Origin of the sequence: Pantoea sp. YR525 (assembly GCF_900116775.1) — a bacterium.
Lineage (GTDB): Bacteria > Pseudomonadota > Gammaproteobacteria > Enterobacterales > Enterobacteriaceae > Pantoea > Pantoea symbiotica.
Genome location: NZ_FPBU01000003.1, coordinates 342,479 through 457,821 on the forward strand (window position 1 = coordinate 342,479; position 115,343 = coordinate 457,821).

90 protein-coding genes (2 of these 90 running past the window's edge) are annotated in these 115,343 nt (G+C 54.7%); 44 read left to right on the forward strand and 46 right to left on the reverse strand.

Annotation, left to right across the window (positions count from 1 at the left end):
- From traD to BM323_RS08160, 14 genes are all read right to left on the reverse strand, one after another.
- Nucleotides 1–1,018, reverse strand: partial view of a type IV conjugative transfer system coupling protein TraD gene (gene traD / locus BM323_RS08095; protein WP_091003612.1) — the 5' end (the start) only. Its footprint begins 1,067 nt before the window's first position; 1,018 of the gene's 2,085 nt are visible here — the first part of the coding sequence; its start codon is at nucleotides 1,016–1,018; its stop codon lies beyond the left edge, outside the window.
- 161 nt (nucleotides 1,019–1,179) lie between these two features.
- The gene (locus BM323_RS08100; protein WP_091003615.1) at nucleotides 1,180–1,686 is read right to left on the reverse strand and encodes an integrating conjugative element protein; all 507 of its coding nucleotides are present in this window, start codon (nucleotides 1,684–1,686) and stop codon (nucleotides 1,180–1,182) included.
- Nucleotides 1,683–2,318 carry a transglycosylase SLT domain-containing protein gene (locus BM323_RS08105; RefSeq protein WP_091003617.1) on the reverse strand — a complete coding sequence of 212 codons (636 nt, stop codon included), beginning with the start codon at nucleotides 2,316–2,318 and terminating at the stop codon, nucleotides 1,683–1,685. The genes BM323_RS08100 and BM323_RS08105 overlap by 4 nt, the downstream gene beginning before the upstream one ends.
- Nucleotides 2,297–2,824, reverse strand: a complete 528-nt coding sequence (locus tag BM323_RS08110; RefSeq protein ID WP_254773237.1) for a TIGR03759 family integrating conjugative element protein — start codon at nucleotides 2,822–2,824, stop codon at nucleotides 2,297–2,299. The genes BM323_RS08105 and BM323_RS08110 overlap by 22 nt, the downstream gene beginning before the upstream one ends.
- A 305-nt stretch (nucleotides 2,825–3,129) precedes the next feature.
- Complete coding sequence (locus BM323_RS08115) at nucleotides 3,130–5,613, reverse strand: DEAD/DEAH box helicase (RefSeq protein ID WP_091003620.1); 2,484 nt, start codon at nucleotides 5,611–5,613, stop codon at nucleotides 3,130–3,132.
- 2 nt (nucleotides 5,614–5,615) lie between these two features.
- On the reverse strand, nucleotides 5,616–6,497 hold the full coding sequence (locus tag BM323_RS08120; protein WP_091003625.1) for a HamA C-terminal domain-containing protein: 882 nt from the start codon (nucleotides 6,495–6,497) through the stop codon (nucleotides 5,616–5,618).
- 192 nt (nucleotides 6,498–6,689) lie between these two features.
- Nucleotides 6,690–7,181, reverse strand: coding sequence for an STY4534 family ICE replication protein (locus tag BM323_RS08125; RefSeq protein WP_091003627.1), 492 nt, complete (start codon nucleotides 7,179–7,181; stop codon nucleotides 6,690–6,692).
- A gap of 614 nt (nucleotides 7,182–7,795) precedes the next feature.
- Nucleotides 7,796–8,518, reverse strand: a complete 723-nt coding sequence (locus BM323_RS08130; RefSeq protein ID WP_175501692.1) for a PFL_4669 family integrating conjugative element protein — start codon at nucleotides 8,516–8,518, stop codon at nucleotides 7,796–7,798.
- 100 nt (nucleotides 8,519–8,618) lie between these two features.
- A complete protein-coding gene (locus BM323_RS08135) occupies nucleotides 8,619–9,803 on the reverse strand; it encodes an STY4528 family pathogenicity island replication protein (RefSeq protein ID WP_091003633.1) in 1,185 nt (394 codons plus the stop codon).
- 90 nt (nucleotides 9,804–9,893) lie between these two features.
- On the reverse strand, nucleotides 9,894–10,148 hold the full coding sequence (locus tag BM323_RS08140; RefSeq protein ID WP_091003636.1) for a ParE family toxin-like protein: 255 nt from the start codon (nucleotides 10,146–10,148) through the stop codon (nucleotides 9,894–9,896).
- Nucleotides 10,145–10,729, reverse strand: coding sequence for a DUF2857 domain-containing protein (locus BM323_RS08145; RefSeq protein ID WP_091003683.1), 585 nt, complete (start codon nucleotides 10,727–10,729; stop codon nucleotides 10,145–10,147). The genes BM323_RS08140 and BM323_RS08145 overlap by 4 nt, the downstream gene beginning before the upstream one ends.
- 48 nt (nucleotides 10,730–10,777) lie before the next feature.
- A complete protein-coding gene (locus BM323_RS08150) occupies nucleotides 10,778–12,304 on the reverse strand; it encodes a ParB family protein (RefSeq protein ID WP_091003639.1) in 1,527 nt (508 codons plus the stop codon).
- On the reverse strand, nucleotides 12,301–13,680 hold the full coding sequence (gene dnaB-PI, locus BM323_RS08155; protein ID WP_091003641.1) for an SPI-7-type island replicative DNA helicase: 1,380 nt from the start codon (nucleotides 13,678–13,680) through the stop codon (nucleotides 12,301–12,303). Before dnaB-PI ends, BM323_RS08150 begins: the two co-directional genes overlap by 4 nt.
- Nucleotides 13,673–14,557, reverse strand: a complete 885-nt coding sequence (locus BM323_RS08160; RefSeq protein ID WP_091003644.1) for a ParA family protein — start codon at nucleotides 14,555–14,557, stop codon at nucleotides 13,673–13,675. The genes dnaB-PI and BM323_RS08160 overlap by 8 nt, the downstream gene beginning before the upstream one ends.
- 689 nt (nucleotides 14,558–15,246) lie before the next feature.
- Here BM323_RS08160 and BM323_RS08165 point away from each other — a divergent pair.
- Nucleotides 15,247–16,161 carry a hypothetical protein gene (locus tag BM323_RS08165; protein WP_371515163.1) on the forward strand — a complete coding sequence of 305 codons (915 nt, stop codon included), beginning with the start codon at nucleotides 15,247–15,249 and terminating at the stop codon, nucleotides 16,159–16,161.
- A 137-nt stretch (nucleotides 16,162–16,298) separates the two neighbouring features.
- Nucleotides 16,299–16,760, forward strand: a complete 462-nt coding sequence (locus tag BM323_RS08170) for a GNAT family N-acetyltransferase (protein ID WP_008110685.1) — start codon at nucleotides 16,299–16,301, stop codon at nucleotides 16,758–16,760.
- 10 nt (nucleotides 16,761–16,770) lie between these two features.
- On the opposite strand, the gene BM323_RS08175 is transcribed toward BM323_RS08170, so the two are convergent.
- The 5 genes from BM323_RS08175 to BM323_RS08195 all read right to left on the reverse strand — a co-directional run bounded on the left by BM323_RS08175 (nucleotide 16,771) and on the right by BM323_RS08195 (nucleotide 24,402).
- Nucleotides 16,771–18,813, reverse strand: a complete 2,043-nt coding sequence (locus BM323_RS08175; protein WP_008110688.1) for a 2Fe-2S iron-sulfur cluster-binding protein — start codon at nucleotides 18,811–18,813, stop codon at nucleotides 16,771–16,773.
- A gap of 10 nt (nucleotides 18,814–18,823) precedes the next feature.
- Complete coding sequence (locus BM323_RS08180) at nucleotides 18,824–19,441, reverse strand: glutathione S-transferase family protein (protein WP_008110689.1); 618 nt, start codon at nucleotides 19,439–19,441, stop codon at nucleotides 18,824–18,826.
- A gap of 168 nt (nucleotides 19,442–19,609) precedes the next feature.
- A complete protein-coding gene (locus BM323_RS08185; protein ID WP_052026027.1) occupies nucleotides 19,610–21,892 on the reverse strand; it encodes an autotransporter outer membrane beta-barrel domain-containing protein in 2,283 nt (760 codons plus the stop codon).
- Nucleotides 21,893–22,401: 509 nt separating this feature from the next.
- Nucleotides 22,402–22,584, reverse strand: coding sequence for a con-10 family general stress protein (locus BM323_RS08190; RefSeq protein WP_007893075.1), 183 nt, complete (start codon nucleotides 22,582–22,584; stop codon nucleotides 22,402–22,404).
- A 411-nt stretch (nucleotides 22,585–22,995) separates the two neighbouring features.
- Nucleotides 22,996–24,402 carry an MFS transporter gene (locus BM323_RS08195; protein ID WP_008110693.1) on the reverse strand — a complete coding sequence of 469 codons (1,407 nt, stop codon included), beginning with the start codon at nucleotides 24,400–24,402 and terminating at the stop codon, nucleotides 22,996–22,998.
- Between the two features lie 606 nt (nucleotides 24,403–25,008).
- On the opposite strand from BM323_RS08195, the gene BM323_RS08200 reads away from it, so the two are divergent.
- From BM323_RS08200 to BM323_RS08250, 11 genes are all read left to right on the forward strand, one after another.
- Complete coding sequence (locus BM323_RS08200; protein WP_175501693.1) at nucleotides 25,009–25,968, forward strand: LysR family transcriptional regulator; 960 nt, start codon at nucleotides 25,009–25,011, stop codon at nucleotides 25,966–25,968.
- A 296-nt stretch (nucleotides 25,969–26,264) separates the two neighbouring features.
- Nucleotides 26,265–27,719, forward strand: coding sequence for an NAD(P)-binding domain-containing protein (locus BM323_RS08205; RefSeq protein WP_008107148.1), 1,455 nt, complete (start codon nucleotides 26,265–26,267; stop codon nucleotides 27,717–27,719).
- On the forward strand, nucleotides 27,716–28,198 hold the full coding sequence (locus BM323_RS08210) for a CMD domain-containing protein (RefSeq protein WP_008107151.1): 483 nt from the start codon (nucleotides 27,716–27,718) through the stop codon (nucleotides 28,196–28,198). Before BM323_RS08205 ends, BM323_RS08210 begins: the two co-directional genes overlap by 4 nt.
- The gene (locus tag BM323_RS08215) at nucleotides 28,195–28,761 is read left to right on the forward strand and encodes a peroxidase-related enzyme (protein ID WP_008107152.1); all 567 of its coding nucleotides are present in this window, start codon (nucleotides 28,195–28,197) and stop codon (nucleotides 28,759–28,761) included. Before BM323_RS08210 ends, BM323_RS08215 begins: the two co-directional genes overlap by 4 nt.
- 10 nt (nucleotides 28,762–28,771) lie before the next feature.
- Nucleotides 28,772–29,509, forward strand: a complete 738-nt coding sequence (locus tag BM323_RS08220; protein ID WP_008107154.1) for an amino acid ABC transporter ATP-binding protein — start codon at nucleotides 28,772–28,774, stop codon at nucleotides 29,507–29,509.
- 21 nt (nucleotides 29,510–29,530) lie between these two features.
- A complete protein-coding gene (locus BM323_RS08225) occupies nucleotides 29,531–30,346 on the forward strand; it encodes a transporter substrate-binding domain-containing protein (RefSeq protein WP_008107157.1) in 816 nt (271 codons plus the stop codon).
- A gap of 111 nt (nucleotides 30,347–30,457) precedes the next feature.
- Nucleotides 30,458–31,144: an amino acid ABC transporter permease gene (locus BM323_RS08230; protein ID WP_154155525.1), complete on the forward strand. Its 687-nt coding sequence runs from the start codon at nucleotides 30,458–30,460 to the stop codon at nucleotides 31,142–31,144.
- Between the two features lie 15 nt (nucleotides 31,145–31,159).
- A complete protein-coding gene (locus tag BM323_RS08235; protein ID WP_008107161.1) occupies nucleotides 31,160–31,852 on the forward strand; it encodes an amino acid ABC transporter permease in 693 nt (230 codons plus the stop codon).
- 128 nt (nucleotides 31,853–31,980) lie between these two features.
- Nucleotides 31,981–32,523, forward strand: coding sequence for a winged helix-turn-helix transcriptional regulator (locus BM323_RS08240; RefSeq protein WP_036649142.1), 543 nt, complete (start codon nucleotides 31,981–31,983; stop codon nucleotides 32,521–32,523).
- A 36-nt stretch (nucleotides 32,524–32,559) separates the two neighbouring features.
- Complete coding sequence (gene fabF / locus BM323_RS08245) at nucleotides 32,560–33,822, forward strand: beta-ketoacyl-ACP synthase II (RefSeq protein ID WP_008107164.1); 1,263 nt, start codon at nucleotides 32,560–32,562, stop codon at nucleotides 33,820–33,822.
- Between the two features lie 118 nt (nucleotides 33,823–33,940).
- Nucleotides 33,941–34,363 carry a MarR family winged helix-turn-helix transcriptional regulator gene (locus tag BM323_RS08250; RefSeq protein ID WP_008107167.1) on the forward strand — a complete coding sequence of 141 codons (423 nt, stop codon included), beginning with the start codon at nucleotides 33,941–33,943 and terminating at the stop codon, nucleotides 34,361–34,363.
- Here the strand turns inward: BM323_RS08250 and BM323_RS08255 are convergent.
- From BM323_RS08255 to BM323_RS08270, 4 genes are all read right to left on the reverse strand, one after another.
- Nucleotides 34,346–34,759, reverse strand: a complete 414-nt coding sequence (locus BM323_RS08255; protein ID WP_008107168.1) for an ester cyclase — start codon at nucleotides 34,757–34,759, stop codon at nucleotides 34,346–34,348. The two genes, BM323_RS08250 and BM323_RS08255, sit on opposite strands and share 18 nt — an antisense overlap.
- A 153-nt stretch (nucleotides 34,760–34,912) precedes the next feature.
- Nucleotides 34,913–35,977 carry a mannonate dehydratase gene (uxuA, locus tag BM323_RS08260; RefSeq protein ID WP_008107171.1) on the reverse strand — a complete coding sequence of 355 codons (1,065 nt, stop codon included), beginning with the start codon at nucleotides 35,975–35,977 and terminating at the stop codon, nucleotides 34,913–34,915.
- 131 nt (nucleotides 35,978–36,108) lie between these two features.
- The gene (locus tag BM323_RS08265; RefSeq protein ID WP_008107174.1) at nucleotides 36,109–36,813 is read right to left on the reverse strand and encodes a response regulator; all 705 of its coding nucleotides are present in this window, start codon (nucleotides 36,811–36,813) and stop codon (nucleotides 36,109–36,111) included.
- Entirely contained in the window at nucleotides 36,810–40,055 is a 3,246-nt protein-coding gene (locus BM323_RS08270) for a transporter substrate-binding domain-containing protein (protein WP_008107176.1), read from the reverse strand. The genes BM323_RS08265 and BM323_RS08270 overlap by 4 nt, the downstream gene beginning before the upstream one ends.
- Nucleotides 40,056–40,434: 379 nt before the next feature.
- Here BM323_RS08270 and BM323_RS08275 point away from each other — a divergent pair, with 379 nt between their 5' ends.
- Nucleotides 40,435–41,382 carry a sensor domain-containing diguanylate cyclase gene (locus BM323_RS08275; RefSeq protein WP_008107179.1) on the forward strand — a complete coding sequence of 316 codons (948 nt, stop codon included), beginning with the start codon at nucleotides 40,435–40,437 and terminating at the stop codon, nucleotides 41,380–41,382.
- A 176-nt stretch (nucleotides 41,383–41,558) separates the two neighbouring features.
- Here BM323_RS08275 and BM323_RS08280 read toward each other — a convergent pair whose 3' ends face one another.
- Complete coding sequence (locus tag BM323_RS08280; RefSeq protein WP_008107181.1) at nucleotides 41,559–43,427, reverse strand: amidohydrolase; 1,869 nt, start codon at nucleotides 43,425–43,427, stop codon at nucleotides 41,559–41,561.
- A 146-nt stretch (nucleotides 43,428–43,573) separates the two neighbouring features.
- On the opposite strand from BM323_RS08280, the gene BM323_RS08285 reads away from it, so the two are divergent.
- On the forward strand, nucleotides 43,574–44,482 hold the full coding sequence (locus tag BM323_RS08285) for a LysR family transcriptional regulator (RefSeq protein ID WP_008107183.1): 909 nt from the start codon (nucleotides 43,574–43,576) through the stop codon (nucleotides 44,480–44,482).
- Here BM323_RS08285 and BM323_RS08290 read toward each other — a convergent pair whose 3' ends face one another.
- Nucleotides 44,483–46,072, reverse strand: a complete 1,590-nt coding sequence (locus BM323_RS08290; RefSeq protein ID WP_091003651.1) for an MFS transporter — start codon at nucleotides 46,070–46,072, stop codon at nucleotides 44,483–44,485.
- 51 nt (nucleotides 46,073–46,123) lie between these two features.
- Here BM323_RS08290 and BM323_RS08295 point away from each other — a divergent pair, with 51 nt between their 5' ends.
- Nucleotides 46,124–46,399: an alpha/beta fold hydrolase gene (locus BM323_RS08295; protein WP_008107187.1), complete on the forward strand. Its 276-nt coding sequence runs from the start codon at nucleotides 46,124–46,126 to the stop codon at nucleotides 46,397–46,399.
- 134 nt (nucleotides 46,400–46,533) lie between these two features.
- Here the strand turns inward: BM323_RS08295 and treF are convergent, their stop codons facing one another.
- Together treF and BM323_RS08305 are read right to left on the reverse strand one after the other, a co-directional pair.
- The gene (gene treF, locus BM323_RS08300; RefSeq protein ID WP_052026007.1) at nucleotides 46,534–48,192 is read right to left on the reverse strand and encodes an alpha,alpha-trehalase TreF; all 1,659 of its coding nucleotides are present in this window, start codon (nucleotides 48,190–48,192) and stop codon (nucleotides 46,534–46,536) included.
- A gap of 413 nt (nucleotides 48,193–48,605) precedes the next feature.
- The gene (locus BM323_RS08305; RefSeq protein WP_091003653.1) at nucleotides 48,606–49,460 is read right to left on the reverse strand and encodes an SDR family oxidoreductase; all 855 of its coding nucleotides are present in this window, start codon (nucleotides 49,458–49,460) and stop codon (nucleotides 48,606–48,608) included.
- A 97-nt stretch (nucleotides 49,461–49,557) separates the two neighbouring features.
- Between BM323_RS08305 and BM323_RS08310 the strand changes: the two genes are divergently transcribed.
- Nucleotides 49,558–49,920 carry a winged helix-turn-helix transcriptional regulator gene (locus BM323_RS08310; RefSeq protein WP_008107191.1) on the forward strand — a complete coding sequence of 121 codons (363 nt, stop codon included), beginning with the start codon at nucleotides 49,558–49,560 and terminating at the stop codon, nucleotides 49,918–49,920.
- A 77-nt stretch (nucleotides 49,921–49,997) separates the two neighbouring features.
- On the opposite strand, the gene yghX is transcribed toward BM323_RS08310, so the two are convergent.
- On the reverse strand, nucleotides 49,998–50,888 hold the full coding sequence (yghX, locus tag BM323_RS08315; protein WP_008107193.1) for a YghX family hydrolase: 891 nt from the start codon (nucleotides 50,886–50,888) through the stop codon (nucleotides 49,998–50,000).
- Nucleotides 50,889–51,452: 564 nt separating this feature from the next.
- Between yghX and BM323_RS08320 the strand changes: the two genes are divergently transcribed.
- The 4 genes from BM323_RS08320 (at nucleotide 51,453) to BM323_RS08335 (ending at nucleotide 55,138) form a co-directional block, all read left to right on the forward strand.
- Nucleotides 51,453–52,874 carry a cytochrome ubiquinol oxidase subunit I gene (locus BM323_RS08320; protein ID WP_008107195.1) on the forward strand — a complete coding sequence of 474 codons (1,422 nt, stop codon included), beginning with the start codon at nucleotides 51,453–51,455 and terminating at the stop codon, nucleotides 52,872–52,874.
- 1 nt (nucleotide 52,875) lies between these two features.
- Nucleotides 52,876–53,880, forward strand: coding sequence for a cytochrome d ubiquinol oxidase subunit II (gene cydB / locus BM323_RS08325; protein WP_008107197.1), 1,005 nt, complete (start codon nucleotides 52,876–52,878; stop codon nucleotides 53,878–53,880).
- Nucleotide 53,881: 1 nt separating this feature from the next.
- Nucleotides 53,882–54,049, forward strand: coding sequence for a DUF2474 domain-containing protein (locus BM323_RS08330; protein ID WP_008107199.1), 168 nt, complete (start codon nucleotides 53,882–53,884; stop codon nucleotides 54,047–54,049).
- A 222-nt stretch (nucleotides 54,050–54,271) separates the two neighbouring features.
- On the forward strand, nucleotides 54,272–55,138 hold the full coding sequence (locus BM323_RS08335; RefSeq protein ID WP_008107201.1) for a helix-turn-helix domain-containing protein: 867 nt from the start codon (nucleotides 54,272–54,274) through the stop codon (nucleotides 55,136–55,138).
- Between the two features lie 195 nt (nucleotides 55,139–55,333).
- On the opposite strand, the gene BM323_RS24710 is transcribed toward BM323_RS08335, so the two are convergent.
- The gene (locus BM323_RS24710; RefSeq protein WP_137386906.1) at nucleotides 55,334–55,390 is read right to left on the reverse strand and encodes an SEC-C metal-binding domain-containing protein; all 57 of its coding nucleotides are present in this window, start codon (nucleotides 55,388–55,390) and stop codon (nucleotides 55,334–55,336) included.
- On the opposite strand from BM323_RS24710, the gene BM323_RS24475 reads away from it, so the two are divergent.
- The 3 genes from BM323_RS24475 to BM323_RS08350 all read left to right on the forward strand — a co-directional run bounded on the left by BM323_RS24475 (nucleotide 55,391) and on the right by BM323_RS08350 (nucleotide 57,189).
- Nucleotides 55,391–55,534, forward strand: a complete 144-nt coding sequence (locus BM323_RS24475) for a hypothetical protein (RefSeq protein ID WP_162129952.1) — start codon at nucleotides 55,391–55,393, stop codon at nucleotides 55,532–55,534.
- 243 nt (nucleotides 55,535–55,777) lie between these two features.
- Nucleotides 55,778–56,560, forward strand: coding sequence for a siderophore-interacting protein (locus BM323_RS08345; RefSeq protein ID WP_008107207.1), 783 nt, complete (start codon nucleotides 55,778–55,780; stop codon nucleotides 56,558–56,560).
- An 89-nt stretch (nucleotides 56,561–56,649) separates the two neighbouring features.
- A complete protein-coding gene (locus tag BM323_RS08350) occupies nucleotides 56,650–57,189 on the forward strand; it encodes a PadR family transcriptional regulator (protein ID WP_008107208.1) in 540 nt (179 codons plus the stop codon).
- Nucleotides 57,190–57,246: 57 nt separating this feature from the next.
- Here BM323_RS08350 and BM323_RS08355 read toward each other — a convergent pair whose 3' ends face one another.
- A complete protein-coding gene (locus BM323_RS08355) occupies nucleotides 57,247–57,534 on the reverse strand; it encodes an Rdx family protein (RefSeq protein ID WP_008107210.1) in 288 nt (95 codons plus the stop codon).
- 221 nt (nucleotides 57,535–57,755) lie between these two features.
- On the opposite strand from BM323_RS08355, the gene BM323_RS08360 reads away from it, so the two are divergent.
- The 5 genes from BM323_RS08360 to BM323_RS08380 are packed head-to-tail and all read left to right on the forward strand — an operon-like array spanning nucleotide 57,756 to nucleotide 63,743.
- Complete coding sequence (locus BM323_RS08360) at nucleotides 57,756–60,089, forward strand: TonB-dependent receptor domain-containing protein (RefSeq protein WP_008107212.1); 2,334 nt, start codon at nucleotides 57,756–57,758, stop codon at nucleotides 60,087–60,089.
- 47 nt (nucleotides 60,090–60,136) lie between these two features.
- Entirely contained in the window at nucleotides 60,137–61,159 is a 1,023-nt protein-coding gene (locus BM323_RS08365) for a hemin-degrading factor (protein WP_008107213.1), read from the forward strand.
- Nucleotides 61,156–61,977 carry a heme/hemin ABC transporter substrate-binding protein gene (locus tag BM323_RS08370; protein WP_008107216.1) on the forward strand — a complete coding sequence of 274 codons (822 nt, stop codon included), beginning with the start codon at nucleotides 61,156–61,158 and terminating at the stop codon, nucleotides 61,975–61,977. The genes BM323_RS08365 and BM323_RS08370 overlap by 4 nt, the downstream gene beginning before the upstream one ends.
- On the forward strand, nucleotides 61,970–62,971 hold the full coding sequence (locus BM323_RS08375; protein WP_008107218.1) for a FecCD family ABC transporter permease: 1,002 nt from the start codon (nucleotides 61,970–61,972) through the stop codon (nucleotides 62,969–62,971). Before BM323_RS08370 ends, BM323_RS08375 begins: the two co-directional genes overlap by 8 nt.
- Entirely contained in the window at nucleotides 62,964–63,743 is a 780-nt protein-coding gene (locus BM323_RS08380) for a heme ABC transporter ATP-binding protein (RefSeq protein ID WP_008107220.1), read from the forward strand. Before BM323_RS08375 ends, BM323_RS08380 begins: the two co-directional genes overlap by 8 nt.
- A gap of 190 nt (nucleotides 63,744–63,933) precedes the next feature.
- On the opposite strand, the gene BM323_RS08385 is transcribed toward BM323_RS08380, so the two are convergent.
- Entirely contained in the window at nucleotides 63,934–64,917 is a 984-nt protein-coding gene (locus BM323_RS08385; protein ID WP_008107223.1) for an acrylyl-CoA reductase (NADPH), read from the reverse strand.
- Between the two features lie 208 nt (nucleotides 64,918–65,125).
- Here BM323_RS08385 and BM323_RS08390 point away from each other — a divergent pair, with 208 nt between their 5' ends.
- Entirely contained in the window at nucleotides 65,126–67,273 is a 2,148-nt protein-coding gene (locus BM323_RS08390; protein WP_008107225.1) for an ornithine decarboxylase, read from the forward strand.
- Nucleotides 67,274–67,365: 92 nt separating this feature from the next.
- On the opposite strand, the gene mltC is transcribed toward BM323_RS08390, so the two are convergent.
- From mltC to mutY, 3 genes are read right to left on the reverse strand one after another with little or no spacing between them, the layout of a single operon-like run.
- The gene (gene mltC / locus BM323_RS08395; RefSeq protein ID WP_008107227.1) at nucleotides 67,366–68,445 is read right to left on the reverse strand and encodes a membrane-bound lytic murein transglycosylase MltC; all 1,080 of its coding nucleotides are present in this window, start codon (nucleotides 68,443–68,445) and stop codon (nucleotides 67,366–67,368) included.
- Between the two features lie 54 nt (nucleotides 68,446–68,499).
- On the reverse strand, nucleotides 68,500–68,772 hold the full coding sequence (locus BM323_RS08400) for an oxidative damage protection protein (RefSeq protein ID WP_007890330.1): 273 nt from the start codon (nucleotides 68,770–68,772) through the stop codon (nucleotides 68,500–68,502).
- Nucleotides 68,772–69,857, reverse strand: a complete 1,086-nt coding sequence (gene mutY / locus BM323_RS08405; RefSeq protein WP_036649149.1) for an A/G-specific adenine glycosylase — start codon at nucleotides 69,855–69,857, stop codon at nucleotides 68,772–68,774. Before mutY ends, BM323_RS08400 begins: the two co-directional genes overlap by 1 nt.
- Before the next feature lie 154 nt (nucleotides 69,858–70,011).
- On the opposite strand from mutY, the gene trmB reads away from it, so the two are divergent.
- From trmB to BM323_RS08425, 4 genes are all read left to right on the forward strand, one after another.
- The gene (gene trmB / locus BM323_RS08410; protein WP_008107230.1) at nucleotides 70,012–70,731 is read left to right on the forward strand and encodes a tRNA (guanosine(46)-N7)-methyltransferase TrmB; all 720 of its coding nucleotides are present in this window, start codon (nucleotides 70,012–70,014) and stop codon (nucleotides 70,729–70,731) included.
- Nucleotides 70,731–71,057: a YggL family protein gene (locus BM323_RS08415; protein WP_008107231.1), complete on the forward strand. Its 327-nt coding sequence runs from the start codon at nucleotides 70,731–70,733 to the stop codon at nucleotides 71,055–71,057. The genes trmB and BM323_RS08415 overlap by 1 nt, the downstream gene beginning before the upstream one ends.
- A 102-nt stretch (nucleotides 71,058–71,159) precedes the next feature.
- Nucleotides 71,160–71,876: a YggN family protein gene (locus tag BM323_RS08420; RefSeq protein WP_008107233.1), complete on the forward strand. Its 717-nt coding sequence runs from the start codon at nucleotides 71,160–71,162 to the stop codon at nucleotides 71,874–71,876.
- 174 nt (nucleotides 71,877–72,050) lie between these two features.
- Nucleotides 72,051–74,351, forward strand: a complete 2,301-nt coding sequence (locus tag BM323_RS08425) for an Ig-like domain-containing protein (RefSeq protein WP_008107235.1) — start codon at nucleotides 72,051–72,053, stop codon at nucleotides 74,349–74,351.
- 37 nt (nucleotides 74,352–74,388) lie between these two features.
- Here the strand turns inward: BM323_RS08425 and hemW are convergent, their stop codons facing one another.
- Genes hemW through BM323_RS08445 form a run of 4 tightly spaced genes read right to left on the reverse strand, consistent with a single transcriptional unit; the run spans nucleotide 74,389 to nucleotide 77,421 of the window.
- The gene (gene hemW / locus BM323_RS08430) at nucleotides 74,389–75,540 is read right to left on the reverse strand and encodes a radical SAM family heme chaperone HemW (protein WP_008107237.1); all 1,152 of its coding nucleotides are present in this window, start codon (nucleotides 75,538–75,540) and stop codon (nucleotides 74,389–74,391) included.
- Entirely contained in the window at nucleotides 75,533–76,126 is a 594-nt protein-coding gene (locus BM323_RS08435; protein WP_008107238.1) for an XTP/dITP diphosphatase, read from the reverse strand. The genes hemW and BM323_RS08435 overlap by 8 nt, the downstream gene beginning before the upstream one ends.
- 20 nt (nucleotides 76,127–76,146) lie before the next feature.
- Nucleotides 76,147–76,701: a YggT family protein gene (locus tag BM323_RS08440; RefSeq protein ID WP_008107240.1), complete on the reverse strand. Its 555-nt coding sequence runs from the start codon at nucleotides 76,699–76,701 to the stop codon at nucleotides 76,147–76,149.
- A gap of 12 nt (nucleotides 76,702–76,713) precedes the next feature.
- Nucleotides 76,714–77,421 (reverse strand): YggS family pyridoxal phosphate-dependent enzyme, encoded by a 708-nt coding sequence (locus tag BM323_RS08445; RefSeq protein WP_008107243.1) that lies wholly within the window; start codon nucleotides 77,419–77,421, stop codon nucleotides 76,714–76,716.
- A 16-nt stretch (nucleotides 77,422–77,437) separates the two neighbouring features.
- On the opposite strand from BM323_RS08445, the gene BM323_RS08450 reads away from it, so the two are divergent.
- Nucleotides 77,438–78,430, forward strand: a complete 993-nt coding sequence (locus BM323_RS08450) for a type IV pilus twitching motility protein PilT (protein ID WP_008107245.1) — start codon at nucleotides 77,438–77,440, stop codon at nucleotides 78,428–78,430.
- A gap of 116 nt (nucleotides 78,431–78,546) precedes the next feature.
- Here BM323_RS08450 and ruvX read toward each other — a convergent pair whose 3' ends face one another.
- The 8 genes from ruvX to metK all read right to left on the reverse strand — a co-directional run bounded on the left by ruvX (nucleotide 78,547) and on the right by metK (nucleotide 85,893).
- A complete protein-coding gene (gene ruvX, locus BM323_RS08455) occupies nucleotides 78,547–78,963 on the reverse strand; it encodes a Holliday junction resolvase RuvX (RefSeq protein WP_008107247.1) in 417 nt (138 codons plus the stop codon).
- A complete protein-coding gene (locus BM323_RS08460; protein ID WP_008107249.1) occupies nucleotides 78,963–79,526 on the reverse strand; it encodes a YqgE/AlgH family protein in 564 nt (187 codons plus the stop codon). The genes ruvX and BM323_RS08460 overlap by 1 nt, the downstream gene beginning before the upstream one ends.
- An 82-nt stretch (nucleotides 79,527–79,608) precedes the next feature.
- Nucleotides 79,609–80,553, reverse strand: a complete 945-nt coding sequence (gene gshB, locus BM323_RS08465) for a glutathione synthase (RefSeq protein ID WP_008107250.1) — start codon at nucleotides 80,551–80,553, stop codon at nucleotides 79,609–79,611.
- 77 nt (nucleotides 80,554–80,630) lie between these two features.
- On the reverse strand, nucleotides 80,631–81,362 hold the full coding sequence (gene rsmE / locus BM323_RS08470; protein WP_008107252.1) for a 16S rRNA (uracil(1498)-N(3))-methyltransferase: 732 nt from the start codon (nucleotides 81,360–81,362) through the stop codon (nucleotides 80,631–80,633).
- A 75-nt stretch (nucleotides 81,363–81,437) separates the two neighbouring features.
- Nucleotides 81,438–82,145 carry a deoxyribonuclease I gene (endA, locus tag BM323_RS08475; protein WP_008107254.1) on the reverse strand — a complete coding sequence of 236 codons (708 nt, stop codon included), beginning with the start codon at nucleotides 82,143–82,145 and terminating at the stop codon, nucleotides 81,438–81,440.
- 113 nt (nucleotides 82,146–82,258) lie between these two features.
- Nucleotides 82,259–82,771 carry a SprT family zinc-dependent metalloprotease gene (locus BM323_RS08480; protein WP_052026008.1) on the reverse strand — a complete coding sequence of 171 codons (513 nt, stop codon included), beginning with the start codon at nucleotides 82,769–82,771 and terminating at the stop codon, nucleotides 82,259–82,261.
- 118 nt (nucleotides 82,772–82,889) lie between these two features.
- A complete protein-coding gene (locus tag BM323_RS08485; RefSeq protein WP_008107259.1) occupies nucleotides 82,890–84,284 on the reverse strand; it encodes a sugar porter family MFS transporter in 1,395 nt (464 codons plus the stop codon).
- Between the two features lie 454 nt (nucleotides 84,285–84,738).
- On the reverse strand, nucleotides 84,739–85,893 hold the full coding sequence (gene metK / locus BM323_RS08490; RefSeq protein WP_008107262.1) for a methionine adenosyltransferase: 1,155 nt from the start codon (nucleotides 85,891–85,893) through the stop codon (nucleotides 84,739–84,741).
- A 784-nt stretch (nucleotides 85,894–86,677) separates the two neighbouring features.
- Between metK and speA the strand changes: the two genes are divergently transcribed.
- From speA to BM323_RS08545, 9 genes are all read left to right on the forward strand, one after another.
- Nucleotides 86,678–88,657 carry a biosynthetic arginine decarboxylase gene (speA, locus tag BM323_RS08495; protein ID WP_008107264.1) on the forward strand — a complete coding sequence of 660 codons (1,980 nt, stop codon included), beginning with the start codon at nucleotides 86,678–86,680 and terminating at the stop codon, nucleotides 88,655–88,657.
- Between the two features lie 715 nt (nucleotides 88,658–89,372).
- The gene (locus tag BM323_RS08505; RefSeq protein WP_008107267.1) at nucleotides 89,373–90,062 is read left to right on the forward strand and encodes an EAL domain-containing protein; all 690 of its coding nucleotides are present in this window, start codon (nucleotides 89,373–89,375) and stop codon (nucleotides 90,060–90,062) included.
- Between the two features lie 308 nt (nucleotides 90,063–90,370).
- A complete protein-coding gene (locus BM323_RS08515) occupies nucleotides 90,371–106,462 on the forward strand; it encodes an Ig-like domain-containing protein (protein ID WP_008107272.1) in 16,092 nt (5,363 codons plus the stop codon).
- 74 nt (nucleotides 106,463–106,536) lie between these two features.
- Entirely contained in the window at nucleotides 106,537–107,988 is a 1,452-nt protein-coding gene (locus tag BM323_RS08520) for a TolC family outer membrane protein (RefSeq protein ID WP_091003656.1), read from the forward strand.
- Nucleotides 107,985–110,156, forward strand: coding sequence for a type I secretion system permease/ATPase (locus BM323_RS08525; protein ID WP_008107276.1), 2,172 nt, complete (start codon nucleotides 107,985–107,987; stop codon nucleotides 110,154–110,156). Before BM323_RS08520 ends, BM323_RS08525 begins: the two co-directional genes overlap by 4 nt.
- Nucleotides 110,153–111,379, forward strand: a complete 1,227-nt coding sequence (locus tag BM323_RS08530; protein WP_008107279.1) for an HlyD family type I secretion periplasmic adaptor subunit — start codon at nucleotides 110,153–110,155, stop codon at nucleotides 111,377–111,379. The genes BM323_RS08525 and BM323_RS08530 overlap by 4 nt, the downstream gene beginning before the upstream one ends.
- Before the next feature lie 311 nt (nucleotides 111,380–111,690).
- Nucleotides 111,691–112,833 carry a hypothetical protein gene (locus tag BM323_RS08535; RefSeq protein WP_008107281.1) on the forward strand — a complete coding sequence of 381 codons (1,143 nt, stop codon included), beginning with the start codon at nucleotides 111,691–111,693 and terminating at the stop codon, nucleotides 112,831–112,833.
- A 23-nt stretch (nucleotides 112,834–112,856) separates the two neighbouring features.
- On the forward strand, nucleotides 112,857–114,518 hold the full coding sequence (locus BM323_RS08540) for a polysaccharide biosynthesis/export family protein (RefSeq protein WP_036649166.1): 1,662 nt from the start codon (nucleotides 112,857–112,859) through the stop codon (nucleotides 114,516–114,518).
- A gap of 12 nt (nucleotides 114,519–114,530) precedes the next feature.
- Nucleotides 114,531–115,343: the beginning of a capsular polysaccharide biosynthesis protein gene (locus tag BM323_RS08545; protein WP_008107290.1), read on the forward strand. Its footprint extends 1,218 nt past the window's final position; 813 of the gene's 2,031 nt are visible here — the first part of the coding sequence; the start codon lies at nucleotides 114,531–114,533; its stop codon lies beyond the right edge, outside the window.

Below are 115,343 nucleotides of genomic sequence, written 5' to 3' on the forward strand. Positions count from 1 at the left end.
CCGGCAGATGCTTATCGACCAGATGTTCCACGTAGCGCTGATAGAGTTCGCCGATGTTGGTGACATAGCGAAGGATAAGCGAGTAATCGGGGCGCTGGCCGAGCGCAACCAGCGCGCGTGTCACAATGTTCACGAATCGCCAGGCGAACTCGCGAAACGCGGCGCTGTTACCTTCAGCGCCCAATTGACCAGCAATACGCGAAGCCACTTCCGACACGCGCCCGAAGCGCCCAACCGCGTTGTAACGCGCTGAAATCTCTGGCCAGCCAAGATGGAAAACGTGAAAGTCATCCTGACGACCAGCGCGGTGCGCTTCAGCCCACATGCGTTTTAGCAAATCGGCATCGCCTTTGGGATCGAAGACAATGGTGATATTGCCGCGCCGGATATCCTGCGTAACCAGCATCTCTTCAAGCCGTGTTTTGCCCACGCGCGTTGTGCCTACCACTAACGTATGCCCAACACGTTCGCGGAGGTCCATCGATACATCGCGCTCACTCGGTTCAATGCCGTGCAGCGCCGGATTGCCGCCAACCGGCGGTAGCGGGCGAATCGGGTTCAGCGGCGTATCAGCTGAAATCATTGAAGACAGCCAGGGCAGAGAATGCTCGAACGCGCGTTCAAACCTGCGCGCGTACTGATAGATCTTCGCTGGATGCACATACTTTTCAACTTCTGGTCGCCGCGTATCGAGCAGGCGTTGAGTGTGTTTTTGCTGCCACAGAAAACCTTTGCCCAGGAACAGCCGGTGATTGCTTACTGGCACCTGGCGGCTGGTCATCACATAGCGCGGCAAGCGGCGCAGATTTCGGCGATACCGGATCACCTGGCATCCCTGGCGAGCACGAACGGCGGCCAGCACCGCGAAGCCGGTCGCGGTGACATAACTCACCGATGGCGACAGCGCGACAGCCCAGGGCGCTGCCACACAGACATAGCTGGCGGTGGCGGCTACCAGCGTGGTGTTGAACTCAACTGCGGGACGTAATAGCGCTTCGATAACATAGCGATCGCTCATAGTAGTAACTCACTTTTGGCAGGATTCAGACTTGCTGCGTGCCGAGTGATGCAGATTGTGCCAGCACCAATAAGCGCGCAGCAGAGCCAGAAAAAGGATGAAGAACAGGGGAAGGAGCATCAGCGCTGCGTGAGGCAATCCATGCAATCCGGCAAATCCCATCACTGGGCTGATACCTGCTGGCTCAGTGAATGCTGGGTGATCAGTACCGGGTAATGTTCCAATTTGAGGCGACGCGCCAGATCGCTACCTGATACCGGGGCCAGCTGGAGATTGGGCGCAATCTGGCGTAATTGCTGCAATGATGAGGAGCTGCTGACGTTCACCACCATCCCAACCGCACCACGGCGGCTGAGCAGTTCAGCGTTACGCGATAGCCATTCCTGCGATTGCTCATCATCACCAACAAGAAACAACGCACCAATTCCCGGCAGTTTCAGCGCACGCGGTTCGACGAAGCCGGGAGTAAGTTCAGGTGTTGCTACTGGCAACACTGAACCTTCACTGTAATCAGGTTGGATTGATTGCTGTTGCAGCTGAGGCTCAGCGTTGATGCCTTCATAGAACGGCGCTGTCGATTCGCCGCCGAGATCCGCGATAACGTTGAGTTCGGCATGTGAGATAAATGGCAGTGCGGCGATCGCGCCAGCCAGCATCAATTTGTTCATTGCTGCCTCCGGGGTTCTGTCCAGATGATTTCGGTTGAGGGTGTTTGGTTGCTCGCGAGATTAGCGGGTGCCTGTATTGTGATTGGACGAGGTTGAGCAGGCGTAAGTGAAGCCAGATTTTGGCTGACAATCTGCCGATAGCGTGCAGCAGGTTTGCCGCCAGCCGGATGGTGATAGCAGCCAGCCGCTTTCAACCAACTGCCGGGGCTGCGTTCCCAGCACTGTCGAAGAATGCGTGCAGCCGCGTTCAGGTTGATATACGGGTCAAACGCATCCCATGTTGAGTTGAAGCGATGACCATTCCAGCCAAGATTGACTTGCGCGATGCCGACATCGATTCTCTTGAGCGAATGGATTTTCATGAACTGTTGCAGCGCCTGCCAGGCAGCTTGCCTGCTTTCATAGCGGTAGCCTTTACCCGCGACGTTGATTGTCCAGGGCCAAGGGCGCGTACCGTGTGGCAGTTTGCGTGACGACTCAGCAAGCGCCAGCGAGTAGAGCGATTCAGCTGGAACACCGTGCTGCAGAGCGACTCTCTGATAGCCCGACGGCACGCTTTGCATGCTGGTTGACGCCACAGAGCTGGCGGCACTCAACAATAAAGCGATGGTTAGAACGCTGCGATATGCCATCCGCTTTCCCCCTGCTGGAGAAGAACCGGCATGATGCCGTTGCCGTAGCGCATCCAGCGGCCTGCGTCGTGATTGAGGGTGATGTGGCGCTCTCGAACCTGTTCGGCGGAAATGCGATGTCGCTGCGCCCAGTTGCGGAGTTTCTGATCGCTGCCTTCGCTATCAACGAGGTAGATATCAACGGGACGTTTATCGGCGAGAACGGCGGAGAGTCGGGCATCACAGCGTTGGCAATCTGCTTCGCGCACGAACAGCGCTAAGCGACCACCGGAGTCATGCGCGATACCTGCGGCGTTGCCCATATTCACCGGCAGCATGTTGGGCATAAGACGTTTCCAGGCCGCATCAACTTCGCGCTGGAATTTGAGCTCCTTTTCGGTGCGCTCATATTCCTGTTTTACCCAGAGTTCAGCGTAGTGACGGCGCTCGGCATCGTTACGGGCCTCGATTCCCAAAGCGCTTAGTGGATCAATTTTTGGGGATTGCAGCCCTCTAGGGCCAGCCATTAACACCTTAAATCGGTTCAATTCCTCATCGTTGATTCCCCAATCGATGATTACTTCCTCACTGTTATTGTTCTTACTTAGTCGTTCTTCATGGTTATCGACTTTCCAACCGTCATTGGTTTTAGCATCAATAGAAAATGATAAAACGGCTAGTATAACTGCCATTAGTTCGTACGTTCTCACTTTCATTTCCTCCGTCATTCAAATAATTAGTTCAATCTGAAGGAAAACGAGTTAATTGTGTAAGAGAAAAATGAATGTGATTTAAAAAAATTAACCCCCTTCTTAGCCAAAGGGGGATGTGGTTAAACTAAATGTGAAATATGCTGTTTCTCCCATGAATTCAACATGGTATAAGCCAGTGGTAAATTTAATTCCTCAGCTGTTTTTATCCCTAGCAAAATGGTTATCCTAATCGCCGTTTCTCTTGGAACACCTCGATCAGATAGATACTTTGTAGATTCATTAAACATCCCGAGTTCAATTTGAGATATTATTCCTGATGTTCCGCTAAAGTCTGCTATTGGTTTTAATAACATAGGGAGACCATAGCTTACATACTTTGTCAGCTTCTCAATTTCTTTATCCAGTTTATTTTGTAGATCTTCATCAACCATAGGGAATCTATCAGTTAAAATATTTACCAATGATTTTTCTCGAGCCCAACTTTCAGCGCTTCTTGCAATACCATATAGATAGCCATCATCATACACACTTTTCCCAATGTATTTGTCATAATAATATGGGAAGTTATCCCTCATTGCTTTCAGCCAATAGAGTAACACTTCGTACAGATCTTTCTTAAATAAAGTATTTGGAAGGTTTTTATTTGATCTCTTGAATAAATCATAAATTAAGTTTAAATCCATTGGATCCCAATATCTATTTCCGAGAACAACCTCACGATCCACTGTAACTTTTGCAAGTTCTTTTAAAGTTTCATTTATGGTGACATCATCCAACATTATCCCTACGTTTTCCAATCTTTTAGAACCGTCTCTTCCGTATTTATAGAGTGTGTGGCGAATATAAGTAATTATGCTTTTAGATCTTTCATTTTCGTGTTGATAAGGGTTTACTAAAACCTCATTTATGAAGTCAGAATCTCTTTCATAAATTTCATCATAGCCAGTCTTTATCTCCTTATAATCACCAGAAAAAACACTTTCTTCGGAATTTTTACTGTCTTCGAATGCTGATTCATCAAGCACAATAGTTCGACCTATAAAGTCAACTAAAAGTCTTCCTGCTCTACCACGCAAATTTGCAAATTCATAAGGTGAAAGTTTTATATTTTCACCTCTGCTTTTTGTATATAAATTAGGATTTCTAATAATGATATTCTTAGCAGGAAGATTCACGCCTTGCATCAGAGTTGTTGTGCAAAATAAATTTGATATTAATTGATTAGAAGCAGCATATTCTAAAGACTTTCTTACATGCAAAGGGATCTTTCCCGTATGATAGGCAATACCATAATTTACAAATTCAGCCAATTCATAGTGAGGATGTACACTTTCTCTAAAGTAGACAGAAAGTTCAGTTAATTCTTTTGACCATTTCAACGGAATAATTCTACATAACTCTTTAGCGGATTGACGAGCCTGGTTCGCTGTTGGAGAGAAAATTATATTAACGTCACCTCTAAGGCTATTAATAATATCATTGATATAACTATTGAATTTATCTGTGTATTGAACTTGGCCAAAACCTGCTATTTTTTCTTTGTTGTCTATCTTCACTCTTATCGGATGAGTTAAAAGGTTTGTATACTGGTTTAAATAGTAATCTTTTTTATCTTTTGATATTGAATACGTAATATTTAATACGGGAGGTGATTCTGTTGTCTTCTCATCTGTAGCTTCACCGAATAACTCGAAAGCTAAGTTGCCAATTTTTCTCAGCCTAGGCCCACTTAAAATTATTTTATTTACATTCACTCCGAACCTAAGATCCATCAGCACATCATATAATATTTTAGATCTTTCATCTTTGTCATCATCAAGTTTTTCAATGTTTTGAATTTCATCAACAACCAAAAGGTCTAAATTTTCTATTTCTTCATCAGAAAAAACAGTTATAGTTCTTTCTTGTGTAAGAACATAAATAAATGAATCTAAATTTTTATCGAAGGAATTTAAAACAGACATTCTGGGTATGCCATGTTTTTTTAATAGTAAAGATAAGTCGGATGTAACTTGGCTAATAAGACTCAATGTGGGTACAACATAAACTATACGCGTAGCTCCATTAAGAATCATTTGGATAATTCTCAAATAGATAATAAACGACTTACCTGCAGATGTTGGTGCTGATATGCCAATAACTTTATTAACGTCTAATGACTTCCAAATCCCATGTTGGAATGATGTTAAAATATAGCTTTTATCACCAATAGTTATTTGATTTTTAAAGTCGTTCAAGACTATTTTAAGTTTATCAAAGTAACTTCCATGATATGAGTATGCGCCTTCTTTTTTTAAAAGAGGGTCTATCATGTTATTACTAGGTGAGAACCCTATTGCAGATAATACGGGTGTTAAAAATTGTCTTAGGCTATCATGTAACACTGGATCACAATGGGTCCAAATAAGTGATATTATAGCAATTGCCAGTTGTTTAGATTGATCTGATGCTTCAGATCTCGATATTTTTGATAGGATAGATAAGGCATTCTTTAAAAGCTGCTCATCTAAAGATTCTTGTTTCCCTAAGATTAGACCAAGCTTTGAGCCAAAATATTTTGACTCATACTCAAGAAGGTATTTCAAAATTTCCTTATCATTCATAACTAATCCTCAAAGCTTTCGAGTAATTTTTCTAATGACCATGACGGAAAGACGATGTAATTTATTCGGCTTATATAGCCAGTATGAAAGTTCTCATACAGCCGATCGGTTGTGTTATCCCATCGATTCTGTACGATCTCTTCAATCTTAGCTCTGATTTCATTAGCCGAAGGAGCCTCAACTTTACTAGTTTCCGTGTAAACGATTAGACAAACCAATTCAAAGGTTGGATTATCTAAGGTGTTATTTATTAAGCCATCAGCAATAGGTTGAAGAATCGGATCTATAAAATCATCATGCTGATAAAGTTGTATTTCACTCTGAATGTTACTCAAAGTGGTCAAAATGCTATTTACCGATTCAGAAAGAGCCTCATTAAATTTATAGTTTGATTTGTAACATTTTGACTCTCCTAAATAGAAAATGTGGCCATTCTCATTTTTTAGGTAATGTATTGCATCGGCGCCATGCCTTTCAAGGTTAGGATTCGTAGTTATAGGCATTTTTCTTAACAAGGGCGCGGCATGAAAAAAATGCTGAATTAAATTAAAAAGAAGTAACTCACCATATTGCCCTTGAGGGCATCCTTTTCTAAACTTCATTTTAATTGTTTGTTCAATTATGCTAATAGCATTTTGGATATCCCCATCCCTTTGTGAAAGCTCCTTAGTGAGAATGTGATTGTACTTCTCTGAGGAGTAAACCCATCCAGATGCTGTACTTTTTAATTCTCGAATAAACGAGTTTGTGTTTTCAATCAAATCTAAATAATCAATAGCAATTCCTGTATGAGATTTAGCTTTAGGCTTTACAATATCTTGCTTAAAGCAATGAACGCAATTCATTAAGTTTTTTGTATTTGCCAGTTTTGTGCTGCTCGTCATGAGAGCTTGTCCCTGAGATTATTTATTCAGGAACAAATTAATAGCATTAGACTAAAGTGTAAACAAACATGAAGTTTCAATATGATAGTTAAAATACAACACTCTGATTTTTATGGTTATTTTGTAATGTCGCGTTACTAAATCATGATTAGTCATAAAAAACCCTACATCATAGATGTAGGGTTTAGTGTTTTAAAAGGAATTTTCAGCATAATGCTGTTTAGTTCCAGTTTGTGTTGGGATTGGAGCTTCACTCTTCTCCGCTTTATAAACCATCGCCTGACCAATCTTGATCCAATCGACCTTAATCAGCCTGGCCTTCAAGCTAACCCGCTGTTCGCCTGCATGATCACCTTTGTTGAGGGTAAAAATGTCAGACGTCAGGTTGCTGAGAGTAAACCCAAGCAGCACTTTCTGGTCCTCGTCTACGGCTTTCTGGCAGCGGCTTATAAGATCCGTTGCCTCCTTACCGGCGACAGTGGCATCAAAGCGCACATAGGTAGGGTTGTCAGTGGGGCCGCTCAGCGCATTAATCACCACGCTGAGGAAGCTGCCAGTGAGGGTTTCAATTCTGCGAATGTTGCTCAGATAACCCAGGCCCTTGATGTTGAGATTGAAGTATTCAGCTTTGGTAGAAGTGGTGTTGGTGTTGTTTGCAGCGTTATTGGTAGTGGTAGCAGTCATGATGTTTACTCCGGGAGTGGGAAATAGTGACGGAGAAACATTCATCCCTGACGGGTAAATGCTTTCCGTCAGGAAGCGCGAATAGCTATGCCGCGCTGGCTGGTTAGTACAAAGAACCTCATCACATTGGTGATATCCGCATTAAGAGGTTGAGCGGATTGACCACTGCAAAAGCAGCACTTCTCTCAGGTCATGAAGTTTTAGATGGCAACCGCGTAAGCGTTTCTCTCAGGCTGCTGAAACATTGGCTGGTTGTTGAGACAACAACAATAATGCCGTTCCAGTTTCCTGCCGCTAAAAGCGGATGTCAGCGATAAAGTAGTTTTGCGTAGATGGAAATAAAAAAGCGCCAGCAATTGCCAGCGCTCAGGGCCTGCACGCAGACCGATGGTGTATTCGTTACTCCGGGAGTTGAAGCTCCGGCGCGGTTTTCACGGAGGGCGTGCGCCTTACAGACCAAATCGGATGTGCGGTGATTTGCCTGCCGGACTGATGATTTTCTGTCCCCGTAAAAGACATCCAACCATCCCGCAGTCACGGGGTGCTACATCGAAGCCTGTTAACCTTATCAGCATCGCTGAGGACATAAAAGGCTTTGCTGAAGCGCCGGAAAGTTATTCAGAAGCTTCACTATTTTCCGCCAGCTTTTTGAGGTTTGGTGAAAAGGTGGAGAGCATTTTTCCCGTCATCACCTCCAGATCAACGTCACCCAGCAGCTTGACGGCTTCGCTGGCAATCACCGTATTCTGTTGCAGATCGGCGCGCGTTACGGCGAACGAACGATAGTGCTGTGCTACGCCATATACCTTGCGCACCAGATGGCCGCCATTGCTGAGCATTTCATCGCGCTCTTTTCCGCTGATCAGCCCGTAATGGGATGCCTGAAAAACCTTCATCGCCAGCTGGTCGTAACCTACCAGCAGCCATACGCAGCGATAACCCAGCGGCGTGCGGCTGAAGACGCCAATATTGAGCGGCGATACCGACGATACATCCGTCAATGAGATCCGCGCGGGAATGGCTTTAAGCGTCGCTTCCAGCTCATCGACCAACTTCTGGATCTCAGTGGTAGCCAGATCCAGCGCGTTCTCCAGCTTTAACAACGCCATATCTGCATAAGGATTATCACCTTCGGCGTCACGGCTCATCAAACCAGCGCGCTGAATCACGCGCGGCATGCTGAGGATTTGTGGTCTGCCACGTTCGCGCAGGTCATCAGGTTGACGTCGGCGGCCTTCCCACAATCGAATCGCATAATGCGAGTGCAGTTCAATGGTCAAAGAGGAGCGTAACGCGCCTGCTTTGGCCGTATCGGTTTCGTTCTTTTCTTCAGCCATTTCCCACTCCATATAGTTGATGATGCTGCGCCAGTTTTAAGGAGCGTTAAGGCAACATCTATCGTAAAACCATTCACACAACTGCCAGTTATCTGGCTCGTCAGCTGTTCAGGCGTTGCCGTATCGATTGCACGATCTTAGCGATGTCAGCGGCAGAGCTGGCTGCTCGTGCCGTCGGTTCAGGTTGTGCCGGTTGAGCCGGTGAAGTGGCTGAGGGCGAATCAGCAATGTGAGTGAACTGGCCGGTTCTCGCTTTTTTGATAATCGCCAGCAGCCAGCCGGTTGGGTTCTGGATTGAACCGGCATCGAGGTTCTGGCCAAGTTGGTGAAGCAGCTGCTGCGACTGCTCAGCGGGCAACGCTGCCAGCCGGTGTTCAAGCATGGCGAGATCTTCCTGGCTGAAACACTGTCGGTGGCGTTCGGGGATGATTTCCGACGCTGGCGCAGCCGGTGTAAACGTGTTTTTTTTCACACCTTGTGTAAAACAACGTACGTTACCGTTCGGATTCCGAACTCCGGGCCGAAGCCTTGGTATCAGCGAGGGTTCGGAAACCGAACTCAGTGAATTTGAATGCGGCGCAATGCTGGGTTCGGCTCCCGAACTCGGCGTTTTTATACCAGGTTCGGAAACCGAATTCGGAGAGAAGAGCTTCCTGGCTGCGGCCATTTCCTGCGGCGTTTGTGGTTTGCACAGGCGATTCTCGATCTGGCTAATATGGCTTTTGCAGTGGCGCATTTGCGGGTCATTTTTGATTTCATCCAGCACCTGCAATGCGGTCTGCTTGATGGTTTTATTGCCGCTGCGGCACGCTTCAGCGACGGTATCGAGCCACGCCGGGTCCATAATTTCGGCATCGCAGCAGGTTAGCGGTTCGTCGTGTTGCGCATAGATATTGCCGCGCACGCGACCTTGATCGTCACGAACGCGCTTGCACAGGCTTAGCCAGCCGGTAAGCCGCAACATCATCAGCACGCGGCTGACCGTTTCGCGCGACGCCTTACCTTTATGCGGGGAAGCGAGCTGTAGCTGCATCTCGTCATAGCTGGGGAACACTGCGCCATAATTCTGCTGCGCGTACAGCCTGATCATCATCCACGCCATTTTATCGAGCGGTGAGAGCCGCGTATCAAGCAGCAGTTGGCGCGGATAAGCATCCTGCACATTGCCGAGATACAGCAAACCACTGCGCAGCTGCGAGACACCATCGTCACTGGACTTTTCCGCCAGGCGCGCCTGCATTTTTTCCATCGTGAAAGCGATTAAGCTGTCAGAGGGGAGATTCATGTCATTTCCTTTTGCCGCCGATCGCTACGTGCCATCGGGTGAATGCTGTTATTGCTGTACCCCGCGCGGGATACAGAGTGACAACACTCGCTATTTCCAGATCGCCTTGCTGTATCTCTCATGCGTCATCAGTTCCCAGTCTTTGCCGCTGTTTTTACTCAGCAGCCGCCAGAACAGGCCAATGTCGATCTTGAGATAATCCGAGCCGTTCGCTTTGATGCGCGTGAAGTTGTTCTTGCCGCACCGGAACAGCGTCAGTTGCCTCACCGCTTTACGGCGGCAGGGCTCTGGCACATTGACCGGCGCAACAAGTCCTTCAGTCAGCGTCTGGTTGCGTTGGCTCATGCCATCTTCCGCATTGCTGCGGGCTCTGGTTTTTTGTTGCTGTGCCAGCCATGCACGGCGTGCCAGATAGCGGTCAGCGACAAATCCATCTGTTCAGCACACAGCATCATCACGTCGAGGCCATCGGCGCTGTCGGGATCGTCAATGCTTGCTTTCTGCCATTTGCGCCAGATCTCGGCGTTGTCCTCGTCGTTGAGCACCACGCCGCGCCCCTTGCGCACTTCGATACCGGCCATGCGGCGGCGTGCGGCGACTTCAACCGTAGAAAGGCCGAAGTAGTGCTGCATCAACTCTATAGAACCGTTGAGCGCCAGCGCGCGATCAATGCGCTGCAGTCGTCGTTGCTCGCGTCTCGCCTGCTGCAACATCAGCGACAGGTTTTCGTGGTGGATGCGAAATGTCAGCACCGATACCGGGCTGTTCATCAGGTAATGCAGGTCTTCAATGGTGAGGCCATGAAGCATCTGCATTTCTTCTGGCATCAAACCCAGCGCTTCGCAGCGGCGGATGTAGCCTGATTTGAGTTCCATCACTAACTGGGTAAGCAGGCCGTTGGTGGCCTGAGACAAGCTGTTACTCATCATCGTGATCTCCGGTTTTCAGTAATCTCAATCGACTAAACATGCCGCTCAGCTCTGGCGCTGCAGCTCGCGCAGCCGCCGCAACGTGCGGATTAACTTCATGAACGTTTGGGTGCTGGCATCGTCAAAACGCGGCGCGGCATCGCTGCTGCCAATTAGCAGCTCGCGCATCAAATCCGGTAAGTCTTCATCGCACGCGCCGCCAGCCAGCGAGGAAAGCAGGCATGAAATCGGCGAGACGCTAAGTTCTTCGTCAATGCGATAGCCAGCAGAAGCCGCGCTGTTATCTGGTACGACGGCTTCACCATCGCTGTCCGAATCGGCCAGTTCAAAGGCAAGGCGAAAAGCGATATTGCGCAGGTGATCGGCATCGTCCTGCAGAGTAGGGATGGACCAGAAATCGGGTGCGGCTGATTGAGTGTTGCCACTGGCAACATCAGTAACCATCTCGAAAGTGTTGCCAGTGGCAACAGTAGAACTCGGCTCGGGGGTGTTGCCAGTGGCAACAGTGGAATTAGGTACGTAAGTGTTGCCACTGGCAATACCTGGCGTGGTGGGTGGTGGGGTTGGCTTTCGAACCGGCGCAGGCGCGCGTGTTGCTGCTTCCGGTTCAGGCTGCTGGTTTTGCTGCTGCAGCTGCGGTGCAACCGGTTCAGGTTCGCCAAACAGCTGGCGACGGTTTTGTTCACTGGGATCAAGCTCAATCAGCCAGCGGTCGTAGTTCAGCGATGGATGTGGCAACGCGCTGACCAGCTCGCCGATAAACTCGTCGCGGAACATCTCCAGCGACCAGCTCTCTGGCGAATTGAAATGCGGGCACACTTTGGCCATCACGTTTTCAAACGTCACTTCCGGTTTGGCTTCAGCCGCATAGTGATTCCATAATTTCTCGGCATCGCTGCGCAGCACCAACAACGCGTTGATCTGCGGACGGCCAAGACCCGACTCCAGCAGCGCCGGTAAATGCGGATAGAGATGGCGAACGCAGCTGTCCATGCGGCTCAGGCTAGAATAACTAACCGGATAGCCTTGATCCGTCAGCGCCGTTGCCAGCTCGCGTAGGGAAACCGCTTTGCCCGATTCATCCTCAATGATTTGGCGGGCGTTGCGAATGCCGATCGCTTTCTCGATAAAGCTAAGCTCGCCGCGCAGTTCGTTTTCTGCCAAGTGGCCAATCACGCATTTGATGCGACCCGGCCAGGGTTTGAACAGGCAATGCACGCGGTAGAAATGTTCGCTATGCGTCTCGGCCCACAACTCACACAGCGCCTGGTAACGCGTGTTGCCGCCGTCGCTGAAGATGTAAGAGCCGGGATTGTCGGGATCGAGCGTGACTTTCGGCACGGTATCGAGGCCACGCGCGCGAATCGATGCCTTGATGTCATCGAAACGTGGATTGCGGCTGGTGCGTGGGTTATCTGGATTGGGACGCAACTGATCCAGCGTAAGCACCATTGGCATTTCGCTGCCAGGCGCATCTGGTGTAGCCACGGTTAATGTTGCCTCGGCCTGACGACCGCGCTTTAAAAGCGCATCTGTCAGATCGGTTGTGCGCTGTTTTGCCATCGCTGTCATGCCTGAGCCCTCCCATAACCAAAGTGATAGGAGTTGCTTTCAGCATTCGAAAAGCGTGTGTAGCGGCCATCATAAGCGGTTTTGACGGTGCCGATAGGGCCCTGGCGTTGCTTGCCGATGATGATTTCAGCGATGCCTTTTTCAGTGGAGTTTTCGTTATAAACTTCATCGCGATAGATGAAGAGAATCAGGTCGGCGTCCTGTTCCAGTGCGCCAGAATCACGCAGATCGCCGTTGTTTGGTCGCTTATTGGGGCGCGATTCAACTTGCCGATTTAACTGGGAAAGTGCGACCAGCGGACATTTCAGCTCTTTGGCCAGCGCCTTCAGGCAGCGCGAGATCTCTGAAATCTCCTGCGTGCGGTTCTCCTGCTCAGGCGCGCGCATTAGCTGCAGGTAATCGACCAGAATCAGGCTTGGTTGTCCGTATTTGCGGATGTAACGCCGCGCGCGGGCACGTAACAGCGCCGGAGTCTGGTCGCTGTTTTCATCGATAATCAGCCGATCTTTCCAGGCAGTGACGCGCTCCATCGCCATGCTTATTCTGGCCCAGCATTCATCATTGAGCTGGCCGCTGCGCAGCAAATTCAGCTCAACCTGACCAAGCATTGCAACCAGCCGCATCATCAGCTGCTCGGCGGGCATTTCCAGGCTGAAGCAGAAAACTAAATTGCTCTCCAGCGCATCCAGCGCCGATTCACACATCGCTAATGCCAGCGCCGTTTTGCCCATAGAGGGACGAGCAGCCAGCAGAATTAAATCGCCCGCCTGCAAACCGCACGTCATTTGGTCTAGTTCTCGAAAACCCGACGGCGTACCGGTGATGCCATTGCCGCCGGTCGTCTCTTCTAGCCGGGTAAGCAGTTGTGACATACCATCGAGAACCGTGATTTCCTGATGCTGACGCGCATGGCCTTTCTCGGCAAGGTTGAACAACTGGCTTTCGGCGACTTCGGTGATGTTGTTGGCGGTGGCGTTGGGAAGCTGCACATCGCGCGTAAGTTGGTTGCCAAGCACATACAACTGACGCAGCTGGCTCTTTTCGGCAATTATCCTCGCGTAGGCGAGGATGTTGGCGGCGCTCGGCGTGTTCTTGCTCAGTTCGGCGAGGTAAGCAAATCCACCACATTGTTCAATAATGTTGTGACGCTCCAGAAGTTCGCTGAGCGTGATCAGGTCGAACGGGCTGTTGCCTTTGGCCAGCTCGTCGATACCTTTGAAAATCGCGCGATGCGGGCCGGAGAAGAAGTCTTCGCGTTGAATCAGCGTTACGACATCATCCCAGCGATCGTTATCCAGCATCAGCGCGCCCAGCACTGCCTGTTCAGCATCGGTTGAATGCGGCATTTCAATTGGGTAATTGCTGGACTTAGACATGGTTCACCTCCTTCACAGAACGTGAAAGAAGCGCATTAAATTGACCGCGCCATTCCGGGAACAATTCACACGCCAGGTTGTGCATCGTTTGCAGCGCCGAATCACTCTTGCGGCGTGTATGCGTTTCCAGCCGGTGCGCAGGTTCGCCAGCAAAGTGGCCCGCCTTATAGATGTCGAGATCGTAGATTTGAGTGTTAAGCAACGAAACGGGGATCTCTTCGGCGTAGGGACTATATTTCCCTTCGCTAACAATCGTCTCCAGTTGCCCAAGTGTGGTTTTGGCCAGGGAGGTGTAATCCATGCAATTCACAAGAATGCGAATCGCCGGAAGCGCGATGCCGTAAGAAGAGAGCGAACGCAGCTGTTCGAACATCGCTATAGCACCGCGCAGAAATTCGCGAATGTCTGGCAATACCGGCTTCACTATGCCGATGGTTGTATTGGTGGCTGCGAGAGCTATCAGCTCCAACATCACCGAACGCGCGCCCTGCGAATCAATGATGATGACGTCGTATTCATCAAATAGCGGATGCTGCAGCACGTTACGCATGCGCAACCGGCCATCCGGCGCGTGCAGCATGGCAGTCAGCAAGTGGGCTTGCGGGTCGTTAGAGATGATTACGTCGAGATTAGGGATGAAAGTGTTGGAGATTATGTTGGTTGAATCACCGAGATCTACCGACTGCATTAGCAATTCGTATATGCCGCACGGCGCTTCATAGGTGAGTTGATAGATGCTGCTGGCAGTGGGCTGGCCGAAGTCGCCATCGATTAACAGCGTCTTCAATCCTGCATCAGCGAGGAAGCCACAGAGGTTTGCGGCTTGCGTAGATTTGCCTTCTCCACCTTTGGTGGAAATTACGGGAAGTATTTTCATCATGCACATCCGAAAGTTATTCGGAAGTACACCTACACCACGTTGTACTACGCCGTTTTTTGCTCAATTTCCGATAGAAAAATCAAACCTAAAGTCTCAGCAAGGGGATTGAAAATCCCCGTGTCCGTGGTTCGATTCCGCGTCCGGGCACCATACATCGAAACGCTGGTTAGAATGAAGAGTTCTGACGGGTGTTTAGAGAAGGTGGTGTTCAAAGCAACATTGAAGCACCAAGCCTTCCAGAAAGGGTACTAGTTAACGCTAGTACCCTTTTTTCGATCCTGTAACTCACGACAAATCTTAACGAATCTTTCAATACTCCCGCATAAAAGAGTCTTTGTATTCCTTTCTCATCGCTTGTGCAAACACCTCTGAATTTCCCAATTTCATTCCTTCTCAATACTTACCATGCACCGAAAAATAATTATCATTGAAGTCATCATCACCGATTCTAAAAATTACACCCCTTTAAACGCCCACCAATAAGTGACTACTTATTATGATTTTTGTCACTTTATAGAAAAATAATGATGAAAATAACTTTCTATTGCATAGCCCGGTCTAAAATAAAATGAATTTAAATATGCGGCGCTGCAATGCAATAAGAAACGATCAGTCGTGGGGTGTGACATCTGGAGTAAAACATGGCTCTTTTCATTTCTCGTATAACAATTATTCAAATTAGCGTAATGCTTTTAACGAGTTATACTAGTTTTGCTGCAGATGATACCCCTCTAAAAAGTCGCGCTAATGCCGTCCTTTCTCTTATGAGCTACACGGTGGTACCGGATGTCACTGCAAGTGACCTCAATATCGGTGCTGACACCAAAGAAAAAAACTCGCTTTCAATTACTCAGTTTGGCGGCGGTGCAACGCTTAGTGAGGAATTTCCTCTCTATCTCGAAGGTACTCTCGGTTACAGCCGATATGATCCCCAATTTGTTGTTTCTAATGGCAATGAAAGCCGCAAAATTCCGTTTAAATGGAATAGCTTAACTGCGACTGGCGGTATTGGTTGGGATATAAAACTTCATACGGATAAACTCGGCGGCAATTGGGTCCTGCGGCCCATCGCAAATTTCACCTTAGGTACAATGGCCAGTGATCTGCGTATTGGCGCTTTTGTTCTGCAAAAAAAATTTGAAGATGCAGACTACAAATTCCTGGATGGTGGCCGCCTCAATGCGTATGGCTTGGGGGGATCGCTAATGCTGGATTATGAATTATTTAGCAAAGAGCAGGATATTGATGTTGAGTTGCGATACTCATACCAAGAGCTTAATAGTTTCGGTAATAGTTCTGAGGCTGTAAGCGGGAGCGCCACTGCGGAAAATCTCGGGCTTTATTTACGTCGTCGTGATCCAATTTCAGATTGGACGTTATTAGGAAGTCCTTTGCGCTATGTGCTTGAAGCTGCACGCACTGAATATTTGGGTGAGCAGCGTGGCCAATTAGGATTCGATAGTTTAAATTCATTGGGTGTTGGGCTCGAGCTTGATAGTAGTAAATATCCGGTTTTCATCAGTCGTACACGAATAGTGGCACGTTATATGTTCGGAAATAATACCCAGGGATATGGCGTGGGGCTGGCCATGAGTTTTTAATCCAAATTATTATGGCCATGTAATCTTAAGTGGCTAAATCATGGTCAGACCCGATTTAAGGGTTGCCCACTATGCGCCCGCCATTATCCTTCATAAAATCTTTTTACATCCCAATAACAGTATCGTAGGCCCCAGAGATGAGTGATTTCGTTATAGAAGAATGGAACAAAGATTGTTATCTGATCAGCACAGACAAAAACAAATTAGATCTCGTCGCCATACACCGTTACCTCACCACCTCGACATGGGCAGCAGGCATTGATGAAGAGACGGTTTATGCCTCGGTACAAAACAGCCTCAACTTTGGTCTTTATCATCAGGGCGTACAGATTGGCTTTGCGCGGCTGATCACGGATTACGCCACCTTCGCCTATCTGTGCGATGTCTACGTGCTTGATGAATATCAGGGAAATGGTTTAGCACGATGGTTGATGGAGTGCATTCATGCGCATCCGGTTTTCGCGCGGCTACGCAGAATTACGCTGTTCACCAGCACTGCGCCGTGGCTGTATGAAAAGTTTGGCTATCAGCCGGTTAACCAGCCGAATTACGCCTGGACGATTACCCGGCCTGATATCTATAAAGGCAAAGTGCGATAAACCTCGTCACTCATAGCGCCAGCTGAATCGCCTGCACCTCACCTTCTTGCTGCGCCGGTCTTGCGCAGCAGATCAGCACTTCATCATCCGCCACTTGCGCGCTCGGAGGCGTTGGGTAAGTCACTGCGCCTTGCAGCAATTTAGTTTTACAGCTGCCGCAATGTCCGGCGCGGCAGCTATACGCCGGGCTTAGGCCACGCGCTTCCGCCAGCTCCAGCAGCGAACCGGCATCTGGCGTCCAGCGCGCCTCTTTCAGCGAATCCATAAATTTCACCGGCACCGATTGCGTTGCTACCGGTAATAGCGGTTTTTCTTCGGCTTCCACATCGCGGGAACGCTGCAGCGATGACGGCCCATAGGCTTCGGCGTGAATGCGATCATCGGCGATATTGAAGGCGCGCAGCCCGTCGTACAGCGCTTGGGTAAACTGCGGTGGACCGCACAGATAGAAGTCGTAATCGTTAAACGGCAGCACCCGCGAGAGCAGCGCCATATCAATGCGGCCTGCGAAATCGTAATCAATATCCGGTTCTGCATCCGCCGTCTGGCTCAGAACGCGCACCAGTTTCACCGCGCCATGCGCCGCCGCCAGCAACTGGTCGAGTTCGCGCACGAAAGGGCGCTCGGCCTTGCTGCGTGCCGACTGGAACAGGAACGTTGGGCGCAGGCGCTGTTTGCGCTCTCCTTCGAATATCAGATGTCGCAGCATCGCCAGCATCGGCGTGATGCCCACGCCAGCTGCCAGCAGCACCGCCGGACGTGGTTCGCTGGCATCAATAGTAAAATCACCTGCCGGCGCACGCGCTTCCAGCGTAGCTCCAATGTAGAGATGATCGTGCAGATAGCGCGAAACCGCGCCATCACGTTTGACGCTGATGCGGTAAACCTCATCCGACGGCGCGACCGAAAGTGTATAGGCGCGCATCAGCGGCTTATCAATTCCAGGCAGCTGCACGCGAATCGGCAGATGTTGACCAGCCAGATGCGGCAATAAACCCGCGCCATCATCCGGCATCAAATGAAACGAGCGGATGGTGGCGCTCTCATCCACCACCTCCATCACCTTGAACGGACGCCAGCGCGCTGCCAGCTCCGCCGCACTTAGGCGCTGCTCGGCGGCTTGCCAGTCGCCGGTCATCAGCGAACTGGGTGCGACGCCATCCGGCGGCGTGAACCAGCGCAAGGCGAGGGCGGCGCGACGACGCACGATGCGGCGCGGGCGAAACGTCCACAGCCGTTCGGCACCCTGAAAGGCGGCGATCTCTGGCGAGTCGAGAATCACTTCTGCATCGCCGCTCAGTTGCAGCGTGTCGCCGCTGGCGTAATCGACAAACAGCAATCCCGCTTTGCCATTCTGGTGAATGTTGCCGAGCGTATTGAAGAACAGATTGCCGTTGAAGTCGGGAATGGTCAGCAGGCCATCTTCGCTGACGCGCACGAAGCCCGCTTTACCGCCACGATGCGAGGCATCAACCTGGCGATCGGCATAGGTGGCGACGTAGAAGGTATCCGCCGCGGCGATGGTGGCGCGGGCGGTATCATCCAGCGTGCTCAGGCTTTCCACCTCACCGCGATAAGGTTCGGCGGGATCGCGGGCGTAATGAAAATCACGCAGCTGGATATAGCGCGGGCAGTTGCCAAAACTCTGTTCCACCTGCACGCGAAAACCGCCGCCAATTGCTTGCAACACGCCGTTCATGCGGTTGCGACGCCGCGTGTGCAGCTCGATGCCGAGCAGCCCAACCGGCGCGCCATCCTGCATGCCCGCCGCCGCCGGATCGCCTTGATGCGGACGCGCCTCAATATCCAGCGTGGTGGCATTCGGTGAGAAGATAAAACCGGGTTGGCCTTCCAGCAGCGTGGCCCACGCATCGCCGTGCGCATCAACGCTGCCCGCCACAATAAACGGCAGCTGCGCGTAGAAGTCTCGATGTTGATCGGGCATGTGATCGCGGATCACCCGCTGGCCGACTTCCGCCATGCGTTCCGCCACGCCCGCCTGCTGCTGCAGCGCGATTTCACCCTGATGCCAAACCGGTAGTTTCTTGCTCATGATGGTGGACTCAGGCGATGCTGCGCAGGCCAGCCGCAGTTTGGGGGAAGGGCACAAAGCCCGGCAGCGCTTCGATGCGACGCAGCAGCGCGTTCACCGCCGGATAGCCGGAGAGATCGACATTGCCTTCTGGCGCACCGACGATATAGCTGTATTGCGCGACATCGGCGATAGTCGGGCCATCGCCGACCAGCCATTCACGACCTTCGAGATGCTTCTCAATGCGTGACAGCACCAGATGTGCGCGGGCTATCACCTCTTCGGGATTGAACGGGCGGCCAAATACGGTAATCAACCGCGCCGCTGCCGGACCAAAGGCGATATCTCCGGCAGCCACAGTCAGCCAGCGCTGCACTGCCGCCGCGCCAACGGCATCTTCCGGCAGCCATTCGCTGCGACCGCTCTTCTTCGCCAGATAGACCAGAATGGCGTTGGAATCGGCAATAAACACGCCGTCATCCTCCAGCACCGGCACCTGACCAAACGGATTCATGGCGAGGAATTCCGGCGTTTTGTTCTCGCCAGATTTGAGATCGACATCGATAACCTCATGCGGCAAATCCAGCAGCGACAGGAACAGACGTGCGCGGTGAGCATGACCAGAAAGCGGGAAGTGATAGAGTTTCATGTTGCGGTTCCTTAGGTGTTGCTCGGGATGATCCCCGGCGATGACTAAGGTTCGCACAGACATTTCAGCGGCAAAATAGCCTGATCAGCGAAGTCATTGTTACGAAAAATGGAAGAATCGCGGGAGGCAATAAAGCCCTCCACAACAGCCGGAGGGCAATAAGCTCTCTTAGAAATGTGCCAGCAGCGTTAGCGCGCCGCCGAGGTTTTGATAATGATCCGTGCCTTGCTGCGCGTTGCCCTCAACAGCGATCTCCAGACCAGAAAACAGGTCGGCACGAATACCGGCTTTCACTTCAGCAATGTGCTTCGTTCCCTCAATCTCCACTACGCGATCGTCCATTTGACTGCCAAAAGCGCGGCTGTTGTGCAAGGCGTTGGCTTCAACGTAGGGCGTTAACCGGCTCGTTTGCAGTTCCGCTCTGACGCCGACGCGGGTCGCAACGTTGCCATCACCGGTGAATTGCACTGAGCTGCCGCTCTGCTCTTGATGCTCGCTGGCGCGTACATTCATCCATGCGATCTGAACTTGCGGCTGCAGTAGCAGTTGGGTTTGATCGCTCAGCGAAAATACTGCCCGATAGCCCCATTCGGTGGCGGCCGTTACGCCTTGCGAACGCCAGGTTTCAGCGCTTAAATCGTCTCCCTTCACGTGATTTTCAAAGCGGCTAAATTGCAGCCAGTTATCACTGTAGAGTCCTAAACGGCGAGCTTCATCCGCATACCAGGTGGCGCTGATACCGCCGCTATAACCGTTAAGCGTATGCTCACTGCCAAAGCCAGTGACGCGAGAGGTGGTTTTGCCTTGATGGTTGCCGTAGCCCGCCATGACGCCGAGGTGAAGCGCGCTCTGTTCACTGGTTTGCAGCGTCAGCAGATCGGCACCCATCTGCACCACATATTGGTTGCTGCGATCATCAAGCTGGCTTCCCGCTTGCGCACGCTGATGCGCACCGGTTTGACGTAACCACATTGACGATCCTGGCGCAGTCGCAGTGAGGCGATCCTGTAATCGATGGATAAATAGGGTGTTGCTGGCGGCCATGTTCGCTGCATAAGCGCCCGCTTCGGGTCGCAGGATCGCGCTGGTTTGCGGTGTAGCCATTGGCCTAATGATCGGTGCTGCAGGCGGTAAAGAAGAGCGCAGATACCAGCTTTGATCGTTGGCTGCATTCGGCGTTCCCTGCTGCAAAAAGTACTCATAGCTGCCCGCCACGATACGACCTTTCTGCACGAAGGCATTAGCAGCGGAAGTGCCATTAATCTTGATCAGCGTTATACCTTGCTGGGTTTGTGCGCCGTTGCCGCCGGTATTAATTACCGTAACCTGGCTGGTACCAGCGGTGTTGCCGTTGATCACCAGTGGATTCAGCGCCGAATTGTCGTCCTCTAAGGCTCCGTTAAAGGTGAGCTGACTATTGGCATTGCCGGTGTAATTACCATTGATCACAAAAGGATTGCCGTGAAAGTTGTTTCCCGGATTAACGCTGATCTCGCCGTTATTGACGAGGTTGCCCGATAACGTGCCGCCGTTCATCAGCTGTAATTGTCCACCCGGCTGCACGGTCGCGCCACCACCGCCGGCAATCACCGTATGTCCCGCCAGTTGTAACTGCCCGGCAATGGTCATCACATCGTCACTCGCGCCCCAGGACGCCACATCACCATTAAGCGCCCAGCGGCTGCTGGCTGTGGAGGTAATGGCAGACAATCCGTGCTGGGGCGTGTCGGCGAAGAAATTGCCGTTCTCACTGCCATCACCCTCCAAAATCAAGTGGTTAGCTTCACTCTGGCTCATCAGCGCAATATTGCTGCCGCCGTTCAGGGCAGAGTGATTACTCAGGGTAATGGCGTTGCCAGAACCGGTTAGTAATAGCGCGGGAGCATTTTGACTGGCGATGACACCGGCGTTAGCGAGTTGACTATCGCTGTGAAGAATTACAGCGGGCTGCTGCTGGCTAGTGATATTGCCCTGGTTGGTAATCTGTACCCTCGTGCTGTTTTCCGCATCAATCGCGCTGGTGTAACCCTGTATAACCCCGTTATTTAGCAGCGCGGTTTCATCGGCAAAGCTCAACAGTGCAACGCCATTATTGGCGATGATTTGCCCATTGTTTACGATCGCGCTTTTTCCGCCAGCCATAATGACGCTGAAGTCCCAGCCGCTGATGTTACCGCTGTTATCAAGCTTGCCGTTTTTGGTGAAAAATGAAACGGCGGCTAAATTATGAGTGTTGAATCCATTATTGATGATTCCGTAATTGTGTAACGAAACCGATTCAACAGGACCATACAGCGCTAAGTTGGGATCATTAATTGAAAGTGTGTCATTTTTCGCTGAGTTGGAATTAATAGTTTCACCCGAACTAATAACGTAATCGTCCGAATAGTTAAGTATGTGACTATAGCTATCTGGCGCAATGACACTGCTCGCCGCGCTGGCGGTTTGCAAGGGTGTTTTCGCTATTAACAGGATACTAATTAATGGGATAGAGTGATTTTTGATAATCGTTCTGAAGCGGCGTTGAGTGTGCACGTGATCTCCGTTGTTTAAAAAGTACAGCAGGAATACTCACCGTTCAGAGGTATGTTTTTATAAGTAACAGGCAATCCAATAATTGTTCTCCCGCACGGCGAAGTTTATGTTCCTGCCGTTTTGAGAAGACTATTTAAGTAAGAAGTAACTATTTAGAGTTATGGTTTATATTAGTGATGACTGCGGTGAATTATTTTTGCGGAGTGTAGGTGAGCGATAAAATAAAAACAAGAAGATTATTTGGTGCGATATTTATTGAGGGTATATGGCGGTTTGATATTTTTGTTATTTAATTGTCTCCATTATTAGCAACGAGAAACGTCTCAAAGTGGCATTTTTATAAATTCGGGGTGTTATTTTCCGTAGGTGTTTATCTTCTGATAATAAAAAGATTGCGGCTAATAATTTTAATAGCCGCAACAAAGTTATTCGGGTGATTTATCGACGACACGACGGCTTTTCTTACCGCCTTTTCGTCCTGCTTCAATTGCACGTTCAGGATTATTTCGAAAATTCCCGCCGCTCAATTGGCCGCCTTTTTTACCCGCTTCGCGAGCTCTTTCTGGGTCCATGGCAAAATTGCCAGAACCGCCACGTGGTGTTGTCATAATCAATACCTCAGATAAAGGGGGTAACGCATATTTCACTTACCACTTAAGGTTAGTCGTTAAAGCCTAACGCACAACAATGGGTAATTAGGAGTTATCTCATCTTCCTTGATAATGCTCAGGAATTTTTCTGTCTGCAAAGGAGTGAATGAGGCGGGTAATAATTATTTTTGCGTGAGCCGTTGGTCAATATAAATATATTGCCGCTTCGCCTTTAAAATTTTTCTCTTTCAATGTGATGAAATTAATCAGCATTCCTGATGTTTCGTTTTTTACTTAAGATTTGGTAAGCATTCGCATCATTAGTCATTATCTTAAAATGGGTGTAAAAAATATAAATCCTTATGTGAAAGTGATTATTTTTAAGCGAAGCGCATTATTAACGTTTTTAACGTTAATAATGCGCGAATATTATTTTACCAGCACCTGCGCACCGGCATTTTTCTCCAGTCTCAACACATCAAACAGCGACAGCAGCACCAACAACGCCACTCCGGCGAAAGCGATATGAATATCACTTTGCGCGATCTCGCTATGTTCCTGCCACAGCATCGATGCACGCAGGAACAACGCCGCCAGCGCGATGCCCGCGCTCATGCTGAACTGGAAGAAGATACTGAACACCACCGAGGCATCGCTCATTTTGTTTTGCGGCACATCGGCGAAGCCCAGGCTGTTGTAGCAGCTGAACTGCAGCGAGCGCGACAGCCCGCCGATAAACAGAATCGCGGCAATGGCGAAGTAGCCCAGTGAAGGATTGAGTAGTAAGCAGCCGAGCATCGCCACCAAACTGATCGCGCCATTGATCATCAACACGCGACGAAACCCCCAGCGTTTCATCAGCCAGGTCGTCGCCGGTTTCATAGCCAGATTACCGGCAAATACCCACAGCACCATCGCTCCGGCCTGCGCCGCGCTCCAGCCAAAGCCAAGCTGAAACAGCAGCGGCAGCAAATAGGGCACTGCATTGATTGAGGCGCGGAAGAACGAGCCGCCAATTACCGCATTGCGGAAGGTGGCAATTTTCATCGCGCTAAACGGCAGCAGCGGCTGCGCATGGCGGAAGCTGTGGCGATACGCCAGCCAGCTGCACAACACGCCAAGCAGCAACAACGGAATACCAAAATTGAGATGCATCTGCCCGAGCGCTTCCAGCGCGATAATCAATGAGGTGCAGGCGGTGGCGGTCAGCACAAAGCCGCGCACGTCAAACGGCCGCCGCTGTTCGGCTTTGAACTGTGGCACCAGATAAGCGGTGGCGATGATGGCAAGGATGCCGAGCGGAATATTGAGCCAGAAAATCCACGGCCAATGGCCGTACGTGACAATCAAACCGCCCAGCGGGGGGCCGAGCACCGGCGCAATCAAACCCGGCCAGGTAATAAAGGCGATGGTTTTCACCATCTCCTTTTTTTCGGTGACGCGCAGCACCACCATGCGACCGACCGGCACCATCATCGCGCCGCCTATACCTTGCAGAATACGGCTCAGCGTGAACATCGCGAGCGTGTCGCTTAAGCCACATAGGATCGAGGCGAGAGTGAAAATCAGGATGGCGCTGGCAAAAACGGTACGCGCACCAAAGCGCTCCGCCAGCCAGCCGCTCATCGGAATGAACACCGCCACTGCCAGTAAATAGGCGCTGACGCCAACGTTCAGTGCCACCGGGCTGGAGACGAAATCCCGCGCCATCTGCGGAATTGCGGTGGTGATCACCGTGGCATCGAGGTTTTCCATAAAGAAGGTCACTGCGACCAATAATGCTAACAGCAGGGTACGATGGGAGTTCGGTTTGGCTTCTCTGCCTGAGTCGATCATGCGAGGACCTGCGAAAACAGAAGGATGCAAAGACTTTTAATGAAAAGCGCGGCAGGTGCAAACCGAATTGTTTAGCAAAATGTTGATGCCGTCGTAGGGTCGCCATTCATGGCGACCACAACAATGCGCACCTGGTTAAATCAGACGGCTTCAAACACGGCAGCTTTTGCCTAATGCTCATCAGTTAAGCGTCTTTCGGTCACCATAAATGGCGACCCTACAAAGGACTGGGGCGTTTTTCGTAGGGTGCGCATTCATGCGCACCTGCATACATATGCAAATTAATACTTAACTGAGCGGCATTACGGCAGCTTTTGCCTTAATAAACGCCACCATCGCTTGCATCACCCCTGCGGTATTTGCCGTGCCGCTGGGCGTTGGATTTGGTGACCACCTTTAGCAGCTTGCGCGGACGCGATGGCGCAGCGGTGAGGTGATGTCTGGCAGAAGGGCAATACTGGATATGCTGCGTTTGCTGCATGAGCATCAGGGTGAGGGACAACGCGCACTTTCCCCCTGGTGGCTAATTCCCACGACTCTCTCTATGATGAAATATTTCCCGCGCCAATGTCGGGAACGATCAATGAGTTAGGGAAAAATCGCGCGATGACCATTTTAAACGACCTGGACTTGCGGCAGCTGGAAGCCTTCTCGGCGGTGATCTCTGCCGGTAGCGTCACGGCGGCGGCGAAGGCGCTCAATCGCTCGCAGCCGGCGGTGTCACGTTTGATTCAGGAGCTGGAACAATCGCTGGGTTATCCGCTGTTTATCCGCAACGGGCCGCGTATTCATCCCTCGGAAGAGGCGCTGCAGCTGCATCAATACGTGCAGAAAGCGCTGCTCTCACTGCAGCAGATTCGCCTGCGTGCGCAGGAGATCGCCCATCAGCAACATCGCCCGTTGAGCATTGCCGCCACGCCTGCACTGGCGGCGGGTTTGCTGCCGCAGGCGCTGGCCGCGCTCAATTTGCAGAACAAAGTACAAATCATCAGCGAATCGGCGGTGCAGACGGCGCATGCGGTGATCACAGCCGAAGCCGATCTCGGTTTATGCAGTTTGCCGCTGGAGCATCATGCGGTGGAGCTACACTGGATTGGGCAATCGCAGTGCGTGGTGGCGTTGCCGGAGAGTGACGAGCTGGCGGCGCAATCTCGGTTGTCGTTAAGCAGCTTGGCGGGACGGCGTTTGATTGCGCCGTGGAGCCCGCAGCGGCTGCGCGGACGCTACGAAAAAGCGTTGAAAAAGGTCAAAACGCCGCTGCACGAAACCATCGAAACCAACTCCTCCGCCAATATTCTTGGCTGCGTGCGCGCCGGATTGGGCGTGGCGATTCTCGAACCTGTCACCGGTTGGGGCATGCCGCTGGCCGGTGTGGCGATTCGTCCACTGGAGGAGGATATTCCTTACTACTTTGGCGTGATTACGCCGCAGGGACGGCAAATTTCAACGGCTGCGCAGGCCTTGGTTGAGGCTTTGGCGGGTGCTGCCGCCACTCTGTTGCCGGGTTTTGAGCGTCTGCCCGCCAGTGAACATCCGCGCATTATGCGGCTGATTAATCAGGATTAAAGTTCGTGCGGCCATTAGCAAGGTCGCCATGAATGGCGACCCTACGTATGACCATCAAACCCGCTTATAACATTTCCGGCATAAGATATAAGAAATCCATTGGTCAAAAGCTGAGCGAGAATATTGACTCTGTTTTAGGGCAAGAGGATTATGCGAAGCCTTAGCTCTTACTATGCGTTTTGGTGATTATTACCCATTAACTATGTGTTATCAGGATAATGGAAATGCATAGTCACTAACGCGCTTTAGTGGTTTCGTCCGCATTCTGGCTGCCGCTTATTTCTGGGAAAACGTGTATGACTTATGCCGCCGATGGCCTTGCCGCGCTGGAAGCTCAGCTTCAGCAGGATCTGGAATATCTTGAACTGCCCGCGAAATCCTGGGTGCCCGAGCGCACGCAGGATGGCGCGCCGGTGCGTGATGTGGTGGTGATCGGCGCGGGCATGTGCGGGCTGGCGGCAGTGGCGAAATTGCAGTTCACCGGCATCAGCAATGTGGTGGCGTATGACGCCGCACCCGCCGGGCTGGAAGGTCCGTGGGTGACTTTTGCGCGCATGGAAACGCTGCGTTCACCGAAATCACTGCACGGCCCGGCGCTCGGCATGGCGCAACTGACGTTCCGTGCGTGGTTCACCGCGCAGTGGGGCAAAGAAGCGTGGCAAGAGCTGGATAAAATTCCAAAAGCGCAGTGGATGGATTATCTGATTTGGTATCGCAAGGTACTGAATCTGCCGGTGCGCAACAATGTGCGCATCAACAACATTGCCTTTGCCGATGATCTGATTGCCCTCGATCTCAGCGGTGCCGAAACCGGCCGCATTTACACCCGCCGTTTAGTGCTGGCCACCGGACGTTCTGGCCTTGGCGGTTTCGCCGTGCCGGATTTCTTGCAAGGTATTAGCCGCCAGTTCTGGGCGCACTCCGCCGACGACATTGATTTCTCTGCCCTAAAAGGCAAACGCATTGCGGTGATTGGCGCGGGCGCATCCTCGATGGATAACGCCGCCACCGCGCTGGAACACGGCGCGGGCGCGGTAGATTTGCTGATTCGTCGTAAGCAGATGCCGCGCATCAACAAAATGACCGGCATCGGCAGCCAGGGCGTGGTGCACGGCATGCATCATTTGCCGGACGCGTGGAAGTGGAAGTTTGTCGATTACACCGCCACCACACAAACGCCACCGCCGCGCTCCTCGACGTTGCGCGTGTCGCGTCATGCCAATGCGCGCTTCTTGCTTGATTGCGGCATCAACGCGGTGAAAGAAGAAGCCGATGGCCTGCTAATCGAAACCACGCAAGGCCCGTTCTGCTATGACTTCCTGATTGCTGCGACCGGCTTTAGCAACGATTTCCACGGTCGCCCGGAGTTTGCCGCCATCGCGCCGCATATCCGCAGCTGGCGTGACGGACGCTATCAGCCAGAAATGGGCGCGCCGCGTCCTGGTTTGCTGGAAGCGCCGGATCTCGGCCCCGCTTTTGAATTCCGCGAACTGACGCCAGGCGCATGTCCGCTGTTGGCGCATATTCATTGCTTCAACGATGCGGCGATGCTGACGCACGGCAAAGTCTCCGGCGATATTCCGGCGGTAAGCGCCGGTGCCGAGCGTCTGGTGCGCGGCATTACCGCTTCGTTGTTTGCCGAAGACGTCGAGCAGCATTACGCCAACTTACAGGCTTTTGATACCCCTGAATTGCAGGGCGATGAATGGGTGGATTCCACGCCCTTACTCAACCAGGAGAACGCGCAGTGAGTGACGCAATTGATCGCGCAGTCGGCTTAAACGCTGAAGATGCGCTGTACGGCACGCGCCGCCTGCGCCCGGAATTTGTTGACGGCGCGGAACAGTGCCGCATCTCGGTGCTGGCACCAAACGACGATCAGGGCTTAGCGCCGGATGTGCGTTTTGCGCTGGCGCAGCGTATGGCGCAGCTGAACCATGATGCCGAGCTGCAACAGGATTATCAGACGCAGCTGGCGGCGTTGCAGCCCTCGGATGATTTACTGGCGCTGGCGGCAGGCGCAAGCGATCTGCCAGAACCGCTGGCGACGATTGCGCGCCACGCCGATCTTGTTACCCAGCAGCCAATGAATGCCACCGAGCAGCACATTCGCTTGCTGGAGCAGGCCGGATTGAACAATCCGCAGATTGTGGCGCTCTCCGAGCTGATCGCCTTTGTTAACTTCCAGACGCGCGTCGCGGCCGGATTACGTTTGTTGAGGTCTGCATGATTCCGTCAGTTAATCTCAAGCCACTGCATTGGCACCCGTATATCGCGCCGGTGGAAGTGGAAGACGCCACGCCCGCGCAGCTTGATGCGATGAAAGTGACGCCATCCAACAAGAAAATCTCCGAATATGTGCGCACGTTAGCGCACGATCCCGACAGCTACGTGGCGCGTACCGTGCTGTTCAACGCCATTATGTATGTCGATGGCGGGCTGGATCGTGCGGATCGTGAACTCGGTGCGCTGGGCGCGTCGATCGTCAACGGCTGCAAATATTGCGCGGTTGTACATGCGCGTCGCCATGCGCAGCTGGCGGAGAGTGATGCGGTGGTGAGCGCCATCTACTTTGATCGCGCGGATGTGCTCGGCGAGCGTGATGCGGCGATCTACCGTTTTGCCCGTCGCCTGTCGGTGACGCCGTCAGAAGCCAGCGCCGAAGATATGGCGGCACTGCGCGCGGTCGGCATGAACGATCAGGAGATTATCGATCTGATCCACGCCATCGCCATTTTTGGCTGGGCCAACCGTCTGATGCATGTGCTTGGCCATGCTGACCTGAACAAATAAGGGCTGCTGCATGTTAGAACTCAACGATATTAAGCTCTCTTACGGCAGCACGCCGATCCTGAAAGGTGTCGATCTGTCGGTGAAACGCGGCGATGTGGTCTCGATCATCGGGCCAAGCGGCACCGGTAAAACCACGCTGCTGCGCTGCATTAACTATCTGGCGAAACCGGCGTCGGGCACCATTCAGCTCGATCAGATCCGCATGGATTATCAGTCACCGGATAAAGCGGCGATCCAGGCGATCCGCCTGCGTACCGCGATGGTGTTCCAGCAGTTCAACGTGTTCAAAAACATGACGGTGCTGGAAAACGTGATGGATCCGCTGATCGTCATTCAACGCAAAAGCAAACAGCAAGCGCGCGATATCGCCGTGCAGGAGCTGGAGCGCGTGGGATTGGGCGCCAAGCTGGATCACTATCCGTCGCAGCTTTCCGGCGGCCAGCTGCAGCGTACCGGCATCGCCCGCGCGCTGGCGGTGCGCCCTGATGTGATGCTGTTTGATGAACCAACCTCATCGCTCGATCCGGAGCTGGTGGGCGAGGTGCTGAAAGTGATTAAGGATGTGGCGTCCTCCGGCATTACCTCGCTGTTGGTGACGCACGAAATGCAGTTCGCCAAAAGCATCTCGAACCGCATCGTCTTTATGGATCAGGGCGTGGTGGCCGCGCAGGGCAGCCCGACTGAGATGTTCGAAAATCCAACCCTGCCGCGACTTGCTCAGTTCCTCAATTCAGAACGCGTATTCTAATAATTAAAAGGAATCAACGACATGCCTGCAATCAAAACCACATTACGTCGCCTGGCCGCGCCTGGCATCATCGCACTGACACTGATCAGCGGTAACAGCTTCGCTGACGCGGTGCGCACCATTAAAATCGCTACTGCAGCGGAATCTAAACCGCTGTCGTGGGGCGCGATTGGTCACGAGCCGCAGGGCTACGAGCCGGACGTGCTGAAAGCCATCAACGCCAAACTGCCGCAGTACAAATTCGTGATGGAAGGTGCGGCGGATATCGCCCAGGAAACCGGCCTCGCGACTGGCAAATATGACATGGCAACCGGCGGTTACTACAAAGCGCCAACGCGCAGCAAACAGTTCCTGATCCCGGATGCGCCGATCGGTGCCAGCCTGATGAAGATCTACAGCCGCAGCGATAGCACCATCAACAGCATGAAAGATCTGGTCGGCAAGAACATCGTTCCAGTCACCGCCGGCGGCGGCGTGTACAAATTCGTGACGCAGTGGCAGCAGGAAAACCCGAACGACAAGGTTGAGATCAAAGCCTCGAGCGCTGGCGTGCCTTATCCGGACCGTCTGAAAGAGGTGCAGCGTGGCAAATATGATGCGCTGATCCTGCCTTCGAACCTCGGCGAGCAAACGGTGATCGACAACCAGAAACTGGCAATCAAAGCCAGCGAGCCAGTGGCCATCAACAACACCTACGTGTTGATTCACCGTTCGGCCGAGAACCAGGCGCTGAATGACGACATCAACAAAACGCTGCAACAGCTGAAAGCCGACGGCACGCTGGATAAGCTGGCGCAGAAGTGGTTTGGCGAAGACGTTTCTAAGTATATGAAGTAAGCGATTCACTGTGCTCGATGATGCGTTGGAAAGGGCGGGCCAAACGCCGCCCCTACGACGCATTCACCGGCTCTTTTTTAGCAGGAGTGTTTCACCGTGAATCTGACTTCGATGATTCCCGAGCTGCTCTCGGCGCTGCCGTTGACGCTTGGCATAATGTTTGTCGCGATGATCGTCGGGTTCTTCCTGGCGCTGATCGCCACCGTATTCCGCGTGCGCCGCATCCCGGTCATCAGCCAGTTTGTCGATTTGTACGTCTCGTACGCGCGCAGCGTGCCGGTGGTGCTGCAGCTGTTCGTCGCGTTTTATGGCTTGCCGCTGGTGGCCGAGCAGTTTGGCTTCAGCGATTTTGTCACCGCCAATATCGCGGCGATGATTGGCCTGAGCCTGTATCACGGCGGTTATCTGTCGGAAGTGATGCGCCCGGCGTTTCTCGCCGTGGAGAGCGGCCAGCACGACGCTGCCGATAGCATGGGCTACAGCTTCCGCCAGAAAATGCTGCGCATTGTCGGTCCGCAAGCGGTGCACTATGCGCTGCCGGGCTACGGCAATGCGATTATCTATCTGATTCATAACGTGGCGCTGGTGATGTACATCGGTGCGGCGGATGTGATGGCGACTGCGCATCTGATCATGGAACGCGACTACAACCAATATCAGTTCGGCACTTATCTGGTGCTGGCGGTGCTCTATTCGCTGCTGTGCGGCGTAGCCTGGTTGATTATCCGTTTCTTCGAACAACGTCACGCGAAGTACAGCTCGAAAACCGCTGCACGCGTCAAATTCACCAGCGTCTGATGAGGGAGAGAAACCATGTTTGATCTTGAGGTTTTGCTGCCGGACTTCTGGAGCATTCTCGATGCGGTGCCGGTGACGTTGCTGATGGCGGTGACGGTGTTTATGTGCTCGACGCTGCTCGGCGGGCTGTTTGCCTTTATTGAACATCGCCGCATTCCAGTGCTGCGCCAGTTGGTGATCGCGTACAAGATTGCCTTCAAAGGCGTGCCGATGGTGGTGGTGATTTTCCTCGCCTATTACGGTCTGCCACCGGCGCTGGACTTCGTCGCCACGCTGTTTGGCGTGAAAGTGAATGCGCACTCGCTGCCGAATTGGGTGATCATCATCGTCGCATTGAGTGCCTGCGTCGCGGCATTTCAGGCAGAAGTGTGGAAGGGCGCGCTCAACTCGTTTGATAGCGGACAATCGGATGCGGCGCTGTCGCTCGGTTACAGCGGCGGCCAGCTGTTCCGTCGCGTGATGTTCCCGCAGATTATCGTGGCGGCGATTCCCGATCTGGCCAACGCCTTTATGGTGATCATGAAAGCGCTGTCGCTGGCGTTTGCCATCGAAGTGGTGGATATCTTTGCTCAGGCGCAGCTGACGGCGGCGCTGAATTTCTACTATCTCGAAGCCTTCCTGGTGGCGGTGGTGTTTTACATGGTGATTGCGTATGTGGTCACCAAGATCGCCGATAAGATCGAGGCGAGGTTGCGGGTGCGGACGTAAACTCCTGGTCGCCATAAATGGCGACCCTACGTAAACTGCATTACAAACTTTCATTCTGCAAGTTACTTGCAAAATGAAAGTGACTCTGCAACAGTATCCGACATCACACCGATGTCGGATATCCAACCTTGAAAAACCAACCGCTCTACAACATGCCTTGTCCCATCGCGCGCAGCCTTGGTCGCATTGGCGATGGCTGGAGCATACTGATCATGCGCGATGCGCTGGCCGGTTTTACCCGCTTCGATGAGTTCCAGAAAAGCAGCGGCGTGGCGCCCAACATCTTGTCGCGGCGGCTGAAAGAGCTGGTGGACGATGGCTTGCTGGAGAAGGTGTGTTACAGCACCAGCCCGGCACGCTTCGAATATCACCTGACGGCTGTTGGCCGCGATTTTCGCGGTGTGATTCTGGCGCTGACCGAATGGGGCAGCACCCATTTCTCGCCGGAAGGTCGTCAGATGCAGCTGGTGGAAACCGCCACGCAGCGCCCGGTGAAGATGCAGATGGTCGATAGCGAAAACGGTCAGCCGCTGACGCTGGATAAATATCAGATGGTGCCCGGCCCGGCAGCGGAGCCGATGATGCACTATCGCCATGATTATCTGCAGAAAAAACGCGCTGGAGATAACACCCAGAAATTCGCGCCGCCAGCGCTGCAATCATCATGCTGAGGTGCAACTCAGCACCTGCAGATTAAGGAGTTAAAGATGAAACGAATTGTCATTACCGGCATGGGGCTGGTATCGCCGCTGGGTTGCGGCACGGAAGCGGTTTGGCAGTCGCTGCTGGCGGGAAAATCGGGCATTAGCGCCTTGCCGCCGGAGATGGTGCAGGATATCGCCTGCAAAGTGGCGGGACAGGTGCCGACGCTGGAGCAGGATCCACAGCATGGTTTCAATCCCGACGGCATTATTGCCGCCAAAGATCGCAAGAAGATGGATCGCTTTATCGAGTTCGCGCTGGTGGCGGCGCATGAAGCGCTGACGCAGGCCAACTGGTTCCCACAGGACAGCGCGCAGCAGCAGCGCACCGCCACGGTGATCGCCACCGGCATCGGCGGGTTTAACGAAATCGCCAACGCGGTAGAAACCACTGCCGAGCGTGGGCCGCGTCGTTTGTCGCCGTTTACCATTCCTTCTTTTCTCGCCAATCTGGCGGCCGGACACGTTTCGATTGCGCACGGTTTTTGTGGGCCGATTGGCGCGCCGGTAACGGCTTGTGCGGCGGGTGCGCAGGCGATTGGCGATGCGGCACGAATGATTCGCAGCGGCGAAGCGGATATCGCGCTGTGCGGTGGCACCGAGGCGGCGATCCATCGCGTGAGCCTGGCCGGATTTGCCGCAGCGAAGGCGATGTCAGGCGGTTTTAACGATCGTCCTGAGCAGGCTTCACGTCCGTTTGATCGTGACCGCGACGGCTTTGTAATGGGCGAGGGCGCAGGATTGCTGGTGCTTGAATCGCTGGAACATGCGCAGGCGCGCGGCGCAATACCGCTGGCGGAGCTGGTGGGTTACGGCACCAGCGCCGATGCTTACCATCTCACCGCCGGTCCGGAAAATGGCGAAGGCGCGCGTCGGGCGATGGAAACCGCGCTGGCGCAGGCGGGCATTACCGCGAGCGAGGTGCAGCATATCAATGCGCATGCCACGTCGACGCCGGTTGGTGACAAGGGCGAGTTGGCAGCGATTAGTTCGCTGTTCGCTGGCTGCAAGGTGGCGATCACTTCCACCAAATCGGCCACCGGACATTTGCTCGGTGCGGCAGGCGGCGTGGAAGCGATCTTCTCGATTCTGGCGCTGCGCGACCAGATTGCACCGCCGACGCTCAATCTGCAGCATCCGGATGAAGCGGCAGCCGGGCTGAATTTGGTGGCGCTCAAACCGCAGCCAACGGCGATGACCTATGCGCTCTCCAACGGTTTTGGCTTTGGCGGCGTGAATGCCAGCTTATTGTTTAAAGCCTGGCAATAGGTTTCCTGATGCACGTCAGTTATGCGTAAAACGGTCGTTTGGACAGGTTTTCGTAGGGTGCGCATTCATGCGCACCTTCATATAATACGGCAACGATAGCGCGCAGGAATCGCCCCCTTTGAGCACTGAAATTGCAACCCAGCAGCTGGCGGAAGAGCTCCGTCAGCTGATTAGTCACTTCGTACGCAACGTCCGCGTCAGCACCGCGACCGTGCGCACCTCGCAATATGAAACCCTGGATCTGCTCGATAGCCATGACGTGCTTTCTATCGCCGATCTCGCGCGTCTGCGCGGCGTGAAGCATCAAAGCATGCGTTTAGTGATCAACGAGTTGGAGGCGCAAGGTTTGGTGCTGCGGCAAAAAAGCGCGCATGACGCGCGGGCGCAGGTGATCGTGTTGAGCGATCAGGCACGCGCTGCGCTGGCCGACGCACGTGAACAGCGCGCAGCGTGGATTGCGGCGCGCATCGATGCAACGCTCGGGCAGCAGGATCGCGACGATCTGCAAAAAGGCTTGAGTGCGTTACGCAAACTGCTTTAGCTGCGTCATCACCGCCGCCAGCGTGTTCATGCCCCAATGCTCTGCGTATTTTCCCTGTTCAATCCGCACCATATCAATTACCGCAATGGTTACAGGTAAACCGGTGGGTGCGATGCCCATCAGCGATCCGCTGTGAACGCCGGTTATCGTTTTGCGCGTGGTGACCCAATCGCGCTCGGCGATTTGATCTTCGATATGCACCTGCAGATCGGAGAAAGCGGGGCGCAGGATCTGATCGAAAGTGTGCCAGAGACTTTCGCGATCGCTGGGTGCGCCCGCTGGCGCTGAGCGGTTAATGAAGTTTTCGGCGACGAGTTGATCGAAAGCCTGGCGATCGCCTTCGGCAATCACCTGCTGGTTGAAGCGACGCACAACGGCTTTGTTTAGTTCTGACATGGGGAAGTCTCCGCTGAATATATACAGTTTAACTGTATATATTTAACGGCAAGTTGGAAGGGGGAGTTTGATAGCTTGTGCGGTGTGTTTGGTTGGGAAGGTCGCCATGAATGGCGACCCTACGATGGCGCAAATGTGCGCACCGCGTAAAACTCAGCGCTTACCCAGCGCTTCCCACAATCCCAGCAGATAGGTGGTGCCCAGCGCGCGGTCGTACAAGCCGTAGCCCGGACGGCCAGTTTCGCCCCAGATAAAGCGGCCGTGATCCGAACGGATATAGCCATCGAAGCCGTTGTCATGCATCGACTGCAGCACTTTATACATATCCAGCGAACCGTATTCCGTTGGGTGCGCGCACTCGTAGAAATCTTTATCCTGAATAATCTTGATGTTACGCACATGGGCAAATGGAATGCGTTTGCGGCGCGAGAATTCAGCCAGAATAGCGTACACATCATTACTCGGATCTTCGGCAATCGATCCGGTACACAGCGTGATGCCGTTGGCCTCAGAATCGACCACGTTACAGATCCAGTCGAGATCGTCGCGGTTCTTCACCACGCGCGGCAGGCCGAAGATCGAATACGGTGGATCGTCCGGGTGGATCGCCATCTTCACGCCCACTTCTTCACATACCGGAATCACCGCTTTCAGGAAGTAGGCGAGGTTTTCGCGCAGTTTCGCGTCATCCACATCTTTGTATTGAGCAAACAGATCCTGCACTTTTGCCAGACGTTCCGGTTCCCAGCCCGGCAGGGCGAAACCGTTGGAGTTGCCCAGCACTTCCTGCACCACCTCGTCGAGGCTCTTATCGATGCCTTTCTTCTCGAACGCCATGGTGAGCGAGCCGTCTGGCAGCACGTAGTTCATGTCGGTCTTCATCCAGTCGAACACCGGCATGAAGTTGTAGCAAATCACCTTCACGCCAACCTCGGCCAGGTTGCGGATGCTCTGCTTATAATTTTCGATATATTGATCGCGGCTCGGCAGACCGATTTTGATGTCGTCGTGAATGTTGACGCTTTCGATCACTTCCACGGTGAGCCCGGCGGCATGCACCTGCTCAACCAGCGCGTTAATCTTCTCTTTCGGCCAGGTTTCGCCCACCGGCACGTCATACAGCGCGCCCACTACGCCGCGCACGCCCGGCACCTGACGAATATATTCCAGCGAAACTTTATCTTCTTTCGGACCAAACCAACGCATTGTCAGTTGCATAATGTCATCCACCGTTATCGTGTCTGTGATAACTGATAAACTACCATTCTAGTAAACATCATGACAGCACGGTGCGTTCAATAAGCCTTGATCCGCGTCACAGAACACAATTTATCTGCATTAAGCGAGGCTCAAAGATGCACGGCCAGATCGCTGAAATGCTCTTTGTATTTGAAGAGTTCCAGATCGGATCGCAGCCCCAGTTTGCGCAACGCGGTCTGCTTTTGCCCGCTGATGGTTTTGCGACTGCGCGCGTATTTACCGGCGATTTGCGTGACGCTTAAGCCGTCAAGATAGCAGCGGATCACTTCCAGCTCGCGCGGGCTTAGCTCACGTAGCAGCAATGCAATGTCATCGCCGAGCTCGCGCGGCAGCAGGTAATCATGCATTTCCCGGTCGCTTTCCTGAAACTTGTCCATCTCCAGCAACATGTCGCGGGTGAGAAAACGCTTGTTACGGCAAACCTGGTGCAAGGCGGCAATCAGCACTTCCTGATCTTCGCTTTTACCCACAAAGCCATGTACACCTGCTTTCAACAGCAACTGGACTATCGCGGGTTTTTCCACCGCTGAGGAAACCAAAATTTTCATCTCCGGATAACGCACGCGCAGCTGTTTTACCATCTGCAGGCCATCGAGTTCCTCCTCGCCAAGCATGTAGTCCAACACCAGGACATCTACTGAGTGACGCTGTAAAAAAGCCATCAACTGCTGACGCTGAGAGAAAGCACCCGCCAGATCCAGCAGCGCTTCCTGCGCCAGTCGGTACTGAATAGCTTTGCCGATTAGTGGATGATCATCTAATACGGCAACCTGCCAGATTGCATCTTGTTTCATGGTTTCACCTCATTATTGGGATTCTTTTTCAGTGCGTGATGGAAGAGCGCTTCCAGTTCTGCAACTGCGGTGGTAACTGCGGGTATCAGTTGTTGCAAAAACACACTCTCTCGTTGCTCTGCTGCCTGTTCGGCGGCGAGGCAACTTTGTTGCAGACTTTCAGCTCGCAGCAATTTGGCGCTGCCGAGTAATTGATGAGCGGCGTGGCGTGCACCCGCGAAATCCTCTGCCAGAGCGGCTTGCTGCAGTTGGGCAAGGTCGCGCGCATTTTGTTGCTGTGCGGTGGTGACCAGATCGCACCAGGCTTGCGGATCGTTGGCTGCCAGGTTTTCCAAAGTGAGCAGGGTTTCATTGCGTGTGCTGCTGGCGATATTGCCAGTGACCACCCGCAGCAGTTGCGTGCGCTCCAGCGGTTTAAACAGGCAATCATCCATGCCAGCCTGCGTCGCGAGTTGTGCTACGCGCTCTTCGGCCATCGCCGTCAGGCCATAAATCGGTACCGCACGCCGGTTTAGTAGCTTCTCCTCAATACGTAACTGGCGGGTAAATTCAAAGCCATCCATGCCGGGCATATTGCAGTCGGTGATGACGCGATCAACTTCGTGTTCGCGCCACAATGCCAGCGCCTCTTCACCGCCTTCCGCCACCAGCACATGATGTCCGGCGTAACGTAGTTGCTGCGCCAGCAGCAGGCGATTAGTGGCGTTGTCATCGACAATTAGCATTCTGAGTGACACCTGCGGAACTTCTTCCACCGGCTCAACTTCTGCGTCGGTCAACGTCGCAGGCTGGGCGGTAAAGCGCAGCATGAACACGCTTCCTACATTCGGTTCACTCTCTACATGCAACTCGGTGCCCAGCATCACCGCCAGACGACGGCAAATGTTGAGGCCAAGGCCGGTACCACTGACGCGATTAGTGCCCTGATCAACCTGAATAAAGGGTTCGAAAATGGCTTTTTGTTGCTCGGGTGTCAGGCCAACGCCGCTGTCACACACTTCCAGTACGTATTCGGGTTTGCTGACTTCGGCCTGATACAACGCCACTTCAACTTCGCCATGCGTAGTGAACTTGATGGCATTACTGACCAGATTCGCCAGGATTTGCTTCAACGCAACGGGATCAAACAGCACTGCATCTTGATCGATATCCAGCATTACATTCAGCGCCAGCCCTTTGTTATGGGCTACCTGGCGAAAGAGCGCTTCGGTATCGTGCACCACATCGCTTAGCGACATCGGCAGAAGACGAATGCTGAAATGGCCGGATTCGATTTTCGCCAGGTCGAGTATGTCGCCCACCAGTGACAGCAGCGAACGTGAAGATTGCCACGCCAAATCGATATTTTTCTGTCGTTGCTGGGGATCGCTTTGGCCTAAATGCTCAATCTCTAGCAAGCCAATCAGCGCTGCGAGCGGGGTGCGAATTTCGTGACTCATATGTGAGAGAAACGTGCTTTTGGCCTCGCTAGAGCGCAACGCAGCCCGTTTGGCCTTATGGACATCATCCAGCAGGGTTTCGATGTAGTGCAGTTGGCCACTCATTTCTCGCTCATGCTGGCGTTGCTTCGCCAGCGAAGACTTCAGCAGATGGTTGCGGCACAGGAAAAACAGCAGGCAGACGCCAGCCACGGCAACGATGCGCAGCACGTAGCTGCGATAGCTCTGCCATGAAGTGCTGGTGGCCGGTGGCGTATATTTGATCCAACGCTCCATCAGAGATTGCATTGTAGGTTGGGGAATATCCGACAATGCTTTATTCAGGATTGAGATGAGGTGTTCATCCGCCGCATTGGCGGCCATCGCCATGCGAAACATCGGCAACGGCGCGACAAACGCCACTCTGAAGCGGTCATTGAAGTGGTTATTAAGCAAATATTGCGCGGATTCATAAGGCACGATAAAGCCGTCAACCTGCTTATCCTGTAGCTGCCCGAGTGAATCGATTGAAACGGCATTTTCACTAAAATCGATGGCAGGCCAGCGCTGACGCAGATCAAAACGATAATAGGAGCGCTCATAAATACCGATGCGTTTACCTGCCATCTCATCAAAGCTGCGCCATTTGCTGTCGCTGCGTGTCATCACTACCCAGGGCGAATAGATATAGGTGCGCGTATAGCGGATGTGATCGCTTTGCTGGGAAGCGGCATCGCTCACAACGATCAGAGAATCGCGTTGGTTAACCAGCGCATCGCGCATGGAGCTCAAACCTTGCATCGGTTGGTAACGAAAGCGGATACCGGTGCGCTGTGAGATGAGTTTCAGTAACTCCACGCTCAGCCCGGCGATGCGCTGCTTGCCATCCAGAAAGGTGAAAGGCAGATGTGTCGGATCATAATTCACCGTGATGTCCCGGTGCTGCGCCAGCCAGCGCGTCTCGGCTTCGCTTAGATCCAGCGGATGGTTTTTCACCACAGACTGATAATCCAGTCCCCATGCTTCCGCGATCTGTACTGCGTTACGCAGCGGAATATTGGTCAGAATCTCATTAATCGCGGCGATCAATGGCGCATTGTTGGCGCGTGTGGCAAAGCGAGCATCAACGTCGTTCATGTAAGGCGTGCTATGACCTTCAATAATGTTCTGCAGACCGCGCTGTGACAAATAACGTTGTGTAGCAGAGTTGCTCCAGAACACGGTGTCTTCATTTAAGGCTGTATCGGTATATGCCCAGAGTGGAGGCGACGCGGGAGCTAAGCTCGCATTGGGGTAACGTTTATGCAGCAGATCTCGCAACTCATCATCGCCGTAGTACATCAGGCGATAGCGGCTGTCTTTTAATTCGCGATCAAATTTTGCCTGACGACGGCTGATCAACACACTTTGCGCCAGTGAATACGGAATGCTGAGCGCCAGTTTCGTCTCGTGATTGGCGGCCTGCGGATAATAGGGAATCAGATCGACTTGCTTGTTATTGAGCGCATCAACCAACTCCAGCCGAGTCTTATAGCGTTTGATTTCCACTGGCAGGTTAAGCGTTTTGGCGACGATGGCGAGGTAATCGGCGGATAGCCCCTCAAACGCATTCTTTTCAAATTCCACCGAATAAGGCGGTAATGTATGGCTCCAGACGCCCACGCGTAATACCGCATGGCGCGCCAGCCAGCGCTGGCTTTCAGGATTGAGGGTGACTTCCGGAGAAATCAATCCGTAACGTGGCGTGAAGTTGAGTGTGGAAGCACCCCAGGCAGAGAAGCACCAGCCCAACAGGAAAATCATGCTCAGAATGCGTTTGCCCACGAATCAACTCTCAACCATCTATGTCAGCGTTCTGCACCGCCAGCGTGGCCGCGCAACCTTCTGACGGTGTGTTAGCTGCGTCAGGTTTCATCACATAGCGGCACGCAACTCTGCAGGAATTAAATGCCAGTTAAGAAATATCTGAAAAATGGTGCGCGGATAACAATAGCTGAGTTGAGATGTTTAAGCAGATGAATAACGTAGTGTTTATTAAAGGCTGGCACTTAAGTAAGTTTAGTCAGCTGTTTTCACTGGAAACTTTCGACGTAACTCCTGAAGTTTCTCCAATTTACCGCTGCTAATCGGCTTTTCATTTGTTTTATTTACAGAAACTTCCTGGCAGGCAAAATAGCGCTTATTTCCTCTCCATCAGCCGACCATGTCAGAAGAAGCGCTACGTCAGCAGATTCAGAACCTGAAAAAGCATAATGCGCGATTAAAGCGTATAGCGCATGACGCGCGTAATAAGCTGAGTGCAGCGCTGGATGGAACCGGTTTATGTTTGTGGCAGCTGGATATTCCCAGCGGCAAACTGGTGATTTTTAACCGCCGCTGGGGCGCGATGCTGGGCTTTCAGCCGAAAGAGACCAAAGCCCAGTTTGATGTGTGGCGCGATCGCCTGCATCCGGATGACGCCGACGAAGTGCTGAAAGCCTTTTACGATCATATAGAAGGGCGCGCGCCTTACTACGAAGCGCTGCACCGCATGCTGGGCAAGAACGACAACATCAAATGGGTGCTGGATCGCGGACGCGTCACCGAATGGGATGAAGCGGGCAATCCGATTAAAGTCACCGGCACGCATATCGATATGACCAAAGAGAAGCAGTATGAAGCGCAACTCTCATCGCTGGCGCATCACGATCCGCTTACCGGACTGACCAACCGCCATGCGCTGCACACGCAGTTCAGCAAGATGAAAGCGCAGGGACCGCTGTGTGTGGCGTTTATCGATCTTGATAACTTCAAACACGTTAACGATACGCTGGGACATCGCAGCGGTGATGAGGTGTTGATTCAGCTGAGTCAGCGCATTACCGATGTGTTGCCACCAAACGTGGTAATTGGCCGACTTGGCGGCGATGAGTTTGTGCTGCTGATGCCGTTCCTGATCGACTATCCGAAAGTACGCATTTTGCTGCAGGCGGTGCTGGATGCTGCGCTGACGCCGTTTGATATTGATAACGGTCACGCGCAGATTGGTGCATCGATTGGTATCGCCCAGGTGCAGGAGCGTGACAGCTTCGATGAGGCGCTGACGCGCGCCGATGAGGCGATGTATCAGATCAAGAAGAACGGTAAGCAGGGTTTTGGGTTGGCGGGTTGAACCCTCACCCTAACCCTCTCCCGCAGGCGGGAGAGGGGACCGATCGAGCGAATATTTGGATCGAGCTAGCATGTGGCAGCGTTTCCCTCTCCCCGGACCGTCCGAGCTAACATGTGGCAGCGTTTCCCTCTCCCGGTGGGAGAGGGCCAGGGTGAGGGCATCAAAGCGCAGAGGACTCAAAACGCAAAACACGAGCAGCCCAGCGCACCCCAGAACGCATTATTATCCGACACCGGCACCGATGACTGGCGCGCCACATCGTGCGAGTGACTGTGCACGCCGCACGGTCCGCTGCACTGGTGCACTTTCGGCATCATGGCGGCGCGACCATTGGCCTGCGGCGGTGCGCTGCGATAGTGGCCTGGCACCGTCACTACTGGCGACCATTCAGGCAGCACCGGCACGGGCGGCGGTGACAGCGGCGTAAATCCGCCTGCGGCATACACCACTTCGCCATCCACCAGCGTCAGCACCGACTCAATCCCTTTGATCTCCTCTTCCGGCACGCTGAAGAAATCTTTCGACAGCAGCACCAGATCCGCCAGCTGACCGACCTTAATCTCGCCTTTAGCGCTTTGCTCATTCGAGAACCAGGCGCTGCCTTTGGTCCACAGCATCAACGCGGTTTCGCGGTCAATACGCGCATTGTCATCGTAAAGCTGCATGCCGCCGACGGTGCGCCCGGAGACCAACCAGTAGAGCGCGGTCCACGGGTTGTAGCTGGCAACGCGGGTGGCATCGGTGCCCAATCCCACCGGCACGCCGGCTTCCAGCATGCGCGCTACCGGCGGCGTCTGTTTAGCGGCTTCTTTGCCGTAGCGATCAACAAAATATTCGCCCTGAAACGCCATACGATGCTGCACCGCCAATCCGCCGCCCAGCGCTTTAACCCGCTCGATATTGGCTTCGGTGATGGTTTCTGCGTGGTCGAAGAACCAGTGCAAGCCGTTGAACGGAATGTCGCGGTTCACTTTTTCGAACACGTCGAGCATGCGGCTGATCGATTCGTTGTACGTGGCATGCAGGCGGAACGGCCAGCGATGCTCTACCAGATGTCGCACCACGCGCTCCAGCTCATCTTCCATGCCCGGCGCGAGATCGGGGCGCGGTTCGAGGAAGTCTTCAAAGTCTGCCGCTGAGAACACCAGCATTTCGCCCGCGCCGTTGTGGCGCAGGAAATCGGTGCCCTGACCGGGTTTCAGCATATCGGTCCACTTCTCAAAGTCCTGCAGTTCGTGGCCGGGATTCTGGGTAAACAGGTTGTAGGCGATGCGCACCGTCAGCTGCTTTTTGGCATGCAGTTCGGAAATCACATCGTAATCATCTGGAAAGTTTTGGAAACCGCCGCCCGCGTCAATGGCGCTGGTCAGGCCGAGGCGATTGAGCTCACGCATAAACTGACGCGTGGAGTTAACCTGCTGTTCCAGCGGTAATTTTGGCCCTTTCGCCAGCGTGGCGTACAGCAGCATGGCGTTGGGACGGGCGATTAGCATGCCGGTAGGATTGCCATTGCTGTCGCGCTGGATCTCGCCGCCCGGCGGGTTCGGTGTGTCTTTGGTATAGCCGACCACGCGCAGCGCCGCACGGTTGAGCAGGGCGCGATCGTAGAGATGCAGGATAAATACCGGCGTGTCCGGCGCGGCGGCGTTGATCTCATCCAGCGTCGGCATGCGGCGTTCGGCAAACTGGAACTCACTCCAGCCGCCGACTACGCGCACCCATTGCGGCGACGGCGTACGCAGCGCCTGATCGCGCAGCATGCGCAGCGCATCCACCAGCGACGGTACACCTTCCCAGCGCAACTCAAGGTTGTAATTCAGCCCGCCGCGAATCAGATGCAGGTGCGAATCATTGAGGCCGGGAATGCCGGTATGGCCTTTGGCGTCAATAATCTGCGTGTCATTGCCGGCGAAGCGCATTACCTCGGCTTCGCTGCCCACGGCAAGAAATTTGCCGTCTTTAATCGCCACGGCGCTTGCCAGCAGATTAGTGCGATCGACGGTGTGAAACTTGCCGTTAGTAAAAATCAGTGAGGCCGTTGTCATCATCATTCTCCAAAAGATTTCGCGTTGCGGGCTGAGTCAGTGTTAAAGCGCTTGCTTCGTTGGTTAAAAAAATACGAAATGAGAGCGTTTATTGATAACGGATTGTTTTGGGGTTGTTGTTCAACAATTTTTGGGGAGGATTGGCCATGCGTTTAAACCTTGAGGCGCTGTTGATTTTGGACGCACTGGATCGCCACGGCACCTTTGCTGCCGCAGCGGCGCGGCTGTTCAAAACCGCGTCTGCATTGAGCTACACCGTGCAGAAAATGGAGAGCGATCTCAAAATCACGCTGCTCGATCGTTCCGGCCATCGCGCCACCTTTACGCCCACCGGCCGCCTGATGCTGGAGAAAGGGCGCACGCTGCTGCGCGCGGTGAATGAGCTGGAACAGCAGGCGCGCTACGTGGAGAGCGGTTGGGAGAGCCAGCTGGTAATAAGCGTAGATGCATCGGTGCCGTTTAGCATTTTGACGCCGCTGATCGATGAGTTTTATCAGGAGCATCCGCACACCCAGCTGCAATTCCGCCAGGATGTCCTTTCCGGCTGCTGGGAAGCGCTCAACTACGGCGAAGCGGACATTGTCTTTGGCGCGGTGCAGGAACCCGCCACGCGCAAAGAGATTGTCTGCCAGCCGCTGGGTTGGCTCGAGTATGTGTTTGCCGTCGCGCCTAATCATCCGCTCGCCACCGCGCCGGAACCGCTGCCGCGCGAGCAGATCCGCCAGTATCGCGCCGTTACGGTGCATGACTCTTCGCGCCACGGCACGGGCATTGATTTACGTGTGCTGGATGAGCAGAAAACCCTGAGCGTGCATGATTTCCCTACCAAACTGCAGGCACAGCTGGATGGCCTTGGCTGCGGCTATCTGCCGCTTTATCTGGCGCGTCCACATCTGGCAAGCGGGGCGTTGGTGGCGCGTCAGCTGGATAGCGAATGCCGCCGCGATATGGCGTATCTGGCGTGGAACGAAAGCGCCTGCGGTAATGCGGCAACCTGGTGGCGCGAGCGCTTACTCACGCTGCCAGGTTTGCGCGATGTCTATCTGCCGGCTTAATCAGATGGCGATATGGTGGCTGACCAACGGCGCTTCCTCGCCCTGATGGTATTGCAGCACCGTCTGCTGTAACTCGGCATCAGCGTGGGAAACGCGCTGGTGCTGGCGTAAATGCTCCTGCCACGACTCAACCAAAAACCACTCCAGCAACGCGTTGGGATCGTCGGTTTGCGCCATCAATCCCCATGAATACGCGCCGTCGCGACGACGTGCATGCGCCAGCTTGTGGATCGCCTGTTTGAAGGCAGCGCGATCTTCCGGCAGCACGCGATAGCGGATCTGAATCAACACCGGCCCGCGACGCACATCGGTATCGGCATCCAGCTGCGGTTCCGCCCAGTGCAGCGACGGTTGCAGGTCGGCTTCACCGGCGGGCAACACCAGACGCTTCAGTAGCAGCGCGCTAATAATCAATCCCGCTCCGGCAATCAGTAGCGTATTGCCGAGTCCCGCATGCTGCGCAATCAGGCCCCACGCCAAACTGCCGCCCGCCAGCGTGCCGTTGAACACCATCAAATAGACCGCTAATCCGCGACCGCGCACCCAATCCGGCAGCACCGCCTGCGCCACGCCGTTTAAAGTGGTTAGCGCGATGATCCAGCCGACGCCCAGCACCAGCATCAATAGCAGCGCCAGCCACTGCGGCGGACTGAACGCCAGCGCCAGCATCACCAGCGCACTCAGCAGCGCCGAGAGCAGCAGCAAGCCATCGTTACTCAGCACGCTGCGCAGGCGCGGCAGCATTAGCGCACCGGCAATCGCACCGCCGCCGACCGCACCGAGCAGCAGGCCGTAGAAGCCTGCAGTGCCGTGCAGCATGTTGCGCGCCACCAGCGGCAGCAGCGCCCAAATAGCGCTGGCAAAAGCGAAGTAGAGCGCGGCACGCAGCAGCACGCGATGCAGATCGTGGCTGGCCCGCACATAGCGTAGCCCGGCACGAAACGCGCCAAAGAAGTGTTCATTCAGTTCGGTTTTGGCTTTCGCTGGGCGCTTCCACAACAGCAGCGCGGCGATGACGAAAAAGTAGCTCGCCACATCGGCGCCATAAGCCGCCATCGCTCCCAGACTGGCCAGCAGCAAACCGCCGGTCGCCGGACCAATAGCGCGCGCGATATTGATGCCGAGTGAGTTGAGCGCCACGGCATTTTTCAACTCATGACGCGGCACCAGCTCCGGCACAATCGCCTGCCAGGCGGGGCCAAACAGCGCTGCGCCAATGCCGCCGACGAAGGTCAGGCCGATCAACCATTCCACGGTGAGCCAGTTATTGTGCGATAGCAGCAGCAAGGTACCGCTGACGCTGGCCATGAGTATTTGCACTACAATCAGCAGGCGGCGGCGATCGACGATATCCGATAGCACGCCAGCCGGCAGCGCCAGCAGGAACACCGGCAAGGTGGCGGCGGTTTGCATCAGCGCCACCGCCGTGGGGTTATCGGAGAGTCCGGTCACCAGCCAGGCGCTGGCGACATCGCGGATAAAGCTGCCGGTGTTGCCGAGCACTGAAGCGGTCCAGATCAGGGCAAACAGCCCGTAACCAAAGGGTGAGAAAGCGCTGCTGCGCGACGTAGCGGAAGTGGGCTGGCTCATCATCATGTTCCTGTAAGAGAGGCGATGTAAGCACCTTACGAATCCCGCCGCGTGCTTGATAGCGGAAAAAATTCCTCAACTTGTTCAGGCTTTTTTGACAGCTTCTCTGAAACCGATTTCCGCGCGGATATCGCTAAAGTCGATGTGCCGACGTTGGTGATTCATGGCAGCAACGACCAGATCGTGCCGTTTGAAGCCACCGGTAAGTTGGCGCATGAGATGATTGAAGGGTCGGAGCTGAAGGTTTATGAGAACGGTCCGCATGGATTTGCGGTGACGCATCAGGATCAGCTGAATGCGGATTTGTTGGCGTTTTTGCAGAAGTAGAAGTCGTTAGCGGTTTCCCCTCACTCTAACCCTCTCCCGCAAGCGGGAGAGGGAATTGATCGAGCTTACATATAGCAGCGTTTCCCTCTCCCCGTGGGAGAGGGCCAGGGTGAGGGCATCAAAGCGCACCATCCTCAATCCGCCAGCAAATGCCCATACATGGTCATCAATCTGCGGGTGACGCCATTGGTCCAGCCGAAGCCGTCCTGCAGCGGATATTCACCACCGCCACCCGGACGGGCGCGATCGCCGCTGATGTCATACTTCTCCACCAGCTTATGATGCAGTGAGTAGAAATTGTTCACCGTATTCAGCCAGTTAACAGCAATTTCTGTCGCCAGTGTCTCTTCACCGTAGTGATTCAAACCGACTACCGCCATCCACTGCAGTGGCGCCCATGCATTGGGTTTATCCCACTGTTCGCCGCTCTCCACCATCGAGGTCAGCAAACCGCCTTGCGTCAACAACAGATGACGCAGCGCAACGGCCTGCAAGTGCGCCTGCTCGGGTGAGGCGAGACCAAGGAACAGCGGCACCACTGCTGCGGCGGTAAAGGCGCCAAAGCGCTCGCGGCGCCAGTCGTAATCGCGGTAAACACCGGCGGTGTTATCCCACAGATAGCGGTGAATCGCCTGCTTACGCGCATCGGCTTTTTTCTGCCACGCCAGCGCCGTTAACTCTTCGCCTTTGGCATGTGACAGCGTCGAAATCATCAGTTCCAGCTTGTAGAGGAACGCGTTGAGATCGATCGGAATAAATTGCGTGGTGCGAATACTCGCCAGACGCTGCGGATCGCGCAGCCAGCGTGAAGAGTAATCCCAGCCGGATGCGGCACCGGCACGCAGATCGCGGTAAACCTCATTCGCCGGACGACCCGATTTCTTCGCGGTTTCAATATCTTCCAGCCACGATTCATCACGCGGCGTGTCGCGATCGTCCCAGTAACGGTTGAGCAGCGAACCATCTGGCATGCGCACCACGTGGCGATAGGCCTGATGCGGCATCAACTCGCCCGCGCCATCCATCCAGAACTGATACTCTTTCATCAGCTGATCGAGATAGCGTTTCGCCCCGCGAATGCCATCCTCTTCAAACAGTTCAACCATCAGCGCAAACACCGGTGGCTGCGAGCGGCTGAGGTAGTAAGTCCGGTTGCCGTTCGGCACGTGACCGTAGTTATCAATCAGCCAGGCAAAGTTATCCGCCATGTGACGCAGCAAATCATCGCGACCTGCATCGGCCAGACCGAGCATGCTGAAGTAGGAGTCCCAGTAATAGGTTTCTCCAAATCGACCGCCGGGTACCACATAGGGTTTCGGCAACGGCAGCAGCGATGAGTGCGCTAAATGTTGCTGCGGCATTTTGGTTAACACCGGCCACAGATCGTCAATGTGTTCAGTTAAAGTTTTATCTGGATTGGAAACATAAAAACTCTCATTCACCTGAGGCGAATAAAAATGTTCGTGCACGAATGCTTCCAGATCAAAATCCGCTGCGCGTTTACGGCGACGAAAACGAATTAAAATATCCAGCGGATCGAATTTTGGTGCGCAGTCCGGGAACGTTTTGCTGTCGGCAAATATGTGCGATGTCTGCACCTGCTCAAACAGTTCCATGTAGCGATCGGCAGGCGTCAGCGCATCCGGCGCGGGCAGACCTTCAATCAGCTCGGGTTCCGGCTCCGAATCCTGCATACCTTCGCGAACGAACTCATGAGGATTATATTGATACTCCAGTTCAGCATCAGCGCGTCGATCCTCGAAAGCGTTATATTGCTGTTGGTTAGTATTAATAGCAGCCTCCTGGTAAATTCTTGAATGCGTAAAGAACAAATTATAGAGCTCTGAACGGGCGAAACAACAATGCGATTTATCTATGAACGTAATAAATCATGTCGATGGATCCGGTGTTTTTATGATTTTTCAGCGATTACAACGGACTATATTTCAGGAAATGAAAGCGGCGTTTAGGATGGATGTTTAAATAGGTACGCAGAATTATCTGTATTTAAGAAAATCGCTAAAATTTGCGTGAAAAAGCGTGGGATGACTTGATCAATTGATGGCAAACGCAGCGGGAACTGAGCTGTATTTTCCCTCACCCTAACCCTCTCCCGCAGGCGGGAGAGGGAACCGATCGAGCTAACATGTGGCAGCGTCTCCCTCTCCCGTGGGAGAGGGCCGGGGTGAGGGCATCAGGCCGCACCTCAGTTCTTTAACGCCGCCTTAATCACTTCCGCATACGGCGTGGTCGCACGGCCAATCAGTTTGCTCAGCGTATGGCTATCATCGAACAATCCGCCTTTTTCGGCACCGGCATCTGAATCCGCCAGCATCTCGGACAAGCCATCTGGCAAACCGGCACCTTTCAGCGCGGCGGCAAATTCGGCCTGCGGCAGGTTGATGTAATCCACTTGCTCGCCCGACTGTTTGGCAATCTCGGCGCTGAACTGCGCCAGCGTGTAGCTGTCGTCGCCAGCTAGTTCATACACTTTGCCAGCCTGGTCGTCACGGCTGATCACTTCGGCTGCCGCAGCCGCATAATCAGCGCGCGCCGCAGAGGCGATGCGACCTTCACCCACCGCACCAATAAAGGCATGATGCGCCAGCGCTGGTGCAATACTCGCCGCGTAGTTTTCGGTGTACCAGCCGTTACGCAGCAGCGCGAAAGGAAGGCCGGAGGCTTTCAGCTGTGCTTCAGTCGCACGATGCTCAACGCCTAATCCCAACGGCGATGTATCGGCATGCAGTAAGCTGGTGTAGGCGATAAAGCCAACGCCGGCGGCTTTTGCCGCATCAATCACCGCCTTGTGCTGCGCTTCACGCTGGCCGACTTCACTCGAAGAGATCAGCAGCAGCTTATCGACACCAGCAAAGGCGCTCTGCAGTGTTTCCGGTTTGCTGTAATCCGCCGCACGCAGTGTCACGCCCAACGCCTTAAGATCGGCCGCTTTCTCCGGCGAACGCACCGCTGCAATGATTTCGCTAGCCGGCACTTTTTTCAGTAACTCGTTAATCACCAAACGGCCCAGTTGGCCTGTGGCACCTGTAATCGCAATCATGATGTTCTCCTTTTGAACTGGTATGAAAACAGCCTAAGCGATAAACTAACTTTTAGTAAGTACTTACAGATTTGTTAGTTTGAAGTGGGGGAGTTAAATGTCTGAAAAGATGAGTGAAAAATTTACGCGCGGTGAGTTGCTTAACGTGAACTGCCCGTCGCGCGAAGTGTTGAAACGCATTACCAGCCGCTGGAGCGTACTGATTTTGCTGGCGCTACGCGAAGAAACTCTGCGCTTTAGCGAGCTGCGTCGCAAGATTGGCGGCGTGAGCGAACGCATGCTGGCGCAGACGCTGCGCTATATGGAAGAGGATGGTTTTGTTGAGCGCATTGCCTATGAAGTGGTGCCGCCACACGTCGAGTATCGTTTGACGTCGTTAGGCCGCGAAGTGGAAGGGCAGGTGACAGGGCTGGCAGATTGGCTGGAGAGCAATGTGCATCGGATATTGAAGGCGCATTGAGAAGGTCGCCATGAATGGTGATCCTACAAACGATGCAGTGGAATTTGTAGGGTCGCCATTTATGGCGACCACAGCAATCAGGCGTGCAAATACTTCTCAAACCAACCCAGCGTGCGGCTCCAGGCTAATTCGGCGGCGGCTTTGTCATAACGCGGCGTCGAATCATTATGGAAGCCATGGTTCACGCCGGGATAAACATAGCCTTCGTAGACTTTGTGATTTGCCTTTAGCGCCTCTTCATAGGCTGGCCAACCTTCATTGATGCCTTTATCCAGCGCGGCGTAGTGCAACAACAGCGGCGCTTTGATGCGTGGCACATCTTCAGCTTTAGGCTGACGGCCATAAAATGGCACCGCACAGGCCAAATCGGGGAACGCGACCGCAGCCGCATTGGCTACGCCGCCGCCGTAACAGAAGCCGGTGATGCCCACTTTGCCAGTGCCTTCCTCGTGATGCATCAGGAAATCAATCGCAGCGAAAAAGTCATTCATCAACTTGGTTGGGTCGACTTTGGCCTGCATCGTTTTGCCTTCATCATCATTGCCCGGATAACCGCCCAGCGAGCTAAGTCCATCCGGTGCCAGCGCGATATAACCTGCTTTCGCTACGCGTCGTGCCACGTCTTCGATGTAGGGATTAAGGCCACGATTCTCGTGCACCACCACCACCGCAGGCACTTTGCCGGTTGCATTGGCCGGACGCACCAGATAGCCGCGCACCTCGCCGTGGCCTTGCGGTGATGGATAGTGAATGTACTCCGGTTTGATCGCCGGATCGGTAAATTCCACCTGCTGCGCCAGCGCATAGTTGGGGCTCATCGCGCTCAATAATGTTGCGCCCGCCATGCCCGCAACGGTGAATTTCGCCGCCATCGAGATAAATTCGCGTTTGCTGATTTTGCCGTGGGCGTAGTAATCGTAAAGCTCGAGCAGTTCCTGAGGGAAATCCTGTGCAGTAAGACGGGCCATAACCTCTCCTTCGCTGTTTAACTGGTTGATTACTGCTCTAAAAAAGCACAGCTTGTCGCCGCTGGCAAATGCCATGCCGCAGTAGGTTAACGTCACCACGTTTACATCACGTCACCAATAAGCAGCAGGAATTACGCTTTTCGTTTTAAATTAATTATCTTTTAATTAACAATTCTGATCATCCCGCGCTGTCCGGAAATATTTACATGCTCTAATGAAGATCAGCAAATAACGACTTTTTTCTGCGCACTAAAAAATAAATAAATGAAGTGGTTACCTGATAAGCACAGCGGAAATAAGCGGGAAATAATAACAATATTGTCACAATGAGTGAGGGTGATTAACCTTAACGTAGTGATTTTAAAGTATTAGTTTCAACTAAAAACAATGATCGAAATCAAAAAACACTGTTATAGTTTTACCGACTTCCCCTGTATCTTTTCGTTCGCACCACTTCCTTTTACATTGGCGCGACATTTCTTTAAGCACAGCGAAATAACCGCTGCGCTCTGCTTGTTAATTATAAGTAAAAATTCGGTGTAATTTGTGGCAATGAGGTAAGCAATGTTTGGATTAGACGCCTTTCATCTGGCCAGGATTCAGTTCGCATTTACTGTTTCCTTCCATATTATCTTTCCAGCCATCACCATCGGTCTCGCCAGTTTCCTGGCGGTGCTTGAAGGGATGTGGCTGAAAACCCGTAACGAGACCTATCGCGATCTCTACCATTTCTGGTCGAAAGCTTTTGCCGTTAACTTCGGCATGGGCGTGGTATCTGGATTGGTGATGGCGTACCAGTTCGGTACTAACTGGAGTGGTTTCTCACAGTTTGCAGGCAGTATTACCGGCCCGCTGCTCACCTATGAAGTGTTAACCGCGTTCTTCCTTGAAGCGGGCTTCCTTGGCGTGATGCTGTTCGGCTGGAACCGCGTTGGTCCAGGCTTGCACTTCTTCGCAACCTGCATGGTCGCGCTCGGCACCATCTTCTCCACCTTCTGGATTCTGGCGTCGAACAGCTGGATGCATACGCCGCAGGGCTACATCATCCAGAACGGCATCGTGGTGCCGGAAGATTGGCTGAAAATCATCTTCAACCCTTCGTTCCCTTATCGCTTGTTCCACATGTCGGTGGGTGCCTTCCTCGCCAGCGCCTTCTTTGTCGGCGCGTCGGGCGCATGGCATTTGCTGCGCGGTAACGACAATCCAGCGATTCGTAAGATGTTCTCGATGGCATTGTGGATGGCGCTGATTGTGGCACCGATTCAGGCAATGATCGGTGATGCGCATGGCCTGAACACCCTTGAGCATCAGCCAGCGAAAATCGCGGCAATTGAAGGACACTGGGAAAACAAGCCGGGTGAAGCCTCGCCGCTGATCCTGTTCGGTGTGCCGGATATGGAGCAAGAGCGCACTAAGTACGCGCTGGAAATCCCGTACCTCGGCAGCCTGATTCTGACGCATAGCCTCGACAAGCAGATCCCTGCGCTGAAGAGCTTCCCGAAAGAGGATCGCCCGAATTCCACCATCATTTTCTGGTCATTCCGCGTGATGGTGGCGCTGGGCCTGCTGATGATTACGCTCGGCGTGGTGTCTTTGTGGCTGCGTTTCAAAGGCCGTTTGTATCACTCGCGTCCGTTCCTGTGGTTCACGCTGCTGATGGGCCCATCGGGTTTGATCGCCATTCTGGCCGGCTGGTTTACCACTGAAATTGGGCGTCAGCCTTGGGTGGTTTATGGCGTGCAGCGCACCATTGATGCGGTCTCCGCGCATGGTGATATGCACATGAGCATCAGCCTGCTGGCGTTCATTCTGGTCTATTCGTCGGTGTTTGGTGTCGGTTACCTCTACATGATGCGTCTGATCAAAGAGGGTCCGGTGACCGGCGAAGGTAAAGAGGTTGATCACGGTGGTCCGGGTCAGCATCACACGCCAGCGCGTCCGTTGTCGGCGGCCAAAACCCATAGCGAAAAGAGTGGGGAGCACTAAGATGATCGACTTTTCAATTATCTGGTTTGCCATCATCGTGTTTGGCACCTTGATGTACATCGTGATGGATGGCTTCGATCTCGGCATTGGCCTGCTGTTGCCGTTTAACAAAGATCCCATCGAACGCGACATGATGGTGAACACCGTTGCCCCGGTTTGGGATGGCAACGAAACCTGGCTGGTGCTGGGCGGCGCGGCGCTGTACGGCGCGTTCCCGCTGGCATATTCGGTGCTGTTGGATGCGCTGTCGATTCCTTTGACGGCGATGCTGATTGGCCTGATCTTCCGTGGCGTGGCTTTTGAGTTCCGCTTTAAAGCTACGGTAGAACACCGTCCGTTCTGGGATAAGTCGTTCATTGCCGGTTCACTGCTGGCCACCTTCAGTCAGGGCGTGGCCGTTGGCGCCATCCTGAATGGTTTCCCGGTGGTTGGCCGTGAATATGCGGGTTCAGCGATGAGCTGGTTAGCACCTTTCCCGCTGTTCTGCGGCGTTGGTCTGGTGATCGCCTATGCGCTGCTGGGTTGTACCTGGCTGATCATGAAAACCGAACACGATCTGCACCGTAAGATGTCTGCGCTGGCGACACCGCTGACGCTGACGCTGCTGCTGGTGGTGGGCATTATCAGTATCTGGACGCCGCTGACGCATGCGGATATCGCGCAGCGCTGGTTCTCGCGTCCGAACCTGTTCTGGTTCCTGCCGGTTCCGGTGCTGGTAGTGCTGTGTTCGTGGGGGATTGTGCGTGCCATCAAGCGCGAAGCGCATTACTCGCCGTTCATCCTGACGCTGGCGTTGATTTTCCTGGGCTTCTCGGGCCTTGGCATTAGCATCTGGCCGAACATCATTCCACCGTCAATCACCATCTGGCAGGCGGCGTCTCCGGCGAGCAGCCAGGCGTTTATGCTGGTGGGCGGCTTGCTGATTATTCCGGTCATTCTGGGTTACACCTTCTGGAGTTACTACGTGTTCCGCGGAAAAATCAAAGCCGACGAAGGATACCATTGATATGAAAACCGAGGTCAGCAACATGAAAACTCACTCTGAAACGAAGATTCCGTGGTGGAAGCAGTTGATGTGGCTGGTGGTCATTTACGGCGCAAGCGTGCTGGCACTCGGTGTGGTGGCATCACTGTTTCGTATGATGATGACGGCAGCGGGCATGCGTTCGCATTGAGTCCGCACATTAATCGCATCTGTTGATATCCCCGTAGGGTCGCCATTCATGGCGACCTTTTTTATTTCCACGATCAAAAAAACGTTAGTAACCTAAGCAATTAATGCTTTTCCCGCTTCGGTACGTTTACTCTTCCTTACGTTAGTAATACGTTTTTGTTATATTTATGTGACGAATAACGCAAATTCATTACGTTAACCACCTCATTCGACCATCAAAATCATGCTCAGCCTGAATGTAAAAAAACAGTACATCAACGATCTGGTGGACTGGATAGAAGCGAACCTGACCGACGAGCTCAACATCGATCTGATTACCCTGAAATCCGGTTACTCCAAATGGCACATGCAGCGCATGTTCAAAGAGATGACCGGGCAAACGCTGGCGTCCTACACGCGCAAACGTCGTCTGACCATGGCGGCGATGGCGCTGCGTCTGACCAGCATGCCGCTGATCGATATTGCGGTGCGCTTTGGCTTTGATAATCAGCAGAATTTTACCCGCGTGTTTAAAAGTCACTTCTCAATGACGCCGGGTGCCTATCGCCGCATTCCGGAGATGCTGATGAAGGATTTCCACAGCCGCATCTCCACGCAGCGTGAGTGGGTCAATGCGCGTCTGGCGCAGAAGCCGGAGATTCAACTGTGTGGTGAAGTGATTGAGTGGGAATGTCGCTTCGGGGAGTACATCGATCACCACAACCATGTGGTGGCGCAGCACACGCGCGACTTCATCGCTTTTGCTGGTCAGCACGTGAATCGCGGCTGGCTGGGCTTCCAGTTCAGTCCGGGCGTACATTCTGCCGATCAGCAGCACATCAGCCTGTTCCAGGCGTTGGAAAGTCAGTACGCCGATGTACTGCCGCGCAACGTGCAGAACTGGACCGGCGAAAGTGGTTTGTATGCGGAGATTGACTGGCACGGTGCACCGGAAGAGATCAACGCGTTCACCGCGGAGATTTACTACAACCACTTGCCAGCGCTAGGCGTAGCACGCCGTGCGGGCAAAGATCTGCTCAAGCTGGATCTGAAATACAGCACGCCCGATCTGCTGCAGGGCACCTTCTATATTCCGGTGGCGGATAAGTAATGCATAATTCGTGCGGTAAACCGTGACAAACCGCACGATTTTATAAACTCAAGGCGTTAATCGGCGTAAAATTCTTCATCGAAACCTGATTGGCCGCGTAAATCACCAGCCGCCACGCATCAGGCTGGATAATCACCTGCATTTCTGGTCCATTCCGGGCCGCTATAGTGAACAGACAAAAAAATTATGCGACTTCTACCGTTGTTCCTCATGACAGCGCTTGTAGCGTTTTCTTCGCTGGCAAGTGCACAGATGGCTGAGCCTTTTTCACCGCCGGGTGGACTGCATCCGCATCAACCCCATTGTGCGCAGCATGAAATTCTCGGCGACAATGTGCTGCCGAAACATAGCCAGGATGATGGCAGTTTCGTAACCTGCGGCAATCACCAGGCTTAATCTCGTCCCGCCAAAAAATTCCCATCTGCTGCATCCTTTATGAAGGTCGTCATAAATGACGCCCCTACATTCGCACATGCCTCCCGTAGGGTCGCCATTCATGGCGACCTTTGCGATTGCGCGTACCATTCTGGCGACCAAACACACAGATAGCATTTTTCGGCATTGCATCGAAGATATATCATAACTATTCTCTCCCCATCAGATGAGAATGACTTTCACTATCTTTTAGGGAGACACCACTTGCAAACTACCCCTTCCGAACGCGCGCCACGCCGCGTGCGCAATGAACTGCGTTTCCGCCATATCACCGTGGCAAGCAAGACGCTGATTGCCGGTGAATTCTGGCGCATTGTTTTCAACGGCAGCGATCTGGCCGGCTTCAACTCGCCATCGTTTGACGATCACATCAAAGTGTTTTTCCCGGAACATGCCGGCGCCGAACTGGCGCTGCCGCAGATCACTGATGAAGGCATCGTTTGGCCGAATGGCGTGCGTCCTGCCGCGCGTGATTACACGCCGCTGGAATTTAACGGCGTCGATTCTCTGACCATCGATTTCTACATCCACGATGGCGGCGTTGCCAGCAGCTGGGCAAGCGAAGCCAAAGTGGGCGATCAAATTGCGATGGGCGGCCCGCGCGGTTCGTTGGTGATACCAACGGATTATGCCTGCCAGATTTACGTCTGTGATGAGACCGGTTTGCCAGCCTTTAAACGTCGTTACAGCGAAATCCAGGCGCAGGACATTCACCTGCTGGCCTATGCCGATGAAGCCACCGGGCGCGATTATCTCGGTGATCTGCCGAATGTGCAGGTGAGCTGGTTGGGAAGCGGCAGCATGCAGGCCGATAACCTGGCACCGATAACGGCGCAGCTGGATAAGATTGCGCTGCCTGCCACTGAATACTTCATCTGGCTGACCGGCGAGGGCGAAGCGGTGAAATTGCTGAGCGATTACTTCACCCAGGGACGCGGTGCAAATACCGATTTCGTGCGCGCTGTAGCCTATTGGCATCAGAAATAACGTAAACGCCGCGCGCGCTGCCGCCTGTGTTGAATTTTGCCAGGTGGCAGACTACTATCAACCTCCCTTAATTAGCGCTCAGGAAGGCAATGAAACAGCAGCGGGATTTTCCATGGCAGTCCGATCACGCACAGCGTGCCGTCTGTGCAGGCGCACGTAAGAAGCGTCGTGAGCGGATGCTGGATGCCAGCGATATCCGCCTGTTAATGCTGCACTTTCTGGCCAACAATTCTGCGCACGGTTATGAGCTGATCAAATCGGTTGAAGAGCTCTCCAAAGGGGAATATTCCCCGAGTCCCGGCATTATTTATCCCAACCTGACGCTGCTCGAAGAGATGGATGCGATTCGCGTAGTCGATGCGCAGGCATCACGAAAAGCCTATGCGCTGAATGAGAGCGGCGTGGCGCTGCTGGCGGAGAATCGTGACAATGTGGATGCGATTATCGAGCGCTTAACCTCGCTGGCGATTCTGGTGAATAACCGCAGCATTCCGCAGGTTGAGCAGGCGATTCACCTGATCAAACACACCTTAAATCATCGTCTGGCGCAGGAAGATATTTCTGCAGAGTCGCTGGAAATCGTGATTGAAGCGTTGCATCAGGCGGCCGAGAAAATCGCGAACAGTTAACGCCGAACGTAGGGTCGCCATTCATGGCGACCGTCCAGAAAACCGCACCAACCAAAATCAACTCTTCTTCTTATCCACATGCCCAAGCGCGCGATCCGGCCAGCAAACATCGCGCACGCGCTGCTTCAGCGCAGCCGCATCCGGGAAACCGCCTTCCTGCTTACGCTCCCAAATCACCTGACCATCAATGGTGATCTCAAACAAGCCGCCGGTTCCCGGCTTGAGCGTCACTGCACTTAAATCCTCGGCAAACGTATGCAGCAGCTCCTGCGCCATCCAGGCGGAACGCAGCAGCCAGTTACATTGTGTGCAGTAATGAATGGTAATCGTTGGTTTCTGTGACATAACCTGTCTCGTTTAGATAATGAAGTTAACAAAATGTGCGGTCCAAGATACATCTTAGCTTACTGCTAGTTGATAATGATTACCACTTGCATTACATTCCTGTCGACATCATTTATTACATAAAATAAGTCCATATTTTTTTACGGTCTTTTAACCAAAGCCCGTACTTTCAGGCAGCAAGCAAGTGAGCGAATACTAACAATTAACCAGGTATTTCGCGCATGTCTTCACTCTTTCAGGGAACGGCCCAGCAACGTCTTTTCAAAGTTGCCATCTTATCTTCAGCCATACATGCCGCTTGCAGCTTTGCCGCCAGCGACAGCACCAGCAATGAGCCGGTTCTCACCGTCACCGCGCCAAAACAGCAGGCCGGTAATAAAACCACCATCACGGCACAAGAGCTGCAAAAACGCGGTGCGAATGATTTCGGTTCGATCATGCGTTATGAGCCGCTGATCAGCGCCACCGGTTCGAGTGGTGGATCCTCGGCCGGCAAAAGCGGTTTCGACCGCGCGGGCTATACCGGCTACAACATTCGTGGTCTGGAGAGTAACCGCGTCGGCATGGATATCGACGGCATTCCGATTCCAGATGCCACCGGACGTCCTTACGTCAGCCGCACCGGCAACAACACCTTTGGTATTGGCCGCGATTACATCGATCCCTACATGTTCGGCAGCGTTGATATCGAGAAGGGCGCCACGGCGGTGGATCAGCCGAATACCTCGATTGGCGGTAACGTCTCGTTCCATAACAAAAGCGCCGACGATTACCTTAGCAGCGACAAAAACACTTACTTCGGTTATCAGAGCGGTTACGACTCATCGAATCGTAGCTGGCACAACGGCATCACCGCTGCCTCCGGCGATGACGAGCTGCGTGGCCTGTTTGTTTACAGTCGTCGCGATGGTCAGGAGACCGAGAACAACAGCGGCGTGATCGATGCTTATCCGGCCAACTGGCACTCTGACGCCTTTATGACCTCCGGAATCTGGCAGCCGAACGATCAGCACAAGCTGAGCGCTACTTTCGATTACTATCACAAAACCAATCACAGCCATTACGATACCTGGGACACCAGCGGCAACACCGTTTGGGGCACCGCGCAGCAGCAGAGTGATACGCGCCGCTGGGGCATCAATCTGGCGGATGAGTGGACGCCGTACAACGACTTTATCGATACGCTGACCACGCGCCTTTACTGGCAGCAAACGCAGGCGCACGACAATACCTATCTGCCAACCAGCGCCAGCCAGTACGGCTTTGTTTACTCTGATTTCAACGTCGATACCTATGGCTTCGACACGCGCGGCACCAAAACGCTGGGCCGCCATGAGCTGAGTGCCGGTGTCAACGCGCGCCTGGATAACAGCGAGCGTCCGTTCCGCCAGGAGCCAACGCCGAGCACCTTTAGCGCCATCACGCAGCCGCAGTCTGACAGCCGCACCTTCGCGGTGGCGGGTTATCTGCAAGATAAGATTAATTTCGATCTTGATAGCCACAACTTCGCGGTCATTCCCGGCGTGCGCGTGATGTATCAAAGCACCAAGCCCAAAGATCTGGGCGATCTGACTAACGGCAGCACGGTGCTAACCGAAGAGCAGGTTGATGCGCTGTACGGCAAAACCAACTCCGATACGCAGGTGCTGCCATCGCTGACCTTCCAGTACGACTTAACGCCAGCGTTGACCACCTATCTGCAATATAAACGCGGCGTGCAGTTCCCTACCACCAGCCAGTTGTATGGATCATGGAACCTTGGCTCCAGCTACGCGGGGAGCGCGCAGTATGCGCTGATTGGTAACACCGATCTGAAAACTGAAACCAGCAACAACTTCGAGTGGGGCCTGAAAGGCCAGGCGACAGAAGGCGTAACGGTTAACACTTCGGTGTTCTACAACCAGTACAAAAACTTCATCGCTTACACCCGCTATCGTCGCTCGGCCAATCCGGAGATGTTCGTCAACGTACCGAGTAACATCTACACCAGCTATCAGGCTGAAAACCGCGATAAGGCCTACATTTATGGTGCTGAGATCTCAACCAAAGTGAATTACGGCACCTGGTTCCCGCAAGTGGATGGCCTGAGCAGCACCTTTGCGCTGGGCTATAACGAAGGTAAATCAAAGTCCAGCTACGCCGGTGACAAGTACATCGATCTCGATAGCGTCGCGCCACTGAAAGCGATTGTTGGCCTGGCGTGGGATGACAAAGCGCGCGGCTACGGCGCAGCGTTGACCGCCACCTTCGTGAAAGGCAAACAGGCCACGGCGACCAACCGCGAAAGCTACACCAACACTGGCACGGCGATCACCGATTCCACCTCGGAATATATGCGCGTACCGGGTTACGGCATGGTGGATGCGACGGCTTACTGGCAGGCGACGAAAAACGTCAAGCTGAGCGGCGGCATCTACAACATTACCGATCGCAAATACTGGGATTACACCAGCAGCCGCACGCTGACCAGCAGCAATGCCCAGGAACGCAACGACATCAACCTGGCGGTGATGCCAGGCCGCACCTTCCAGTTGGGTGTGAACGTCGATTTCTAATCACTTTCGCCCTGCGGCAGCGCAGGGCATTTTCATGGAGCAAGGCAATGAACCCACGTTACGATCACTATCTGGCGCTGAAAAGCGAGCATCCGAAAAAGTACGCGCGCGATCTCGCGGCGTTGATGGGCATTGGCGAAGCGCAGCTGTGTGAAGCGCGTGTCGGCCATGATGCAAAAGCGTTAAAAGCCGATTTCCCTGCGCTGCTGGCGGCATTGGCGGCGGTGGGTGAAACCAAAAGCATCACCCGCAATGAATATGCGGTCCATGAGCAGGTGGGCAAATATGAAAACCTGCACCTCGGCGAACACGCCGGACTGATTCTCAACCCGCGTGCGCTCGATCAGCGCCTGTTCCCGAGTCAGTGGCACAGCGCGTTCTTCCTGCGGGAGCAGAGCGCTCACGGAGAACGTCAAAGCATCCAGATTTTTGATCGCCACGCTGATGCGGTGCTGAAAATCTACACCACCGACAATACTGATATGGCCGCGTGGGATGCGCTGATTGCGGAGTTCGTGCAAGAGAACGCGGCGGAGTTAGATCCGCAGCCCGCCAGCGCGCCGCAATACAGCAACGCGATTGATGCCAGCAAAGTGGAAGCCGAATGGCGCGCCATCACCGATGTGCATCAGTTCTTTGGTCTGCTGAAGCGCCACAACATCTCGCGCCCGCAGGCGTTCCGCGCGGTGGCGGACGATCTGGCACGCCAGGTGAGCAATGACTCGCTGGCACAGTTGCTGGATCTGGCGCAGCAGGATGGCAACGAAATCATGATTTTCATCGGCAACCGTGGCTGCACGCAGATCTTCACTGGCGCGGTAGAGAAGCTGATGCCGATGGATAACTGGATCAACATTTTCAATCCGACTTTCACGCTGCATTTGATGGCGGATCACATCAGCGAAAGTTGGGTGACGCGCAAACCGAGCGGCGACGGCTTCGTCACCAGCCTGGAACTGTTTGCCGCCGACGGCACGCAGATCGCGCAGCTGTACGGTCAGCGCAGCGAAGGCACGCCGGAGCAGGCGCGCTGGCGCGAGCAGGTAATGTCGCTGGAGGCGTTAGCATGAAAAAACTTCTGTTGCTGCTGACTGCGCTGGCGCTGCCCGCTGTAGCGGCCGAGCGGGTGATCTCGATTGGCGGTGACGTCACGCAGATCATCTACGCATTGGATGCGCAGCAGGATCTGGTGGCGCGCGACAGCACCAGCCAGCATCCGGCGCAGGCCAACAAGCTGCCGGATGTCGGTTATATGCGTCAGCTGAATGCCGAAGGGATTCTGGCGCTGAAACCGACGCTGGTGCTGAGCAGCGAGCTGGCAAAACCGTCGCTGGTGTTGCAGCAGGTGGAGCAGGCGGGTGTGAAGGTGGTGGATGTCACCGGCAAAAACAGCCTCGACGCCATCCCGCAAAAAATCGCCACCATCGGCAAGGCGCTGCATCGTGAAGATGAAGCCAACGCGTTGATCGAAAAGGTCAACAAACAGCGCGCGCAGATCCCGCAACAACCGTTGCCAGTTAAAGTGCTGTTTATCATGGCGCACGGCGGCATGCGCACTCAGGCGGCAGGCGCGCAAACCGGCGCGGATGGCGCGATTCGCAGCGCTGGTCTGATCAACGCGATGGCGGCGGTGCCGCACTATCAGCAGCTGTCGCAGGAAGGCGTGGTCGCAGCCGCACCGGATTTGATCGTGGTGGGTGAAGATGGCCTGCGTACGCTGGGCGGCGAAGAGAAAGTGTGGTCGCTGCCAGGTTTGGCACTGACGCCAGCCGGTCAGCATCGCGCTTTGCTGGTGGTGGATGAGATGGCGCTGCTGAGCTTTGGCCTTGATACACCGGGCGCGATTGTGAAGTTACGCCGTGCCGCTGAAGCTATAAAACATGACTAATGCATCGGTGATGCGCTGGCTGCTGTTGATGGCCATCAGCACGCTGATATTAATGCTGATGGCCGCCAACTTCGGCGCGATGCCGCTTTCAATGCGCACCTTGCTGCGTGCGCCGCTGAGCGATATGGCGTGGCAAATCTGGATCAACATCCGTCTGCCGCGCGTGCTGCTGGCGGTGTTGCTCGGCATGGCGCTGGCGGTATCCGGCGCGGTGATGCAGGGATTGTTTCGCAATCCGCTGGCCGATCCCGGTTTGCTCGGCATCAGCAGCGGAGCGGGGTTGGCGGTGGCGATATCGATTGTCATCCCGCTCGGCTTGCCGCCGTTGCTGGCGCTGTGGCTGCCAACCCTCGCTGCCTTTATGGGCAGTTTGGTGGTGACGCTGCTGATCTTCAGTTTTAGCCGTCTGGCGCTGGGCAATCTCTCGCGCCTACTGTTGGTCGGCATCGCCATCAATGCCTTGTGTGGTGCGGCAGTTGGCGTGCTGTCGTGGCTGAGTAACGATCAGCAGCTGCGTCAGCTAGCGCTGTGGGGCATGGGCAGTTTGAGCGCGGCGCAGTGGCCGAGTTTGCTGGTGTGCGCAGTGCTGATTCTGCCTGCATTGATGGCGATTCAGCTGCGCGCGCGTCGTCTCAACTTGCTGCAACTCGGCGAAGAGGATGCGCATTACATGGGCATCGACGTGAAGCGCACGCAGCGTCAGCTGCTGGTGCTGAGCGCGTTGCTGGTGGGCACCGCCGTGGCGGTGAGCGGCATTATCGGCTTTGTCGGTTTAGTGGTACCGCACCTGATGCGCTTTTGTCTCGGCAGCGATCATCGCTGGATGCTGCCGGGCTCGGCGCTGGCGGGCGCGATTTTGCTGCTGCTGGCCGATACGCTGGCGCGCACGGTGGTGGTGCCGGCGGAAATGCCGGTTGGCTTGTTAACCAGCCTGCTGGGCGGCCCGTGGTTTCTCTGGCTGATTCTGCGTCAGCAAAGGGGGATGAATGAGTGACTGCATGCAGGCGCGCGGACTGCGTTTTAGCCACGGCTCACGCGCCTTAATCGACGACGTTTCCCTGACTTTACAGCCTGGCGAAATGATTGCGCTGATCGGCCCCAACGGCGCGGGGAAATCTACGCTGCTGCGTTTACTGACCGGCTTTCTCACGCCAGAAGCGGGCGAGTGCTGGCTTGGCGATCGACCATTAAATGACTGGCCGCGCGAACCGCTGGCGCAGCGTCGCGCGGTGATGCGTCAGCAAAATAGCGTGAGTTTTCCGCTGCCCGCCGCCGATGTGGTGGCGATGGGCCGTGCGCCCTGGCCGGGCATTAAATCTAAAGCGGTAATCGAAGAGGTGATGCAGATTACCGGCAGCCTTGAGCTGGCAACGCGTGATTATCGATCGCTTTCCGGTGGTGAACAGCAGCGCGTGCAGCTGGCGCGCGTGCTGGCTCAGCTGTGGCACGACGATGGTCCGCGCGGCTGGCTGTTTCTCGACGAACCCACATCTGCGCTGGATCTGTTCTGGCAGCAGCACAGTTTGCGTTTACTGCATCGCCTGACGCGCAACGGGCGCTTCAGCGTCTGTACTGTGCTGCACGATCTGAATCTCGCGTCGCTGTGGTCAGATCGCGTGCTGTTGCTGCATCAGGGCAAGTTGGTGGCAGAAGGTGCGCCGCATGAAGTGATGACCGAAAGCACGTTGACGCGCTGGTATCAGGCGGAACTGGATGTGGTGCTGCAGGATGAGAAGGGCAGGCCGCAGATTCAGCTGCGTGCATGATGTTTCGTAGGGTGGGCATTTATGCCCACCAGGTGGTGATTCATGCGTACAAGGTCGCCATGAATGGCGACCCTACGTGCAGGGTTTTGTAGGGTGGGCATTTATGCACGTAAGGTTTTCGTAGGGTGGGCATTTATGCCCACCAGGCCGTGATTGATGTGTACAAGGTCGCCATGAATGGCGACCCTACTCAGCGGCAATCGACGATCAAACGTCCGCGTACTTTACCCGCCAGCAGATGCTCAGCACCTTCGCGCGCTTCGCTCAGCGGAATCACCTTGGTTAACTGCTGCAACAGGTCGCCATCCACCAGTTCCGCCAGTCGCTGCCACGCCTGCTGACGCAGCGGTTTGGCGCACATCACACTATCCACGCCCGCCAGCACCACGCCACGCAGAATGAACGGCGCGACGCTGGTCGGCAGATCCAAACCCTGCGCCATACCGCACGCCGCTACTACGCCATCGCGCTTGATGCCCGCTAACACATTGGCCAGCGTGTGGCTGCCAACGCTATCAATCGCCGCCGCCCAGCGCTCTTTTGCCAGCGGTTTGCCCGGCTCGCTCAGCTCTGCGCGATCGATAATCGACGAGGCGCCAAGCGTGTTGATCAGGTAATCGCTATCGCTGGCGCGACCGCTGGAAGCAATAACCTCATAGCCGAGACGTGCTAGTAAGCTGACGCTGAAACTGCCAACGCCGCCGCTCGCGCCGGTCACCAAAACCGGGCCGTGCTGCGGCGTGATGCCCTGTTTTTCCAGCGCCATTACGCACAGCATGGCGGTGAAGCCAGCGGTGCCAATCGCCATGGTTTGCAGCGGGCTAAGTGCGACCGGCACTTTCACCAGCCAGTCGCCCGAGACGCTGGCTTTCTGCGCCAGTCCGCCCCAATGTTTTTCACCTACGCCCCAGCCGGTGAGCAGCGCCACGTCGTCCTGCTGCCATTCGGCATGGCGGCTGCTGATCACCCGGCCAACAAAATCGATGCCCGGCACCATCGGGAATTGCCGCACAATCGGGCCTTTGTTGCAGATGGCGAGCGCGTCTTTGTAGTTGAGCGTGGAGTAGCTTACTTCGAGGGTGACATCCTGATCGGGCAGTTGTTTTTCTGACAGATCTTTCAGGGATGTGCGGTATCCCTGTTCATCATTTTCAATGACCAATGCCTTGAACATGCAGCCTCCGGCTGGTTGAGGAAAGTGGGGTAATAGTACTCCTTTTTTTGCCTTACCCAACCCTTACCCGCCGCGGGTTGTTCCCGCAAAAAAAAGATGACATTATTGCGCCCCAGTTAGTGATCAACTCCCAGATTTACTTCGCCGAGGAAACCTCCTCATTGCTGTGCCATCGGCACCCACTCATCCTCTCTCAGGGATTTGTGTTATGAACCCATTGAAAATTGCTGCCAGCGTTGCTGTAGCGCCAACCCTTAGTCTGAACACTGCGCGCGACGTGGTGACGCTGGACAATACCGACTTTACCGATGTCGCTGCGGTCGTGATCACCTTGTCGGACACGCGCAGTGGCGTGCTGACGCTGTTGCGCAAAATCGGCTTTAATCTGCCGGTGTTTGTCGCCAATGCGTTCGATGAAGAAGTGCTGAAGCTGCCCGGCGTCACCGGTGAAATCAACGGCGCGCCAGAAGAGTGGGATGCGCTGGAAGACGCCGCGCAGGCCTATGAAGCCGAGTTGCTGCCACCGTTCTTCGACACGCTAACGCGCTACGTCGATATGCAGAACAGCACCTTTGCCTGTCCGGGACATCAGGGCGGCGCTTTCTTCCGCAAACATCCGGCGGGACGTCAGTTTTATGAGTTCTACGGCGAGAACGTTTTCCGTTCTGATATGTGCAACGCCGACGTTAAGCTCGGCGATCTGCTGATCCACGAAGGCTCAGCCAAAGATGCGCAGAAGTTCGCGGCGAAAGTGTTTAACGCCGACAAAACCTACTTCGTACTCAACGGCACGTCCAGCGCCAACAAAGTGGTGACCAACGCGCTGCTAACGCGCGGCGATCTGGTGCTGTTTGACCGCAACAACCACAAATCCAACCATCATGGCGCGCTGATTCAGGCGGGCGCAACGCCGGTGTATCTGGAAGCGGCGCGCAATCCGTTTGGCTTTATCGGCGGCATTGATGCGCACTGTTTTAACGATACTTATCTGCGTGAAGAAATCGCCAAAGTGGCACCCGATCGTGCCAACGATCAGCGTCCATTCCGCCTGGCGATTATTCAGCTCGGCACCTACGATGGCACGGTGTACAACGCGCGTCAGGTGGTCGATCGCATCGGCCATCTGTGCGATTACATCCTGTTCGATTCGGCGTGGGTTGGCTACGAGCAATTTATCCCGCTGATGGCGGGCTGCTCGCCGCTGACGCTGGAGTTGAACGAGAACGATCCGGGCATCTTTGTCACGCAATCGGTGCACAAGCAGCTGGCCGGTTTCTCGCAGACGTCGCAGATCCACAAGAAAGACAATCACATCCGTGGGCAGAAGCGTTTCTGTCCGCACAAGCGCCTCAACAATGCGTTTATGCTGCACGCCTCAACCAGCCCGTTCTATCCGCTGTTTGCCGCGCTGGATATCAACGCCCGCATGCACCAAGGCGAGGCGGGACGCAGCATGTGGCACGAGTGCGTCACTATCGGCATTGATGCGCGCAAGGCGATTTTGGAACGTTGCGAGATGATCCAGCCGTTCCTGCCGGAGAAGGTCCACGGCAAACTGTGGCAAGCGGCGGAAACGGAAGCTATCGCTGCCGATCCTGCCTACTTCAGCCTTGAACCGGGTGCAAAATGGCACGGTTTTGAAGGCTACGCGCAACAACAGTATCTGGTTGACCCTTGCAAGCTGCTGCTTACCACGCCGGGCATCGATGCCGCCAGCGGTGAGTACACCAGCTTCGGGATTCCAGCGACTATTCTGGCCAACTATTTACGCGAGAACGGCATCGTGCCGGAGAAGTGCGACCTCAACTCGATTCTGTTCCTGCTGACGCCAGCGGAAACGCCGGAGAAGATGGCGCATCTGGTGGCGATGCTGGTGCAGTTTGAGCAGCACGTGCGCGAGGATGCGCTGCTGGCGGAAGTGCTGCCGAGCGTGTATCGCAAGAATATCGAGCGCTATAAAGGTTACACGCTGCGCCGCTTGTGTCAGGAGATGCACGATCTCTATGTCAGTTTCGACGTTAAGGATTTGCAGAAAGCGATGTTCCGTTCAGCCTGCTTCCCGCCGGTGAAAGTGAATCCGCAGGATGCGCATCAGGCCTATATTCGTGGCGAAGTGGAGCTGGTGCCGATTGCCAAAGCCGAAGGGCGCATTGCGGCCGAAGGCGCCTTGCCGTACCCGCCGGGCGTGCTGTGCGTGGTGCCTGGTGAAGTGTGGGGCGGCGCGGTGCAACGCTATTTCCTCGCGCTGGAAGAGGGCATCAACCTGCTGCCGGGCTTCTCGCCGGAGCTGCAAGGGGTTTACACCGAAGAAGATGAGAGCGGGCGTTTGTGTCTGGTGGCGAATATGATGGTGTGAGATTTGCGTAATTATTAAAAAGGTCGCCATGAATGGCGACCCTACACGTAGGGTGGGCATTTATGCCCACCTTTTTAAATCAATATCTTATCTTAAAACCGGCGATAACTGCGCTGCGCCTGGCTCACTTTATACAGATAACGACGCGATTCCGCCGATGGATGGTTGGTGGTCAGCGTCTGGTAAACTTCCGTCGGCGACATACTATTTATTGACGAGAACGCGCGATCCTTATCGCTGGAGAACACGCGCAGCACGCTGCCCGCACCGCCGTTGTACGCCGTAATCACCGCATAACGCCGTGATGTCGGATCCTGAATCCCACCTAAATAACTTCTCTGCAGCAGCGACAAATACGCGGTGCCCGCATCAATATTATTCTCAGGATCAAGCAGATAGCTGCGGCTCGGTTTGCCGCCTTTGCCCTTCATGCGGAACACATCGACACCGGCGGTGTGCTGCACCACCTGCATCAGTCCCAGCGCATCAGCATGGCTCACCGCATACGGGTTGAAGCTCGATTCAATCTGCATAATCGCCAGAATCAATGACGCATCGACGCCATATTGCTCAGCGGCTTTACGCACCATCGGCAGATATTTGTGCGCACGTTTGTCGAGGTGGTTTGGCACCATCGGAATGGTAACCGACCAGATGACGTGCAATCCGGAGGTGCGTTTCTGCAGTTTGTTTTGAATCAGGTAATCAGCAAAGCTGCCGGCGCGGCCCTGCCAGCGAATCGGCTGACCGGTATTATCCAGCACCTGGCCGTACAGCAGCGGCTCTTTACTGATTTGAATATCGTTGGCATCGGAGTAGAGATCGACATTGCCCGGATCTTCGCCAATCAACAGCGTGGTGATGATCGCCTGACGCAGGCTGGCCATCGGATCGGTGCCGGAAATGGTCTCAATGGTGATGCTACCGCTGTCAAAGTTGATGTGACTGCGGGTGTAATAGCCGTCGCTATATTTGACGTAATCTTTCGGTCCGGCGATCAGAACTTCATTGATTCCCCAAATGTTTTCAATATTGTGGGCAAACTGACCCATCAAAATATCAAAACCGTTGGTGTCCTTGACCCACTCTTCATGGTACTGCGATTTTTTTTGTCCGGAGCAGGAGACCAAAAGTGGTGCAATCACCAAGAGCGCTATCAGTTTTTTATTCATTGTTAATGCGTGCCTGAATCGAAAAAGAGGGCCTCAAAGGGAAGCCCTGAACGGTTATTTTTCTGGCGGGGTGTAACCTTCAATGTGCACATCTTTGCCTTCGAACAGGAAATTGATCATCTCCTTCTCCAGCACTTTGCGATCTTCCGGGTTCATCATGCTCAATTTCTTCTCATTGATCAGCATGGTTTGCTTGGACATCCACTGCTGCCAGGCCTCTTTGGAGATCTCATTAAAGATGCGCTTACCCAGCTCGCCAGGATAGAGCTGAAAGTCCTGACCTTCAGCGTCGCGTTGCAGATAAGTACAAAAAATGGTGCGGCTCATTACTCTTCCTCTTCGGTCACGTCTGCTCGACGCGTAAGCTGCTGGGGATGGCGCAATTCATGCAGCAAGCGCTCAACCGGCGCCGCCAAACCCACTGACGGTGGTTGCGCTAAGTTATACCAGAGACCGTCCGCTTCATCCATCAGCGACCCAGCCGAAGGCCATGCTAGCCACATAGGCACAATGTCTAAGTGGAAATGGCTAAAGGTATGGCGGAACGCGGTGAGCTGCTGCGGTTTGGCATGAATGCCGCGCTCGGTTAGCCAGTCAGTTAGCGCTTGCTCACTTGTAAATTGTGGGAAGCAGAACAATCCGCCCCACAAGCCAACCGGCGGACGCTGCTCTAACCACACGTCATCGCCATCCTGCATCATCAACATCCAGCCGCTACGTTCTGGCAAGGTCTGCTTGGGTTTTTTACCTGGATATTCAGCCCAGCTGCTGTTGGCATAAGCGACGCATCCGCTACTGAGCGGGCAGATTTCGCATTTAGGGCGTGAGCGAGTACATACTAACGCGCCAAGGTCCATCATTGCCTGATTAAACTGGCTGACGCCTGCCGCTGGCGTGACTTCTTCGCTGATCTGCCACAGCCGTTTTTCAACGTCCTTTTTCCCCGGCCAGCCGCCCACCGCGTAGCAGCGCGCCAGCACGCGTTTTACGTTGCCATCCAGAATCGGGAAGTGCAGACCCAGCGACAGCGATAACACCGCGCCCGCAGTCGAACGACCAATGCCCGGCAGCGCTGCAACATCGTCAAAGTTACGCGGGAACTCGCCGCCGTGCATCTCCACCACCTGTTTCGCGGCTTTGTGCAGATTACGCGCACGCGCGTAATAGCCGAGACCGGTCCACAGATGCAGCACTTCATCCAGCGGCGCAGCCGCCAGATCGGCCACCGTTGGGAAGCGCGCCATAAAGCGTTCAAAATAGGGAATGACGGTAGCAACCTGGGTTTGCTGCAGCATCACTTCAGAGAGCCATACCTTGTAGGGCGTTTTCTCCTGCTGCCACGGCAGGGTTTTGCGACCAAAGCGCTGATACCAATCCAGCACTTGTTGCGCGAACGTCGGCGCTTGCATCATAAGAAGGAAATTTTCCGTGTTTACTCTACAATCAGGCAGGAATTCCAGCACAGAGACCTCAGGGTGTAAACCGGAACATTGCAAAGGCTTGCTTCTGCTTCCTAACTTTGCATAATGCCCGTTTCCCAGAACAGGCTAACCAGCAGGCTTCAACATGATTAATGACGTCATCACCCCAGAATTTGATGAGAACGGGCGGCCATTACGCCGTATCCGCAGTTTTGTGCGCCGTCAGGGGCGCTTAACGAAAGGACAGCAGCTCGCGCTCGATAATTTATGGCCGGAGATGGGCGTGGAGTTCCAGCAGGAGCCGCTGGATCTGGTGACGCTGTTTGGCCGCGATGCGCCGGTGGTGCTGGAAATTGGTTTCGGCATGGGCGCCTCGCTGGTGACCATGGCGCAGAATAATCCGCATCAGAACTTCCTCGGCCTGGAAGTGCATGCGCCGGGCGTGGGTGCTTGCCTGGCATCGGCGAAGGAAGCGGGCGTGGAAAACCTGCGCGTGATGTGTCACGACGCGGTTGAAGTGCTGCAGAAGATGATTCCGGATAACTCGCTGCGCATGGTGCAGCTGTTCTTCCCGGATCCGTGGCATAAAGCGCGCCATAACAAACGCCGCATCGTACAGGTGCCGTTTGCTGAGCTGGTGATGCGCAAATTGAAGCTGGGCGGCGTGTTCCATATGGCAACCGATTGGGAAGCCTACGCCGAACACATGTTAGAAGTGATGAGTAGCATCGACGGATATAAAAATCAGTCGGAAAGTAATAATTACGTGCCGCGTCCAGAAACGCGTCCGTTAACCAAGTTTGAGCAGCGCGGGCAGCGACTGGGCCATGGCGTATGGGATCTGATGTTTGAGAGGGTGAAATAATGGCCGTACAGCGTAGCCGTCGTTTGCGTAAAAAACTGCATATTGATGAGTTTCAGGAATTAGGCTTCTCCGTCGCATGGCGTTTTGCCGAAGGCACCACCGAGGAGCAAATCGACGCCACTGTTGATCAGTTCATTAATGAAGTGATCGCGCCGAATGGTCTGGCGTATGACGGCAGCGGTTATTTGGTGTGGGAAGGTCTGGTGTGCTTGCAGGAAACCGGCAAATGCACCGATGAACACCGCGAGCTGGTGCGCAAGTGGCTGGAAGCCCACAACCTGACCGATGTGCAGGTAACTGAACTCTTCGACGTTTGGTGGGACTAAGTTTTAGTGGTTGATGCGGGAAGGTGGCCATAAATGGCCACCCTACAACGGAATTCGTAGGGTCGCCATTTATGGCGACCTTTTTATTGCTCAGGAGATTTCATGGTTCGTAAGGCACTTATCGCCGCGCTGCTGCTGGCGGCAACTCAGGCTCAGGCTGCATACGAGTGCAGCGTCAAGCCACAGGATGATGTGATCATTAAACCGCAGAGCGTGCAGGTGGTGGGAACCAACGGCAACCTCGAAATCACTCCGCAGGGCGATGTGCAGTTTAATGGCCAGAAGGTCAACGTGGATAACGCCGCGCGCCAGAAAGCCATCGATTATCAAACCGCGCTGCGTCGCGATTTGCCGTGGATCGATAGCGGCGCGACCTCGCGTCTGGAACGCAGCCGCGTGGCGCTGGACAAAGTGATTGTCGAAAAGCTTGGCGAGAACAGTAACGTGCGTAATCGTCTCACCAAGCTGGATGGTCAGCTTAAGCAGCAAATGAACCGCATTATAGAGCATCGTCCAGACGGTTTGACCTTCCATCATCAGGCCATCGATCAGGTGCGAGCGGAAGGCGAGAAGCTGGTGCAGAGCACGCTCGGCGGCATCATGCAGGATAGCCTCAACGAAATGGGTAGCAGCCAGGCAGCAAACGGCAGCAATCCATTGCAGGCAATCATGGGCAACCTTGGCGGCTTACAGCAGTCGGTGCAGGCGGAATGGAATAAGCAGGAACAGGATTTCCAGAACTTCGGCCACGAAGTGTGTAACCGCGTTACCGTACTTGAAGATCAGCGCAAAGGATTGATGCAGGGCGTTAAAGGATAATTGCCCAGAGTTTGAGAAAGCCAGCCCATAACGGGCTGGCTTTTTAGTTTTAAGCGTTACTGCATTTAAGAATCCGGGATTCGGGACGAATCTGATAACTGTAAAAATTCTAATTAATAAAGATGGCAATGGTTTAGCAACCCCATGAAATCATTTATTTTTTAAGGAATTTTTATGCTATTTTCTAACGCCTCTGCTTCCAATAATAATCCTTTGGTACTCCCACCGCTTATCGTGCTAGCCGAATCCGGTTGGTATAACGATGCGCAAAAGCGCTGGGAAGGCAGCGTGCCATCACCAGACACTGTTACAGTAATCATCACCATCAACGGAAAAAATCCAATTAGCGTGCCGGTAGTGGGCGGTCGTTTTGAATGGACGCCCACGATGCCATTGGCAGATGGCGAATATGTTCTCACCTTTACTGCGATGGATGCTGCCGGTAACAGCAGTACGCCCATTGTCGTCGATTACAACATTGATACCATTGCGCCAGACAAGCCGGTTATCACCGCAATTGAAGACGATGTTGATGGCGGTATCCAGAACGGTAATAGCATTAAGCGTAACGGTTATACCAACGATGCTAACCCAGTGATTCGCGGCGAGGCTGAAGAGAACAGCCTGGTATACATTTACAACAAAAACAGCAAAACTCCGCTAGCTTCGGTAAAGGCGAATTCGCATGGTGAATGGGAAGTCGAAGTCAATTTGCCAGGTGATGGCGCTTATGAACTCAGCGCCGTGGCAGAAGATCGAGCTGACAATCGCAGTCAGGCATCGCCGAAATGGAAATTTGAACTTGATACGCAGAAGCCCAATGAGGCAGCAATCAGTTTCTATAAGGATGATGTGGGTCTCTATCGTGGCGAGTTTAATTTTAATCGCGCCACCGATGATCGTCGCCCAGAGCTTCATGGCAAAGGCGAGTTTGGAGAATTTGTGCGTGTACAATATGCCAGTAAGAACGGCAGCTGGATAACCACTGCAACCGTAACGGTTGATAGCAATGGCCAATGGAAGTGGACACCACCCATTGATCTTGCGGATGGCGAGTGGAGTTTCCGCGTTCGCGGCATCGACCACGCGGGTAATGTGAGCAAATGGAGTAGCAGCACGTCGCTGATCATCGACACCACTACTATCCAGCCAACCATTTTGCAGGCGATTGATAATGTTGGGCCGATCAGCAATATATCACCAGGACAAGCAACCGATGACCCACGGCTGGATTTCAGCGGTAAAGCGGAGGCCAGCAGTCTGATTACCCTTTATCAAAATGGTATTGCTGTTGGATCGACTCAGGCAAGCGTTTATGGTGACTGGAAAATTACGCCATCTAAAGACATGACTGTTGGGATAAATAATTTTAGCGTCAAGGCGATAGATGCTGCAGGTAATGAAAGTGTGTATTCCACCCAATATCCGGTGCAATATAAGCCGTTACCAGAATATGAAAGAAACTACGAAGACTGGGAGTCCAGAGGGAATGATAACTGGTCAACAGGCAGAATTTATAACTATGGCAAGCTTAAAGTCACTGAATTGAAACACGGTGATGCAGCAAATGGCTGGCATACGGGGATTATGACGAACGGCAAAACACATAATGATTATTATCATGGCCGTGCAGTCACTATGTTGGATAACTCCATTGTTAAATATGATTTTGGTGAAACCGACTACGTTGCTTTCAATTACGCTAACTTACACAACAATAATACTCAGGTGAAAATTTTCTCGCCAAACGGTGAACTGATCGCCACTCAATTTCTCGCCAGCAGTGGCACCATTAATTATGAATATCAGAGCAGCAAATTTAGTTATCAAACAACGGCCAATAAACCGATTGGTTACATAGAAGTGCACTCTGCCGTTGATCCAGATACCTATGCGTATTATTGGTACAAGGGCTGGGTCAAAACGGTCAATGATGTTGGCTGGACCATTGATACTATGACCTGGGGAAGTGGTGAAGCAGGTGGGGTTAGTAAAGTTAACAGCATCGCTTCAACAGATGCGTCCCCAATCTATTCCCCAACTGCAGGTGAACTGCATATTATTGATGTCGCCAATTGGTTAATCACCACACAGTATTTGCATCCTGAAACTGCGGCAAGCATTGTCTTTGATAGTGCCAACCAGATAATTGATTTTGCAGCAGTGAGTGAGCGTGTGGATGGCATGCAAAAAATCGATATTACTGGAGTAGGCAATAATCAGCTTAATCTTGATTTAAAAGCATTGCTGACTGAAGGTGCCAATGGTTTATTTATCAGTGATAACAGTAAGCAATTTATGATTGATGGTGATGCCGGTGACCGAGTTATTCTTGATCGTGCTGAGTTCAGCGATGGCTGGTTAATGTCACAGAATAAAGTGCAGGTTGGCGGAGAAAATTGGACGCTCTTAACCAATAGCAAGGAGCATTACACGCTGTTAGTGAACCAGGAAATAGATATTACTTACGGCTAATACGCGAAAAAATGCCCGGTTTTTGCCGGGCATTTTTTTACTCTTCGGTCAGGAATAGCTCCAGCAGCGAGTTCAGGAACAGCTTACCTTTCTCAGTGATCTGCCAGTTTTCGACTGATTCCACCACGTATCCCGCACTTATCGCCGCATCAATTTGCGGGCGAATCACCTGCTCATCCATGCCGGTATAGCGACGGAAATCTGCGCGCGGTGCTGCTTCCAGCAGACGGAAACGGTTCATAAAGAACTCGAACGGTTTGTCGTTCTCTGCCACGTCGTGCTGCTTATCGAGATAATTGCCTTTCATAAAGCCGCGCGGATGACGGGTTTTAACCGTCCGCACGATGCGACCATCGGCTTGCGTCAGCTTGCCGTGTGCGCCACAGCCAATGCCGAGGTAATCACCGAAGCGCCAATAGTTGAGATTGTGCTCGCAGCGATAACCCGGTTTGGCATACGCCGAGGTTTCATATTGTTGATAGCCCGCAGCGCTCAGCAGTTGATGACCTTGCTCAAAGATATCCCACAGCGCATCGTCATCCGGCAGTTTCGGCGGACGCGATCCGAATAAGGTATTCGGCTCAATCGTCAGCTGATACCACGACAGATGCGGTGGGTTGAGCGCAATCGCCTGGCGTAAATCATCCAGCGCTTCTTCCAGCGACTGATCCGGCAAGCCGTGCATCAGGTCGAGGTTAAAGCTGCGCAGACCTAAACCTTCCGCCAGCTGTGCAGCGCGCACCGCTTCTTCCGGTCCGTGAATGCGGCCAAGGCGCTCCAGCTTTTGTGGACTGAAACTCTGCACGCCAATCGAAATACGGTTAATACCGGCTTTCTGGTAGCCGCTAAAGCGATCGGCTTCCACGGTGCCCGGATTGGCTTCCATGGTGATTTCTGCATCGGCCGCCAGCGGCAAACGCGCACGCACGCCGTCCATCAGCATCTGCATTGCATAGCTGCTCAGCAGGCTTGGCGTACCGCCGCCGATGAAAATAGTGCGCACTTCACGCCCGCCGGTCAGAGGCAAATCCTGTTCGAGATCGTTAAGCAGGTGCTGCACATACTCAATGTGCGGCACCTCGCCTTTTAGCGCGTGAGAGTTGAAATCACAATACGGACACTTCTGCACACACCACGGAATGTGGATGTACAGGCTTAATGGCGGCAACTCAGGTAAAAAATCAGGCATTGCGCATCGCTTCCAGCAGCAGCGTCAATGCTTTACCACGGTGAGAGACGGCGCGCTTTTCGTCTTTACTCAGCTCTGCCGCCGTTTTACCTAATTCAGGTACATAGAAGATGGGATCGTAACCGAAACCGCCTGCGCCCGCTGCCGCGCGGGTGATTTCCCCGGCCCAGCTACCGTGGAACACCAGCGGCGTCGGATCGGCGGCGTGACGCACATAAACCAGCACGCAGTGGAACTGCGCCTGACGTTCGCCATCCGGCACCTTTTCCAATGCTACCAGCAGCTTATCCAGATTTTGCTGATCGCTGGCATCAACGCCTGCATAGCGCGCGGAGTAAATCCCCGGCGCGCCGCCCAGCGCATCGACCGCCAGACCGGAATCATCGGCAATCGCTGGCAAACCGGTAATCTCAGCCGCATGACGCGCTTTCAGAATGGCGTTTTCGATAAAGGTCAGGCCGGTTTCTTCCGCCGACTCAACGCCGAGTTCAGTTTGCGCCACGATATCAAGCCCGAAGGCCGCCAACAGATCGGCCAGTTCACGAACTTTGCCCGGATTACCGGTAGCGAGAACAACTTTTTGCATAACAGTTCCAGATAGACGAATTACAGCAAATACCAGAGACCTGGGAACAGGTCCATGCCGAGGAAATTCAGCGCGTACAGCACCAGAATCACAATCATGGCAGAGAAATCGATACCGCCCATCGCCGGCAGAATACGGCGAATTGGCGACATCAGCGGTTCAGTCAGCTGCATCAAAACCTGATCCACCGGGCCGCGACCCTGGCTGATCCAGCTCATCAGCGAACGAATGATGATCACCCAGAACACCAGATAACCGGCGGATTTCACCAGCGACAGCAGGCCAACCAGCAGGTTGGTGGGATCAACCGAGAACACGCCGACCTGAATCAGCAGCAGGATCGGATATTTCAGCGTGGTCAGCACAAAGGCCAGCAGCAGTGATGCGGTATCAATCGGGCCAATCGCCGGGATCACGCGGCGCAGCGGCTTGATAATCGGTTGGGTGATCTTCACGACAAACTGCGCCAGCGGGTTGTAGAAGTCACAGCGCGACCACTGCATCCAGATGCGCAGCAGCAGCACCATCACGTACAAGTCGATCAGCGTTTTGACTAAAAACGTCAGTGTTAACATGAGGTTCCTCAATTATTGTTGTGAAGGTCGCGCATAATCCCGCGCGCCAAAAACGGCGGTGCCAATACGCACCATGGTGCTGCCCGCGGCGATAGCCGCGTCCATATCGTCGCTCATTCCCAGAGAAAGCGTATCGACGTCAGGATAATCCTGTTTTAAGGCATGAAACGCGGCGGCCATCTGCTGACACACCGCTAATTGCCGCGCGTAGTCTGACTCTGGCGCCGGAATCGCCATCAGCCCCCGCAAGCGCAGCTGCGGCAGTGCGGCGATCTGTTGCGCCAGCTCCGGCAGAGCCTCCAGCATGATGCCAGATTTGCTGTTCTCGTCACTGATATTTACCTGAATTAACACGTTGAGCGGCGGCAACGACGCCGGGCGCTGATCGTTCAGGCGCTGCGCGATGCGCTGGCGGTCAACGGTGTGGCACCAGGCGAAGTTTTCCGCTACCAGACGGCTTTTATTGGATTGCAGCGGGCCGATAAAGTGCCATTGCAAATCAGGATGTGCGGCCAGTTCAGCCACTTTTTCAACCCCTTCCTGCACGTAATTTTCACCGAACGCTTGTTGTCCAGCGGCAATGGCTTCTGCGACCGCGCTCGCAGGTTTGGTTTTGCTCACTGCAAGCAGCGTAATTTCTTCTGGCGCGCGGCCGCAACGTGCGGCGGCAGCGGCGATACGCTCACGCACTTGCTGTAAGTTGTGCTCAATGGAAGTCATAGTCAGGAGAAGTTAAATGGAGTTGGATGAAATTGTGGCCCTTAGTGTAAAGCATAACGCCGCCGATCTGCACCTTTGCAGCGGACATTTGCCGCACTGGCGGCGACAAGGCGTGCTTGAGCCGATTCCGCAGCAAAACGCGCTGGATGGCGGCTGGCTGGAAGCCTTTATGCAGCAGTGGCTCACAGCGTCGCAACAGGCCGAGCTGGAGGAGAACGGCCACGTTGACTTTGCCATCACGCTTGCCAGCGGCATTCGACTGCGCGCCAACCTGTTTATGCAGCGTCACGGCTTATCACTGGCGCTGCGGCTGATTGCCAGCCACGCGCCCGATCTCAGCAGCCTGCATTTACCCGACGTAGTGAGCCAGCTATTACAGCTGGAAGAGGGGCTGATTTTAATTACCGGCGCCACCGGCAGCGGCAAATCCACAACGCTGGCGGCGATGGTGGATTGCCTGAACCGCCAGCAGGCGCGGCACATCCTGACGCTGGAAGATCCGATTGAGTTTGTGCATCGCAGCCAGCGATCGCTGATTCAGCAGCGCGAAGTCGGCGCACATTGCGCATCTTTTCAACACGGGCTGAAAGCCGCGCTGCGTGAAGATCCCGATGTGATTCTGCTCGGTGAATTGCGCGACAGTGAAACCATCCGCCTGGCGCTCACTGCGGCAGAAACCGGGCATCTGGTGTTGGCTACGCTCCATACGCGCGGCGCAACCCAGGCGGTTGATCGGCTGGTGGATGTGTTTCCCGCTGAGGAGAAAAATCTGGTGCGCACCCAATTAGCGGGCAGCCTCAAAGCGGTGCTGGCGCAGCGTTTAGTGCCGGCGAAAGCGGGCGGGCGCATTGGCTTGTTTGAAGTGTTGGTGGCGACGCCGGCGGTGGCGAATCTGATTCGCGAAGGCAAAATGCATCAGTTGCCTGGCGTATTGCAAACCGGTGCGCAGGCGGGCATGCAGACATTTGCGCAGAGCGAGCAGGCGCGGCAGTTGGCGGGGATGATTTGACGTGTTGTTGTTATATCGGTCGCCATGAATGGCGACCCTACGACAAGCCAATGAGGGCAGAGTGTGTGGATTTACCGTAGGGTGCACATTAATGCGCACCAGGTTTTGTCCGCGCTTTAATGCGTATCAAACCAATCTTCGAGGATAATCACGGCGGATTGGGAATCAACCTGGCCTTTCTGTAACGCACGAAAGCCGCCGCGTTCAAACAGATCGGCACGCGCTTCGACGGTGCTCAGGCGCTCGTCCTGCAGCTCGACGCGAACGCCAAAACGGCCATGCAGGCGATTGGCGAACTTACGTGCACGCGTGGTGAGCTCCTGTTCGGTGCCATCCATATTCAGCGGCAAACCTACCACCACATAATCGGGCTGCCACTCTTTCAGCAGCTTTTCGATCAGCTTCCAGTCCGGCGTGCCATCCTGCGCTTTGAGCGCCGTTAACGCGCGGGCGGTTCCTGTTAGCTGCTGACCGACCGCAACGCCGATGCTTTTGGTGCCGAAATCGAACCCCAGTAAGGTTTCACTGGCCATCAGGCGTGTCCTGCATCGGTGGCAATGTTGTGAATATCGACACCTAAACCGCGTGCCGCTTCACGCCAGCGCTCAGCGATGGGCGTCTGGAACAGAATATTGGTGTTAGCAGGCGAGGTGAGCCAGGCATTCTCCAGCAGCTCATCTTCCAGCTGACCTTTCTCCCAGGCGCAATAACCCAGCGCCACCAGCACGTTATCGGGCTGCGAAGTGGTACCGATCGCTTCCAGCACATCACGCGAGGTGGTGATCACTGTGGTGTCTGAAATACGAATGCTCGAGGAGTAAATGCGCTGTGCCGAGTGCAGGATGAAACCACGATCTTCCGCCAGCGGACCACCGGCGAACACCGGCTTGTCCAGTTTGATGGCAGGATCGCGTTCGGATGCGCTAATTTTTAGCTTTTTCAGAATGCCTTCAACCGTCAGGTTATCCATCGGCTTATTCACGATCAAACCCATGGCGCCATCTTCATTGTGCTCGCAGATATAGACTACAGAGCGTTTGAACAGTGGGTCCTGCAGCGACGGCATCGCAATTAAAAAATGATGCTGTAAATTCATTATCACTCGTATACCAAAAATAACCGGCGCAGCCGCGGCAGCGCCGGTTTTGGGTGTTCACGGAGTGGAAACTCCGACGGCATCAGCCCAGGCGTTTCTCAATGGCATCCATCAGCATGCCAGTGATCGATATCGGGAACGCGGCCTCGATTTCACGTACGCAGGTTGGGCTGGTCACGTTAACTTCAGTCAGTTTATCACCGATGATATCCAGGCCGACAAAAATCAGCCCTTTAGCTTTCAGCGTTGGGCCGACGCGACGCGCAATTTCCCAGTCGCTGTCGCTCAGCGGACGCGCTTCACCACGGCCACCGGCCGCCAGATTACCGCGCGTTTCGCCACCTTGCGGAATACGCGCCAGGCAGTACGGCACAGGTTCGCCATCCACCACCAATACGCGTTTGTCGCCATCTTTAATCGCCGGCAGATAGTTCTGCGCCATGCAGAAGTTCTGGCCGTGATTGGTCAGGGTTTCGGTGATTACGCCGAAGTTGGGATCGTCTTGCTTCACGCGGAAGATCGATGCGCCGCCCATGCCGTCCAGCGGCTTCAGGATCACGTCGCCGTGTTCCTGCCAAAAGGCGCGCAGCTGCTCTTTATTGCGCGTGACCAGCGTATCTGGCGTCAGGTCGGCAAACCACGCGGTATACAGCTTCTCGTTGCAGTCGCGCAGGCTCTGCGGTTTATTGACGATCAGCGTGCCTTGCTCTTCTGCGCGTTCCAGCAGGTAAGTGGCGTAGATAAATTCGGTGTCGAACGGTGGATCTTTACGCATCAGCACCACGTTGAGATCGGCCAGCGGGATATTCTGCTCGCTGCCAAACGTGTACCAGTTGTCGTAGTTCTGCTCAACGCTCAGCAGACGGGTGCGCGCATAGCTCACGCCACCGCGCAGGGAGAGATCGCTCATCTCCATGTAATGAATTTCGTAACCACGGCGCTGTGCTTCCAGCAACATGGCGAAGCTGGTGTCTTTTTTAATGTTGATGGACGAAATTGGGTCCATAACGATGCCAAGCTTAATCATTATTCTCTCCTAAATGGGGAAGCAATTACCCCGAAAGCGTTGTGCTGTGAAGTTACGTTCGAACCCGAAAGTATCGCTTAACCGAGGTCACCAAACCTCACCTGAAGTGCCGTAATGGCGGTGAGTGCGGTGGTTTCGGTGCGCAACACGCGTGGTCCAAGCAGAATATCGGTAAAACCCTGCTGCGCAGTCATGGCAATTTCATCGGCGGTTAAGCCACCTTCCGGCCCAATCAGTAAGCGCAGGCGCTCAACCGGCTGCGGCAGCGTATTGATGCTGTGGCTGGCGCGCGGATGCAAATTGAGCTTCAAACCGTCTTCGGCTTCCGCGCACCAGGCTTGTAACGTCATCGGTTCGCGAATTTCCGGCACACGATTACGGCCGCACTGTTCACAGGCGGCAATCGCGATTTTCTGCCATTGCTGAATTTTTTTCGCCAGTCGCTCGGCATCCAGCTTTACGCCGCAGCGTTCAGAAAACAAGGGCGTAATCACATTCACGCCAAGTTCGATCGATTTCTGGATAGTGAATTCCATTTTTTCACCGCGCGACATCACCTGACCAAGGTGTAAATGCAGCGGGGATTCACGGTCATCAGCCTGACTGGCAAGGACCCTTACTTTTACACGCTTTTTATCAGCCTGGGTGATTTCGGCGCTAAAAGTCAGATTACTGCCATCAAACAGCTCAATTTGCTGACCGGCCGTCATGCGCAGCACGCGTCCGACATGGTTAGCGGCATCCTCGTCGAGGAAGACTTCGCTGTTAACTTCGAGAGATTCGGGATGATAAATGCGAGGTATACGCATGCGGTTCCTGCCAGCGTTATGCCGTGTCAGCAGACACGGCGCAATCGAAAAAAAAGCTAGTGTAGGGTAGCGCTTTTAGCGCTGGCAAGCCTGCTGTACGTAGGAATTATGATTTCCCTGCACTTTAGCGATGCGATTGTCACGCTCGCACTCCCACGTCGTCACCGGATATTGCTTATCCCACGCGGTAAATAGCTGGGTTTGCTGACGCGACAGGCGCAGATGATATTGGTCGCGCATATAGAAGTAAGTGCGGGCAATGGCGCCACGCGCACGCTCCGGCGGCTGCGCCAGTTTCTGCTTAAAATCGACCTTCATGCCGCATTGACCGTACTGCTGTTCGCCGCCGTTCCACTGGCTGTACTGAAAGTTATTGCGGTCGCCGTTCACTTCACCAATCGCGGGTTGCAGGTTATGCAGATCGCTTTCGATGCGGCGGTAATCGGCATCTTTGTTGCAGCTTTTGCGGCCGCCGTTTTGCCAGCATTGACGCTGATGGCCGAACTCCCACGCGGGCATCACATGTTCCCACTCAATACGTTCGGCGCGATTGGCGTTTTTGCGCACGCTGTAGCCGCAGCTGTTTAAATCGGGCACGCCCTTTTTGCCGTGCCAGCTGATTTTGCAGCCGCAGTAAAAGTCGGCTGGCGCATCAGCATTGATCTGCGCGGCATACGCTTTGGCCTGACTAAAATTGTTTTGATGATAGTTAGTGAAACTGAGGCTGTAAGCGCTAAGCGGGGCAACTAATAAGGTAAGTAACAGCAGCGTTTTGCGAGACATATTCCAAAAATTAACCTGGTCCTGAAAAAGGGCGGCAGGGTAACAGAATGATGACGTACGGGATATGAGATTAGGCTATGTTGCTGAACTATATTACAAACTATATTGCTAAACTATTTCGATAAAAACTCACCGGGTTGCAGCAGCGATTTGCAGTGCACGCAGCGATATTCGCTTTCACCGCGCAGCACGCGGTTATGGCGACGCACAGTGAGCTGATGCTGCTGGCAGCTGCAGCGATAGGGAAAGGTGTTGCTGCGCACCGAGTCGATTTCAAACTTGTGGGTGCGACGCGCAGGCACACCCAGCACGCTCTCCATCATCCATTTCCACTCTTTGCCGTGCGGCGGCACGCGGCCAAAGGTTTTCCACACCAGCAGATGCGCCAGTTCGTGCGGCACCACTTCATCAACAAATGCCTGCTGATTCTCCAGCAGCAGCACCGGATTGATGCGGATTTCCCACTTCTCCAGCCATGCGGTGCCCGCAGCGGTGCCGCGCTGCTGATAGATCAAAGAGGGCTCATCAAAGCGGCGTTCCAGCTTGTCGTTAGCCAGCTGCAAATAATGGCGCAGCGAACGCATGACGGCTTGCTGTAAGGCGATGGGAAGGCGTGGTGTTTTCATGTGGGGCAGCATAAAAGTTTGCAGCGGTTGAATCAACTGAGTGTGAAGCGGTCGCCATTAATGGCGAACCTATAAAAAAGGGCTGCCAGTTGGCAGCCCTTGCATTCGCTTATCGGGATTACTTCTGACCGATGTCGCGCAGTTTTTTGCCAGACATCAGGTTGCGTTCGATGTGCTCCAGCGAGACGTTTTTGGTCTCTGGAATCAGCGCCAGCGTCAGCAGAATGAAGAACACGTTCAGACCGGCGTAAACCCAGAAGGTTGGCGCGTTGCCCAGCGTATTCAGCATGGTCAGGAAGGTGGCACCGACAATCATGTTGGCAATCCAGTTGGTCGCGGTGGAAACGGTGATACCGAAGTCGCGGCCTTTCAGCGGCTGAATCTCGGAACACAGTACCCAAATCAACGGACCGGCCGACATCGCAAAACCAATGATGAACATCAGCAGCATCGCCACCGCGAAGTACTGCGCTTCTGGCGAGTGGATGCCGATGTGCAGCATGGTGCCGAGAATGCCCATACCAATCGCCATCACCATGAAGCCCAGCACCAGCGTAGGTTTACGGCCCCAGCGATCCACCAGACCGATAGCAATAAAGGTGGCCAGTACGTTCACCAGACCGACAATCACCGTGCCCCACATTTGCTGCGTGGTATTGGCGAAGCCAGCGATTTCGAAGATTTTCGGTGCGTAGTACATGATGACGTTCATACCGGTGAACTGCTGCATCACCTGCAACAGCACGCCGAGGAACACTGCGCGGCGGAAGTTGCTGTTGCTCTGGAATAGCTGCCAGCCCGACTGTTTGATTTTCAGGCTTTCACGGATTTCATCCAGCTCGCGTTTTGCTTGTTCGCTGGTATCACGCAGACGCGACAACACGCGCTCAGCACTGCGGAAATCACCTTTAGCCGCCAGCCAGCGTGGGCTGTTCGGCAGGAAGAATACCCCAATGAGCAGCAGCACCGCTGGAATGGTGATGATGCCCAGCATCCAGCGCCATGCGCCAGCATCACTGAATGCGGTATCGGAGAGATACGCCGCCAGAATACCGATGGTGATCATCAGCTGGTACAGCGAAATCATACTGCCGCGAATTTTCTCTGGCGCGATTTCAGAGAGATACAGCGGCGCGGTGTAAGAGGCGACACCAACGGCCAGGCCAAGCACCACACGTGCGGCGATCAGCATTTCCGGGCTGGTTGCGCCCGCAGACCACAGCGAACCGATTACAAACAGAATCGCACCGGCCATCAGGCTCTTTTTACGACCGAGACGCGATGACATCCAGCCGCTACCCACAGCACCCACAGCTGCACCAAACATCATAGAGCTGACGATCCACTCTTGCTGATGTGCGGTGACGTTAAAGTCTTTCGCGATGAAAGGCAGAGCACCGGCGATAACACCGATATCCAATCCAAACAGCAAGCCGGCCAGCGCCGCTAAAAAGCAGACAAACAAGGTCATGACCTTATTTGAAGTTCTGCTCTTATGAGTATTACCAGGCATGAAGCCTCCAAAGTTTATCCATCGTTGTTGTTATCAATGTTATGAAACCTGTCGGCGGAAAAAAGTGAGTAAGATCACATCAGTGTAATCGGTTACACACGCTGAAACCCTGCAATCCAGCATTTTCCGCCCGAAATAGTTACGTAACCAGTAAGGTATAGCACCCTTTAAGTTTCTGACATCGCACTAAATACCGGCAATCAGAGGACGCTGAAAATAACGCATTTTCACGTTAATAACTACGCTGAAAAATCTCTAAATTGCCGATTGTTAAAGGATTTCAAAATGTAATCGTTATCACCAAGTTGTAAGCGAGGTGAAAGAAGTGTAGACGGCGGAAAAGAAGTGACAAACCGGTTTGAAGAGCTTGAGAACCAGGTCGTCATAAATGACGACCCTACGGGCACAAAAAAGCCCGCCAGTGGCGGGCTCAATAACGATGTCGCTTCTGGGCTTACCTCAAACCCGCCGCTTCGCGCAGCTGCGCAGCTTTATCAGTCTGCTCCCATGGGAAGTGCTCACGACCAAAGTGACCGTATGCTGCAGTCTCTTTATAGATCGGTTTCAGCAGATCCATCATCTGAATCAGGCCGTATGGACGCAGGTCGAAGAACTCGCGTACCAGCAGCGTCAGCTGCTCGGTAGAAACTTTCTCAGTACCGAAGGTTTCAACCATGATTGAGGTTGGCTCAGCCACGCCGATGGCGTAAGAAACCTGGATTTCGCAACGGTCAGCCAGGCCAGCCGCTACGATGTTCTTCGCTACATAACGCGCGGCGTAAGCGGCAGAACGGTCAACTTTTGACGGATCCTTACCGGAGAACGCGCCGCCACCGTGACGTGCCATGCCGCCGTAGGTATCAACGATGATTTTACGACCGGTCAAACCGCAGTCGCCCATTGGGCCACCGATAACAAAACGGCCGGTTGGGTTGATGTGATATTTGGTGCTGGCGGTGATCCACTCAGTCGGCAGAACCGGCTTGATGATCTCTTCCATCACCGCTTCACGCAGATCGGCGGTGGTGACATCTTCAGCGTGCTGCGTTGACAGCACAACCGCATCGATACCGACAATTTTGCCGTCATCGTACTGGAAGGTGATCTGGCTTTTTGCATCCGGACGCAGCCACGGCAGTGAACCGCTTTTACGCACTTCAGCCTGACGCTGCACCAGACGGTGCGCATAGGTAACCGGCGCTGGCATCAGCACATCGGTTTCGTTGCTGGCGTAGCCGAACATCAGGCCCTGATCGCCCGCGCCTTGCTCCAGCGGATCGGTACGGTCAACGCCCTGATTAATGTCTGGAGACTGCTTACCAATCGCGCTCAGCACTGCGCAAGAGTTAGCATCAAAGCCCATATCGGAATGGACATAGCCGATTTCACGTACGGTATTACGGGTAATCTCTTCGATATCAACCCATGCGCTGGTGGTGATTTCACCGCCAACCAGCACCATACCGGTCTTCACGTAAGTTTCGCAGGCCACGCGCGCTTTAGGATCCTGCTCGAGGATCGCATCCAGCACGGCATCGGAAATTTGGTCAGCGATTTTATCAGGATGTCCTTCTGATACGGACTCAGATGTAAAAAGGTGTTTAGCCATTCTGTTCTTTACCTTAAAAATGGTTTGAATACGACTGCATAGCGTAAGTGGGATCAGACCGACTCGACGCCCCTTCAGGCAAAGCCGCAAGCAGTAGGCAGCGAGAGCATTGGCTCACACCGCCTGGATGTTAATCAGTTTAGATGGAAAACCATCTGGACGGCTATTCTAGGTTACTCAGTGAGCACTTTTCCAGTGCTTTTTCCGATCCCGCATTTTCCGCAACATCACAAGTGGAATTATTTCCTGACACCGCGCGCAGTTACCTGACAAAGATTTTGCATTTTACCCCGCGTGGCTGTATAAAACGCCGCTGCTGTGGACCACAGCCGCAAAGGATGACGCCGCCGTGCGTCGCGCCGTCAGATGCCATTTAATCTGACCTTCACCCAAGCCGTTTCTCGCATGCTTTAAGCAGGCGATGGAGGTGATTAAAGTAATGAACCACTCTTTCTCTCGCTTTGGTTCACTGCGCTGTTGCGGCGTGCTGGCACTCCTTTCACACTCCAAACCCGTTCTTTTCTTCTATCGACGTTGTGTTCATTCTCCCGACACGCGCGCCGGTTAACATTTCTCTGCATCTATTACTGCATTTCGCTGTCTACAGACCGTGGAAGTCTCAGGCTATTTGCCCCGACTTCGGTGCGGTGTTTTACACTTAGAGTCAGCTTTGCACATTGCAACCTTACAGAGGCAGCAAGCAGGATGAGGCAATTTTTACCCGGCGCCACCATGACAAAACTCGGTAACAAATTCATATTTCAACGGAAAATTGAGGTTCGCGATGTCTGACGACATGAAGAATATCAAGGGTTCGTCAGCTGGCGAACAAGGTGTACTCCGCTCCATGCAGGAGGTGGCGATGAACGATCAGGAAGCAAGCAGAATGCTGCGTACCTACAATATTGCCTGGTGGGGAAACAATTATTACGACGTCAACGAGCTGGGGCACATCAGCGTGTGTCCCGATCCGGATCAGCCGGAAGTGCGCGTTGACTTAGCGAAACTGGTGAAAGAGCGCGAAGCCGACGGCCAACGTCTGCCAGCGCTGTTCTGCTTCCCGCAGATTCTCCAGCATCGTCTGCGTTCGATTAACGCCGCCTTCAAACGCGCGCGTGAATCTTACGGCTATAAAGGTGACTACTTCCTGGTTTACCCGATCAAAGTTAACCAGCATAAGCGCGTGATTGAGTCGCTGGTCAACTCTGGCGAACCGCTGGGCTTAGAGGCCGGTTCGAAAGCCGAGCTGATGGCGGTGCTGGCCCACGCCGGTAAAACCCGTTCAGTAATTGTTTGTAACGGCTATAAAGATCGCGAATACATTCGTCTGGCGCTGATCGGCGAAAAGCTCGGTCACAAAGTCTATCTGGTGATCGAGAAGATGACCGAGGTACGTTTGGTGCTGGAAGAGGCCGAGCGTCTGAACGTGATTCCGCGTCTCGGTATCCGCGCGCGTCTGGCGTCGCAGGGCTCGGGCAAGTGGCAGTCGAGCGGTGGTGAGAAGTCGAAGTTTGGTCTGGCGGCATCACAGGTATTGCAGCTGGTCGACATTATGCGCAAAGCGGGTCGTCTCGATAGCCTGCAGCTGCTGCATTTCCATCTCGGTTCGCAAATGTCCAACATCCGCGACATCGCTACCGGCGTACGTGAGTCGGCGCGTTTCTACGTTGAGCTGGCGAAGCTGGGCGTCAACATCAAATGTTTCGATGTGGGCGGCGGTTTGGGCGTGGATTATGAAGGAACGCGCTCGCAGTCAGATTGTTCGGTCAACTACGGCCTGAACGAATACGCCAACAACGTGATTTGGGCAATCGGCGATGCCTGTGAAGAGAACGGTCTGGAACATCCAACCGTTATCACCGAATCAGGTCGTGCGGTGACTGCGCACCACACCGTGCTGGTGTCCAACATCATTGGTGTTGAGCGTAACGAGTTCAGCACGCCGGTGGCACCGGATGCCGATTCACCGCGTCCGATTCAGAGTTTGTGGGATACGTGGCAAGAGATGCACGAACCTGACGTGCGTCGTTCGCTGCGTGAATGGCTGCACGATAGCCAAATGGATCTGTTCGACATCCATACCGGTTATTCGTCAGGCACCTACGATCTCGGTCAGCGCGCCTGGGCAGAACAGCTTTACCTGAGCATCTGCCACTATATTCAGCAGCACCTCGACCCAAGCAACCGCGCGCATCGCCCGATCATTGATGAACTGCAGGAGCGTATGGCGGATAAGATTTACGTCAACTTCTCGCTGTTCCAGTCGATGCCGGATGCGTGGGGCATCGATCAGCTGTTCCCGGTGCTGCCGCTGGAAGGGCTGAATAAAATGCCGAAGCGTCGCGCGGTGTTGCTCGACATCACCTGTGACTCCGATGGCACCATCGATCACTACGTCGATGGCGATGGCATTGCCACCACCATGCCGATGCCGGAATACGACATCGATAATCCGCCGATGCTCGGCTTCTTTATGGTCGGCGCGTATCAGGAAATTCTCGGCAACATGCACAACCTGTTCGGTGACACCGAAGCAGTGGATGTGTTTGCGTTCCCGGATGGCAGCGTGGAAGTACAGCTGTCGGATGAGGGCGATACCGTGGCGGATATGCTCGAGTACGTGCAGCTTAACCCGAACGATCTGATGACGCTGTTCCGCGATCAGGTCACCCAGCAGACCGATATTCCTGAAGAGCTGCGTGCGCAGTTCCTCGCAGAATTTGAAAGCGGCCTGTACGGTTACACCTATTTAGAAGATGAGTAATTAACTGCACTCAAACCGAGCCCGTAAAGGGCTCGGTTTTCTCTTTTCCTGCTATATTCTCGCGCATCCTCAACCTTTTAATTCTATTTGTGAAGACGATCACTCTTCGCTTATTTTTAACCTTCCGCCAAAAAAGCGCATTTATATCTTCAGCGCTATCTCTTTCTTTTTGCTGATAAAGCCAATCAGTAACAACCTCCTTTTTCGCCAATGCCCTTACATTACCTAATGATTAATCAGTGATTAAGCAGCTTATCTGTTATGTATTCATTGCAATGCATAATCAAAATTTAAACATTAAGGATTGAATAGTCACTCACGATAACTTTATTTATTGGAGTTTATTGGAATCATGAATTCCAGATGAAACATTTTCAAATTTGAGATAAGTATAAAAATCAATCAATGCTAATTTACTTTTTATTCTTATTTTTCAATTTGTTCGCTTTTTTTCGAGCTGTCAAGGTTAGCGTTAAGTTAAATTTTTCTCAGATTTATCCGAAGTTTTTATGAATTTTAAAGAAATTTACTTACGTTATTGATTGGTTTAAGCGATTGAAGTTGTCAGTGGTGTTTACTGAAATCTATTTCTCAAAGTGTAAGTTGTACGTTAACCTTCAGTTAAGACATTAAGTTTTATCAATGTTTACCTTACTTCTCACATGAGAAATCCTGACAGTTTAATGCTATCAGGCAGTTGCAGTAAGGATGTGAAATGAGCAATCAACCGAAGACAGTGTTCTTGTTAGAGCCGGTTTATGATTTATCCGGCCAGGTGATTGCCAGGGAATTGTTAACGCGTCTTGCAGATGACGCAGACATCAATAATAAGCGTAATCCTGAAAGGGATGTTGGGTTCTTCAGTCAGCTTTCTGCTGACGTTAAATGGCAGTTATTCCTCCACCAGATCGAAAAACTTATTCAGCTATACCAGAAAGGGTTCGACCAGATTGTCAGTGTCAATGTTGATAGAGATATCGTAGCCAGCATTTTTAAAGATGCTGAAATACAAGAAAAACTGGCTCAGCTGACGCTATTGCGTCTGGAAATATCAGCATTCTTCACCGCGCGATTTAATAGCGCCGATCTGTTGATTTTAAAAGGTGTCGCGAAAGTGACGCCCGCCCCTTTATGGCTCGACGACTTTGGTCCGGGTTATTCCAACCTTTCCATGTTCGATAGCGGAATATTTGAAATCGTCAAGATTGACAAAGAATTTTTTTGGCAATTTGGCGACGGTCGCACCTTTGACATTCTGCTCGACCATCTCAACGAATTATGCAACGGCGTCATCGTTGAGGGTGTTGAAAATCAACAACAGGTCAACCTGCTAGCGCATAAAGCGATTTATGGCATGCAGGGTTATCTGTGGCAGAGCGTCTATCTCGATGATTTATTAGCATAATCCTGAATATTACTGGGTTGGTTTCATCCCTCGGGGAAGTGAAAAATGTCAAAGCCTGGGCTCCATGCGTTTCACGTCATTTGTGCCCGGCCAATTGAGAAAATAAAACTTTTTCCCGTGGTGATTTTTAGAAATAAATCCAATCAGTTATCAGGATGGCGGCTAAACAAAACTCAACGCGATTTCATTCTTAGCCTGTATGAGATCGAACAAGAGAAAAAGTGAATATTCATGGTGATTATTCACGGTAAAAGCCGGTGTCTGCGGATGCCGGGCATTTTAATGGAACTTCGCGGGATCTCGATAACATGAATAATATCTCAGTAACCCCAAAAGGTGGGACCGTTGCTTCTGAGCTGAGTGGAAATCAAGTTAATTTGACCGCTCCGAGTTTGGTGAAGCTGCATCTTAATCAGTCTGATATTAAGTCTTTCACACGCAATGGTAATGATTTAGTCGTCACCACAAAATCTGGTGAAGTCCTTGTTATTCATAATTTTTACAGTCCGAACGGTGATAGCGATCTGGTCCTGCAGGACGATCGCGGCGCGATGTGGTGGGTTGAAGATCCCGGTACTGAAGGTTTCCATTACGTCTCTATCGACAGCACCGAAGGGCTGTTAGCGGAAAACACCACCAATGACGGCACCATCGCCGCCTTCGGTATCGGTGGTGCGGCGCTGGCTGGTTTAGGTGCGATGTTTGCCGGTTCGGGCGGTGGCGGTGGCGGAAATGCCACGCCGAGTAACCCCGATGACGGCAACAACGGCGGCAATCCTACTAACCCGACCAATCCGACCAACCCAACCAATCCCGGTGGTGGCGATGACACTACGCCGCCAACCGCCATCACGGATTTGGTGATTAACGACACGGTTGGGCCGTATCAGGGCGCGATTGGTGCGGGCGCGATTACCGATGACAACACGCCAACCCTGAGCGGCACCGCTGAAGCGGGTGCCATTGTCAGCATTTACGATGGCACGACGCTGCTCGGTACGGTGACCGTTGGCGCGGATGGCCGCTGGAGCTTTACCACGCCTGCGCTGGCGGACGGTCAGCACAGCTTGACCGCCACCGTTACCGACGCGGCGGGTAACACCAGCCCAGCGACTAATCCGGTAGATTTCACCGTGGATACCGTCGCGCCAACCGCCGTTGGCGGCCTGAGCGTGATTAACAACAGCGGTACCACTGCGCAGCCAATCACCAACGGCGGCGCGACCAAAGACACCACGCCAGTGCTGAGCGGAACCGCTGAAGCGGGCTCGATTATCACCATCCGCGATGGCGATACGGTGCTTGGCAGTGTCACTGTCGGCAGCAACGGTGCCTGGAGTTTTACCAGCCCCGAGCTTAGCCAAGGCAGCCACACGCTGAGCATCACCGCAACCGATGCGGCGGGGAATACCAGCCCAGCGACTACCATCACCTTCACGGTGGATACGCAAGCTCCGACAGCAGTAACTGACCTGTTGGTCAACGATAACTCGGGCGGCAACTCCGGCACGGTAACCAATGGCGGCACTACCGATGACAACACGCCAACGCTTACCGGCAGCGGTGAAGTGGGCGCGATTGTCAGCGTCTACGATGGGCAAACGCTACTGGGTACGGCGGTTGTGGGTAGCGATGGAACCTGGAGTTACACCACCACAGCTTTGAGCAACGGTAGCCACAGCCTGACCGTGACCTTAACCGATGCGGCAGGCAACGTCAGTGCGCCTTCAGCACCGTATGACATCAACGTGCAGGCCGGTATTCCGCCGGCCACCACCTCGCTCGAAATCACCGACGATTCCGGCAATACGCTGGTGCAGCTCAGCAATGGCGGCAGCACGCACGACAACACACCAACCTTGAGTGGCCTGGCAACTGCTGGCGCACTGATCACGCTGTATAACGGCAGCACCGTGTTGGGTAGCGTGGTCGCGGGCAGCGATGGACAGTGGACCTTTACGCCAGCCGCATTGGCAGATGGCAGTTACGCGTTCCACGCCTCGGTAACGGATACCTCTGGCAACGTGACGCAAACGCCGGTTATCACCATCACCGTGGATACCGTGCCACCTGCTGCGGCCGGTGGCGTCACGCTGAGTGATAACGATGGCAGCACGCTGCAACCGATCGCTTCCGGTGGTGCGACCAATAGCACCACGCCAGTACTGAGCGGCACCGCAGAACCGGGCAGCACCGTCACCGTGCGTGATGGCGATACGGTACTCGGCACCGCAACCGTGGGCAGCAACGGCACATGGAGCTTCACTTCACCAACGCTGACGGAGGGCGGCCACAGCATTACTGCCACCGTCACCGATGCAGCAGGAAACGTTGGCCCAACCTCCAGCCCGATCGCCTTCACCGTGGATACCCAGGCTCCAGCAGGGGCCAGCAATGTGGTGATCAGCGATAACGTCGGCGGAGCTACCGGCCCAATTACTGCGGGTTCCACTACCGATGACAATACGCCAACGCTCAGCGGCAACGGCGAAGTTAACGCCATCGTTAAAATCTACGATGGCAGCACGCTGCTCGGCAGCGTTACTGTCGGCAACGATGGCACCTGGAGTTTCACGACGCCAGCGCTGAACAATGGCCAGCACACGCTGAGCGTGACGCTGACCGATGCGGCGGGCAACGTCAGTCCGGCGACAACCGGAGTGAACTTCACGGTTGATGCGGGCGTCGCCCCGACCACCAGTACGCTGCAAATCACCGATGACAGCGGCAGTACGCTGAAAATCCTGCCAGACGGCTCGAGCACGCATGACACCACGCCAATTCTTAGCGGCCTGGCGTCAGCGGGCGCGGTGATTGAGCTGTTCAACGGCACCACGCTGCTGGGCAGCACCGTGGCAGGTGCTGATGGTCAGTGGAGCTTTACGCCTGGCGCGCTGCCAGACGGGACTTACGCCTTCCACGCCACCGCGACAGATACCACCGGCAATGTGACCGATTCCGGCACGCTCACTATCACCATTGATAACGTTGCGCCTGCGGCGGCAGCCGATCTGCAACTGAGTGACAACAATGGCGGAACCGTGGTGCCGATTGCCGCAGGCAGCACCACCAATGACAATACGCCAACCTTCAGCGGCACGGCCGAACCGGGCAGCACCGTGACGGTGCTGGATGGCACCACCGTGCTCGGCACTGCAACCGTCGGCAGCGATGGCAACTGGAGTTTCACTACGCCAACGCTGGCTGATGGCAATCACAGCCTGACCACCACCGTCACCGACCCCGCTGGCAATACCGGTCCGGCATCATCTCCGGTCACCGTGACGGTGGATACCTCGCCGCCAGCCGTGGTGGGCAATTTGGTGATCGAAGATAGCGTCGGTGCGGTACAAGGACCATTAACCTCCGGCGACACCACCGATGACCGCGCACCAACCCTGAGCGGCACCGGCGAGCCGAATGCCACTATCAGCATTTACGATGGCACCACGCTGCTGGGCAACACCACGGTGGGCACCGACGGCACCTGGAGTTTCACCACGCCAGCGCTGAGCAACGGCGATCACACCTTTACCGTCACGGCAACCGATACGGCCGGTAACGTTGGCCCAGCCAGTCCGCCGATTGTTATCACCGTTGATGCAGATATTCCTCCTGCCACTTCGTCGCTGGAAGTGACGGACGAAAACGGCAATACCGTCGCGCAGCTGACTGACGGTGCCAGCACCAACAACGACAGCCCGGTATTAAGCGGTGTGGCGGGTGCTGGTAACATCATCACACTGTATGACGGCACCACCCTGCTGGGCAGCACCACGGCGGGTAGCAACGGCCAGTGGATCTTCTACCTCAGCGGTCTGACGAATGGTCCGCACGCGCTGCATGGCACCATCACCGATGCCAACGGCAACGTTACTGATACTGCAACCATCAACATCATCGTGGACACCATCGCGCCGGATGCGGCATCCGGTGTGGAACTCACCAACGACGCGGGCAGCATTACGCAGCCGATTGTGGCGGGAGGGGCCAGCAATGATGCGACGCCAGTGCTGAGCGGCACGGCGGAAGCGGGCAGCAAAGTCACGATTCTGGATGGCAACACCGTGCTTGGCACCGTTACCGTTGGCAGCGACGGTAACTGGAGCTTCACCACGCCGACGCTGGCGGAGGGCAATCACAGCCTGACCACCACCGTCACCGATGCAGCGGGTAACGTCAGCCCGGCGACCACACCGATCGCCTTCAGCGTAGATACCATCGCGCCAGCGCCGGTCAGTGGCCTGGTGGTCAACGATAACGTTGGTGGCAGCACCGGTCCGTTGACCTCTGGCGCTATCACCGATGACAGCACGCCAACCCTGACCGGCACCGCCGAAGCGGGATCGGTGGTGCGTGTGTATGACGGCACCACATTGCTGGGATCGGCGACAGCGGGCAGCGACGGTAGCTGGAGCTTCACGCCAGATAACGCGCTGACCAACGGCCAACACAGCCTGACCACCACCGTTACCGATGCGGCAGGCAACGTGAGCCCGTCGTCGCCGGTATTTACCCTGAATGTCGATGCCGGCGTTCCGGCGACCAGCAGCTTGCTGGTGGTCACCGACGACAGCGGCAGCACGCTGGTTGAACTGCCAAACAACTCCAGTACCCACGACACCACGCCGATTCTCAGCGGGCTGGCGGGCGCGGGCGATCTCATCACGCTGTATAACGGCACCACCGTCATTGGCAGCACCGTCGCGGGCAGCGATGGGCAGTGGAACTTCACGCCCGCGGCGCTGGTCGATGGCAACTACGCTTTCCACGCTGTCGCCACTAACGCCACCACCGGCGTGGATACCGATTCGCCAACCATCAACATCACCATCGATACCGTAGTGCCAGGCGCACCAACCGGCGTGGGTCTGGAAGATGATGCTGGCGTGCCGATCCCGGATGGCAGCAGCACTAACACCAATACACCAACGCTCACCGGCAGCGGCGAAGCGGGCAGTACGGTAACCATTTCGGATGGCACCACCGTGCTTGGCACCACCACGGTGGGTAACGATGGCACCTGGAGTTACACCACGCCACCGCTGAGCGATGGCGGTCATAGCCTGACCTCAACCGTTACCGATCCAGCAGGCAATACCGGTCCGGCTTCGACGCCAGTCACCGTGACCATTGATACCCAACCGCCTGCGGCGGCGGGCAATGTGCAGTTCACCAATGACGACGGTACGCCGCTGGCCTCAGGCAGCACCACCAGCGACACCACGCCAACTCTGAACGGCACCGCCGAACCGGGCAGCACCGTTACGGTAAGTGATGGCACCACCGTGCTGGGCACTGCAACCACCGGCACCGACGGCAACTGGAGCTTCACGCCAGGCACTCCGCTGACTGAGGGTCAGCACAATCTCACCACCACCGTCACCGATACGGCCGGTAACGTTGGCCCGTCATCGTCAGTGGTGATTGTGATTGTTGATACCACACCACCAGCCGCCGCCACCGATCTGCAGCTCAGTAATGATGGCAGCGGCACGCTGGTGCCGGTTGCGGATGGCGGCATAACCAACGATGTGACGCCAGTATTGAGTGGTCGCGCGGAGCCGGGCAGCATTGTGACGGTTTCCGATGGCGGCACGCCGTTGGGTTCGGTTACCGTCGGCAACGATGGCAACTGGAGCTTTACCTCTCCAACGCTCGGCGATGGTGCGCACAGCCTGACCACCACCGTGACCGATGCGGCGGGCAATACCGGCGCAGCGAGCACGCCGTTAACCTTCACCATCGACACTACGGCACCGCCAGCACCGGGCGGTGTGCAGCTGAGTAACGACACCAGCGGCACGCCAGTTCCGATTACCTCTGGCGCGGCAACCAACGATGCAACGCCAGTATTGAGCGGCACCGCAGCAGCGGGCAGCACCATTACCGTTTCTGATGGCGGCAACGTGCTCGGCACCGTGACGGTTGGCAGCGGCGGAACATGGAGCTTCACCACGCCAGCACTCAACGAGGGCAGCCACAGCCTGACCGCCACTGTTACCAGCCCAGCGGGCAACACCGGTGCGCCATCTACGCCAATTGTGGTCACCGTGGATATCACGCCACCTGCGGCGGCGACGGGTCTGCAACTGAGCAACAACGAAGGCACGACGCCGGTACCGATTGCTGCAGGCGGCACCACCAACGACACCACACCAGCGCTGAGTGGCACCGCAGAAGCGGGCAGCATCGTCACGGTACGTGATGGCACCACCGTGATTGGCAGCGCGACCGTTGGCAGCGATGGATCGTGGAGCGTTACGCCAACCACGCCGTTAACGGCGGGTGAGCACACGCTTACCACCACCGTCACCGATCCGGCCGGTAACGTCGGCCCAACCTCGACGCCGATCACCGTCAACATCGACACCACGCAGCCGCCAGTGGCAGGCAGCGTGGTGCTGAATAACGACAACGGCAGCACGCCAGTGCCTATTGCGAATAACGGCGCAACCAACGACACCACGCCGGTGATCAGCGGTACCGCGGCGGCGGGCAGCACGGTAACAGTGCTGGATGGCAGCACCGTGCTGGGCACCGTTGTGGTCGGCAGCGGCGGCAGCTGGAGCTTCAGCACGCCAGCGTTGAGCGAAGGCGCACATAGCCTGACCACCACCGTCACCAGCGCAGCGGGTAACGTCAGCGATCCGTCTACGCCAATCAACTTCACCGTTGATACCCAGGCTCCAGCCACCTCAACCGGTCTGCAGTTGAGCAACGATGGCGGCACCATCATTGCCACTGGCGGCATCACCAACGACAGCACGCCAATACTGCGTGGCACGGCGGAAGCGGGCAGCACCGTTACGGTGCGCGACGGCACCACGGTGTTGGGCACTGCGACGGCGGGCAGCGACGGCAGCTGGAGCTTTACGCCAGCCACTGCGCTGGGCGACGGCGCGCATAGCCTGACCACTACCGTCACCGATCCGGCGGGCAACAGCAGCGGTGCGTCAACACCTATCACTTTCAGTGTGGATACCACTCCGCCAGCCGCCGCCACTGCGCTGCAGCTCAGCAATGACAATGGCAGTACGCCAGTGCCAATTGCCGCTGGCGGTAGCACCAACGACACTACGCCGGTATTAAGCGGCAGCGCCGAAGCGGGCGGCGTGGTTACCGTGCGTGATGGCACTACGGTGCTGGGCAGCACCACCGTCGGTACCGATGGCAAATGGAGCTTCACGCCAAGCACACCTCTTGATCCGGGTACGCACAGCCTGACCGCGACCGTCACCGATACGGCGGGTAACGTGGGGCCGGCATCAACGGCGATCGCTGTGACTATCGACACCACGCCACCGCCAGCGGCAACGGCGGTGGTCCTCAATAACGATCAGGGCAGTACACCAACGCCGATTGCTACGGGCGGCGCCACCAACGACACCACGCCGGTGTTGAGTGGCAGTGCCGAAGCGGGCAGCATCGTCACCGTACGTGATGGCACCACCGTATTGGGCACGGCGATTGCAGGTAGCGGCGGCGCATGGAGCTTCACTACACCAGCGCTGAGTCAGGGCAGTCACAGCCTGACGGCGACCGTTACCGACGCAGCGGGCAACAGCAGTTCACCGTCTACCGCTATCACCTTTACTGTGGATACGCAGGCGCCATCAGCGGCGACCGGTCTGCAGTTGAGCAATGATTCCGGCCAAACGGCGGTTCCGATTGCTGCAGGTGGCGCAACTAACGACACCACGCCAGTGTTAAGCGGCAACGCCGAAGTGGGCAGCACGGTCATCATCTCTGATGGCAGCCTGGTGCTCGGTTCGGTGGTGGTCGGCAGCGGCGGCACCTGGAGCTTCACACCCGCAACGGCGTTGGGCGAGGGCGCACACAGCCTGACCACCACCGTGACCGATCCTGCAGGCAACATCAGTGCGCCATCTGCGGCGCTGAACTTCAGCATCGATACCACGCCGCCGGTGGCTCCAACGGCGATTACCCTTAACAACAATAACGGCGGCACACCGGTCACCATCGCCGCAGGCAGCACCACCAACGATGCCACTCCTGCGATTGGTGGCACCGCCGAGGCTGGAAGTACGGTTACGGTGCTGGATGGCACCACTGTGCTGGGCTCCGTGATTGTCGGCAGTAACGGCCAATGGAGCTTCACCACGCCAACGCTGGGTGAAGGCGGTCACAGCCTGACGGCGACCGTCACCGATCCGGCGGGTAACGTCGGCCCGGCGTCCACAGCCATCGCCTTCACGGTGGATACCGTTGCGCCAGGCGCGGCAACTGGGCTGGCGCTCAACAATGACAATGGCGGTTCACCGGTACCGATTGCCAACAACGGCACCACCAACGACAACACGCCAGTGCTGAGTGGTACAGCGGAAGCGAACAGCATCGTGATTGTGTCTGACGGCACCACCGTGCTCGGCAGCGCTGTTACTAATGCGCTGGGCGCCTGGAGCTTCTCACCAAGTCTGACCGATGGCACCCACAACCTGAGCGTGACGGTACGTGACGCGGCGGGTAACACCGGACCGGCCAGCAGCACCATCACCGTCACCGTTGATACCGTGGCACCGCCAGCAGCAACCGGGCTGACGCTGACCAACGATATCGGCACGCCAGTTAACATTCCAAACGGCGGTCTCACCAACGACAGCACGCCAGTGCTGAGCGGTTCTGGCCAGGTGGGCAGCATCATCACCGTGTCCGATCAGAACGGCGTGCTGGGATCGACTACCGTCGGTGCGGGCGGAACCTGGACCTTCACGCCGGCGACTGCGCTGGCGGATGGCACCCATACCTTCAGCGTCACCGCTAGCGATGCGGCGGGCAACGTTAGTGCGCCGAGCACCATCGGAGTGGTGATCGATGCCACACCACCGGCTGCGGCGTTGAACGTGGTTGCCAGCAATGATGAAGGCACGTCGCCGGTTGCGATTACCAACGGCGGTTTCACTAACGACAACACGCCATTCCTCACCGGTACCGCCGAAGCGGGCAGCACGGTGATCATCCGTGATGGCACCAACATCATCGGTAGTGCTTCGGTGGGCAGCAACGGCCAGTGGAGCTTCACATCGCCAACGCTGGGAGAAGGGCTGCACAGTCTGACCACCACCGTGGTGGATGCCGCAGGAAACGTGAGTACGGCGTCACCTGCGATCGGTTTCACCGTCGATAGTGTTGCACCAGCGGCAACCACGCTGGTGGTTAACAATGACAACGGAGGCTCGCCTGTTCTGATACCGAATGGCGCAACCACCAGCGACAACACACCGTTGCTGAGCGGGAATGCGGAAGCGGGCAGTCTGGTCACTATCTACGATGGCAACACGGTGATCGGTACCACCACGGCCACGGCAGGCGGAACCTGGAGCTTTAGTTCTCCAGCCTTAACCGACGGTTCGCATACGCTGACCGCCACCGTGACCGATGAGGTCGGCAACGTCAGTGCGCCATCTTCCAGCTTTACCGTGGTGGTGGATGCCACCGCACCGCAGCCAGCTGACGATCTGCTGCTGCAAAACAACAATGGTGGCTCACCGGTAACCATTGCGGATGGTGGTATCACTAATGACAACACGCCAGCCATCAGCGGCACGGCGGAAGCCAATGCCATCGTGCGGGTCTATGACGGCACAACCTTAGTCGGCTCAACCGTGGCAGGCAGCAACGGCGCATGGAGCATCACCACCAGCACGCTGACTGATGCAACTCATACGCTGAACGTCACTGTGACCGATGCGGCGGGCAACATTAGCTCCAATGCCTCGGTATCTCTGACGGTGGATACCTCAACTCCAGCGGCGGTGCTGACCTTTGGCGTCTACAACAACGCCAATACCACGGCCTCGCAGGTGGCGAATAACGGTTACTCCAACGACAACACGCCAGTGTTGCGCGGTACTGGCGTTGCGGGCACCACCATCAACATCTACGAAGGAACCACCTTACTCGGCACCACCACGGTGGGTGATAACGGCGTATGGCGTTTCGAAACCAGCGTGCGCGCAGATGGTCAACACAGCTACACCGTGTCGGTCACTAACGCCGCCGGTACTACGGGGCCAGAAGCCACGCCGATTACTATCAATATCGATACCGCCGCGCCGGCAACGGTCAGCAACCTCACGGCAACGGACAATGTCGGTGGCAGCACCGGTCCGTTGACGTCAGGCGCAACCACCGATGACAGCACGCCAACCCTGGGCGGTTCCGCTGAAGCGGGTAGCCGCGTGTCGGTTTACGATGGCACCACGCTGCTGGGCACGGTTATCGCCACTGGCGGCACATGGAGCTTCACACCGGGCAGTGCGCTCTCTAACGGTTCGCATAGCTTTACCTTCACGGTGACCGATGCCGCAGGCAACGTCAGCGCGGTGAGCAGCCCGGCGTTTACGCTGAATATCGCGGCGGATATGCCACCAACGGCCAGTACGCTGGTGATCACCGACGATAGCGGCAGTTCACTGGTTAACGTGAATGACGGCGCTAATATCAAGGACGGTACGCCGGTATTAACCGGTGCGGCAAATGTGGGGGATGTGATCACCATCCACGATGGCGCAGCGGTGTTGGGCAGCGTCACCGTCGGCGCATCCGGACAGTGGACCTTCACGCCAACGCTGACTGATGGAGCGCACGGCGTCTTTATCACCACGGTCGATTCGCTGGGCAATGCAGGTGCAACATCGCCAACGGTGAACTTCACTGTTGATACCGTTGCCCCTGTCGCAGTCACCGACCTGGCTGCCGCCAATAACAATGGTGGCTCGCCAGTGCCGATTGCCAACAATGGCTCGACTAACGACAGCACACCGCAGCTTACCGGTACCACCGAAGCCAACGGCATTGTCACTGTTTATGATGGCAATACCGTCATCGGCTCGACCACCGCCAATGGCCTCGGCGTATGGAGCTTCACGTCGCCAACCCTGAGCCAGGGCGGACATGCACTGAGCGTCACCGTGACGGATGCGGCGGGGAATATTGGACCACGTTCTGCGGCGGTGAACCTTACCGTCGATACCGTGGCGCCAAATGCCTCGACGCTGGTGGTCACCAACGACGTCACCAGCACAGTTGTGCCAAATGGCGGTTCGACCAACGACAACACGCCAACCCTGAGCGGTACGGCGGAAGTGGGCAGTATCGTCAGCGTTTATGACGGTACCACTTTGCTCGGTTCGGTTGCTGCCGGAACAGGCGGCGCATGGAGCTTTATTTCACCGGTGCTGGGCGAAGGCAGTCATCCACTTACCGTCCGCGTGACCGATGCAGCGGGTAACACCAGCGTGGCATCCAGCACTGCTACGGTGATCGTGGATACCGTGGCACCAACGGCCGTGAGCGGTTTGGCGGCAGCCAACAACAACGGTAGTTCGCCAGTGGCGATTGCTGCAGGAGGCAACACCAACGACAACACGCCAGCGCTGAGCGGCACGGCTGAAGCGAGCAGCGTAGTGGTTATCCGCGATGGCACCACCGTGATCGGTTCTGTCACCGCTGGCAGCAATGGCGCATGGAGCTTCACCTCGCCAACGCTGGCGGATGGTCTGCATACCCTGAACGTGACGTCTACCGACCTTGCCGGTAACGTCAGTCCGAATGCATCAATCAGCTTCACCATAACCACAGCCGCGCCAACGCCGGTCACCAATCTGGTGGTTTCTGACAATGTGGGCGCGACACAAGGAACGCTCACCAGCGGTGCCTCTACCGATGACAACACGCCAACGCTGACCGGTACCGCAACCGCCGGCAATATCGTGATTATCTCGGAAGGCACCACGGTGTTGGGTTCTGTGGTGGCCGGAACGGGCGGTGCGTGGAGCTTCACCACCGCCGCGCTGAGCGATGGATCGCATCCGTTGAGCGTGACGGTGCGCGATGCGGCGGGCAACACCAGCGCGGCGACCAACTTTACGGTCAATGTCGATACGGTGGCACCGGCTAACTCAACCTTGTTGATCACCAACGACGTCACCAGCACCACGGTGCCGAATGGCGGTTCAACCAACGACAGCACGCCAACGCTGAGCGGCACGGCGGAAGCCGGTAGTCGCGTGTCGATCTACGATGGCAGCACGCTGCTCGGTACGGCGATTGCCAGTGGCACCGGCGCATGGACCTTCACCACTGCAGTGCTGGCGCAAGGTTCGCATCCACTGAGCGTCACCGTCACTGATGCGGCCGGTAACGTCAGCGGCAGCACCTCGGCGACGGTAATTATTGATACCGTCGCGCCGGTGGCCGTAACCGGTCTGGCTGCAGCCAACAACAACGGCAGCACGCCGGTAGCGATTGCCAATAACGGCAGCACCAATGACAACACGCCAGCGCTGAGCGGTACGGCAGAAGCGGGCAGCCTGGTGATTATCCGTGATGGCACCTCGATTATCGGTTCTGTCACCGCCGGCAGTAACGGTGCATGGAGCTTCACCACGCCAACGCTGGCGGATGGTGCGCACACCTTCAACGTCACGGCGAGAGATGCAGCGGGCAACGTTAGCCCGAACGCAACGCTGACTCTGACGGTGGATACCGTGGCACCGGCGCCCGTCACTAACCTGGCGATCAACGATGATGTGGGGGCAAGTCAGGGGCCGCTGGCGAACGGTGCGGTAACCGATGATGCCACGCCAACTCTGAGCGGTACGGCGGAAGCCAATGCGATTGTCACCATCTACGATGGCACCACGGTGTTGGGTTCAGTGGTGGCCGGAACGGGCGGCGCGTGGACCTTCACCACCGCGACGCTGAGCAACGGCGTACATCCGCTTAGCGTGACGGTGAAAGATGCGGCCGGTAATACCAGCAGCGCATCGGCGACGGTTTCCATCACCGTGGATACAGTGGCACCAACGGCGTCAACGCTGGTGATCACCAACGACATCACCAGCACCACGGTGCCGAGCGGGGGTTCCACCAATGACAACACGCCAACCCTGAGCGGTGTGGCCGAAGCTGGCAGTCGTGTCTCCATCTACGATGGCAGCACCTTGCTGGGTACGGCGATTGCCAGTGGTACGGGAGCATGGACCTTCACCACCGGCGTGCTCACCACCGGCACGCATCCACTGAGCGTCACGGTAACGGACGCGGCCGGTAACGTCAGCGGCAGCACGTCGGCATCGGTGATTATCGATACCACGCCGCCAGCGGCCGTCACCAACCTTGTTGCCGCCAATAACAACGGCAGTACGGCGGTGACCATACCGAACAACGGCGTGACCAACGACAATACGCCGTTGCTGACCGGTTCGGGTGAGATTGGCGCACGCATCAGCGTCTACGATGGCACCACGCTGCTGGGCACCACCACGGTGGGCAGCAACGGCACATGGAGCTTTGTCTCTACGACGCTGAGCAACGGTGCACACACATTGAACGTCACGGCGACGGATGCGGCGGGCAACGTCAGCCCGAACGCCTCAACCACCCTGACGATTGATACTGTGGCACCGAATCCGGTCACCAATCTGGTGATCAGCGATGATGTCGGTACCATTCAGGGGCCGCTGGCGAACGGTGCAGTTACCGATGACGCCACGCCAACCCTGAGCGGTACGGCGGAAGCGAACGCGATTGTTACCATCTACGACGGTACGACCGCGATTGGTTCCACCACCGCCAATGGTTCGGGTGCATGGAGCTTCACTACCGCTACGCTGAGCAACGGTACGCATCCACTGAGCGTCACCGTGACCGATGCGGCGGGTAACACCAGCAGCGCGTCGGCGACGGTTTCCATTACCGTGGATACCGTGGCACCAACGGCGTCAACGCTGGTGATCACCAACGACGTCACCAACACCACGGTGCCGAGCGGCGGCTCCACCAATGACACCACGCCAACCTTGAGTGGCGTGGCGGAAGCGGGCAGCCGTGTCTCCATCTACGATGGCAGCACGCTGCTGGGAACGGCGATTGCCAATGGCTCCGGCGCATGGACCTTCACTACTGGCGTATTGACCACCGGCACGCATCCACTGAGCGTGACGGTGACAGATACCGCCGGTAACGTCAGCGGTACGACGTCGGCCTCGGTGATTATCGATACTACGCCGCCAGCGGCTGTGACCAACCTTGTGGCCGCCAATAACAACGGCAGCACGGCGGTGACCATCCCGAACAATGGCATCACCAACGACAACACACCGTTGTTGAGTGGTAACGGTGAAGTCGGCGCAAGGATCAGCGTGTACGACGGCACCACATTGCTCGGCACCACCACGGTGGGCAGCGGCGGAACATGGAGCTTCGTCTCGACTACGCTGAGCAACGGCGCGCACACGTTGAACGTGACGGCGACCGATGCGGCGGGCAACGTGAGCCCGAATGCCTCAACCACGCTGACCATCGACACCGTCGCGCCAGCGGCCAGTACGCTCACCATTACCGACGACGCTGGCAGCACGCCAGTAACGCTGACCAATGGCGCGTACACTCGTGACACCACGCCGGTACTGAACGGCACGGCGGAAGTAGGTGCGATTGTCACCATCTACGATGGCACCACCGCGCTCGGCTCGGTAACGGTAGGTGCGGGTGGCAGCTGGACTTACACCCCAATTGCACTGGCGAACGGCGCGCATCCGTTGAGCGTAACGGTCACCGATACGGCGGGTAACGTCAGCACCGGTAACACGGCGGTGACGGTGAACGTCGATACCGTGCCTCCGGCTGCTGTCAGCGGCCTGGCGATCAACGATGCCGGTACCACGGTGACCGGTAGCGGTGAAGTGGGGGCAACGGTAACGGTACGTGATGCGGGCGGTAACGCGCTGGGTACGGCGACGGTAGGTAGCGGCGGTACATGGTCGGTTAGCCTGAGCACGGCGCAGACCACCGGTGCTTCGCTGTCGGTGATTCAGACTGACCGTGCGGGCAACGTATCGACCAGCTCGTCACTGACCGGTGCGATTCGTATCGTGGCAGCCAATGATGTCAACGAGGTGGATTACACCACGCAAACTGGCACCATCACCAACGCCAATACCAGTTCGACCAGCACCGCGTTGCTGAGCGTTAACCTGCTTAGCACGGTGGGAGTGGGTGTTCTGAACAACACCAACGCCTACATGTTCAACGTGGGAACCGGCGATACCCGTACCGTAACGTTGCATGCCTCGGCCACCAGTCTGGTTGCCCTGACGTCTAACTACACGCTGTATCTGTATCAACAGCAGGCGAACGGCACCTGGTTGCTGAAATCCAGTAACGCCAACTACATCACCACCATCCTGACCATTGGTACGCAAACCGGTGGCAACGTGACCTACAGCAACCTCGGCACCGGTAACTATGCCGTGCTGTTAGGCACCAGCACCGGCGTTGGCGTGTTGCCATCAACTACGGTCACCACCACGTCGGATATCACGACGTTGGCGTTGACCGTGGCGGCTACCGTCACCGGCAACCTGTTGACCAACGACACCAGTTCAGTCGCCGGTACGGTACCGAACGGTACGGCGGTCACCGTGGTGACGGGACATGCGATTGCGGCCAGCGGCAACACGGTGATCACCAGCAGCTACGGTACGTTGACCATCGATTCGCACGGTAACTACACCTATACGCTGAAGGCGGGACTGGATGCCGATCTGGTGCCAGCCACCGACGTCTTCACCTATTCGGTGCGTGATGCCAGCGGCGCGGTGACCTCGGCCAGCCTGACGGTGAACCTGCATAACGGTGCGTCAACCAGCACGCTGCTGGCGACTAACAGCCTGGTGGCAGAAAACACCAGCGACCACGACGCCAGCGGCAGCATCTATGGCTCGTCAACCGGTACGCACACCGGAACCTTGAGTATCACTAATGAACACGGTGATATCACCACGGTTCACAGCGTGGGTAATACGTCGGTTGCCGGGGACTTTGGTGTGCTGAGTATTGCGGCCAACGGTAGCTACACCTACTCACTGAATGCGGGCGTGGATGGACAATCCATTACCCATAAAGAGGTGTTCAGTTACACCCTGGCAGCAAGCGATGGCACCATCACCACGCAGTCGTTCACCATCGAGCTGCATCCAACCATCACAGGAACCACGGGGGCTGACACGCTGACCGGCGGTGCCTACGACGACACCATCACCAGCGGTGCCGGCGCAGATACCCTGGTTTATCACTTGCTGGCGAGCGCGGATGCCACCGGCGGGAACGGTCACGATACCTGGACCGACTTCAATGTTGCGCAAGGCGACAAAATTGACGTCAGTAACTTGCTTATCGGCTGGAATGATTCCACAAGTAATATTAATGATTTCGTGAAAGTGGACCATACTTCAGATGGCAATACGGTGCTCTCGATCGACCGTGATGGTACCGGTACGGGTTACAGCAGTACTCAACTGATTACGCTGGAAGGCGTGAACGTTTCACTGGAGGAACTGCTGCAACAACCGCACCAAAACCACACGGCTTAATGGCTATGTGATGCAGGGATGCAGTTAGGGCACAGGGATGTGCCCCTTTCTCTTTAATGACTGGTGGACTATCGATGGAACTGATGCACTCAGGCGCAACATTTCGCCGTTCGTTTAAGCTCAGCGTTCTCTGTGCGGGCATGGCTTTACTTTACAGTTCTCAACTTTTAGCGGCCAGTGACGCGTTAACCCGGGCGGGGCAAATTACCTCAGCAGGTTTAGCGCAACAGCAAGAACTGCCTTCATTAACCGGTGAGGTGGCGGAACCCGCCCTCGCTAATGTCCCCGATTTTCTGACCATCAACCAGGCGGTGCAGCGCGCCATTCAGTGGCATCCCGATATCGCGCAGGCGGTAGGTAAAATGCTGGAGCAGGCCAATCAGGTTGATGTGGCGAAAGCCAAATATTATCCGCAAATCAGTGCTGGCATGAACAACGGCTACAGCAACGCTTACAGTGAAAAGGGCTTCAGCCCGTCGTTTGTGCTATCGGTTTCGCAGATGCTGTATGACTTTGGCAAGGTCAGCAGTTCGGTGCGATCCGCCGAAGCGGGCGTGGCGCAGGAGCAGGCCAACGTGCTGGTGAGCATTGATACCGTGGCACACGATACCGCCGCAGCGCTGGTGGAAGTGCAGGGTTATCAGCAACTGGTGATCATTGCGCAACAGCAGCTCACGGCGCTGAGTAAGATTGGCGATCTGGCGCGCCAGCGTAATGAAGAGGGCGCGGCGTCGCTTTCTGATGCCACGCAAACCGATGCGCGTATCGAAGGCGCGCGAACCACCTTAACGCAATATCAAGCCAACCTCGATCGCTGGCGCGCCACGCTGGCAACCTTTCTTGGCTGGCCGCTGGTGAAAAAAGTCAGCGACGATTTCCCCACCAAACTTACGCAATCCTGTCAGGTGGCGAAAGCCGATGACAAGCTCAATCCGTCGGTGCTGGCCGCCTGGGCGCAGGCTAATCAGGCGCAGGCCAAACTCGATAATGCTAACGCGCAAAACATGCCGACCATCTCGCTGGAACCGCAGGTCACGCATTATCTCAACAATCACTACTCCGGCAGCGAAACGCTGGATCGCACCCAGTATTCGGCATTTGTGAAAGTAGAAATGCCGCTCTATCAGGGCGGTGGCATCACCGCCAGCCGGGACGCAGCCGCCAATGCGCTGCAAGCCGCCAACGCCGCTGTTAACTCGGCACGGCTCAAAGCGCGTCAACAGTTAAGCGAGTCGCAGAACGAGTCGCAAAGTCTGTCGCTCAGCCTGGCGATCATGGGACGGCAACAGGCGCTGGGCGAGAAAACTCAGTCGCTCTATCAGGATCAGTATCTGCAACTCGGCACGCGTCCGCTGCTGGATGTACTCAACGCCGAGCAGGAAGTGTTCCAGACCCGTTTCACGCTTCAGCAAACCATCAGTCAGTTACGCTCACTGCAGCTCGATTGCCTCTACAGCACCGGGCATATGCGGTCAGCGTTTGCCTTGAATAATCAGCGGATCCAGTCCGTGGAGATCCAGCCATGACGCAATTACAGATTCCCGACGCGCCCGATAGCGCGTCCGGGGGAAACGTGCCCTTACACGGATGGGCCACCGCAATCATCCTGATTGCCACCCATTATCGCTTGCCCTGTTCGCCGGGCATGATCATGGCCGCTGCCGAATGGCAGGGCAAACAGTCACGCGATAAAGCGTTGCGCCATCTGGCGCGCCAGGCCGGTTTATCGTTGCAGCTGTATGAAGAGAATAAGTGGGAGATCACCAGCTGGCGCTTGCCGCTGGCGATCGAACTGGCCGACGGTCAGGTGGGCGTTATCACCCAGTTTGATGGCGACGATGAAGTGCGGGTGCATTTCGCCGGTGATGAACAGCCCGCGCCGATTGCGCTGGAAACCTTGCTGCCGGAAATCCGTTTTGCCGCCGCGCTGCGTCCGGTTACCGCAGCCAAAGACAGCCGCGTCGATCGCTATCTCGCCACGGTGAAACCGGATTGGCTGCGCCGTTTGGTGCTGCACGATCTGCGGCCGTACGGCTACGTAATGCTCGGATCCTTCCTGATCAACCTGCTGGCGCTGGTCGGCATTATCTTCTCGATGCAGGTGTACGATCGGGTGATTCCGGCGCAGTCCTATCCCACGCTGTACGTGCTGTATATCGGCGTGATCATCTCGGTGGTGTTCACTTACATCCTGCGCGTCGGGCGCGATCACGTAACCGATCTGCTGGGTAAGCGCGCCGATATGCGCGTCTCCGATCGGGTATTTGGTCACGCGCTGCGGCTGCGTAACAGCGCGGTGCCGCGTTCGACCGGTACCTTTATCTCGCAGTTGCGCGAGCTGGAGGCGATCCGCGAAATGGTCACCTCGACCACGGTGACCGCGATTGTCGATATGCCGTTCTTCCTGCTATTCCTGCTGGTGATGGCGATTATCGCGCCGCAGCTGGCGTGGATTGCACCGGTGGCGGTGCTGCTGATGATCTTGCCGGGCGTGCTGAGCCAGAAAAAGCTTTCGAAGCTGGCGCAGCAGAACCTGAAAGAGTCGACGCTGCGTAATGCGGTGCTGGTGGAGAGCGTGCAAGGGCTGGAAGACATCAAGCTGATGCAGGCGGAAGATCGCTTCCTGCAACAGTGGAACAGCTACATTCGCATTACCGCGCAATCCGGCGTGGAGATGCGCAAAGTGATGCACTCGCTGATTACCTGGGGCGTCACCGTACAAGGTTTGGTGTATGCCAGCGTGATTGTGATCGGTGCGCCGATGGTGATCAACGGTGATATCACCACCGGTGCGATTGTGGCGGCGTCGCTGCTCTCTTCACGCATGATTGCGCCGATGGCCACGCTGTGCGGCGTGCTGGCGCGCTGGCAACAGGTGAAAGCGGCGAAAGGCAGCCTTGATGCGCTGATGAATTTGCCAGTGGAGAACAGCAAAGACGAAACACGCATTCACACGCCGGTGCTGTTTGGACACTACCAATTCACCGACGCAATGTTCCGTTACTACACCGATTCGCTGAATATCGCGCTGCGCATTAAAAGCCTGACCATTAAACCGGGCGAGCGCATTGCGGTATTGGGACGCAACGGTTCGGGTAAATCGACCTTGCTGCAGGCGATGATCGGCGGCATCGATCTGGTCGGCGGTGAACTGCGGCTGGATAACCTCAGCCTGCCGCACATTGATGTAGCGGATGTACGGCGCAACGTGGGCCTGCTGACGCAAAACGCGCGGCTGTTCCACGGCACGCTGCGGGAAAATCTCACCATGGGCGCGGCGCACGCCACCGATGATGCCATCTTTGGCGCGCTCACCGTCAGCGGCGGCGCAGATTTCATTCGTCGTCTGCCGCTCGGCCTCGACCATCCAATTATGGAAGGCGGCGTTGGGCTTTCGGGTGGCCAGCGTCAGTCGCTGCTGCTGGCGCGCATGCTGCTGCGCGATCCCAACATTATCCTGCTGGATGAGCCGACGGCGGCGCTCGACGATCATACCGAGAAAGAGTTTATCGAACGGCTCGGTCAGTGGCTCAACGGCCGCACCTTGATCGTGGCGACGCACCGTGCGGCGATCCTCGCGCTGGTGGATCGTGTGCTGGTGTTGAAGGAGGGACAACTGGTGATGGATAGCCCGAAAGAGAACGCCTTACCGGCACCGCGTGCTAACGGCATTCCGCCGGAGGCGCAATCATGATCAAACAATTACCGGCAAGACTGCGCTTAGTAACGGCGGCAGAAGTGGATTCATCTGACGATCTGCTGGGTGAACTGCGATCCGAAACCCATTACACCGGCGCAGTGCGGCTGATCGTGATCAGCACCGCACTGATCCTCGTTACGGTGATTTGGGCATGGTTTGGCGTGCTGGATGAAGTCTCCACTGGCACCGGCAAAGTGATTCCCAGCTCGCGCGATCAGGTGCTGCAATCGCTGGAAGGCGGCATTCTCACCGAGCTGTATGTGCATGAAGGCGATCAGGTGCAGGCTGGGCAAGTGGTGGCGCGTCTGGATGCCACGCGATCGGAATCTAACGTCGGCGAAAGTGCGGCGCGCTATCGTGCGGCATTGGCTGCCGCCTCGCGCCTCAATGCGGAAGTGAACGATCAGCCGCTGAGTTTCCCGGCGGAGCTGAATAAGTTTCCCGATCTGATTGCGTCGGAAACGCGGCTGTACAAAACTCGCCGCGCGCAGCTGACCGATGCCACCGCGCAGTTCAAAGAGTCGCTGGCGCTGGCCAACCGCGAACTGGCCATCACGCAGCGTCTGGCGAAAACCGGCGCTGCCAGTAGCGTGGAAGTGCTGCGTTTACAGCGCGATAAATCGGATCTGGAGCTGAAACTCACCGATATGCGTTCGCAATATTACGTGCAGGCGCGCGAGGAGCTGGCGAAAGCCAACGCCGAAGCCGACAGCATGGCGCAAGTGGTGAAAGGGCGCGAAGACACGGTGACGCGATTAACCATCCGCTCACCGATGCGCGGTATAGTGAAAAACATCAAAGTCTCGACCGTGGGCGGCGTGGTGCCACCCAATGGCGAGCTGATGAACATCGTGCCGATGAACGATCGTCTGCTGATTGAAGCGCGATTGTCACCGCGCGATATCGCCTTTATTCGTCCCGGCCAGCGGGCAGTGGTGAAGATCTCGGCTTATGACTACGCCATTTATGGCGGCCTGAACGGCGTAGTAGAGAGCATCTCGCCGGATACTATTCAGGATGAGGTGAAGCCGGAAATTTACTACTACCGCGTGTTTATCCGCACCGATAACGACTACGTGCAGAATAAAGCCGGTAAGCGCTTCTCTATCAGTCCCGGCATGGTTTCTACCGTGGATATTAAGACCGGAGAGAAGACGGTGATGGATTATCTGATTAAGCCGTTTAATAAGGGTAAAGAGGCGATGCGCGAACGTTAAATTCGTCGTTACCTAATTGAAAACGCCGTTGATTCTTTGAGAGTCGCGGCGTTTTTTTTAACCAAACTTTTAAGTCGAATGATTAACGTGTAACACTCTCACCCTGATATTTATTCTCTATGAGAAATGTCCTGAGGTTTACCTGCGGGTAAATCAAGTCATTTCTTAAATCTCCGCCACTATGTTGGATATATATTCGTGCGAGTCTTTTCTTATAAGGAATGACCAAACATGACGGCGGCGTTTACCGAGACGTATCAATAAAACTCAAACCTGATACTTAAATAAATTTTGATGATAGATGCATATTGATGAAAGACAATTCCAGGAAGAACAGCTTACGCAAGCATTTATCGGTTTTCACCCTGGCGGGTATCCAAAAGCATCTGGCGAAAATTATCATTGTTGCGCCAATGATGCTGTTAATTGTTTATCTGGCTATTTTTAGTCAGCCGCGCTATGTGAGTGAATCAAAGGTTGCCGTTAAACGTTCAGATGATCTTGCCGGCAATAATCTTAATGTCGGATTACTATTAGGCGCTTCTAATCCAAGTTCAGTGGAAGATGCTTTTTACCTCAAAGAGTATATTAACTCACCGGATATGCTGCTAACGCTTGATAAAAAACTCAATTTTTATCAAGCATTCAGTGAGGGCGGATTAGATTTCCTAAATAAGTTGCCGGCAGGAGAAAGCGCTGAAGGTTTGTTGCGCCATTATCGCTCGCGCATCAGCGTAACCTACGACGATAGAGCCGGATTGCTTACGCTACAGACGCAAGGCTTTAGTCCGGAATTCGCACTGCGTTTTAATCGTGAAGTTTTGATTGAATCAGAACGTTTTATTAATGAGCTTTCGCATCATATTGCCCGCGAACAGCTTAGTTTTGCTGAAGCAGAGATGGAGAAAGCCCGTCTGCGCTTAAAAATCAGCAAGGATGAACTCCTTGCCTATCAAAATAGTAATAACGTACTGGATCCTGAAGCGCAGGCCTTAGCGGCGAATGTGCTGGTCAATACATTGATCGGACAGAAGACGCAAATGGAAGCGGAATTGCGCAACCTACTGACCTACTTACGTGACGATGCGCCCCAGGTGGTGAGTTTACGTAATGCGATTGATTCCATGCAGGCGCAGATCGAAAGTGAAAAAGGCAAAATCACTGCGCCGCAGGGTGAAAAATTAAATCACATGGCGGCAGAATTCGAAGAGATAAAATCAAAGGTCGCGTTTGATAATGAATTGTATAAATTAGCGCTGACTGCCATTGAAAAAACCCGAGTAGAAGCTGCGCGTAAATTGAAAGTGTTATCAGTTATTAGTTCACCACAATTACCGCAAGAATCTACCTTCCCTAATACACCTTATTTAATTGCTTGTTGGTTGTTAGTGTGCTGCCTGATGTTTGGCACGCTTAAATTACTGCTTGCCGTAATTGAAGACCACCGGGATTAATGCTGTCGCAGAATGAGTTTGCTATGAAATTATTATCATCACTATTACTGATTACCGTTAGTCTCGCTCTGCCGATTCGCGCAGCCACAGACATTATGGCTGACCCCATTTTATCGGGAACAGCGTCGCCATCATTTTTATCAGGTAATCAAAACCAGATTGGATTTGTTGACGCACCACCGGCCGTTATTCCCGTCGCATTGAGCCGTATGTTTGGTGCGCAGTTGTTTAATGGCACCAGTGCAGACAGCGGTGCAACCACCGGCTTTAATCCAAACTATGTGCTTAACCCCGGCGATAGCATTCAGGTGCGTTTGTGGGGAGCCTTTACTTTTGATGGTGCGCTTCAGGTTGATCCAAAGGGCAATATTTTTCTGCCAAATGTCGGGCCGGTCAAAGTGGCTGGCGTCAGCAATAGCCAGCTTAATGCGCTGGTTATCAGTAAAGTGAAGCAGGTTTACCAATCTAATGTCAGTGTCTACGCCTCACTGCTGCAGGCGCAGCCCGTCAAAGTGTATGTGACTGGTTTTGTACGCAATCCGGGGCTGTATGGTGGCTTAACTTCAGATTCGTTGCTCAACTATTTGATTAAGGCGGGCGGCATCGATCCCGATCGTGGCAGCTACGTGGACATCAACGTGAAGCGTGGCAATAAAGTACGATCCAGCATCAATCTGTATGATTTTTTGCTTAACGGTAAGCTGGGGCTGTCGCAATTTTCTGATGGCGACACCATTGTGGTTGGGCCGCGCCAGCATACGTTTAGCGTGCAGGGCGATGTGTTCAACAGCTATGACTTCGAATTTCGCCATAGCAACATTTCGGTTACCGAAGCCCTGAGCTGGGCAAGACCTAAACCCGGTGCCACCAATATCACCATCATTCGTAAGCAAGGTTTGGCGAAGCGCAGCGAATATCATCCGATTGGCACCGCAGCCGGGCGCATGTTGCAGGATGGTGACACCTTAATTGTCAGCACCGACCGCTATGCCGGCACCATTCAGGTGCGCATCGAGGGTGCGCACTCCGGTGAGCATGCGATGATCTTACCGTACGGTTCCAACATGCGCGCCGTTCTGGCGAAAATCCGTCCGAATAGCATGTCGCAGATGACCGCCATTCAAATTTATCGTCCCTCAGTGGCGGCTCGTCAGAAAGAGATGATGAACGTCGCGCTGCAAAAACTCGAAGAAGCGTCTCTATCTGCCCAGTCATCGACTAAAGAAGAGGCCAGCTTACGCGTACAGGAAGCGCAATTGATCAGCCGCTTTGTGGCCAAAGCACGCAACGTTGTGCCTAAAGGTGAAGTGATCATCAATCAGAAAAACCTCGACGGGATTTTGTTGGAAGATGGCGATGTCATTAGCATCCCTCAGAAAACGTCGTTGGTTCTGGTACACGGTGAGGTGTTGTTCCCTAACGCAGTGAGCTGGGAAAAGGGGTTACGTCCGAAAGATTACATAGCGAAGTGCGGCGGTCTGACGCAGAAGTCGGGTAATGCCAGAGTGATTGTCATACGCCAGAACGGCGCCGCTGAAAATGCAGAGGATGTTGATCAAATCAATCCTGGTGACGAGTTGATGGTGCTGCCGAAGTACGAGTCGAAGAACATCGAAGTCACTCGTGGACTTTCAACCATCCTGTATCAACTAGCAGTAGCAGCGAAAGTCGTGTTAACGCTGTAAGGCAGAGCAGAAATGATCGGTGTTTTCTCTTCAGGAATTTGGCGTATTCCACATTTGACCAATTTTCTGGCACAGCCGTGCCAGAAGTTATCGCCCTTTATGCCCATCGCCGATGACATTGCTTCAATTGCGGTATGGGGGCACCGGCCAAGTGTGCATAAGCCTGTGGCGCGCGCACTGAATGCAGGTAAGCCGGTGCTTCGACTGGAAGATGGTTTTATTCGCTCACTGGATCTCGGCGTGAATGGTGCACCGCCACTCTCGATGGTGCTGGATAATGTTGGCATCTACTACGATGCCAATCAGCCAAGCGCGTTGGAGATACTTATCCGCGACCAGGATGCTAATAAAGCACTCGCAGCGGAGGCGGAAAGCGCCATGCGCATCATCGTTGCAGAAGATCTATCGAAATATAATCAGGCGCCGCCCTTTGTTGTCGAACATCAGGTTCCAGCAGACATTGTTTTAGTCATTGATCAGACGTTTGGTGATATGTCAGTCAGTTATGGAAATGCTGGCCCTGCTGATTTTGACAATATGCTGGATGCTGCGTTGAGAGAAAATCCCACGGCAACTATCTGGATTAAAATTCATCCTGATGTATTGCAAGGAAAGAAGGCGGGATATTTTCGGGAGTTGGAAGCTAGCCAGCGTATTCAATTGATAGCTGATAACGTTAGCCCATATTCACTTTTGCGACATGTTTCGCGAGTCTATGTCGTGACCTCGCACTTTGGTTTTGAAGCCTTAATGGCAGGCAAACCAGTCACCTGCTACGGGCAACCCTGGTATTCAGGTTGGGGATTAACGGATGATCGACATCCG

What these genes read in the sequence shown, in the direction of transcription:
- BM323_RS08100 (WP_091003615.1), bottom strand. Translation starts at nt 1,686, where the DNA reads ATGAACAAATTGATGCTGGCTGGCGCGATCGCCGCACTGCCATTTATC.
- BM323_RS08105 (WP_091003617.1), bottom strand. Translation starts at nt 2,318, where the DNA reads ATGGCATATCGCAGCGTTCTAACCATCGCTTTATTGTTGAGTGCCGCC.
- BM323_RS08110 (WP_254773237.1), bottom strand. Translation starts at nt 2,824, where the DNA reads ATGGCTGGCCCTAGAGGGCTGCAATCCCCAAAAATTGATCCACTAAGC.
- BM323_RS08115 (WP_091003620.1), bottom strand. Translation starts at nt 5,613, where the DNA reads ATGAATGATAAGGAAATTTTGAAATACCTTCTTGAGTATGAGTCAAAA.
- BM323_RS08120 (WP_091003625.1), bottom strand. Translation starts at nt 6,497, where the DNA reads ATGACGAGCAGCACAAAACTGGCAAATACAAAAAACTTAATGAATTGC.
- BM323_RS08125 (WP_091003627.1), bottom strand. Translation starts at nt 7,181, where the DNA reads ATGACTGCTACCACTACCAATAACGCTGCAAACAACACCAACACCACT.
- BM323_RS08130 (WP_175501692.1), bottom strand. Translation starts at nt 8,518, where the DNA reads ATGGCTGAAGAAAAGAACGAAACCGATACGGCCAAAGCAGGCGCGTTA.
- BM323_RS08135 (WP_091003633.1), bottom strand. Translation starts at nt 9,803, where the DNA reads ATGAATCTCCCCTCTGACAGCTTAATCGCTTTCACGATGGAAAAAATG.
- BM323_RS08140 (WP_091003636.1), bottom strand. Translation starts at nt 10,148, where the DNA reads ATGAGCCAACGCAACCAGACGCTGACTGAAGGACTTGTTGCGCCGGTC.
- BM323_RS08145 (WP_091003683.1), bottom strand. Translation starts at nt 10,729, where the DNA reads ATGAGTAACAGCTTGTCTCAGGCCACCAACGGCCTGCTTACCCAGTTA.
- BM323_RS08150 (WP_091003639.1), bottom strand. Translation starts at nt 12,304, where the DNA reads ATGACAGCGATGGCAAAACAGCGCACAACCGATCTGACAGATGCGCTT.
- dnaB-PI (WP_091003641.1), bottom strand. Translation starts at nt 13,680, where the DNA reads ATGTCTAAGTCCAGCAATTACCCAATTGAAATGCCGCATTCAACCGAT.
- BM323_RS08160 (WP_091003644.1), bottom strand. Translation starts at nt 14,557, where the DNA reads ATGAAAATACTTCCCGTAATTTCCACCAAAGGTGGAGAAGGCAAATCT.
- BM323_RS08165 (WP_371515163.1), top strand. Translation starts at nt 15,247, where the DNA reads ATGCTTTTAACGAGTTATACTAGTTTTGCTGCAGATGATACCCCTCTA.
- BM323_RS08170 (WP_008110685.1), top strand. Translation starts at nt 16,299, where the DNA reads ATGAGTGATTTCGTTATAGAAGAATGGAACAAAGATTGTTATCTGATC.
- BM323_RS08175 (WP_008110688.1), bottom strand. Translation starts at nt 18,813, where the DNA reads ATGAGCAAGAAACTACCGGTTTGGCATCAGGGTGAAATCGCGCTGCAG.
- BM323_RS08180 (WP_008110689.1), bottom strand. Translation starts at nt 19,441, where the DNA reads ATGAAACTCTATCACTTCCCGCTTTCTGGTCATGCTCACCGCGCACGT.
- BM323_RS08190 (WP_007893075.1), bottom strand. Translation starts at nt 22,584, where the DNA reads ATGACAACACCACGTGGCGGTTCTGGCAATTTTGCCATGGACCCAGAA.
- BM323_RS08195 (WP_008110693.1), bottom strand. Translation starts at nt 24,402, where the DNA reads ATGATCGACTCAGGCAGAGAAGCCAAACCGAACTCCCATCGTACCCTG.
- BM323_RS08200 (WP_175501693.1), top strand. Translation starts at nt 25,009, where the DNA reads ATGACCATTTTAAACGACCTGGACTTGCGGCAGCTGGAAGCCTTCTCG.
- BM323_RS08205 (WP_008107148.1), top strand. Translation starts at nt 26,265, where the DNA reads ATGACTTATGCCGCCGATGGCCTTGCCGCGCTGGAAGCTCAGCTTCAG.
- BM323_RS08215 (WP_008107152.1), top strand. Translation starts at nt 28,195, where the DNA reads ATGATTCCGTCAGTTAATCTCAAGCCACTGCATTGGCACCCGTATATC.
- BM323_RS08220 (WP_008107154.1), top strand. Translation starts at nt 28,772, where the DNA reads ATGTTAGAACTCAACGATATTAAGCTCTCTTACGGCAGCACGCCGATC.
- BM323_RS08225 (WP_008107157.1), top strand. Translation starts at nt 29,531, where the DNA reads ATGCCTGCAATCAAAACCACATTACGTCGCCTGGCCGCGCCTGGCATC.
- BM323_RS08230 (WP_154155525.1), top strand. Translation starts at nt 30,458, where the DNA reads ATGATTCCCGAGCTGCTCTCGGCGCTGCCGTTGACGCTTGGCATAATG.
- BM323_RS08235 (WP_008107161.1), top strand. Translation starts at nt 31,160, where the DNA reads ATGTTTGATCTTGAGGTTTTGCTGCCGGACTTCTGGAGCATTCTCGAT.
- fabF (WP_008107164.1), top strand. Translation starts at nt 32,560, where the DNA reads ATGAAACGAATTGTCATTACCGGCATGGGGCTGGTATCGCCGCTGGGT.
- BM323_RS08255 (WP_008107168.1), bottom strand. Translation starts at nt 34,759, where the DNA reads ATGTCAGAACTAAACAAAGCCGTTGTGCGTCGCTTCAACCAGCAGGTG.
- uxuA (WP_008107171.1), bottom strand. Translation starts at nt 35,977, where the DNA reads ATGCAACTGACAATGCGTTGGTTTGGTCCGAAAGAAGATAAAGTTTCG.
- BM323_RS08265 (WP_008107174.1), bottom strand. Translation starts at nt 36,813, where the DNA reads ATGAAACAAGATGCAATCTGGCAGGTTGCCGTATTAGATGATCATCCA.
- BM323_RS08275 (WP_008107179.1), top strand. Translation starts at nt 40,435, where the DNA reads ATGTCAGAAGAAGCGCTACGTCAGCAGATTCAGAACCTGAAAAAGCAT.
- BM323_RS08280 (WP_008107181.1), bottom strand. Translation starts at nt 43,427, where the DNA reads ATGACAACGGCCTCACTGATTTTTACTAACGGCAAGTTTCACACCGTC.
- BM323_RS08285 (WP_008107183.1), top strand. Translation starts at nt 43,574, where the DNA reads ATGCGTTTAAACCTTGAGGCGCTGTTGATTTTGGACGCACTGGATCGC.
- BM323_RS08290 (WP_091003651.1), bottom strand. Translation starts at nt 46,072, where the DNA reads ATGAGCCAGCCCACTTCCGCTACGTCGCGCAGCAGCGCTTTCTCACCC.
- BM323_RS08305 (WP_091003653.1), bottom strand. Translation starts at nt 49,460, where the DNA reads ATGATTGCGATTACAGGTGCCACAGGCCAACTGGGCCGTTTGGTGATT.
- BM323_RS08310 (WP_008107191.1), top strand. Translation starts at nt 49,558, where the DNA reads ATGTCTGAAAAGATGAGTGAAAAATTTACGCGCGGTGAGTTGCTTAAC.
- yghX (WP_008107193.1), bottom strand. Translation starts at nt 50,888, where the DNA reads ATGGCCCGTCTTACTGCACAGGATTTCCCTCAGGAACTGCTCGAGCTT.
- BM323_RS08320 (WP_008107195.1), top strand. Translation starts at nt 51,453, where the DNA reads ATGTTTGGATTAGACGCCTTTCATCTGGCCAGGATTCAGTTCGCATTT.
- cydB (WP_008107197.1), top strand. Translation starts at nt 52,876, where the DNA reads ATGATCGACTTTTCAATTATCTGGTTTGCCATCATCGTGTTTGGCACC.
- BM323_RS08330 (WP_008107199.1), top strand. Translation starts at nt 53,882, where the DNA reads ATGAAAACCGAGGTCAGCAACATGAAAACTCACTCTGAAACGAAGATT.
- BM323_RS08335 (WP_008107201.1), top strand. Translation starts at nt 54,272, where the DNA reads ATGCTCAGCCTGAATGTAAAAAAACAGTACATCAACGATCTGGTGGAC.
- BM323_RS24475 (WP_162129952.1), top strand. Translation starts at nt 55,391, where the DNA reads ATGGCTGAGCCTTTTTCACCGCCGGGTGGACTGCATCCGCATCAACCC.
- BM323_RS08350 (WP_008107208.1), top strand. Translation starts at nt 56,650, where the DNA reads ATGAAACAGCAGCGGGATTTTCCATGGCAGTCCGATCACGCACAGCGT.
- BM323_RS08355 (WP_008107210.1), bottom strand. Translation starts at nt 57,534, where the DNA reads ATGTCACAGAAACCAACGATTACCATTCATTACTGCACACAATGTAAC.
- BM323_RS08360 (WP_008107212.1), top strand. Translation starts at nt 57,756, where the DNA reads ATGTCTTCACTCTTTCAGGGAACGGCCCAGCAACGTCTTTTCAAAGTT.
- BM323_RS08365 (WP_008107213.1), top strand. Translation starts at nt 60,137, where the DNA reads ATGAACCCACGTTACGATCACTATCTGGCGCTGAAAAGCGAGCATCCG.
- BM323_RS08370 (WP_008107216.1), top strand. Translation starts at nt 61,156, where the DNA reads ATGAAAAAACTTCTGTTGCTGCTGACTGCGCTGGCGCTGCCCGCTGTA.
- BM323_RS08375 (WP_008107218.1), top strand. Translation starts at nt 61,970, where the DNA reads ATGACTAATGCATCGGTGATGCGCTGGCTGCTGTTGATGGCCATCAGC.
- BM323_RS08380 (WP_008107220.1), top strand. Translation starts at nt 62,964, where the DNA reads ATGAGTGACTGCATGCAGGCGCGCGGACTGCGTTTTAGCCACGGCTCA.
- BM323_RS08385 (WP_008107223.1), bottom strand. Translation starts at nt 64,917, where the DNA reads ATGTTCAAGGCATTGGTCATTGAAAATGATGAACAGGGATACCGCACA.
- BM323_RS08390 (WP_008107225.1), top strand. Translation starts at nt 65,126, where the DNA reads ATGAACCCATTGAAAATTGCTGCCAGCGTTGCTGTAGCGCCAACCCTT.
- mltC (WP_008107227.1), bottom strand. Translation starts at nt 68,445, where the DNA reads ATGAATAAAAAACTGATAGCGCTCTTGGTGATTGCACCACTTTTGGTC.
- BM323_RS08400 (WP_007890330.1), bottom strand. Translation starts at nt 68,772, where the DNA reads ATGAGCCGCACCATTTTTTGTACTTATCTGCAACGCGACGCTGAAGGT.
- mutY (WP_036649149.1), bottom strand. Translation starts at nt 69,857, where the DNA reads ATGATGCAAGCGCCGACGTTCGCGCAACAAGTGCTGGATTGGTATCAG.
- trmB (WP_008107230.1), top strand. Translation starts at nt 70,012, where the DNA reads ATGATTAATGACGTCATCACCCCAGAATTTGATGAGAACGGGCGGCCA.
- BM323_RS08415 (WP_008107231.1), top strand. Translation starts at nt 70,731, where the DNA reads ATGGCCGTACAGCGTAGCCGTCGTTTGCGTAAAAAACTGCATATTGAT.
- BM323_RS08420 (WP_008107233.1), top strand. Translation starts at nt 71,160, where the DNA reads ATGGTTCGTAAGGCACTTATCGCCGCGCTGCTGCTGGCGGCAACTCAG.
- BM323_RS08425 (WP_008107235.1), top strand. Translation starts at nt 72,051, where the DNA reads ATGCTATTTTCTAACGCCTCTGCTTCCAATAATAATCCTTTGGTACTC.
- hemW (WP_008107237.1), bottom strand. Translation starts at nt 75,540, where the DNA reads ATGCCTGATTTTTTACCTGAGTTGCCGCCATTAAGCCTGTACATCCAC.
- BM323_RS08435 (WP_008107238.1), bottom strand. Translation starts at nt 76,126, where the DNA reads ATGCAAAAAGTTGTTCTCGCTACCGGTAATCCGGGCAAAGTTCGTGAA.
- BM323_RS08440 (WP_008107240.1), bottom strand. Translation starts at nt 76,701, where the DNA reads ATGTTAACACTGACGTTTTTAGTCAAAACGCTGATCGACTTGTACGTG.
- BM323_RS08445 (WP_008107243.1), bottom strand. Translation starts at nt 77,421, where the DNA reads ATGACTTCCATTGAGCACAACTTACAGCAAGTGCGTGAGCGTATCGCC.
- BM323_RS08450 (WP_008107245.1), top strand. Translation starts at nt 77,438, where the DNA reads ATGGAGTTGGATGAAATTGTGGCCCTTAGTGTAAAGCATAACGCCGCC.
- ruvX (WP_008107247.1), bottom strand. Translation starts at nt 78,963, where the DNA reads ATGGCCAGTGAAACCTTACTGGGGTTCGATTTCGGCACCAAAAGCATC.
- BM323_RS08460 (WP_008107249.1), bottom strand. Translation starts at nt 79,526, where the DNA reads ATGAATTTACAGCATCATTTTTTAATTGCGATGCCGTCGCTGCAGGAC.
- gshB (WP_008107250.1), bottom strand. Translation starts at nt 80,553, where the DNA reads ATGATTAAGCTTGGCATCGTTATGGACCCAATTTCGTCCATCAACATT.
- rsmE (WP_008107252.1), bottom strand. Translation starts at nt 81,362, where the DNA reads ATGCGTATACCTCGCATTTATCATCCCGAATCTCTCGAAGTTAACAGC.
- endA (WP_008107254.1), bottom strand. Translation starts at nt 82,145, where the DNA reads ATGTCTCGCAAAACGCTGCTGTTACTTACCTTATTAGTTGCCCCGCTT.
- BM323_RS08480 (WP_052026008.1), bottom strand. Translation starts at nt 82,771, where the DNA reads ATGAAAACACCACGCCTTCCCATCGCCTTACAGCAAGCCGTCATGCGT.
- BM323_RS08485 (WP_008107259.1), bottom strand. Translation starts at nt 84,284, where the DNA reads ATGCCTGGTAATACTCATAAGAGCAGAACTTCAAATAAGGTCATGACC.
- metK (WP_008107262.1), bottom strand. Translation starts at nt 85,893, where the DNA reads ATGGCTAAACACCTTTTTACATCTGAGTCCGTATCAGAAGGACATCCT.
- speA (WP_008107264.1), top strand. Translation starts at nt 86,678, where the DNA reads ATGTCTGACGACATGAAGAATATCAAGGGTTCGTCAGCTGGCGAACAA.
- BM323_RS08505 (WP_008107267.1), top strand. Translation starts at nt 89,373, where the DNA reads ATGAGCAATCAACCGAAGACAGTGTTCTTGTTAGAGCCGGTTTATGAT.
- BM323_RS08515 (WP_008107272.1), top strand. Translation starts at nt 90,371, where the DNA reads ATGAATAATATCTCAGTAACCCCAAAAGGTGGGACCGTTGCTTCTGAG.
- BM323_RS08520 (WP_091003656.1), top strand. Translation starts at nt 106,537, where the DNA reads ATGGAACTGATGCACTCAGGCGCAACATTTCGCCGTTCGTTTAAGCTC.
- BM323_RS08525 (WP_008107276.1), top strand. Translation starts at nt 107,985, where the DNA reads ATGACGCAATTACAGATTCCCGACGCGCCCGATAGCGCGTCCGGGGGA.
- BM323_RS08530 (WP_008107279.1), top strand. Translation starts at nt 110,153, where the DNA reads ATGATCAAACAATTACCGGCAAGACTGCGCTTAGTAACGGCGGCAGAA.
- BM323_RS08535 (WP_008107281.1), top strand. Translation starts at nt 111,691, where the DNA reads ATGAAAGACAATTCCAGGAAGAACAGCTTACGCAAGCATTTATCGGTT.
- BM323_RS08540 (WP_036649166.1), top strand. Translation starts at nt 112,857, where the DNA reads ATGAAATTATTATCATCACTATTACTGATTACCGTTAGTCTCGCTCTG.